Consider the following 115,343-nt stretch of genomic DNA (forward strand, 5'->3'; position numbering starts at 1 on the left):
TCCAGTGCGGCGACGGCTTTTCTCTGGCAAAGCTAGCCGCAGCCACTCACCAACTGGCAGGCAACCAGCCCAGCGCGCCGCAGATGGCATAGGCCATGCTCATCAGATAAAGCACCACCACGGTGACCTGGATCAGCGGATGGGCAATCCAGCCACATTGCCAGGCCGGGACGATATCGCCGCTCTTGCGTGCCGAACGTAGCATCAGGATCGGCATGATCGACAGGATCACCCCGCTGAAGACCCCGGCGAAGTACAAGGCGCTGACGAAACCGACCATACCGCTGTACGCCAGGATAAAAGGCGGGACGCAGACGATGGCCAGTACCAGCAAGCGCGTCTTCGGGTTGCTCTCTGAACCCAGGCTCTGGAACTTGTCAAAGATATTGGTCAGGAAGCTGCCACCCAAACCCCAGTAAGACGTCATCATCGCGCACAGGGCAAAGGTGTTGGCGGTGTAGAACGCCCACTGCCCCAGTGCCTGGCCCCAGGCCAGGGTAGCGACTTCGCTCTGGTTCTCCAGGCCGGTCAAGGCAATCACCGACATCGGCACCATCGCCAGCAAAACAAAGGTGATCACCATCCCGGTAATCACCGCCAGCGGCAGACGCTTGGGGGCATGGCTGAAGCCACGGGCCATTTCCGGAACCACGTACTGGGCCGAGAAACAGAACACGGCAATGTTGAACACTGGGATCATGTAGACCCAATCACCTTCCAGCAAGTTGGCGAACTGGGTGTTTTCGTTCACCAGCGTCGCGATCACCAGCACCAGGGTCATGCTGAGCATGCCGATGCTGATGAACTTCTCGCCCTTGCCGATGGCCTTGAGGCCGAGGTACAGCACCAACGCTGCAGGCAGGAAAAACAGCAGGCTGCCCAGCGCCGGGCTGATGCCGAAGAACTCACTGAGTACCTTGCCGCTGCCACTCATGTAGGCAACCAGCGCACCGATGCTGTTGACCGCCACCGAGAGAAAAATCGCCCAGGCGCCGAAAGAACCGACATAACGCTGCGCCAGGCCACTCAATTGATGGTGACGGCGGGTACGCAAAGCGGTTTCCGAGACATACAGCATGGAAATCGTGGTGAAAATACCGGCGACCGCGAGCCAGAACAGCAGCGGCATGTATCCGGCTTTGCGGCTGGCGTAAGCCATCGACAACACACCGGCACCAATGTTGGTGCCGACAATCATTGCCACCGCCTCGACGAAGGTCAGGCGTTTGACTTCCAGTCCGGATGACTCGGCATTGGGCGCCTCGCATGGCTCGCCGGCAACGGCGTAAGGGGTCTTGCTCATGAACAATTCTCGCTATTTATAGTTATTGCAGAATCCATGCAGCGCTCATTATCAAAGCACTGCACGCAGTGGAACCTTGAACAGCGGGCAAAATATCACACGCAGTGTTCAAAATAATACTCACACGATATTAATAATTTGTCGTAGAAGTGCGATCTAGAGCGGTGCACGCCTTGGAGAGGGGAAACGGCAAGCGGCGCTCACGGTGGTGATGGCGAGCAATCCCTGGCGGATAACTCTATTAACAAGATTGATAGCTGCCTAACAAAAACCCCAGACTAGAGGGCTCCCCTGCCGCTTATATCATTCCGAATGATAGTTACCTTTGCCTCATTCGATTCGTGAGATACCCCCTCGCGAAGCATCATCCGCCCATCTCAATACATTGGCGGATGCATCCATGGAACAGTCACTCAAACATTTGCGCTTGCCCTTGGCCGCCTTGGCCTTGCTGGTGATGAGCGCCTGCGGCAAGACGCCGGACTTGGCCGCCGCCATGCCTGCTGCCAAGGTCAGCGTGGCCAAGGTGCTGGAACAACCGGTCAACGAGTGGGACGAGTTCACCGGCCGCCTCGAAGCACCGGAAACCGTCGAGATCCGCCCACGGGTCTCGGGCCAGATCGATGAAGTGGCCTTCACCGAAGGCGCGCTGGTGAAACAGGGCGACCTGCTGTTCCAGATCGACCCGCGTCCGTTCCAGGCCGAGGTCCGCCGCCTCGAAGCGCTGGTCGCCCAAGGCCGTGCCAATGCGACCCGCAGCGAAAACGAAGCCCGCCGTGGTGAACGCCTGCGCACCAGCAACGCGATTTCGGCAGAACTGGCCGACTCGCGCACCAGCGCCGCCCAGGAAGCACGGGCAGCGGTTGGTGCAATCCAGGCGCAACTGGACCTGGCCAAACTGAACCTGAGTTTCACCCGGGTAACCGCGCCGATCAGTGGCCGCGTCAGCCGCGCCGAGATCACCGCCGGCAACCTGGTGACCGCCGATGTCACTCCGCTCACCAGCGTGGTCTCCACCGACAAGGTCTACGCCTACTTCGACGCCGATGAGCGCGTGTACCTCAAGTACACCCAGCTCGCCCGCCAGGGCCAACGCGGTCAAACCACCCCGGTTTACCTGGGCCTGTCCAATGAAGACGGTAACCCGCACCTGGGCCAGATGAACTTCATCGACAACCAGGTCAACCCCAAGACCGGCACCATCCGTGGTCGCGCGGTGTTCGATAACAGCAAGGGCGAATACACCCCCGGCCTTTATGCCCGCCTGAAGCTGGTGGGCAGTGGCACCTATTCGGCGGTGTTGATCACGGACGAAGCGGTGGGCACGGACCTGGGCAAGAAGTTCGTGCTGGTGATGGACGCCGACAACACATCGGCCTACCGCGCCGTTGAACTGGGGCCGAAGATCGAAGGCTTGCGCATTGTGCGCAGCGGCCTGAACAAGGACGACACGATCATCGTCAAGGGCCTGCAACGGGTGCGCCCGGGGTCGCCGGTGACCCCAGAAGTGGTCCAGATGGCCAGCCAGGAAACCCTCGCGGCCCTTGCACAACAACGCCAGGCGCTTGAAGCCAGCAACCTGCCCCAAGTCGCGCCCGCCAAGGTTGCGCCGGGCACGGCTGTGAAGCTCGCCGCTGCGACTCCACGCGGTTAAGGGATACAGACTCCGATGAATTTTTCCCAGTTCTTCATTTCACGGCCGATCTTCGCCGCGGTACTGTCGCTGCTGATCCTGATTGCCGGCAGCATCTCGCTGTTCCAGCTGCCCATCAGCGAATACCCGGAAGTGGTGCCACCGACAGTGGTGGTGCGTGCCAACTTCCCGGGCGCCAACCCCAAAGTCATCGGTGAAACCGTGGCCGCTCCTCTGGAGCAAGCCATCACCGGCGTCGAGAACATGCTGTACATGTCCTCGCAGTCCACCGCCGACGGCAAGATCACCCTGACCATCACCTTTGCCCTGGGCACCGACCTGGACAACGCACAGGTGCAGGTGCAGAACCGCGTCACACGCACCGAGCCCAAGCTGCCCGAAGAAGTGACCCGGATCGGCATCACCGTGGACAAGGCCTCGCCCGACCTGACCATGGTGGTGCACTTGACCTCGCCGGACAAACGCTACGACATGCTCTACCTGTCCAACTACGCCCTGCTCAACATCAAGGATGAGCTGGCGCGCCTGGGCGGTGTCGGTGATGTGCAACTGTTCGGCATGGGCGACTACTCGCTGCGGGTGTGGCTTGACCCGAACAAGACCGCTTCGCGCAACCTGACCGCCACCGATGTGGTCAATGCCATTCGCGAGCAGAACCGCCAGGTGGCCGCCGGTGCATTGGGTGCGCCTCCGGCACCGAGTGCCACCGCGTTCCAGCTCTCGGTCAACACCCAGGGTCGCCTGGTGTCCGAGGAAGAGTTCGAAAACATCATCATTCGCTCAGGCGACAACGGTGAAATCACTCGCCTGAAGGACATTGCCCGCGTCGAACTGGGCTCCAGCCAGTACGCCTTGCGCTCCCTGCTGAACAACCAGCCGGCGGTAGCGATCCCGATCTTCCAGCGCCCGGGCTCCAACGCCATCGAGATCTCCAACGAAGTGCGCGGCAAGATGGCCGAGCTGAAGAAGAACTTCCCCGAAGGCATGGACTTCAGCATCGTCTATGACCCGACGATCTTCGTGCGCGGCTCCATCGAGGCGGTGGTGCACACCCTGTTCGAAGCGCTGATCCTGGTGGTGCTGGTGGTGATCCTGTTCCTGCAGACCTGGCGCGCCTCGATCATCCCGCTGGTGGCGGTGCCGGTATCGCTGATCGGTACCTTCGCCGTGATGCACATGTTCGGTTTCTCGCTCAACGCGTTGTCACTGTTCGGCCTGGTGCTGGCCATCGGCATCGTGGTGGACGACGCCATCGTGGTGGTGGAGAACGTCGAGCGCAACATCGGCCTGGGGCTGACCCCGGTGGAAGCGACCAAGCGTGCCATGCGTGAAGTGACCGGCCCCATCATCGCCACGGCGCTGGTGCTGTGTGCGGTATTCATCCCGGCGGCGTTCATCTCCGGGTTGACCGGTCAGTTCTACAAACAGTTTGCCTTGACCATTGCCATCTCGACCGTGATCTCGGCCTTCAACTCGCTGACCCTGTCGCCAGCGTTGGCGGCGGTGCTGCTCAAGAGCCATGACGCGCCGAAAGACCGTTTCTCCAAGGTCCTCGACACGCTCTTTGGCGGCTGGTTGTTCCGTCCGTTCAACCGCTTCTTCGACCGCGCCAGCCATGGCTATGTCGGCACCGTGACCCGTGTGATCCGCAGCAGCGGTATCGCCCTGCTGCTGTACGCCGGCCTGATGGTGCTGACGTTCTTCGGCTTCTCCAACACGCCGACCGGTTTCGTACCGGCCCAGGACAAGCAATACCTGGTGGCGTTCGCCCAACTGCCGGACGCCGCGAGCCTGGACCGTACCGAAGAGGTGATCAAGCGCATGTCCGACATGGCGCTCAAGCAACCGGGCGTGGAAAGCGCGGTGGCCTTCCCCGGCCTGTCGATCAACGGCTTCACCAACAGCCCCAACGCCGGCATCGTGTTCGTCACCCTCAAGCCCTTTGACGAGCGCAAGGACCCGAGCGAATCCGCCGGGGCCATTGCCGGGGCCTTGAACGGCCAGTACGCCGATATTCAGGAAGCCTACATGGCGATCTTCCCACCGCCGCCGGTACAGGGCCTGGGCACCATTGGCGGGTTCCGCCTGCAGATCGAGGACCGGGGCAACCTGGGCTATGACGAGCTGTACAAGGAAACCATGAACATCATCAACAAGAGCCACAACGTGCCGGAACTGGCGGGCCTGTTCACCAGCTACACGGTGAACGTGCCCCAGGTCGATGCCGCCATCGACCGCGAAAAGGCCAAGACCCACGGCGTGGCCGTCAGCGACATCTTCGACACCCTGCAGATCTACCTGGGGTCGCTGTATGCCAACGACTTCAACCGCTTCGGTCGCACCTATCAGGTCAACGTCCAGGCCGAGCAGCAGTTCCGCCTCGAGCCGGACCAGATCGGCCAGCTGAAAGTACGCAACAACAAGGGCGAGATGATCCCGCTGGCAACCTTCATCAAGGTCAGCGACACCTCAGGCCCTGACCGCGTGATGCACTACAACGGCTTTATCACCGCCGAAATCAACGGTGCCGCCGCCCCTGGCTACAGCTCGGGCCAGGCGGAGAAAGCCATTGAGAAACTGCTCAAGGAAGAACTGCCCAACGGCATGACCTACGAATGGACCGACCTGACCTACCAGCAGATTCTGTCCGGCAACACCGCACTGTTCGTGTTCCCGCTCTGCGTGCTGCTGGCGTTCCTGGTACTGGCGGCCCAGTACGAGAGCTGGAGCCTGCCGCTGGCGGTGATCCTGATCGTGCCGATGACCCTGCTGTCGGCCATCACCGGGGTGATTGTGTCCGGTGGCGACAACAACATCTTCACCCAGATCGGCTTGATCGTATTGGTGGGCCTGGCGTGCAAGAACGCGATCCTGATCGTCGAGTTCGCCAAGGACAAGCAAGAGGAAGGCATGGACGCCCTCAGCGCGGTGCTGGAAGCCTGCCGCCTGCGTCTGCGGCCGATCCTGATGACCTCGTTCGCCTTCATCATGGGGGTGGTGCCCCTGGTGTTCTCCAGCGGCGCCGGTGCCGAAATGCGTCACGCCATGGGTGTGGCGGTGTTCTCCGGGATGCTCGGGGTGACCTTCTTCGGACTGCTGCTGACGCCGGTGTTCTACGTATTGATCCGCCGTTATGTGGAGCGCAGCGACGCCCGCAAAGCGGCCCGTGCCCTGAAACTGGAGGCGCAACAATGAGCTTGAAAGCCTTCCTGCCGAGCCTGCTGGTGCTGGCCCTGAGTGCTTGCGCCGTCGGTCCGGACTACAAGACCCCCGAGACGGCAGCGGCCAACATCACGTCCGCGACCGTGGGGGCCAACGGGGAGAAGAACTTCGACCGCGCCCGCTTCGAAGGGATCTGGTGGCAGCAGTTCGAAGACCCGATCCTCAATCAGTTGGTGAACACCTCGCTGCAGGGCAACCGTGAGTTGCGGGTGGCCTTTGATCGCCTGCGGGCTGCCCGGGCATTCCGTGATGATGTCAGCAATGACGCCATGCCGGTGGTCACCAGCCGGGTCAGCAGTGACTTGGCCAAGGGCCAGATTCCCGGCCAGACCACCGACCGGGTCAGCAGCGAACGTTATGACCTGGGCCTGGACATGGCCTGGGAGATCGATCTGTTCGGGCGTATCCAGCGCAACCTGGAAGCGGCCGATGCCGACACCCAGGTGGCCGCGGCCGACCTGTACCAGTTGCAAGTCACGATGATTGCCGAACTGGTGGACGCCTACGGTCAACTGCGTGGCGCGCAATTGCGGGAGAAGATTGCCCTGGCCAACCTGCAGAACCAGCAGGAGTCGCGCAATATCACCATCAGCCTGCGCGATGCCGGTGTCGGTGATCAGCTCGACGTGGTTCGCGCCGACGCACGCCTGGCGTCGGTCGAAGCCAGCGTGCCGCAGTTGCAGGAAGTGCAGATCCGTCAGCGCAACCGCATCGCTACCCTGCTGGGTGAGCGTCCGGACAAGCTCAGCGTCGACTTGAGCCCCGCCAGCTTGCCGGCGATCGCCAAGGCCCTGCCGATCGGTGATCCGGGCGAATTGCTGCAACGCCGTCCCGACATCCTCAGCGCCGAGCGCAAACTGGCCGCTGCCACGGCCCGGATCGGCGTGGCCAAGGCCGACCTGTTCCCACGGGTCAGCCTCAGCGGCTTCCTCGGCTTCACGGCAGGACGCGGTTCGCAGATTGGCTCATCCGCCGCCAACGCTTGGGCGCTGGGCCCCAGCATCACCTGGGCCGCCTTTGACCTGGGCAGCGTACGTGCCCGCTTGCGGGCCGCCGATGCCAACGCCGACGGCGCCCTGGCCACCTACGAACAGCAAGTGTTACTGGCCCTGGAAGAATCGGAAAACGCCTTCTCCGACTACGGCAAACGCCAACAACGCCTGATCTCGCTGATTCGCCAAAGCGAATCGAGTCGCGCCGCCGCCGACCTGGCGGAGATTCGCTACCGCGAAGGCACCGCGGACTTCCTGGTGCTGCTCGACGCCCAACGCGAACGCCTGGCGGCCGAAGACTCGCAGGCCCAGGCCGAAGTCGACCTCTACCGCGGCATCGTCGCCATCTACAAAGCGTTGGGTGGCGGTTGGCAACCCGAAACCGTCGCCAGCAACTAAGCTTACAAGTGCTCCTTTGGTTGGCCGCAACCAACCAATTTTTTGCCCCGCGCCTCATTCGGTCGCGGGGTTTTTTTTGCTTTTTCACGGGGCTAAACGGCAATGCTGATCACAGCAAGCTTCATCATAGATGCCATCGATCACCCCGTCAGCCATAGCAATTGGACAGGCCATGCGCACGCCACTAGCCTTTATCCGCTACACAAGCATCTGACTCACCGAAGCCCCCACCATGATTGTCCGCCCCAAGCCCAACCTGATCGGCCTGCTGTTTTCCCTCAAGGGTTCGATTGCCAAGCGCATTGCCCTGCGCTGCCTGCTGGTGACGCTGCTGGCGTCGGTCATTGTGCTGGTGGAAACCTGGCACCCGGCCTACTTCTCCAGGGTCAATGTCACGCCTTTCACCCTGCTGGGTTTGTCGCTGTCGATTTTCATGAGTTTTCGCAACAACGCCTGTTACGACCGTTGGTGGGAAGGTCGCAAGCAGCTGGGGCAGATGATCGTCGAACTGCGCTCGCTGATTCGGCAAACCCAAATGCTCAAGGATGCAGGCCAGCGCGAGCCGCTGCTCAGAGAGCTCTGCGGCTTTGCCCATGGCCTGGTCGCCCGCCTGCGACTGGAAGATGAAGCGGCCGCCATCCAGCCCTGGACGGCCCCCCCCCCGGACCACCGGCACCCGAACCTCACCGACCGCCTGCTGCAACGCATCAGTGCGCGCTGCTTGCAGCTCGCCGAGGATGGACGAATCAGCGAATGGCGCTACACCCAACTGGAAAACCGGCTGCTCAGCCTGAGCCAGGTCCAGGCCGCCTGCGAACGGATCAAATTCACACCACTACCCTTCCCGTACACCCTGTTACTGCATCGCACCATTTACCTGTTCTGCATCTTGCTGCCGTTCGCCATGGCCGGGCCGCTGGGCTGGCTGACGCCAGTGATCACCGCCATCGTCAGCTACACCTTTCTCGGTCTCGACGAAATCGGTGACGACCTGGAGGACCCGTTCGGCTTCGATGAAAACGATCTGCCTTGCAATGCCATCCTGCGCACTCTTGAGCGCGAAGTGCTGGCCGCCCTTGGCCATGACGACCTTCCACCGGCACTGGTACCCGTCGATTACGTTTTGAACTAGCCCCGGGTTTGACTCGCGGCGCCAGCTGACCGAAGCTTGCAACCTTGCACACGTTGTCAGCGCCCGGATTACTGCATGCCCAAGCCTCGCCGCTATTTGATCATCAGCCTGCTTGCCCTGTTTGCCATCGCCGTCGCCTGGTTTTCCCTGCACGATTCCGCCCCCCAGGTGCCTGAGACCATCAAGCGCGGCTACAGCGAAGCCCTGGAACGGGCGCGCAACGGCAAGCCCGGTGCGGCCCGTGTGCTCTATCAACAACTGGCCCGCCCGGACCTCTCGGACAAGCGGCGCGTCTGGCTGCATGCCGAACTGCCCAATTACCCCAGCCCGCAGGCGTTGAAACTGGCGGATGCGGACTTGCTCAACTCATCGGTCGCGGTCCGCCAGGCCGCGATCAAGAGCATTGTCGGGCTGGTTCCCAGCGGCCAGCGCAGTCTGTTGCTCGGCCCGTTGCTCGACGACAGCGAGCAAACCGTGCGTTTTGCTGCCGCCAGCGCCTTGCTTGGCCTGTCGCCCGACGACCTGGGGTTGTATTTCGGTCCCTTGCAGCAAGTCATCGATGAATATGAGCAGTCGCTGAAAAGCCAGCCCGTCACCGCGCAAAGCCAGTATCAGCTGGCACGCCTGCACCTGCACAACGCCGAACTCAAGCAAGCGCAGCAGGCGCTCGATGCCACCTTGCGCCTGGACCCGGGGAATCTGCCGGCACTGGTGTTGCAGATCGACGTGCTGGATAAGCAGGGGCAAAGCGAAGCGGCCCAGCAGTTACTGGCCAGGCAGCTCAAGGCCCAACCCGATTCGGCTTACCTGCAGCACGCCCTGGGGATGTGGCTGCTGCATCACGGGCAGAACGAGTTCGCCCTCCTCGGGCTGTCCAGGGCCGTGGAGCTGGAACCCAATAACAAACAATACCGCTACGACCTGGCGACAACCCTGCATGAGGAGCAGGAGTTGGAGGCGGCGCAAAAACAGCTGCAAGAGATCGTTCAGCGCCATCCCGCCGACCGCAAGGCCCGGGTATTGCTGATCAACTACTGGAAGGAAAGCGGCCAGTTGCAGAATGTCCAGGTATTGCTGGCACAGCTTGAGCAGATGAATCCGGACGACCCCGCCTTGCAGCAAGGCCTGTAACCTGCCCAGGTACAACGCGTGCCGGGCGCTCGATCAGGGTCAAGCGCCGCAGTCTGGGGGAAGGTTCAGGACAGCATTTCCTGCATCAGTTCCTGCAGCTCGTCCAGGTCGAAGGGTTTGGCCAGGATCGGCGCTTTCTGCGCAATGGGGCTGCCCGACTCGCGAATTTCCTGCGGATAACCGCTGATGAAGATCACTTTCAGTTCCGGCCGCAGCTTCACCGCGGGCTCGGCGATTTGTACCCCCGAGATGCCGCCAGGCAACCGGTAGTCGGTGATCATCATGTCCAGATGGGGCTTGCTGGCCAGAATCGCGAAGGCCTCCTCGCCATCCACGGCCTGCAACACCCGATAACCCTCACCCGACAGATACGCGGCGAGCACCATCAGGATCGAAGGATCATCTTCGACGATCAATACGACATCTTGTGCATCTTCACTCATGGGAAGCCTTTGTTCGGTCAATAGCTGTTATTACGACCCTAAGGTCATGCAGAGGTTGCGTTTTTTTTTGCCCGTCTTGCTACAGAGGCAGGCAAACACGGAACAACGCGCCTTGATCAATCTTGCTCTCGACACGGATGGTGCCACCGTGGGCCGCCACAATCTGCTCGCAAATGAACAGCCCTAATCCAAGGCCGGCCACCTCATTCCTGGTGCTAACCCGCTCGAACTGCTGGAAAATCCGCTTCTGGTTATCCTCGCTGATTCCCATCCCGGCGTCACGCACCTCGATCAAGGCCTGACCACCTTCAGGATAGACATGCACACTGATCGGCGCCTTGCCACCGTAACGCAAAGCATTGGTCAGCAAGTTGGACACCACCTGTTCGATACGAAACTCATCCCAGAGGCCTTCCACCGGCTGTCCGGCAACCAGCGTCACCGAAGCCTCGGCGGCTTCGATCTGGGGGGCAAAACTATGCACCACCCTACCCACCAGTTGCGCCAGGTCGAAACGACCCGGACGGATGGACAGCTTACCCGTGCGAATCCTCGACACATCGAGCATGTCTTCGATCAAGCGGATCAGACTCTTGATTTGCCGTTCGTCGCGATCGACCATCGCGTGCATCTTGTCCAGGGTGAAGGCGGCAGCGTTGTCCCGGGCCAGGTGCATCTTGCGCAACTGGGTTTCCAGAATCAGCCCGTTGAGGGGAGTACGCACCTCATGGGCCACGATCGACATGAAGTCGTCACGCATGCGCACCGCCCGCTCCAGCTCACCTTGTGTGGCTTGCAGTTGCTTGAGCAAGGTTTCCTGCTCGCGGCGGCTTTGCTCCAAAGCCTCCAGCTGCAACTTCATCGCCTTTTGCTGGCGATACAGATCGACAAATACCTTGACCTTGCTTTTCACCGCGTGGGTATCCAGCGGCTTGTGCAGGAAATCCACGGCGCCGCTTTCATAGCCTTTGAACACGTAGTTCGTTTCTCGACCGGCCGCACTGACGAACACAATCGGGATGTCCCGGGTCTTTTCGGTACCGCGCATCAGCTCGGCCAGTTCGAAGCCGTTCATGCCCGGCATCTGCACATCGACAATGGCCAGGGCGAACTCGTGTTGCAGCAGCAGCGACAAGGCTTTGTCGGCCGACTGCGCCGGGTAGATGGTGTGATGTTCACCGGCAATCAACGCCTTGAGTGCCAGCAGATTCTGCGGCAGGTCATCGACGATCAGCACGTTGGCCTGGATCTGACTCAGCATTTTCGGTAGATCCGTTCTTGTTTGACCAAGGGCTCGAACTGTTGGCCGTACGCGGAGAACTCAAGGGTCTCCTTGCTGCCCAGCGCCAGGAAGCCGCGATGGCACAGCGATTCATGAAACAAGCCAAAAGCCCGATCCTGCAGCTTCTTATTAAAATAAATCAATACGTTACGACATGAAATGAACTGGACTTCGGAAAACACGCTGTCCGTTGCCAGGCTGTGATCGGCAAAGGTCACGTGCTCGCACAGGCTCTTGTCGAAAATCCCGTGGTCATAGGCGGCCGTGTAATAGTCGGCGAACGAGCGCCGGCCACCGGCCTGCTGATAATTTTTGGTGTAGGCGCGGATGTTTTCCCGGGAGAAGATGCCCCGCCGGGCCTGTTCCAGCGACCGCGGGTTGATGTCGGTCGCGTAAATGAGGGTGCGTTCCAGCAATCCCTCCTCGCGCAACAGAATCGCCAACGAATAGACCTCCTCCCCGGTGCTGCAACCGGCGATCCAGAGCTTGATCGAAGGATAGGTCTTGAGCAGCGGCACCACTTCCTGGCGAATCGCCAGAAAGTGCGCCGGGTCGCGAAACATCTCACTGACCGGAATCGTCAGCAGTTGCAGCAACTGCATGAACGCGGTCGGGTCGTGCAGCACCCGCTCCTGCAAGGCAGAGATGGTCCTGCACTCGAACTGAGGCAGCGCGTGGTTGACCCGACGCTGAATCGACGCTGCGCAATAATCGCGGAAATCGTAACTGTACTTGAGATAGATCGCTTCGATCAGCAACCTCAGTTCGATCTCGCAAGCTGCACCCGTGTTGCGCTCCACTAAACTCTTTCCATCTTCGGTAGCCACACGCGAACCAGCGAGAACAGGCGATCCAGGTCGATGGGCTTGGCCAGGTAGTCATTGGCACCCGCTTGCAGGCAGCGCTCCTGATCATCCTTCATCGCCTTGGCGGTGACGGCAATGATCGGCAGCTTGCGCCAGCGCGGCTCCTGGCGAATCCGGGCCGTAGCTTCAAGCCCGTCCATCTCCGGCATCATCACGTCCATCAGCACCAGGTCGATGTCCTCGACTGCATTGAGTTTTTCCAGCGCCTCGCGGCCATTGCGGCCAATGACCACGATGGCGCCCTTTTGCTCCAGGGCACTGGTGAGGGCAAAGATGTTGCGCACGTCATCATCCACCAGCAGCACCTTGCGACCTTCGAAGAGCCGGTCATGGCTGCGGGCAGTCTTGAGCATCCTTTGCCGCTCATGGGACAAGCGGGATTCGACTTTGTGCAGGAACAGGGTCACTTCATCCAGCAAGCGCTCGGGAGAGCGCGCGCCCTTGATGATGATCGAGCGTGAATAGCGGAGCAGTTCCGCCTCTTCATCACGGGTCAGGTTGCGCCCGGTGTAGACAATGACCGGCGGGAACGAGCAGATGTCTTCGCTGGACATGCGTTTGAGCAGATCGTTGCCGAGCATGTCTGGCAGTTTCAGGTCGATGATCATGCAGTCGTAGAGGTTTTCGCGCAGCAGGTCCAGCGCTTCCTGGGCAAGCCCCACGGCAGTGATCTCGATGTCATCGTCGCCGATCAGGCGGGCAATGCTGTCGCGTTGCAGGTCGTCGTCTTCAACCAGCAGCACCCGCTTGACCTTCTGCGTCAGCTTGGCCTCCAGGCGTGCAAACACACCCTTGAGCTCTTCGCGGGAGGTCGGTTTGACGGCATAGCCAACCGCGCCCATGTGCATGGCGGCCTCGACACGGTCCTCGACCGAGATCACATGGACCGGAATATGTCGGGTGTCGGCCTGTTCCTTGAGGCGCTGCAGCACGGTCAGGCCGGAGTGGTCCGGCAAGCGCATGTCCAGCAGGATCGCATCGGGCAGGAACTGTGTGGCCAGCTCATAGCCTTCGTCGGCACCATGGGCCACCAGGCACTGATACCCCAGCTCATGCGCCAGATCGAAGAGGATATGCGCAAAACTGACCTCGTCCTCCACCACCAGAATGCACCGACCGGTAAACGGCGCATTGCCGCGGTCATCGGCAAAGCGTGGTGCCTGTGGTGTGACAGCCCGGGGTTTGCCTGGCGCCGCGGGTGCAGGCGAGGCAGCCTTCATCGATTGAATCCGCTGCGCATCGTCTTCAACGTAACGCTCAGGCAGCACCAGGGTGAAGACACTGCCCTGCCCCGGCTCGCTGCTGACGCTGATCGATCCGCCGAGCAAGGCCGCCAGGTCCCGCGAGATCGACAACCCCAGCCCCGTGCCACCGTAACGACGATTGGTGGTGCCGTCGGCTTGGTGGAACGCCTCGAAAACACTTTCAAGCTGATCGCTGGCAATACCGATCCCCGAATCGCGAACCACAAAGCCGATACCGGCGTCCGGCTGGCGGATGACGGTGAGGCTGACCGTGCCCTTTTCGGTGAACTTGATCGCGTTCGACAACAGGTTCTTGAGCACCTGTTCCAGGCGCTGGGGATCGGTGAACAGTATCGGCGCTGCATCCGCCTGCACTTGAGCCGTGAACACCAGTTGCTTGTCGGCGGCCAGGGGCACGAACATCCCGCGCAGGCCATCTACCAGCCGCGCGACGCGGGTGTTCTGCGCACGTATCTCCAGCTTGCCGGCCTCGACTCTGGAAATGTCGAGGATGTCATTGATCAGGTTCAGCAAGTCGTTGCCGGCCGAGTAGATCGACTCGGCGTACTGCACTTGTTCGGCACTGAGGTTCTCTTGGGGGTTCTCGGCCAGCAGTTTGGCCAGGATCAACGAACTGTTCAGCGGTGTGCGCAACTCATGGGACATGTTGGCCAGGAACTCGGACTTGTACTTGCTCGAACGCTGCAGTTCTTCGGCACGCTCTTCGAGCTGGGCCTGGGCCTGGTGCAACTCGGTGTTTTTCAGGTCCAGGACATCGCGCTGCTCGGCCAGGGTGAGTGCCTGGTCTGCCAGTTGCTCGTTGGTCTGCTCAAGCTCGACCTGCTGGGTTTCCAGGTGGGCCTGGGACTCCTTGAGAATCCGCGACTGTTCCTCCAGCTCCTCGTTGGCCGCCTTGAGCTCTTCCTGCTGCACCTGCAACTCTTCGTTGAGCTGCTGGGTTTCGGCCAGCACCTCCTGCAGGCGCTGGCGATAGCGCGCCGCCTCGAGCGAGGTGCCGATGTTGCCGGCAATCAGCTCCAGCAGTTCGACATCGCGCTCGTCCAGGGCACGCAAAAAGCCCAGCTCGATCACCCCGTTGACCTGGTCGTCGTTCGTGGCAGGCACCACCAGCACGCTGCGGGGTGCCCCCTCACCCAGTCCTGAGCTGACTTTGAAATAGTCGCCCGGGACATCGTCCAGACGGATCAAGCGACCTTGCCGGGCGGCCTGTCCGGCAATGCCTTCGCCGCTGGCGATCGATTGTTCACGCGCTTGCTGCTCACGGGAGAAACCATAAGTGGCCACCCGAACAAGGCCGCCATGATCGTCCTTCACATACAGGGCCGCGACGACACTGCCCAGGTACTGCGCACAAAACTGCAGGATACTGCGCCCCAACAGGTTCAGCGTCAGCTGACCGAGGACCTGCTCTGCCAGTTCGGTCTGCCCCTTGCGCAACCAGGCTTGCTGTTCCAGGCGCCGAGCGCTCTTTTGTTGCGCGGCCAGGTTGGCACTGTAGCTTTTCGAAAGGCTGACCAGGTCGCGGCGCCCGACGTAGGCCAGCAGGCCGCTGATGCCGACGATGAACAGCACGTACAGGGAGATGCTCCAGATCGTCGTGCGACGAACCTCTTCGTTGCGCGTGGCACGCAACTGTTGCTCCATGCCGGTGACGTCTTCGTACTGTTTGCGGATTTCGTCGGTCAGGCGCTTGCCACGACCGGCCTTCACCACCGCGCGGTAGTCGCCGCTGCTACGCTGCAGGTCGATCATCGTTTGGGCATAGGCATTCCACTCGGTTTGCAACGCCTCGATCCGACGCAACCGGTCAAGTTGTATCGGGTTGTCCGCCGTCAGCTCCTGCAAGGTGTTAAGCGCCACCATGATTCGCGGCTTCGCCGTTTCATAGGGGTCAAGGAAGTGCGCGTCACCGGTCAACAGATAACCGCGCATGCCGGTTTCCAGGTCAACCGTCAGCTTCACCGCTTCGTTGGCGTTATTGATCACCCGGTCGGTATGCTCGACCCTCTGCATGACCGACATCAGGTAGGTGATCAGGGAGACAAAGAACACCACGCTGAGGACACCCAGCCCCAGCGGCAAACTGACGTTACGACTCAGGAGTTTGCGAAAGCTCTGCTCATCAACCGAAGACGAAGCGTTCATTGGGAGGCCTTGGTGAACTGTCGTAAGAGAAGGAGTTTGCCCCAAAAGCGAATGTGGGATCCATGTTTCTGACAGCCTAGCCAGCAATTGCCGGTATTGCCCTCCAATGATCCCGAGACGCGCAAGACCGCGCCCGATTCCTGTACATTAACGCTTTGCTGTACCGCTTTGCGCACGTGTCGGGTTTGATCAATGATGCCGGGCAGTGTGATGGCCCCGGTCACCGAGCGCCCTTTTGAGAACAGCCCTTATGTCCGTCACCGCCACCATCCTTGTCGTCGAAGACGACGCCATCGTGCGCATGCTGATCGTCGATGTGCTGGAGGAACTGGCGTTCAAGGTGCTTGCGGCCGAAGGCAGCACGGACGCCTTGATCCTGCTGGAAAACCAGTCGAATACGATCGACCTGCTGATGACCGATGTGGGCTTGCCGGATATGGATGGCAAGGAACTGGCCATGCGCGCCCGCGAACTGCGCCCCAACCTGCCGGTTCTGTTTGCCAGTGGTTATGCCGCAAGCATTGAAGTACCTGACGGCATGTCGGTGATTGGCAAGCCATTCTCCATCGATCAACTGCGCGACAAGGTCAAAAGCCTGCTGGGTGACGCCCACTAGAGGGCACTGTCGCCGCCCAGCCTGCAAATGCCTGGGCTGTGGTTTAATGGCGCCCCCGCACCTCCCTGCCCACCTGCCGTTTCAAGGAAATACCGCTCATGAGTCCGTCTCGCGCAACCAAGGTCCTGGTCATTGGTTACGTCTGGCCCGAACCGCGCTCATCCGCCGCCAGCGGTCACGTCATGCAAATCCTCGAAACCTTTCTCCAGCAGGGTTGGGACATTACCTTCAGCAGCCCCGCAGGCGTCGGCGAGCACAAGGCCGACCTGCTGTCGATGGGTATCAAGGAACAGCCCATCGAGCTCAACAACAGCAGCTTTGATACCTTCGTCAGCCAATTGGCACCGGATATCGTGCTGTTCGACCAGTTCATGATGGAGGAACAGTTCGGCTGGCGCGTTGAAAAACACTGCCCCGATGCACTGCGTGTCCTGGAAACCTCGGACCTGCAAAGCCTGCGTCACGCTCGCCACCAGCGTTTGAAAGACCGCCTGAAGGCCAGCGACGACCACAATGATTTCACCTCGCTGTTTGCCCCTGCGCTGGCGCAGGAGTTTGCCCTGATGGCCGACACCGAACTGGCCAAGCGGGAAATTGCCGCACTGTTACGCTGCGACCTCAACCTGATGATCTCGGAAGTGGAAATCCAGTTGCTGGTGGAGCATTTCTCAGTACCACGCAGCAGTGTGCATTGGTGTCCATTGATGCTCGACCCGCCGGCGCAAGCCTTCGTGCCTTTTGAAGACCGTGCGCATTTCCTCAGCATCGGCAACTTCCGCCACGCACCGAACTGGGACGCCGTGCTCTGGATGAAAACCGCCATCTGGCCGCTGATCCGCCAACAGCTGCCCGGTGCGCAACTGCACATCTACGGCGCCTATACACCGCCCAAGGCCACGGCCTTGCACAATCCGGCACAAGGGTTTCACGTCATGAATTGGGCCGAAGACGCCCTGCAGGTCATGTCGGCCGCACGCATCTGCCTCGCGCCCCTGCGCTTTGGTGCAGGGATCAAGGGCAAGATCTTCGATGCGATGCTCTGTGGTACACCGAACATCACCACCCCGACCGGCGCTGAAGGCATGTCCGGGGACATGCCCTGGGCCGGGGAAATTGCCGAAAGTGCCGAGGCCATCGCCCAGGCGGCGGTGCGCCTGTATCAGGACAAGGCACTGTGGACCCGGGCCCAGGATGCCGGCGTACAGCTGCTCGACGCCCGTTACCGGCAGAGCGTCCATGGTCCGGCGCTGATCGACCGGTTGCAGCACTGCCGTGACAACCTGCTGGCGCTGCGTCGGGAGAACTTTATCGGTGGCATGCTGCGTCATCATCAACACAAGAGCACGCAATACATGTCGCAGTGGATTGAAGAGAAAAACCGCAACACCCGGTGACGCCCATCAAGGTCGACCAGCGATCGCGCTCACACTGCCCGCCCAAGACTCACAGCAGCGAAAAGTTGTAGCTGACGATCAGCCGGGTCTCATCCACATCCCGGGCGAACTGTTCGTAGTTGGTGCGGTAGGTCGCACTGCGCAGGCGCAGGCTCACATCCTTGAACGCCCCGCTTTGCACCACGTACTTGAGCTCGCTGTCGCGCTCCCATTCCTTGCCTTCCTGCTCGCTGCCGGCGACCTTGATGTGATCGCCGTTCACGTAACGGGTCAGGAAGCTCAAGCCATTGATACCGATGGCCTTGAAGTCGTAGTCGTAACGCAGCTGCCAGGAGCGTTCCTGGGCCGCGGCGAAGTCATTGACCTGCACGTAGTTGACCAGATAGGGGTTGCTGCCATCCAGGTACGGCATCGAGTTATCGCCGATCATGCGCTGCCAGCCAGCACTGAAGGTGTGGCCGCTGACGGCATAACCCAGCATGCCGCTCAGGGCGCGGTTGTCGATGGCGCCGGCACGGGCGGCACCGCTGTCGGCACTGCTGAGCACCCGCAGATCGGCCTTCAACGAGCCCGCCGCCAAGGGTTGATTGGCCAGTACGCCCAGGAAGTGCTGGCGATAGATGTCTTCCAGTTCGCCATACTGGTACTGAGCGCTCAGGCGATCATTGAGCTTGTACTCCACGCCGTACAGATCGAAGTGATCGGCCGTCACGTTGCAAGCGTAACGCTTGTTCTTGCAATGCAGGCGGATGTCCTGGGCATCCGTGGAATCCCGGGCGGTGTACTGGTTGAGGCGGGCGCCGGTGAAGGTCAGGTTCTTCAGCTCCCTGGAGGTGAGCAGCGCACCGTTGAACATCGTCGGCAACAAGCGGCCATCGTTGTACTTGATCAGTGGTAGGTCCGGCAGCAGTGCGCCGTACTTCAGTACGCTGCGGAACGCCCGGACCTTGGCGGTCAGGCCCAGCTTGGCGTATTGGTCTGCGGAACCGCGCGGGCTATTGCCGGACGACGGCAAAAGGCCGCTGTTGCTGCTGTCGGGACTGGAGTCGAGCTTCAAACCCAGCATCCCCAGCGCATCGACGCCAAACCCCACGGTGCCTTCGGTGTACCCCGACTGCAGATTGAGAATGAAGCCCTGGGCCGACTCTTCGCGCTTCGAGGCGCCCTGCGGGTTGGAGGTGTGGCCATCACGAAAGTCGCGATTGAAGTACACCGTGCGCGCCTCGACGGTGGCACTGCTGTCTTCAATGAAACCACTGGCCTGGCCCTGAGTGGAAAAACCGGCGCACAACAAGGCGGCGCCGACGCCCAGAACCGGGCACGACGTGATGAGGGGAAACGGGGGACGCATGACAAAAGCTCCAGCAGTGCATCTTTGCGACGGGACAATCAGCCAACACAAATAGCGTTCATCCAGCAAACCACTGTCTGCCGGAATGAAATGAAAAGTTACAAGGTGATCGCCAATGGTGGCATATGGCCCCATATCGTCACAGGCGACTTTAGTCTGAAACCATCGCCACCTATCCGGGCAGCCTCATCGCGCGCGCCCGTCATCTATGCTTAACCCTGCTACCCAACAGTGGCTGAACCGCGTTCGTGCCAGACATTCCGACACCCTGCGCGGCAGGGCCGGCATCTGCGGATGTCGTGCCAATCCTGGTCTGCTCCGGAGATGTGTCATGAACATGCGCACCCTGCTGGCTATTGCGGCCCTCACCTGCACCGGATACGCCGGGCTGGTGCTGGCCGACACCGCACCGTCCCAAGCCGTGCCCTATCACTACGGCATGCCGCTGCACGTGAACAAAGTGCTTTCCATGACCGAACCCACCACAACGGACTGCAAGGTGGTAACCGCCGAAATGACGTTCATCGACAACGCTGGCAAACAGGAGAGTATCCGTTATCAGAAACTCTCGGAGGCCTGCAGTTACCAAAACTGAGTGAAGCGGGTCACGACAACTATTGACGATGGGCGAGCGCCGGGCCAAAGGTTATGCTTTGGCCTGCCCTCCGCTGCCGCAAGGATTCGCCATGCCGTTGTCATTTCGTACCCTCGCTACCCTTACCACCGCACTGTGTTTTGTACTCGCGCTGATCTGGGGCTTGATCCCCGAGTTCATGTTGTCGATCTGGGGGGTTGCCTACGACAACACCGCAGGCTTGATGGCCAGACGCGGAGCCATGTTGTTCGTGACCCTGGGCGTGATGTTCTTCCTGGCACGCCATGCACCGCCTTCCACTGCCCGCTCCGCCATGAGCAGTGGTGTGGTCATCGGGCTGTTCGGTCTGGCAGTACTGGGCTTTAGCGAATGGCTCAATGGCCGCGCCGGTCCCGGCATCCTGCTGGCGGTAGTGGTCGAGATCGCGCTGGGCGCGGCCTTTCTCCAGACTCGGCGCGACTGCGTCGAACTCACGCAATCCGTTGATTGAGCCGCCTGAACGCCTGACACTCAAGCCCGTCAATGCACCCGGTTTGCATTGACAGGCCCATGGGGCAGAATGCTCGCGTTTTTTGAATCAACCACAAGCAAGGAGGCGTCATGCGCTCATCTACCCTTACCGCCACGGCCGCTCTGCTGATCGGCCTGTCCACCCAGGCCGTTGCGGCCAAACTTGAAGACGTTGCGCCCTTCCCCAAAGCCGAAAGTGGCTTTACCCGCCAGGTCATTCATCTTGCCCCGCAAGCCCGTGAAAACAATTACCAGGTCGAGATCCTCGCTGGCAAAACCCTCGCCGTGGACTGCAACCAGCAACGTTTGGGTGGCATCCTCGAAGAGAAAAACCTCGAAGGCTGGGGCTATCCCTTCTATCGCATGGATAATGTCATCGGCCCGATGAGCACCCTGATGGCCTGCCCCGATGGCAAGCGCACACAGGACTTCGTACCGGTGGTCGGCGATGGCTTCATGTTGCGTTACAACAGCAAGCTGCCGATCGTGCTCTACGTGCCCAAGGACATCGAAGTGCGCTACCGGATCTGGTCGGCCGCCGACAAGGTTGAAAAAGCGACTCAAGAATAAAGCGCCCCGTCTCCCCGCGCGCAGCTCAATGCAGCGCGCTCGGCCACGTGACGCAAGCTGTCGAAGTTGATATTGGCGCCTGAATCGATCGCTACCAGCGTCTGCCCCCGCACGCCCTGTTGCGCGACATACTGCTTGATGCCCGCCACGGCCAACGCGCCGGAAGGCTCGGTGATCGAGCGGGTGTCGTCATAGATGTTCCTGATCGCGGCGCACAGTTCATCATCGCTGACAGTCAACACCTGGTCGACGTAATCGCGACAGATCTGGAAGCCATACGCGCCGATCTGCGCGACCGCGACACCGTCAGCGAAGATGCCCACACTCGGCAGCACCACCCGTGCTCCCGCTTGCAATGCTGCCTGCAAGCACGCGGAATGCTCGGACTCCACACCGATGATGCGGATATCCGGCCGCAGGTATTTGACGTACGCCGCGATACCGGCGATCAGGCCGCCGCCCCCCACCGGAACGAAAATCGCATCCAGCGGCCCCTGGTGTTGGCGCAGGATTTCCATGGCCACGGTGCCCTGGCCGGCGATCACATCCGGGTCGTCGAAGGGCGAGACGAAGGTGCGACCGGTTTGCCGGGCCAGGTTCAAGGCGTACTCCAGGGCGAACGGAAAACTGTCGCCATGCAGCACCGCATCCGCGCCACGGCTACGCACTCCGATGACCTTGAGCGCAGGGGTTGAGGTAGGCATGACGATGGTCGCCTCGATCCCCAGTTCCCGTGCCGCCAGCGCCACACCTTGCGCATGATTGCCGGCCGACGCCGTGATCACGCCACGGGCCTTTTGTCCGTCGCTCAGTTGCGCCAGCTTGTTGCAGGCACCCCGAATCTTGAAGGAAAAGGTCGGTTGCAGGTCTTCGCGCTTGAGCAGAATCTGGTTGCCCAACGCCTCGGACAATGCCGGCGCGACCTGCAACGGCGTGCGCACCGCCAGTTGGTAAACCGGGGCGGCGAGGATTTTTTTCACGTAATACTCAAGCAGGGCCTGAGCGGTCGTCGGGGTGTCCATCAACGTCTCCTGGTGGTGTTCAAGGCTCCCGGAGACAGAAAATGAAAACCCGCCTCAAGGGCGGGTTCGGTGCAGCCGTCAGCTAGCCCGCCAAATCAGGAATGGCGGTAATAATGCTTGGCTGGCAACGCAGTGCAGTGAAAGTCATGACTGGAAATTAGCCGCGTGCTGATGGCAAGTCAATGGCCAACTTTGCCTACGGTGAGTTAGTCTGCAAAAACTGCTCATTGACCCAAGGAAGGCCTCCATGAAGTCTGTCGCGCTACCGTTGATCGCCCTGCTCGCCTTTACCGGCTACACCCTTGCCGTGATGCTCCAGGCCGAACAGTCATTGATTGATTTCGGCATCGGCCTGATGTCCCGCACGGACACGGCCCAGGTGGTGATCGACCTCTATCTGCTGGCCACGCTGGCGGGTATATGGATGTACAAGGACGCCCGCGACCGAGGCCAGTCAGCGTGGTCCGTACTGCCATACCTGCTGCTTACCGCCGTGTTCGTTTCCGCGGGGCCGCTGTTGTACCTGGTGGTGCGCGGCCTTCGCACCAGCAAGACCCGCCCGGTCGCTACGCAACAGGCGTGATGGACCCAGGGTCTGATGCCTGACGGGGAGCCAGTGCAAAGGTCAGTGCCATTCGCCCCGTTGGCACCTTCATGGTGTTCATCATCGGGGGGTGGTGCCAGGCACTGAGTTGCTGGCGTTGCTCGGCAGAACCGATATTCAGCTGTTCCAGCACCTCACAGACCACGGCATACAAAACACCCTGGTGACCGTCTTCGACTTTCACGGCGATACCCCGTGCCGGCTGGCCATCGCTGCCACGCACACCAATGGCGTAACTGGCGTCGGCCCCCACCTTGCCCACCAGTTGGCCGGCGTAGGCTTTCATCAGCGCAGTGCAGAAACGCCCCTCCCCGGCGACCAGTTCCGGGTGCCGGGTCATCGCCTGGTAGATTCGCGCCAGTGCGGCTTCACGGGGCGTCGTGGTGTCACTGGCCGCCGCCAGTTTGGCAAACAGCAAGGCCAGACGGTCGAGCGCAAACGCGGGAGTCGGCAGGTTACAGCCATCGATTGCCCATTGGATGCTTCCGGCGCGCACTTCGCAGACCGCGGCGACGGTGTCCATCACCCGGCGTTGCAGCGGATGCTGCGCAAGGTGATACCCCTCCAGCGGTTGTCCCAGGGCTTTGGCCGCCGCCAGCATGCCCGCGTGCTTGCCCGAGCAGTTGCTGCACGCGGGGGTGGGTTGAAAGTCGCGTCTGATCCAATCGAGATAGACCGCATCGCCTATCGGTGGGTGACCGCCACAGCGCATGTCCGCCTCGGTGGCACCCGACTTTGCGAGCAGATCGCGCGTCAGGCGAATATGCCGCTCTTCACTGCTGTGTGACGCGCACATCAAAGCCAGGTCCGACTCATCCAGGCCAAATGCTTCCAACGCACCGGTTTCCAGGATCGCCAATGCTTGAGCGGGCTTGACCGCCGATCTGGTCAGGGTCATGCGAAGCGGGTTACCAAAGCCACACAGCAACTGCCCTTGGGCGTCGACCACGGCAATGTGCGCCATATGGGTGTTCTCCACCGCTTCACCCCGGTAGACGATCGCGGCAATCGAGTCTTGCGTGTTCATTCAAACGCTCCCTGGTTCAAGTACTGGATGTCTCGACCATCGTCGGATGTGTCAGTCAGTGCAAGGGTGTCGACCAGACACGGCCTGCGGCCTCATGCCCCCACACCCTGTACGCTCACCTACAGACCGATCTTGTACAACGCCCCGTCGTCTTCATCCGTGAGTATATAAAGATAACCATCCGGCCCTTGGCGAACGTCGCGGATCCGTGCCTTGAGTTCGCCAAGCAAGCGCTCTTCATGCACCACCTTGTCGCCATCGAGTTGCAGGCGAATCAACTCCCGGGTCGCCAGGGTGCCAATGAACAGATTGTGCTGCCAGGCCTTGAAGCGGTCCGCGTCGTAGAACGCCATGCCACTGATTGCCGGCGACTGCTCCCAGACATGCAGCGGCCCCACCGTACCCTCGGCGGTTGTGCCCCCGGCTTCGGGGATGGGTAATCCCGAGTAGTCGATACCGTGGGTCGCCGTGGGCCAACCGTAGTTCGCCCCTCGCTCGATGAGGTTGACCTCATCGCCGCCTCTGGGGCCGTGCTCGTTTTCCCAGAGCTCGCCAGTCCAGGGGTTCAGCGCCGCACCTTGCGGATTGCGCTGGCCATATGACCAGATTTCCGGGCGCACTCCGGCTTGACCGACAAAGGGGTTGTCCTTCGGTACCTGCCCGTCGGAATGGATTCGCACGACCTTGCCTTGAAGCTTGTCGAGGTCTTGGGCGGTCTCCCGGACATTGTTCTCGCCCAGGGTGATGAACAGGTAACCGTCGCGATCGAACACCAGCCGTGAGCCGAAATGATTGCTGGTGGAGAGCTTGGGCTCCTGGCGAAAAATCACCCTGAAGTCGTTGAGCGCCGTCAGGTCCGCGGATAAGCGGCCACGCCCCACCGCCGTGCCGGCCTTGCCGTCCTCGCCACCGCCTTCGGCGTAGGACAGATAGACCATGCGATCGACCTTGAACTGTGGCGACAACACGACGTCGAGCAATCCCCCCTGGCCTTTGGCCCACACCTGGGGCACGCCACTGAGCGGTGCTGAACGCTTGCCCTCGGCACTGACCACTCGCAGGTCACCGGGGCGCTCGGTCACCAGCATGCCCTGCTGGTCGGGCAGGAACGCCAGCGCCCAGGGATGCACCAGGCCCCGAGTGACTTGCGTGACCTTGAGGGTGCCCTGTTCACTCGGCAACTGTTGGGTTTGCACGGCGAGCAGCGGCATCGAGGTCAGCAGCGCGCTGGCGCACAAGGTTGCCTGAAGCGATTTACGCAACATGTTCAGTTCCTTTTGAAATGGATGTTCGACCTGCGGTGAGCCCCCCCCCTTTCAGCGGTTACTGGTGTCCGGGTCTCTGTGGGGAGGTGCCGGGGAAACATAGGGTTTCACCGTCGGCGGCGTGGCTCCGGGCCGTGGATAGCCATTGCCAATGCCGCCGTTATCCAGGGTCGGCAGGCGGGGAACCGGCACGGTGTTGGGGGCGCGAATCGCCGGCGCAGCGGGCTGGGTGCCCTGCATGCTGTTGGGGTTAACTCGACGAATCGGACTGTTGTAGGGATTGTTTTGGGGGCTGCCGGGAAGGTTCTGCGCCAGCAGTACGGGATACCCCGCCACCGCAGCCCCGGTGTCGACCTCTACGCCCGCCAACGCCAGTGAACCCAGCAGACCTGAGGTCAGCGCGGCGATACCCAAGACAAACCTGTTCATGGTGGAGGTCCTCCAATACATGCAGACACGTTGTTCGATACCACGCTACGCCCAGGGTTCGACGCTGTGAAGGAAATACTCCCAAAGAAGATGTAACACCAACGAACCTTGCCGTCGGAAACCGCCGTGCCTGGCGCCAACGAATCGAGGCAGGCAGCGGGATCGCCTCAGATCAGCACGATAATGGCCAGCAACCCGCCGAAAATCGCCCACTTTTCCAGGTAGTAGAGCGTGCGGTTGCTCTTTTTCAACGCCTTGCCCCGCAGGCGTATCTTGTAGATCTTGCCGAATGCCCGATTCAAGCCACCGGTTCTGTCGCCCGCATTGTTGGGGGCACCTGCAGACGACATCACGGTGCGGCTGAACCAGCCATTGAACGCCGCCGCCCAGCGGTATTTCATGGGGCGTTCGATGTCGCAGAACAGAATGATACGGTTCTGCCTGGTGGTGTTCTCGGCATAGTGGATGTAGGTCTCGTCGAACATCACGGCCTCACCGTCGCGCCAGTGATAGCGCTCGCCGTCGACGTCGATGTAGCACCCTTCATCATTCGGCGTTTCCAGGCCCAGGTGGTAACGGTAACAGCCGGCATACGGATCCCGATGGCGAACCAGCCTGGAGCCCGGTGGCAACTCGGCGAACATCGCGGCCTTGATCGAACCGATGCTTTGCACCAGCTCCGTGGTAAGGGGGCACAGCTTGGTGGCCGAGGGGTGACTGTCGCCATACCACTTCAGATAAAAACGCTTCCAGCCGGACTTGAAGAACGAGTTGAAGCCCACGTCGTCGTATTGATCCGAACGCTTGATCTCCCCGGCCCGCAGCAGGCTCTGTCCTTCGGCGCGGATTGCCTGCCAGTTGGCCTGCAACGGGCTCAGGTCCGGAAAATCAGCGGGGTCCAGGTACGGCTTGTTGGGGAGCCTGGAGAACAGATAGAGGAAGCAGTTGATCGGCGCCAGGAAGCTTGAGTGATCGCTTAGCTGGCGACCCAACTTGTGCCGGATACGGCCACGCAGATGCACATACGCGATGGATAAAACGTAGAGGGAAATAAAGATGAGCTTCACGAAAAATCGTCACACGTCAGAGAAATACCTGCTGCGCACCACTGGGCAGATCGGAACGCAACGTCTGAAATTCAATAGCCAGAGGCTTAGCAAAGTGCCAGTTCAAGGCAATTGGCCGGTATTTTAGACATACTTTGTAACTCAGGGTTAACACCCAAGTGTGAAAAACCTTATGGTTTTTGTGTCGCCGGGGGCGTCTGTTCGTCGCGACCGACATCGCGCGCTCCCGCAGCCTGCCCCTGATCATGGAAGACACTCTGCCGGCCTTTGGTGCGCTGCCCCGGCACCTGATAACGCAGCGTTGCGGTGCGCTGCACGCCCCGTAAATAATTGTTTTTGATAAAGATTGATTGGGCATCGAGCACGATTTTCGCCCTAATGCGCGCCGAGGACGGTTAGCGGGGGAGCCAATGGAAGAGACACGGCTGTTCCGCCCGGGCGCTCTACGAGTACCGGCGGGTGCTGACCCTCCTCACTCCTTCTTTTCTTGAAATTTTTTGCCCTGCGCAAGCGAAAGCACACGCGGGGCATTTTTTTGTCGGTCTCGATGCCCATGGACGTGTTTGATGATTTGTGACGCCCCCCCCTTCCTGACAGTCCCACCATCGCTTCCTGACAAAGAGGTCGCGATCAAGCGACTGATCACTTATTCCGATTCCCGCACATATTCGCCATCTAGTACAAGTTGAGCGTCTATGCTGCATTTAGCCACCTCACACCTTTGCTGACCGCCGTCGGAGGCCTTCCCCATGATCCCCTCGCCCATCACCGAGAAGAGTTTGTCTCGGAATATGCTTGATGTACTGATTCGAGCAGGACTACTCACCATTCTGGCGATGTTCTGCTTCCGCATTTTCAGTCCGTTCCTGGATTTGATGCTGTGGTCGATCATCCTGGCAATCACTCTCTATCCACTGCATATCAAGTTCAAGAACCGACTGGGCCTGAGCAGCGGACACACCGCCACCCTGCTCGTACTGATCGCCGTTGCCATCCTGATGGTGCCGATCTATCTGCTGGGTACGTCCCTGGTGGACTCGGTGGAAAGTGCCATCGCCGTCGTCAAGAGCGATACCGTTCAGGTTCCACCACCACCCGAGGCCCTTGCCAGTTGGCCATTGGTAGGCAAACCCCTGAATGCCCTGTGGATGCAAGCCTCCAACGACCTGCCCCTGCTGATACAAAAGTACATCCCCGAAATCAAGGGCTTCAGCCTCTCGCTGCTGGGCAAGCTTGCCGGAGCCAGCATGGGCTTCCTGATTTTCATCTTCGCCCTGATCATCGCGGGGATCTTCATGGCCTATGGCCAAGCCGGTAGCCGGAGCGCGGTGAGCATTGTTTCGCGCATTTGCGGCCCGGACCGGGGCCCTAGCATCACCGTACTGTGCACCGCCACCATTCGCGCAGTGGCGCTGGGTGTGATCGGTATCGCCTTCATTCAAATGCTGCTGGTGGGTGCCGGCCTGATATTCAAGGGCATTCCCGGTGCAGGCCTGCTGGCCCTGGCGGTACTGCTGCTGGGCATCATGCAGCTGCCAGCGACCCTGATTACCATTCCGGTGATCATCTTCGCCTTCGCCACTGACGGTCCGACTACCGGGACCATTGTGTTTTCCATCTTTGTGTTTGTCGCAGGCCTGGTCGATAACGTCCTCAAGCCACTGCTGCTGGGACGTGGTGTCGATGTACCGATGCCGGTGGTGTTGATCGGCGCATTGGGCGGCATGGTCACCGGGGGCATCATTGGTCTGTTTATCGGCCCGGTCGTGCTGGCGGTTGCCTATCAACTGTTCTGGCAATGGGTTGGTGACCAACCGCAAGACAAGGGGTCGAGCGACCAGACGAAGGCCTGACGCGACATGACGCATAGCATGTCCCTATCCGGTCCCGGGCGGTTACTGTTGATCGGCGCACTTGGCCTCAGCGGTTGCATGCAGGTGGGACCGGACTTTAAGCCGCCGGCCGAGCCGTGGATGGAGCATTGGAGCAGCCCGCCGGTCGAGCGGGCCAGCCAACGCGCACAGAACCCGGACTTGCGCCAGTGGTGGCAGATATTCACCGACCCGGTGCTCGATCGCCTGATTGCCGAGTCGGACGCCCACAACTCGAATCTGAAGATTGCCGGCTTGCGGGTGATGGAGGCCCGCGCGCAACTGGGTATCGCCCAAGCCGGGCGCTACCCGCAGGTGCAACAGGTCGGCGCCGACAGCCTGTATGTTGATCGCGACCAGTCGGCGGGCCGCAACCCGCAAGACAGTCATTTCTGGCAATACAGCGCCGGCTACGATATTGGCTGGGAGATGGATTTCTGGGGGCGCTTCAGTCGCGCCATCGAGTCATCCGATGCCAGCTACTTCGCCGCCCAGGCCAACTATGAGGACGTCCTTGTGCTGTTGCGCGCACAAGTGGCCGATACCTACTTTGCCTTGCGCACCACCGAAGCCCGACTGCGTGTAGCCCGCGACAACGCGGAGCAACAAAAGCGCAGCTTTGAGATTACCGAGAAACTGTTCCAGAGCGGGCAAAGTGCCGAGCTCGACGTGCAACAGGCCAAGACCCAGTACCTGGGTACCCTGAGCAGCATTCCCAGCCTTGAAGACCAGGCGTTGCGTGCCCGCAACGCGCTGGCCGTACTCATTGGCCAGCCGCCCAGCGCCCTGTCCATGCTGGTGACCAACACCGGCCTGATCCCGCTGGTTGACCGGGCGGTGCTGCAGGACGTGCCGGCCGAACTGCTGTTACGCCGACCGGACGTGCGCGCCGCCGAACTGAACGTCGCGGCCCAGTCAGCCCTGATTGGCGTGGCCGAGTCCGACTTCTATCCCTCGTTGTCGCTGCTGGGCAGCATTGCCTGGTCCGCCAACTCGCTGGGTGGCACCTCCAATAGCCTGGACCTGGTGGGCGGCCCCAGCTTGCGCTGGAATGTCTTCGACTTCGGGCAGATCACTAACAATGTGCGGGTGCAGGATGCCCGCCTTCAACAATTGATCGAGGCCTACCGCGACAAAGTCCGCCAGGCCGCGCGCGAGGCCGACGACGCCGCCACCGGCTTGAACAAGGCGCTTGAACGCGAGCGCATCCTGCGCGACTCGGCCCTGGCGGCCAAGCGTTCGCTGGTGCTGGCCAATGCCCTGTATCGGGAAGGCTACTCGGACTTCCAGCGGGTGCTGGACTCCCAACGTGCCTTGCTGCAGCAAGAGGACAACTATCTGCTCAGTCGCGCCGATGCCGTGAGCAACTTGATTGCCCTGTACAAGTCGCTGGGTGGCGGTTGGTACAGCGCCCTGCCGAAAGTCGATCCCGGCACTCGCCAACTGATGGAAAAACGCACCGACTGGGGCGACATGCTGGATGAGTCCACCCCCGCACCACCGTCCCCTCTCGCGCCAAACAAGGTAAACGACCATGACTGAAGCCCCCCAGCCCGCCGCCAAGACGCCAGAGCCGGTGGCCGATCCGGTGAATAAGGGCGTCAAATGGGTGTTGCTGCTGATTGTGCTGAGCCTGGCCTGGTACCTGCTGGCCGACCGCTTCACCCCCTATACGCAACAGGCCCGCGTAGGGGCCTTTGTGATTCCGGTCGCCTCGGAAGTTTCGGGCCGGGTGATCCGGGTCAATGTCCGCAACAACCAGGACGTCAAGGCCGGCGATGTGCTGTTCGAGGTGGATCAGCAGCCGTACCAGATCGCCGTCGATCGCGCGCGCTCGGACCTTGACTCGACTCGTCGCCAGATTGCTGCCAGCACGGCCGGGATTGCCTCGGCACAAGCCTCCTTGCGCGCCGCCCAGGCCAACGAACTCAAGACCAAGCAGGACAATCAGCGCCTCGAGGGCCTGTACCGCCAGGACCCGGGGACGATCTCCGTACGCCTGCTGGAAGTTTCGCGGGCCAATCGTGAGCAGGCGGTCAGCCAGGTCGCCGCCGCGCGGGCCGAAGTGCAACGAGCCCGCGAAACGGAAGGTGGCAGTGACGAAGACAACGCGATGCTGCGCAGCGCCGCCTCGGCCCTGGAAAAAGCCCAACTGGATCTGGCCAACACCCAGGTGCGCGCCAGTTCTGCGGGGTTGATCACCGACTTGCGCACCGATGTCGGGCAATTTGCCGCCGCCGGCAACCCGGTCATGACCCTGATCGCCATCCACGACGTGTGGATCAGCGCCGACATGACCGAGAACAACCTGGGCCTGGTGGCCCCGGACACCCCGGTCTCCATTGTCCTCGACGCCCTGCCTGGCGAGGTCTTCGAAGGCCGGGTGCGCAGTATCGGTTATGGCGTGAGTGTCGGCCAGAGCACACCTCCCGGCTCACTGCCGACGGTGCAGAACAGCCGCGACTGGTTGCGTCCGGCGCAGCGCTTCCCGGTGATTATCGAGTTCGCCCCCGGTGCACTGGGCGAACTGCGTGATCTGCGTGGCATTCGTTCCGGCGGGCAGGCCGAGGTGATGGCCTTCCCTAGCTCCGGCAACCCGCTGAACCCGATCGGCCGCGTGTTCCTGCGATTCATGAGCTGGCTGTCCTATGCCTACTAAGCATGATCCTCGTGCCCAACGTACTCTGCGCCTGGCGACGGGCACGGCGTTGTGCCTGGCGATCAGCTTCGCGATGGAACTCTCGATCCCCTTCCTCGCGCCGGTGTTGTGCCTGCTGCTGGGCATGGCAAACCGGCCGTTATCCTTCAAGGCCGGGGTCGGCCTGGCACTGGCGGTGATGTTGACCACCGGTTGCGGACTGCTGCTGATCCCTGTGCTCGATTACTACCCGGCAACCGGGGTCCTGCTGATCAGCCTGGGGTTGTTCCTGGCATTCCGCCACGGCCTGCAGGGCGGCAACAACCTGATCGTCACTTTTCTGATGATTGGCTTGACCATGATTTCGGCAGCCGGTGTCGCCGATTTCGGGGCGGCGGTCGCGGTCATCGCCGCAATGGTCAGTGGCTTGTCGCTCGCCGTGCTGGCCGTAACGTGCAGCCATTGGCTGTTTCCCGAACCGGCCCAGCCCGCGCGACCACCCGCCACGGCCGCCATGCCGCCCGAGGAAGTCAACCGAGTGGCGTTGCGCGCCACCTTGATCGTGATCCCTACCTTCCTGCTGGCCCTGATCGACCCGAGCAAATACCTGCCGATCATCCTCAAGGCGGTCAGCCTGGGGCAGCAAAGCTCCACGACAAACGCACGCAACGCCGCTCACGAACTCCTGGGGTCGACACTGCTCGGCGGCGTGCTGGCCATCGCGTTCTGGTGCGCGCTCAGCCTGTTCGTGCACTTATGGATGTTTTTCCTGTGGATGCTGCTGTTCGGCTTGCTGGTCGGGCGCAAGCTGTATCGCCTGAGTCCGACATTGCAGACCCCCGGCTTCTGGCTCAATACCCTGATCACCATGATCATCCTGCTGGGCCAGTCGGTACAGGACAGTGCCGCCGGCAAGGACGTCTACACCGCGTTTGCCATGCGCATGGGGCTGTTCATCGTCGTCACCCTCTATGCCTGCCTGATGGTGTATTGGCTCGAGCAACGCCGACCCGCCCCTAAACGCGCCCACTGAGGAAATTGCAATGCTGCACAATCTGCTGGCCGGTATACCCGTGATGTTGCTCTGCCTGCTGCTGCAAGGCGTTTTCGTGACCGTCTGCCTGCGCCAATACGTGAGAATCCGTGAAGCCCATGCCGGACGGATCTCGCAATGGATGAACATGGTCCTGTTGTCGACCGCGATGCTGCTGATGCTGATCGGCAACTTTGTGCAAATCGGCATCTGGGCCGCGCTGTTCATGCTGATCGGCGAATTCGATGATTACACCACTGCCGTGTATCACTCAGGCGTCAACTTCGCGACCCTGGGTTACGGCGACATGGTCATGTCCCCGTCCTGGCGCCTGTTGGGCCCCATGGAAGCGGCCAACGGCATCCTGATGTTTGGCGTCTCGACCGCCGTGATGACCGCGGCGGTAATGGACGTGATCAAGCACACCGTGCAGAGCCTGGAAAAACGCGCCGGGCGCTAACTGATGTGGCGGCACCCGCTGAACGATTCAACCCGTCTGTTGCATTGACGGGTTGAATCCACAGCCACGAACGAACGTCAGCACGCCCTGCGCCACTACCTCCACTTTCATTGACAAATGTCTGGGTATTGTTCGGCCGGGTCTGAATAATACTTTTTTCAGGTTCATAAATAGGCTATCGATGACCGCCCAGCTTTTTCCTGTTCATGGTCTCGTGAGCTTCACGCTCGCCATCGTGCTGCTGTTTCTCGGCAAGACCATCGTCCAGCACACCACCTTGCTGCGCCAATACTGCATTCCCGAATCGGTCGTCGGTGGCTTCATCTGCGCAGCGGTAACTACCCTGCTCTACTACGGTCTCAACATCCAGATCGAATTCGAGCTGCAGGTACGCGACACACTGCTGTTGTATTTCTTTGCCGGCATCGGCCTCAAATCGGATGTACGCCAACTGATCAAGGGTGGGCGCCCGCTGCTGATCCTGGTCGTGCTCGCCGGCGTGTTCATCATCCTGCAAAACCTCCTGGGCATGAGTGTGGCCGAGGCGTTCGGGCTGGATCCCAAGGCAGGCCTGATGGTAGGTTCGATTGCCCTCACGGGAGGCGTTGGCACCACGCTGGCCTGGGCGCCGCTGTTCGTCGAAAAGCTGGGCATCCAGAACGCGCATGAACTGGGAATCGCCAGCAACACCATTGGCCTGATTGCCGCTTGCGTGATCGGTGGCCCTATCGCCAACCGTTTGATCCGCCGTTATCAACTAACGCCCTCAAAGGATCTCGCACTGGAAGTCGGCATTCTCGAGACACAGCCGAGCAAGCCATTGGATTATTACGATGTGCTCTGGGCCTGGATGTGGCTCAACCTGACCCTGATGCTCGGCTACGGACTCAACCTGCTGCTGGTCAAGGCCGGGGTCACTCTCCCCAACTTTGTCAGCTGCCTGTTCGCGGGCATCGTCATTCACCACCTGGTGTTGGCCCTGATCGGCGAACAGCGCCTGAAAACCTGGAGCGGCGCCAGCCAGGGCTTGTCGCTGATCTCCGATATCTGCCTGGGGATGTTTCTGACCATGGCCCTGATGGGGCTTCAGTTATGGCAACTCAGCGGCGCGCTGATGTTTATCCTGTGCACATTGACCCTGCAGATCACATTGAGCATTGCCTATACGCTACTGGTGGTCTTCCGCTTCATGGGCCGTGATTACGAAGCCAGCGTGATCGCCTCGGGATTCGGCGGCATTACCCTCGGCTCCACGGCGACCGCCATCGTCAACATGACAACCGTGACCCAGAAGTACGGTGCGGCTCACCAGGCCTTCCTCATCGTACCGTTGGTGTGCGGCTTTTTCATTGACCTGCTCAACGCCTTGATCATCGGCCTGTTCAGTGGCCTCTAGCGTCCTTCCAGGCGGTTTCGAACGGCTGCGGTCAAACGTGCCGCGGTAGAATCCGGGGGCTGATGGCCGTGTTTGTCGACCGTGGGAGATGGTTTCGCAATGGCCGTCGCCAGGGCTAGAGTACGGCGCTGCGGGTACCGGCGAACGCGCTCGTGCCAAGCCAGCGCCACAGGTTTTTCGCATCCTGCGCGGCGCCGTCTACACGCAGCTCTCGCGACTGAAGCACCTCCTGCGGTGTGCGGTCGCCAGTCCAGACCTCGGTCAACGCGCGCACGCTAGAGTCCACGACCAGCGTCAGGTCGCGTCCGGGATCGTCGCGGCACAGGTCTGCCACCCCCTGTTCGACCACGAGCCACCACGCTTGCTCGCCGGGCCGCGCGTCGCGGAACCTGAAGTGGATGACCACCGGTCGGGACGGGAACGCCTCAATGTGCGCAAATCGGCGCACATCCCACATGAGCAGGCCCGCGTCGAGTTCGTCGTCGCGCAGGCGACTGCCAATCCAGCGCGCGCCCCAATGGCCGAGCGCCATGATGATGGGGCGCAAATCCTCGCCCGCCTCGGTCAGGCTGTACTCCCAGACTTTGCCTGCGGCCGTGCGATGCACGACACCGATACCTTCCAGATGGCGCAACCGCTGTGCCAGCAGGCTGGTGGACATCCGTGGTACGCCTCGGTGCAGTTCATTGAAGCGCTTACTGCCGCACAGCAACTCGCGCACGACCAAAGGTGTCCAGCGCTCGCACAGTGCTTCAGCACCGCGTGCGACCGTGCAGAACTGACCGTAGCTCTCTTCCATCGCCAGGACTCCGCCACTGCAACGCTTCAGATTCTGAACTAGCCTCGCGACCTCGTCACGCGCACGCTGAGACCTTCGAAAGCCTACCGCCACAGGAGAACGCCATGACGATGATCGCCATCATTCAGCGCCCGCCAGTGCTGCTCGATCGCAGCGCGACAATCGCCCGGGCCGTGCAATCGGTCGCCGAGGCTGCGGCTGCGGGAGCCTCGCTGATCGTTTTGCCCGAACAGTTCATTCCAGGTTACCCGTCATGGATCTGGCGGCTGGCGGCGGGAACGGACGGGGCTTTAATGGGCCAGTTGCATGCGCGGCTGCTGGCCAACGCCGTCGATATCGCGAGCGGTGACCTGAGCCAATTGTGCGAGGCCGCCAGGGTTCACGCCGTGACGATCGTGTGCGGCATCAATGAATGCGACCGGCGCCATGGCGGCGGCACGCTCTACAACAGCGTAGTCGTTATCGGAGCGAACGGCGACGTGCTCAACCGACATCGCAAGCTGATGCCAACCAATCCCGAGCGCATGGTACATGGCTTCGGTGATGCAAGCGGGTTGCGCACGGTCGACACACCGGCCGGCCGCGTTGGCACGCTCATCTGCTGGGAAAACTACATGCCGCTGGCACGCTATGCACTGTATGCCCAAGGGGTGGAGATCTACGTCGCCCCCACGTACGACAGTGGCGATGGCTGGATCAGCACAATGCGCCACATTGCACTCGAGGGCCGCTGTTGGGTGCTCGGCAGCGGCACGTTGCTGCGCGGCAGCGACATCCCCGACGACTTCCCGGCGCGTACGCAGCTGTTTCCCGATCCGGACGAATGGATCAACGACGGCGACTCGGTGGTGGTCGATCCCCAAGGCCGGATCAAAGCCGGCCCGTTACACCGAGAGGCCGGCATCCTGTATGCGGACATCGACGTCACACTCGTGGCGCCAGCGCGGCGGACGCTCGACGTTACCGGGCACTACGCGCGCCCTGACATTTTTGAACTGCAGGTGCGGCGCACGCCGGCGACAGCGGTGCGCTACATTGACGAGTGAAGGTGGGCAACGTTCAGACGCTCCATGCCATGTCCAGTGGCATGGCCTGACAATGGGTCAAGGAGTCATTCCATGAGTATTGAACAGTCTTACAAGGGCAGCTGTTTCTGCGGCGCAGTCGAGTTCACAGTCAGCGGCGAGCCGGCCGCGATGGGCTACTGCCATTGCGAGTCGTGTCGGCATTGGTCAGCAGGGCCGGTCAATGCCTTCACGCTATGGAAGCCCGAGGCGGTGCAAGTGACTCGGGGTGCTGACAATATTGGCACCTACAACAAGACGCCGCAGAGTTACCGCAAGTGGTGCAAGACGTGCGGCGGGCACCTCTTCACCGAACACCCGGGGATGGGGCTCATCGACGTGTATGCCGCCGTCATCCCGGATCTCGCGTACTCGCCAGGCGTTCACGTCCATTATCAAGAGACTGTGCTGCGCATCAAGGATGGATTGCCCAAGCTGAAGGATGTCCCCAGTGAATTAGGGGGATCGGGCATCAGCGTGGACGAATAGCGCTAGCAAGGTAAGCGTGCGGCCAACACACCGCCCTGCTCCCAACGCCAAGGACGACGGTGTCCGCGCGATTCAGGTGGGCACCCTTTCCGGGCTTGGCGGAGCCCGCTGGATGACTTTGCCGGACGCATACAGTTGCTGACCAGAAGGGATACTCGCATTAGCGTTGGCTGTAAAACTCGAATCGGAGGTAGACGATCCTGGTCACATTGTGGACCCTATGCACCCGATCAGGAGGCTTAGCTAGCATATGAACAAACCGTATCTTTCGATTTCCCTATCCCTGTTGTTGGCCGCCGGCGTGATGCCGGCCGCTCATGCCAAACAACAAGCCGCCAACCAGTCGCCAGCGCCAGGCGTGCTCTGCGACCGCTATGTATGTGCCGACGACAAAGGGATTTCCCACGAACTGACAGAAAAGTATCTCGGCAAGAAGGCCGCTGCGAACACGCTGTTCGCAATGCCCGACGTCGATCTGACCGAGTTCACGTTTGCCAACGGGATTTTCTGCGACGTGAAGGAGCGGCTGTGCCGTGAAGATCGCTACTATGGCGCGAACGGAGAGCGCAGTGGGGCCATCTCCAGGAAATATACCCAACTGCTGTTCGGCGAATAACCGAAGTGGAAAAAGCCAGGAAGCGTGCCCGCTGAAGTCGTGGATGACGTGTTAGCCCAGTTGGCCAAGATCCTCGAACATGGCACCAAAAAGAACGGCTACAAACGGCCCTGCGCGGCCGTTATCATTTGCGCTCGTATGCAACAAGGACTGTCCACGTCTGCCGCGGGATTGCCTTGGGGGAAGCGGTGGAGCGTAAGGAAACGGAGAGTGAACGCGTTATTCTGCTCAACGAACGAGCAGAACAGCGCCCAGGAGGTCGCCCAAACGTACGCAGAACGTCGGAATAAAGGGACAGGAAAGATCCTTGAAACCCCTTTCATCTTTCCGCCATCCAGGAACAGCGAGTACATCAAGCAGACGCCAGATCGGCGCAAGCAGTGACGACCGGCCCTCAAGGCGCCCGGTATCCCTTGTCGGTCGCCGTACAACTGCGGTCGTACTTATGCGACAATATGCTCAATGTCCAACATGAACCCCGCCTTCATCGCTCAGCAACCTGGCCGTAGCGTCCAGATGTTGCTGTCGACGTATGCGCGTTGGCTGAACTCAAGCTCAGACCGGGCGGAACTGGAAAAGCTCCAGAGTGGTATCGAGTCGGTATCAGGCAAAAACGTGCAGCCCGCAACCCATTGATAGGTAAAGTAATTGATCTCCACAGCTAACATCACGATGCAGTTCGGCGCCAAGCCGTTGTTCGAGAACGTTTCGGTCAAATTTGGTGCAGGTAACCGCTATGGCCTGATCGGGGCCAACGGTTGCGGCAAGTCGACCTTCATGAAAATCCTCGGCGATGACCTCGACCCGTCCGGCGGCCAGGTCATGCTCGAGCCGAACGTGCGTCTGGGTAAGCTGCGCCAGGATCAGTTCGCCTACGAAGAATTCAGCGTGATCGACACCGTCATCATGGGTCACGAAGAGCTGTGGAAGGTCAAGGCCGAGCGCGACCGCATCTACTCGCTGCCGGAAATGACCGAAGAAGACGGCATGGCGGTTGCGGAGCTGGAAACCGAATTCGCCGAAATGGACGGCTACACCGCCGAATCCCGCGCCGGTGAACTGCTGCTGGGCCTGGGTATCGGCATCGAGCAACACTTCGGGCCGATGAGCGAAGTGTCGCCGGGCTGGAAACTTCGTGTCCTGCTGGCTCAGGCGTTGTTCTCCGATCCGGAAGTGCTGCTGCTCGACGAACCGACCAACCACCTGGATATCAACACCATCCGTTGGCTGGAAAACGTGCTGACCCAGCGTTCGAGCCTGATGATCATCATCTCTCACGACCGTCACTTCCTGAACAGCGTCTGCACCCACATGGCCGACCTGGACTACGGCGAACTGCGCCTGTTCCCGGGCAACTACGACGAATACATGACCGTGGCGACCCAGTCCCGCGAGCAATTGTTGTCGGACAACGCCAAGAAGAAAGCACAGATCTCGGAGCTGCAATCGTTCGTCAGCCGCTTCTCGGCCAACGCCTCGAAAGCCAAGCAGGCCACGTCCCGTGCCAAGCAGATCGACAAGATCCAGCTGGCCGAGGTCAAGCCTTCGAGCCGTGTCAGCCCGTTCATCCGTTTCGAGCAGACCAAAAAGCTGCACCGCCAGGCAGTCATCGTCGAGCATATGGCCAAGGGCTTTGACGGCAAGACCCTGTTCAAGGACTTCAGCTTCACCGTTGAAGCCGGCGAGCGCGTGGCGATCATCGGCCCGAACGGTATCGGCAAGACCACCCTGCTGCGCACCCTGGTCAACGAGCTGAGCCCGGATGCCGGTAGCGTGAAATGGACCGAAGCCGCGGAAATCGGCTACTACGCACAGGACCACGCTTCGGACTTCGAAGACGAATCCAACCTGTTCGACTGGATGGGTCGCTGGACCACCGGTGGCGAGCAACTGGTGCGTGGCACCCTGGGCCGCATGCTGTTCTCCAACGACGAGATCCTGAAGTCGGTCAAGGTGATCTCCGGTGGTGAGCAAGGTCGCATGCTGTTCGGCAAGCTGATCCTGCAAAAACCAAACGTGCTGGTGATGGACGAACCGACCAACCACCTGGACATGGAATCCATCGAAGCGCTGAACCTGGCGCTGGAAAACTACCCAGGCACGCTGATCTTCGTCAGCCACGACCGTGAATTCGTATCGTCCCTGGCCACTCGAATCATCGAGCTGAGCCCAAGCGGCGTAACCGACTTCAGCGGTACCTACGACGACTACCTGCGCAGCCAGGGCGTGGTGTTCTAAAGGCAGCCTTTAGCAGCACGCTTCAAGCCGCAAGCAAAGCCCCGTCCCTGTGACGTGATGCTGTTCAGTTAAGCGAACGCCGACCTTTGGAGCGAGCTTGCTCGCGATGGACGTTAACGATTACGCGTACTCTCCGAGTAACCGCGTAGTCCTTGAGTTCATCGCGAGCAAGCTCGCTCCTACAAGATGCGGTCTCATCTCCTTAACTGAACAACATTACATCTCAGTGACGGGGCTTTTGCATTGGCGGCCTCGTGGCTGCCATCAGCGTCACTAATAAAACTGTGCGTGAAACCGATATGCCTATAAGGTTTCAGATCGCACACTGATCATGGAAGAGTTCACATGTCTACCCCGACCGCCAGTGCCGATGCTGCACTGACGCCCGCCGCCTTCGACCTGCGCCCGCTGATGTTCGCCAACATGGCCTGCACCATGGCGATGATGGCGTTCGTTTCGATGATCGGCCCCATCTCACGGATACTCGGGCTGGCCACCTGGCAAGCCGGCGCGGCGGTGACTGTGTCCGGGGTGCTGTGGATGGTCCTGGCCCGGCCATGGGGCCAGCTCAGCGATCGCCTGGGCCGTCGCCATATCCTGTTGCTCGGCACCGCCGGGTTCACCCTCGCCTACTGGGCGCTATGCCTGTTCATCGATGTTGCGCTGCGCCTGCTGCCCTCGGCACTGCTGGGGTTCATTGGCTTGATGCTGGGGCGCGGCATCATCGGCGTGTTCTACGCGGCCATTCCGGTGGGCGGCAATGCACTAATCGCCGACAACGTCGAACCCCAGTACCGTGGCCGCTCCATGGCCGCGCTGGGGGCGGCCAACGCCTGCGGGCTGGTGATGGGGCCGGCCATTGCCGCGCTGCTGTCACGCTACAGCCTGAGCTTGCCGTTCTATGCCATGGCGCTGCTGCCACTGCTGGCCTTTCTGGTCCTGCGCTACAAGCTCAAGGGCCAGGAACTGCATCTCCAGCAAGCACCCCGCACCGTTCGCCTGAATGATCCACGCCTGCGCCGGCCCATGGCGGTGGCGTTTGTCGCGATGCTCTGCGTGTCGATTGCCCAGATCACCGTGGGTTTCTACGCCATCGACAAGCTGGGCATGGGGCCGGCCGATGCCGCACAAACCGCCGGCATCGCCCTGACTATGGTCGGCCTGGCGTTGATTTGCTCGCAGTTGATCGTACGTCGGCTGGACTGGTCACCCCTGCGCTTGATCCGCGTGGGGTCGGTGATTGCCGGTACTGGATTTGCCGGCAGCATGTTCGCCGACACGGCCTGGGGGTTATGGCTGTGCTTCTTCGTTTCCGCCGGCGGCATGGGCTGGGTTTTCCCGTCGTTCGCCGCCCTGGCCGCCAATGCGGTGGACGCCTCGGAACAAGGCGCTACGGCCGGCAGCATCGGTGCCGCCCAAGGGTTTGGCGTGGTGATCGGGCCCCTGGCGGGCACCTTGATCTATGCCCTGGAGCCACGCCTGCCCTATCTGGTCGCCGCGGGGTTGTTGCTGTTGGTCGCCGTGTGGCCCGCCAGCAAACCCCGCTGAACCTTAAAGGATGCGGTAAAGCAGGCGTTCGATGCGTACCCGGCTGACTCGCCGCAGAAACTTGCTCACCGCCGGGGGATACTCCGGCAGCGTCTCCAGGTGCTGATAGTTTTCGATACGGCGAGTGTGGCGGAAAATCTCTGCCAGCTCGCCGCGCCGGGGCTCTCTCAACTCACCCTTGGGATCATCGATCAGCAACGCGTTTTCCAGGTCCAGTCGGAACGCGCGCGGATTCAGGTTGTTACCGGTCAACAGGGTGTAGCGCTCGTCGACCCACATGCCCTTGAGGTGGTAGGTGTTGTCACCGTCGCGCCACAGATGCAGGTTCAGCGCACCGCTGTCGATCTCGCGCTGATGACGCTTGGCGAAACGCCGCAGGCTGATCTCGTAGAGGTACGGCAATGCCGCGATCACCTTGAATGGTTCGCTCGGCGGGATGTAGAAGTCGTTGGCAGTCTTGTCGCCAACGATGATGTCGACCTTCACCCCACGCGCCAGCGCCCGGTTGATTTCCCGGGTCACCGGCAAGGGCAGGTTGAAATACGGCGTGCAGATCGTCAATTGATACCGGGCACTGGCAATCAACTCGCAGATCACCCGGCTCAGCGGGTTGTTCTTGCCGACCCCGAGCAATGGGCTGACGGACAGCTCGCCCTTGTTCAATACCCCCAAGGCTGTGTCGTAGGCCGCGTGCTTGAGGCGACTGCGCAAGTCGCCAATATCGTTGCGCAGGCTGCGCGTGGTCGGCAAGTCGGGCACATCCAGCCGGTGCACAGCACTGGAGGCGATCAGGCCATGTTGCACCAGGTGCTGCATGGAGTCGGCCAGTGCCCGGTTGCGCAACAGGTGATAACGGTCGAAACGGTACTTGTCGAACTTGTGCAGGTAGACGTTGTTCAGGCTGGCGCCGCTGTAGATCACGCAGTCATCGATCACAAAGCCCTTGAGGTGCAACACACCGAACAGCTCGCGGGTCTGCACCGGCACGCCATACACCGGCACTTCACTGCTGTGCTCGCGGGTTTGCTGCTGATACCAGGCCGAGTTCCCTGGCTGCTTGCCGGCACCGATCAAACCCCGTTGTGCCCGCAACCAGTCGACCACCACCACCACGTCCAATTCCGGGCGGGCAGCTTTGGCCGCGTGCAAGGCATCAAGGATTTCCTGGCCGGCTTCATCGTGTTGCAGATAGAGCGCAACGATGTAGATACGCTGGGTCGCCTGGGCGATCTTCTCCAGCAGGCATCGACGGAACTCGGCCGCGCCGCCGAGAATGGTGACGGCATCGGCGGTCAGCGGAAAACTGCGCAGTCTGGGCAGCAGGGAGCGTTTGAAAAGCGACGGCATAGGGCTCGCAAATGGGTCTAATCCGAAGAACCCGTGAGCTTACACCATGTGCGACGAACGGGCTTGCTCCCGTGGCCCGCATAGACGCCGAAAGTACGGAAAATGTGATGTTCGATTCACTGTACTCACCCTCTCAGGCCCCGTCTTGCAGTCTGGCGGGAGCCTCCCTCCGGCGCTATCACCGACACTTTTACAATTCTTCTTGACCAAGGAGAACGATCATTCTACTTTTGGCGACATGAACGAGATAACTAGCAACGACACACGCGACATCATTCTGGATGTCACCGAAAAGTTGATCTACAAAAGTGGCATCGCCGCCACGGGAATGGATCTTCTGGTGAAAACCGCCGGCGTTTCCAGAAAAAGTATCTACCGCTACTTCGCCAACAAGGACGAGCTCGTCGTCGCCGCCCTGCTACGTCGTGACGAGCGCTGGATGCATGGGTTTACCCGGCAAGTGAACCAGGCCCCAACCCCGGGACTGCGCTTGCTCAACCTGTTCAGCGTGCTGAAGGACTGGTTTGCCAGTGACGGTTTTCGCGGCTGCGCCTTCATCAATACCAGCGGTGAAACCGGTGACCCGCAGGACCCGGTACGTCTCGTGGCGAAGGCACACAAACAGAAACTGCTCGCCTACCTGGGCGAGCTGTGCACCGAACATGGCGTACAGGATCCGCAGGCCATGGCCCGCCAACTGCTGATTCTGATCGATGGAGCCATTACCGTTGCACTTGTCATGGGTGATCACAGTGCCGCCGATAATGCGCAATGCATGGCGCGAAAGTTACTGGACCTGTGACGCTTAAAACAAGAGCAACTTACCGTTCACTTCCCCTGGAGACTTTAAATGTCATCTGATGCCGAAGTTCGCCCACCCCTGCCGCCATTCACTCGCCAATCGGCCATTGAAAAGATCCGCCTGGCCGAAGACGGCTGGAACTCTCGTGACCCACAGCGGGTTTCACTGGCCTATACCCTGGACACAAAGTGGCGTAACCGCGCCGAGTTCGCCAACAACCGCGAAGAGGCCAAGGGCTTCCTCACCCGCAAATGGGCGAGGGAACTGGATTATCGATTGATCAAGGAACTCTGGGCCTTCACCGACAACCGCATCGCAGTGCGTTACGCCTATGAATGGCACGACGACTCCGGCAACTGGTATCGCTCATACGGCAATGAAAACTGGGAGTTCGACGAACAGGGACTGATGTCCAACCGTCACGCCTGCATCAACGACATGCCCATCCTGGAAAGCGCGCGCCAGTTCCACTGGCCCTTGGGCCGGCGCCCGGATGACCATCCTGGATTGACCGAGCTGGGCCTCTAGTGGCCTGTACGGTTAGTTCGTTAGCTCAAATTCGGATGCCAGCAGCCCAGAGCCAAGGCGCTGTGACAAGCCATAGCCCGCTATGGCGAGGAACAGCAACGCAGTATATGGGCCGCTGGCGTCGAAGTTGACTAACAGAACTAACCACACAGGCCTCCAGGCCGCCCGGGGTGCAGGCCTGCGCCGGAGACCTATACCGGTCCGCCCGGCGCTGGATTGGGTTACGCCCTTGGGCTCGCAGTTTTCGGATAGCGCTGCCCGCCAAGGCCCCTCACCCTATTGCCCCCTCAGTCAAAATCCATGGGTCATTCAGTGATGCGCTTCTCCCGCCTGCTTCCAGTGGTACTTCTTGTCGGCGTGGCCGGTTGTACCACCATGCCAGCTCCTGAAACACGGCACTCCGGCTTTCTGAATGATTACAGCCGCCTGACCAAGGATCCGCAATGGCCCAAGAGCGAGTACTGGATCAAGCCATCGCTTGAGATCAAGCAGTCCTACCAGAAGCGGATTTACCTGGAGCCACCGCGCCTTTACGTCACTGGCAAAGACCTTGACCAGACCATGAAAAGTCCAGCCGACACGACTGCGATGCTCAACTACCTGAAGCAGGCGATTCTCTACCAGTTCCTCACCTCGGGCTATGAAGTCACCACCCGGCCCGAGCCCGATACGCTCCTGCTGCGCACGGCCATCACCGGCAGCGAACGGACACCACGCGACCCGTCCACCCCCGAGTACCTCCCCATTGGCATGGTGGTGGGTGGCGTCATGCAACTGACCGGTACTCGAGACGAAAGCCTGCGCGTCTATTTCGAAAGTGAAATGCGCGACGCAACATCGGGCGAACTGCTGGCGCAATCCGTCAGCGCCACCACGGGCAACGAACTCTCCCCGTCTGCCACGACCAAGGTAGAAGACAGCTACCCGGCCCTTGATGCCTGGGCCAGGCAGTTGCGTGAACGGGCCGACAAGGCCTTCGCACAGCCGTGAGCGGCACAGGCGCGACAGCGGGTACCAGGCCCGCTTCGCGCCCTGGAAAAAAGCGCCCCCTACACCCTCGCCCCCGGCATTCAAGACACCCGTCAATCTGACCACCAGGTAGATCAGCCATCGAGTTGCATCGACCTGGCGACACCTGGAAAACCTTCCTGACGATCTTGCCCGTCAGCCCCTACAAGGATTTGGCGCTATCGTCAGCGCCGCTTGCCTGATAAAATTAGAAGTTACCTTCCCACGTCTATCTGCTGCGCCCCCCGCCTGAGCAAAACGATCCTGGCACAAAGACTGAACATATCCGAATGGAGAATTAACCATGAGCTACTCTTTTAAGTTGAAAAATGGCTCGATTGCCATTTTCGACCCAGAGAACTCACTGCTATCCATCACGACGCCGCTCGGAGAGGTTCAAGACACCACACTGGGCAGAGCAGAGTCACGTCTTTTAGCGTTGCTACTGGCAGAACCCGGCGTTACCAAAACCCGCGATGAAATTGTCGAATACACCTGGAATGACCGGGTCGTCGCGTCGGGCAGTTTGAACCAGGCGATCTTTTCCCTGAGAAACAGCCTTAACGACAGTCGCGATCACGAGATTGTGATGACCATCCCCCGGCGTGGTTATCGGTTCAATCAAAATCATGTCATCGACCCACAGACCGAGCTGGCGACGTCACCGGAGAGTGAACAACTCGTCCCTGCGGATGTAATCGAAGCGGACTCGACCGTTGCGCCTTCAATCGATGACACTCCTGTTACCCCCGCAACACCCACGCAACAAAGACCGGGGTTTATTATCAATAAACTCTTTATCGGTTATGCCGCGACCGTTGCCCTGTGCGTGGCGACCCTGATGCACCTGGGTTTTCCATTCAACAGGCCCGAAGTCAAAGTCGTCAATACGCAACTCCACAACATCACCTTGAACACGGTCGGCAACAGCCTCGACGAAGCCCGGGCACTCAGTGACACCGTGGCCAAACAACTCGAGAAGTCACCGGCCAGTTTGAAGGGGCAGATCTGGATCAGCCAGTCCAAGTCGAATTACACACTCGCCTGCATCCGGGCAGATCAAAGCACCCACAACTATCAATTCAATAGCCAACAAAAAGAACTTCTTGTCATGATCCAACAGTGCCTGGAGACTGCTCTATGAGCCTGCTGAAAAAACCGGCCACTCAATGGGTAGTGCTGGGACTGATCAATGCCGCCTGTATTTACGCGCTCATTTCTTCGCCCATCTCTTTCAAGAAGAATGTTGGCTACCACACCAATAGCCATCAATGGCTTGAAGATCAGAACCAACTGAATACTGAAGAGTATCTCACCATAGGCGAAGACCGGCTCACACTGTCCGCCATCGAAAGCCTGAATGGAAAACTGCGCAATGCAACGGTGTCCGCCGACATCATCCGTTCGAACCAGAGCAACCTGGAAATCAAAATAGCCAGCACTAAACTGAGCCAGGACAGCGAACTCTTTGCGATCGACAAAATGCCCGACCTGTTTTTCAGGCGCCAGTACATTGGTCAGGAAGGTTCTACTCTCAATTACAGCTTTCTGCCGACCTCCGACGACAACACCGTCTGCTTCTACCTCCACGAATTCGGCCGCTTGCGCTGCATGAACAACTGATCTCCCCACACGTGGCAAAGCCATTTTGAAGGTGAATAGTCGCCTGGAAATGGCCTTGCCCGGTGCGCCATCGCCACGCGACGCCCAGCAAAATAACGATTAATAATTTCCCTTCGCCCCTCCCCCGCCTCACCCTGACTTATCTCTGTCAGCAGGTGAATAAGCATGCGCCTCCTTCTTCAGTTAAACACACTGCCGCTCAAGCAAAAGATACTGCTGTGCGCCCTTGCCTATATCAGCGGAATCGCACTGGGATTCGTTATTGATCCCTGATACGCCGTGCGCCGTCACTTACTTCAAGCAAAACAAACCATTTGCCGAGGGCCGCTTGAAAAGCTCACTTCGAAGATCAACGCTGGTGTTATCCGGATCGATTGCAATGGGATGGCTCGCCTGGCTTTGTGCCGGAACGATTGCGGAGCGGCGTATCGCGCAACAACTCAATAACGTGCATGAAAAGGTGAACACTGCGCTCATCGAACCGCACATACAGTTGGTTGATGTATTCAGCAGCCTGAAATCTTTCGAGCGCTCGACCCCGGACTGCTCCAGCGAGCTGTATTCAATGCTTGCCGAGAAGGTCGAAGAGAACCGATATATCTATCAGGCCGCTGTCAAACTTCAGAACAGGAAAGTTTGCTCATCTTACGGTCGAAAACTTCTCTCCCCCTTGCAAGGTAATGAGCGAGGCTATCCAGCCACCGATGGCTACACCTATTGGTTCCACACCGATCACAACAGGTCCGTGGATACTGACTTTATTATCGTCTCGGACTCATCGACTTACGTCTGGCTCAACAAAGCGATTCTCCTGAAAAGCCTGGGCATCCCGTCAGGCGTCCAGCTGGACCTGATAGACGCAAACGACAAGGAATCCGTTGTTTCCTCCCATCGGCGGTCCCTGACCCTTGAGCAATCGCCGGGTATTGGACAACTCACGGTCTCGGCCGACCGGGTCTTTATGGCATATGCCAACAGCCGCAATGCACTGGTACCGGTCATCTCACTTCCCGCCAGCCACTTGAGTAGCTTGAAGATGAATGTATTTATCGCGCTGATCCTCGTCGGCGCCGCACTGCTCGGTGCCGCGCTGTATATCGCCCGACGCACGCATCAGCACTACAGCTCTACCGCGGTAAAACTGCGGCGTGCCTTGCGAGACGGTGAACTGCAGGTCAACTACCAGCCTATCGTTGATATGCGAACCGGTTGCCTGGTCGGCGCAGAAGCGCTGTCACGCTGGAAACTCGACGACGTGAGCATTTCGCCGGAAGTGTTCATTGGCGCCGCCGAGAAGTCCGATCTGATTTGCGAACTCACGCGCTATGTCATTCAGCGCATTGCCGAGGATTACAGCACCTACCTTTGGGCCTGCAAGAACTTCTACATCACCATCAACGTTTCCGCCCGTGACATCCTCGACGAAACCTTTCCAGACTTTGTCGCCGAGGTTCTGGCCCTGCACGATATCCCGGCGTCCAACATTGTCTTTGAAGTCACCGAAAGCACCCTGTTCGAACAGACCATCGCCGCCGCACAACTGCAGCGCCTGCGAGCGTGCGGGCATCGGATAGCCATCGATGACTTCGGTACGGGCTATTCCAACCTCTCCCTGATCCATTCACTGCCCATCGACATCCTGAAGATCGATCGCTCATTCATTGAAGGCGAGAAAGTCGCAGCGGTGGATGCTCTCTGGCAACACATCGCCAACATCGCCCGGGACCTGAAGTTCCAGGTCGTTGCCGAAGGTGTGGAAACCCCGCAGCAAGTGCAGCACCTGACATCCGGCGGCGTTCAGTTTGCCCAGGGCTGGCTGTACTCCAGGGACGTAACACCTGAAGCGCTGGCCAAACTGTACTTCTCGATTTCAAGCGAAGAGCAAACCCTGTGCGGGTGAGTCTTGCACTGGAAATACAGATTAATGACTTTGATCAATCGCAGCCCCTGCCAATGATCAGGCACCGAAACAATGTGCCACGGCACAACTTTTTGACTAACCGGAAATCCCCGCACAAGGAATCCACCGCACATGCAATTCAGAAACCTAGCAATCGCCTCGTTGCTCTCCCTGCTGTCCTTTCAGGCACTGGCCGCTGGCGATGACAAAGGACTGTACCTAGGCGCTGGTGTTACCAGCATTGAAACCGACGAGAGCGATCTGGATGGTGATGACAACAGCTACAAGGTGTTCGCCGGTTATCGCTTCAACGGCAACCTGGCGATCGAAGGGGCCTACGTCGACCTGGGTGAACTCGAGGATAACAACCGCAAGTTCGAGGGTAAATCGATGCAAGCGGCGGCCCATCTCGGCTTTCCGATCGGCGACCGCATCCGCCTGTTCGGCAGTGTCGGTGCTCACGCATGGGATTCCGACGGCAACGTCGAAGACGATGACACCGGTGTTGACCTGACCTACGGTGCCGGCGTCGAGATGGACGTGTTTCGTAACATCGGCATCCGCGCCGAATACGAAGTCCTGGAAGTGGGCGACCTGGACTTGAACCAGACCACTGCTTCCGCCTACGTGCTGTTCTAAGGCACCTGTATCGAGCGGCCAACCCGGCCGCTCCTTGCATCGAATGACCCGATGAGCCCCCAACCCCATGAACAGCTTTGCGCCTCCCCGGTTTCTTGAACTGGAGTCCGCCCCCCTGGACGAGTTGAGCGGACGCAAGGATCATTGGGACATCGACTTGTCTTCTGTCGAGCAGGCAGCCCTCATCCAGCGTTTCAGGCACATTCGTGGCCCCCAACTGCGGCACAGTCGTTTCGATTTCAATGCCTGCGTCACGGCCGTCGGCGCCATTCCCGACGGATTCGTCACCTTCGCCATTTCCCGTCTGACCGCTGGCCGGCCGACCTGGAACAACCAGCGACTGCAACCCAACGAGATTGTCGTACTGCACGGCGGCGAGTCGGTGCACTACCGCTGCGAACCGAATGAAGCCCTGTTTACCGTGACCACGACGCTCGAACACTATGAGGCGTGTCGGGAACGCCATGGCGCCATTGACCTGCTCAAGGCTCGCAAGGAACACCGCTATCAAGCTGAAAGCCATCAGCCCATACGGTCAGCATTCAAGCTGATCGGCGACTCGCTGGCAGCGCTATCGCCCACCACCCTCGCCTCCCGCCACCCAGGCTGGAACAGCCAATGGGAATCGACCGTGCTCGGTGCGCTCCTGCAAGCGCTGACACCTGATCAACTCAGGGTTCGGGACGTCCCCACACGCCGGAAAGTGGCGGCACGTGCCATTGAGTACATTCATGAGCATGCGCATAAGCCGATCACCCTGCTTGACCTGGCCGAACGGCTCAACACCACGGGTCGCAGCTTGCACCAGGGCTTTATCGAGTCCTTCGGCACCACCCCCATGGCCTACCTGCGAAACATTCGGCTCTCAAACGCTCGACAGGACCTGATCAGGCACACCTGGCCGTCGGTGACCGAGACGGCGATGCACTGGAATTTTTTCCATCTGGGGCGTTTTTCCAAGGACTACCAGCACGCTTACGGTGAAGCGCCTTCGCACACCTACCGGCGTCACCCCCTCACGCCCTAGACGTTAGTGCGGTCGCCGGAGGCGGCGGTTATGGGTAAGATGGCGCCCTGCCGTTACCCCTCTGCCCCACCGAATAAGTCGACCCCATGCCTTTCGAACTCAGCGTAGACCTCACCACTCTGGCCATTCTGGCCATCGTCGCGTTCATTGCCGGTTTCATTGATGCCATTGCCGGCGGCGGCGGCCTGCTGACCACTCCAGCACTGCTCACCGCCGGCCTGCCGCCGCACCTTGTGCTGGGCACCAACAAACTGAGCTCCACCTTCGGCTCGGCCACCGCCAGCTTCACCTTCTACCGACGCAAGCTGTTCCACCCGCGGCAATGGACCCACGCGATTGTCGGCACCCTGGTGGGTGCGTTGACCGGCGCCATCGTCGCGCATTACCTGCCGGCGGAGTGGCTGAACAAGATGCTGCCGGTGATCGTGTTTGCCTGTGGCCTGTACCTGTTGTTCGGCGGCACGCCAAAAGCGCCACTGGACAGTGACGCACCGATCAAAAAGAAGTGGCAGTCGAGCCAGGGCTTCAGCCTGGGTTTCTATGATGGCGTGGCCGGGCCCGGTACGGGCGCGTTCTGGACCGTCAGCAGCCTGCTGCTCTATCCGATCGACCTGGTCAAGGCCAGCGGTGTGGCGCGCAGCATGAACTTCGTCAGCAACATCGCGGCGCTGTCGGTGTTCATCTTTTCCGGGCAAGTGGACTGGATCATCGGCCTGTGCATGGGCCTGTCGGTCATGGTCGGTGCGTTCTTCGGCGCACGCACCGCCATCAGCGGAGGGGCGAAGTTCATTCGCCCGGTGTTCATCGCGGTGGTGCTGGGGTTGACCGTACGCCTAGCCTGGCAGCACTGGTTCAGCGTGGCCTAAGCGCCGCGCGACATAGACGTCGATCAGGTACCGGGCAATCGAGCGCGACGCCGGCAACGGCGGCAGCGCATGAATGTTGAACCACTGGGCGTCTTCGATTTCATCCGCCTGCGGGACGATCTCGCCACCGGCATACTCGGCATGAAACCCTAGCATCATCGAGTGCGGGAACGGCCAGCACTGGCTGCCCAGGTACTGGATGTTGCGCACCTCGATCTGCACTTCTTCGCGCACTTCCCGGACCAGGCAATCCTCGGCGGACTCCCCCGGCTCGGCGAAGCCCGCCAGGGTGCTGTAGACCCCGGCGACAAAGCGTGGCGAACGGGCCAGCAGGATCTCGTCACCGCGGGTGATCAACACGATCATGCTCGGTGAAATCCGCGGGTAGCTGCGCAGGTCACAGGGTTCGCAGTACATCGCCCGCTCGCGCGACACCTGGACCATAGGCTGCCCACAGTTGCCACAGAAACGGTGCTCACGGGCCCAGGTGCCGATCTGTGCGGCGTACCCCAACACCTTGTACAGCGTGTGGTCGCCGTCGAGCATGAAGGCCCGCAGCCCCTTCCAGTTGCAACCCGACACCTCGCTGGACGCCTTGAGTTCCAACAGGTACACCGGCTCGCCGTCCAGGTGACCGATGCCGTGCTCGGCGAGAATCGACAGGTCCTGGCGCTTGAGCCATTCACGCGGGAACAGCGCGCCATTGTCATCGAACAGAAAACCTTCGGGGCTGCGGGCCACGGCCCAGCCGCCTGCTACGTCAGTGTCGAGTACCGCGGTGGTCCAGCGTAAAGTCATGTGTGCTCAGTCCAGAAATTCGGGTTTCCGTTTGCTCATGTGGGCGGCCATGGCCACGCGCAGATCATTGGACTGCAACATGGCGGCGTTCCAGGTGGCGATGTATTCCAGGCCGTCGTTGATGCCGTGATCGCGCATGTAGCTGATCATCTCCTTGGTGCCGGCGATGGCGATCGGCGACTTGGCCGCGATTTCACGGGCGATGCCCATGACCCCGTCCAAGAGGCTGGCGGTGTCCGGGTAGACACGGTTGACCAGGCCGATCGTGCGAGCCTCGTCGGCGCCAAAGGTGCGCCCCGTGTAAGCCAGTTCACGCAGCATGCCGTCACCGATGATCCGCGGCAAGCGTTGCAAGGTCCCGACGTCGGCGGCCATGCCGATATCGATTTCCTTGATCGAGAATTGTGCGTCCTCGGCGGCATAGCGCATGTCGCAGGCAGAGATCAGGTCGATGGCGCCGCCCAGGCAATACCCCTGGATAGCGGCCAGTACCGGTTTACGGCAGTTATCCACGGCGTTGAACGACGCTTGCAGGGCGAGAATCTTGCGCCGCAGCAAACGCGCATTGCGTCCCACGTCCTTGCCCATTTCGTTGGCGACCGAGGCCAGCATCATCAGGTCGATACCCGAAGAGAAGTGCTTGCCGGCACCGCTGATCACCACCGCCCGCACGGCATCGGTGTCATCGATCCACTGGAAGATCTCGATGATCTCGGTCCAGAACGCCGCGTTCATCGCATTGATCTTCTCCGGACGGTTGATCTGCACATGGGCGATGTTGTCGTTCAGTTCGACACGAAAGGCCTTGTACTCAGGAAGAATGTTGTCCTTCAGATCGATGCTGAGGTCCTGGAATTCCGACATGGTGGTGGTCCTTGCTGGCGCTGGAAATGAGACCGGAACTATAACAAGCCCACGCACATCACCCCAGGCAGTGCATCGGCCAAAAGCAGGACGCTTATACACAACCCGGGGGAGCGCGCCTGGATGATCGCTCCCACGCGGGAACGATCACGCCTACGGTTCAGGGTGCCGGTGTGCTGCTGGCAACTGTCTTCGAGGCCGCCAGCATCGCCCGCAACAACACCGCGCAGCCAGCAGCCAGGTCATCCGGCGCGGCGTTTTCGATTTCGTTGTGGCTGATGCCGCCTTCGCACGGCACGAAGATCATCCCGGCCGGCCCCAGTTCGGCGAGGAAGATCGCGTCATGCCCCGCGCCGCTGACGATGTCCATGTGTGACAGCCCCAGCCCTTGCGCGGCGCTGCGCACGGCCTCGACGCAGTCCTTGTCGAAGTACAGCGGCGGGAAGTCGGCGGTCGGGGTCAGTTCGAAGCTCAGGCCGTGCTCGTCGCAGGTGCTGTCGATCACCTGGCGAACGTCGGCAATCATCGAGTCCAGCCGAGCCGGCTCCAGATGCCGGAAGTCCAGGGTCATGCGCACTTCCCCGGGGATCACGTTGCGCGAGCCCGGATAGGCCTGCAGGCACCCCACGGTGCCGCAGGCATGAGGCTGATGGCCGAGGGCCGCGCGGTTCACCGCCGCCACCACCGCGGCTGCGCCCACCAGTGCGTCCTTGCGCAAATGCATCGGGGTCGGCCCGGCATGGGCCTCGACTCCGCGCAGTTTCAGGTCGAACCACTTCTGCCCCAACGCCCCCATCACCACGCCAATGGTCTTGCGCTCATCCTCCAGGATCGGTCCTTGTTCGATGTGCGCCTCAAAGTAGGCCCCCACCGGGTGACCGCTGACCTTACGCGGGCCGGCATAGCCAATGGCATTCAATGCCTGGCCGACAGTGACGCCGTCGGCATCGGTCTTGGCCAGGGTCTCTTCCAGGGTGAACTTCTCGGCAAACACCCCCGAACCCATCATGCACGGGGCGAAACGCGACCCCTCTTCGTTGGTCCAGACCACCACTTCCAGCGGAGCCTCGGTCTCCACGCCCAGGTCGTTGAGGGTACGCAGTACCTCAACGCCGGCCAGCACCCCGAAACAGCCGTCGAACTTGCCTCCGGTGGGCTGGGTGTCGATGTGGCTGCCGGTCATCACCGGAGGCAACGCCGGGTTGCGCCCCGCCCGCCGGGCGAAGATGTTGCCGACCTCATCGATGCTGACGGTGCAACCCGCCTCCTCGCACCAGGTGACGAACAGATCCCGGGCCTGGCGGTCGAGGTCGGTCAGCGCCAGGCGACAGACGCCGCCCTTGACCGTGGCACCGAGCCGGGCCAGTTCCATGAGCGACTGCCACAAGCGGTCGCGATTGATGTGCTGGTGGCTGGACTGCAGAACGTCAACGGCAGCGTTCATGATCATCTCCTCTGGTGTTCTTCTGCTCGCTCACACAGGCGTCTTCACGGTCACGGCCTGCGCCCCGCCCATCGAACACAGCCCGTAATAAATCAGGCCGCCCAACGCCGACCCGGTAAACCATCCGTAGCTGTAGAACCAGCTGAAGGCATCGCTGCCCAGCGACAGCACGGTCAGCGCCACCGGCACGCCGAAGGCGATGAAGCCGTACCAGTTCCACGCCGGGTACACGTCATCGCGGTACAGGCCGGCCAGGTCCAGTTGCTGTTTCTTGATCAGGAAGTAGTCCACCACCATGATCCCGGCGATGGGCCCGAGCAGGCTCGAGTAGCCGAGCAGCCAGTTGGAATAGACCGACTCCAGGCTGATGTCGGAGACGATCCAGCCGAGCTTCTTCAACAACTCGTGCCCCATCAAGGCCAGCCCGACAAACCCGGTGAGCATCACGGCGCTGGTGCGGTTGATCAGTTTGGGGGCCAGGTTCTGGAAGTCGTTGGTGGGCGAGACAATGTTGGCGGCGGTGTTGGTGGACAAGGTGGCGATGATGATCAGGGCCATGGCCAAGGCAACCCAGACCGGACTTTGGATATGCCCGATCAGGGTCACGGGGTCGGACACCGTGACCCCCACCAGTTGTTCCGAGGCGGCGGTCATGACCACGCCCAGGGAGGCGAACAGGAACATGGTCAACGGCAACCCGATGATCTGCCCGACGATCTGGTCCTTCTGGCTCCTGGCGTAGCGACTGAAGTCCGGGATGTTCAGCGACAGGGTGGCCCAGAAGCCGACCATGGCGGTCAGCCCGGCAAAAAAGTAGCCCCATAGGCTGGCGCCTTCCGGACGTTTCGGCGGCTGGGCCAGCAACTCACTGAGCGACACGTTCGGCATGGCCCAGACCAGCAGACCCAGCCCCACCAGCACCAACAGCGGAGCCGAGAGGGTTTCCAGCCATTTGATCGACTCGGCCCCGCGCAACACCACCCACAGGTTCATCGCCCAGAACAGCATGAAACCGATGACTTCACCGGTGCCCCCCAGGGACTTCCAGCCCTCGAAGATCGAACCGAGGAACAGGTGAATGGCCAGCCCGCCAAACATCGTCTGGATACCGAACCAGCCGCAGGCCACCAAGGCACGAATCAGGCAGGGAACGTTGGAGCCAATCACCCCGAAGGACGAACGCAGCAACACGGGAAACGGGATGCCGTACTTGGTACCGGCGAAGGCATTGAGGGTCAGCGGAATCAGGACGATGACGTTGGCCAGCAGAATCGCCAGCAACGCCTCGCCAACGCTCAGGCCAAAGTAGGCGGTGAGCACCCCGCCCAGGGTGTAGGTCGGCACGCAGATCGCCATCCCGACCCACAAGGCGGTGATGTGCCATTTGTTCCAGGTGCGTTCGTGCACCTTGGTCGGCGCGATGTCGTGGTTGTACCTGGGACTGTCGAGGACGTCGCTGGCGGCGTCCAGTTCGTACAACCCGTCGCGCTCGATGACTTGCGATGTGTTCTGCTGCATGGCCGCTCCACTGTTGTTTTGATTATTGTGCTCATCGGTGACCCGCTGCAGGACCGCGGGCCGGACGATGGCCGGAGAACTGACAATTTTTATCGACCGGCCAAGGTGTCAGCGGCCCCAATCAAAAACCATGCCGGACACTTTTCCGATGCGCTGGGCGCGTCAATAAAATCCATGTAAAGCACTGAAGCTATTCAGTTTTACTTCAATAACCGATCCACTCACAAACACCGCCTGGGCACTCAGGCCCAATGCCAGGCACGTTATCCGAGCCGTCAGGGTTCAATCGGGTGCGCTACAGTTAATGTGAATTTTTCTGTCAGCCACAGGCGCACCTCAAACAGCTGATTTCACATAGGAAATCTTGACCATATTTCGTTCCTGTCAAGTGCGTCAAAATGGTGAGCGACTGCACCATGTTGCTGCTTTTAACTTTTTAATCTTTAAAAACAATTAGTTAATACAGTTATAAGCTTATAAAAAATAATCTTGCCCAATCCATAAACTGCAGCTAGCGTTTATTCCTGACAGCGCTGACAGGAATGAAACTTCCTTAGCCTGCTACATATAACAACACTTAGAACCGGCATCAGCCGGTCATGCCTGCGAGGAAACCGGAATGTCTCTGTTGATCCGTGGCGCCACCGTCATTACCCATGATGATAGTTACCGCTCTGATGTCTTGTGCGCCGACGGCGTGATCAAGGCCATTGGCAATAACCTTGATGCACCCGCAGGCTGCGAAGTACTCGATGGCATTGGCCAGTACTTGATGCCCGGCGGCATCGACCCGCACACCCACATGCAACTGCCCTTCATGGGCACCGTGGCCAGCGAAGACTTCTTCAGCGGTACGGCGGCGGGACTGGCCGGCGGCACCACCTCGATCATCGACTTCGTGATTCCCAACCCGCAGCAGTCGTTGCTCGAGGCCTTTCATCAGTGGCGCGGCTGGGCGGAAAAATCCGCCTCCGACTACGGTTTTCATGTTGCCATCACCTGGTGGAGCGAACAGGTTCGCGAGGAAATGGCCGAGCTGGTACGCCTGCACGGGATCAACAGCTTCAAGCACTTCATGGCCTACAAGAACGCGATCATGGCGGCCGACGACACCCTGGTGGCCAGTTTCGAACGCTGCCTGGAGCTGGGCGCGGTGCCCACCGTGCATGCGGAGAACGGCGAACTGGTCTACCACCTGCAACGCAAGCTGATGGCCCAGGGCATCACCGGCCCTGAAGCCCACCCGCTGTCGCGCCCCTCGCAAGTCGAGGGCGAGGCCGCGAGCCGGGCAATCCGCATCGCCGAGACCCTGGGTACGCCGCTGTACCTGGTCCACGTCTCCACCAAGGAAGCGCTGGACGAAATCACCTACGCCCGCAGCAAGGGCCAGCCGGTCTACGGTGAAGTGCTGGCCGGGCACCTGCTGCTGGACGACAGCGTCTACCGCCACCCCGACTGGCAAACCGCCGCCGGTTACGTGATGAGCCCGCCCTTCCGCCCGCGCGGGCATCAGGAGGCGCTGTGGCATGGGTTGCAAGCGGGCAACCTGCACACCACCGCCACCGATCACTGCTGTTTCTGCGCCGATCAGAAAGCCGCCGGCCGTGACGATTTCAGCAAGATCCCCAACGGCACCGCCGGCATCGAAGACCGCATGGCCGTACTGTGGCACGAAGGGGTCAACAGCGGACGCCTGTCGATGCAGGACTTCGTGGCACTGACCTCCACCAACACCGCGAAAATCTTCAACCTCTACCCGCGCAAAGGCGCGATCCGCGTCGGCGCCGATGCCGACCTGGTGCTCTGGGACCCGCAAGGCAGCCGCACCATTTCCGCCAAGACCCACCACCAGAACGTCGACTTCAACATCTTCGAAGGCAAGACCGTGCGCGGCGTACCCAGCCACACCATCAGCCAGGGTCGCCTGGTCTGGGCCGACGGCGACCTGCGAGCGGTGCGCGGGGCCGGACGCTATATCGATCGCCCGGCCTACCCGGCGGTGTTCGACCTGTTGAGCAAGCGCGCCGAGTTGCACAAGCCGACGGCCGTGAAACGCTGAAATCCAGGCCTTCGCGGATAAGCGGAACACCGCCCGGCCCGTTCCCACACTCGTAATGTATTCCTCCCGTGGGAGCGGGCTTGCCCGCGAAGAGGCCCGCACCGGCAACACAACATCAATGCCCGTCAGAGGCACTACCTCAATTAACCGTGAGGCCAATACCGTGATTCCGACCCTGAGCCACTTGCCCCATCCCCTGGAGGACGGGGCCACCCTCGCCGGCCATTTCACCGACCTGGCGCCCCCCCTCAATGCTCGCCAGGCGCACCTGGAAGCCTCGCGGTGTCTGTACTGCTACGATGCCCCGTGCGTCAACGCCTGCCCGAGCGAGATCGACATCCCCTCGTTCATCCGCAACATTCATCAGGAGAACGTCCAGGGCGCGGCGCAAAAGATCCTCTCGGCGAACATCCTCGGCGGCAGTTGTGCCCGGGTCTGCCCGACGGAAATCCTCTGCCAGAAAGCCTGCGTGCGTAACAACGCCGAGGAATGTGCGCCGGTGCTGATCGGCCTGCTGCAACGCTACGCCATCGATAACGCCCATTTCACCGAGCACCCGTTCAAGCGCGCAGCGCTCACCGGCAAACGCATTGCCGTGGTGGGTGCCGGGCCTGCCGGGTTGTCCTGCGCCCACCGCTGTGCGATGCACGGCCACGATGTGGTGATTTTCGAAGCCCGGGCTAAGGCCGGTGGCCTCAACGAATACGGGATCGCCAAGTACAAGCTGGTGGATGACTTCGCCCAGCATGAGCTGGAGTTCCTGCTGGAAATCGGTGGCATCGAAATCCGCCACGGGCAACGGCTCGGCGATAACCTGAGCCTCGGCGAACTCCAGCAACAATTCGATGCGGTATTCCTCGGCCTCGGCCTGGCCGCCAGCAAACAGCTGGGCCTGGCCCATGAAGACGCTCCGGGGTTGCTGGCCGCCACCGACTACATTCGTGAACTGCGCCAGGCGGATGACCTGAGCCAACTGCCACTGGCCGAGCATTGCATCGTCCTGGGCGCCGGCAACACGGCCATCGACATGGCCGTGCAAATGGCTCGCCTGGGGGCTCATGACGTCAACCTGGTGTACCGCCGGGGCCTGGAGGACATGGGCGCCACCGGCCACGAGCAAGACATCGCCAAGGCCAATCAGGTGCGGCTGATGACCTGGGCCCAACCCGAAGAAGTCTTGCTCGACGATAAAGGCCAGGTGCGCGGCATGCGCTTCGCCCGCACGCGCCTGGACAAGGGTCGGTTGATCACCACTGGGGACACCTTTGAACTGGCCGCCGATGCGATCTTCAAGGCCATCGGCCAGACCTTCGACGACAGCGCGCTGAACGATCCCCTGGCCCGGGAACTGAAACGCCAGGGTGACCGGATTATGGTGGACGAACAGATGCGCACCAGCATCCCGGGGGTCTATGCCGGCGGCGATTGCACCAGCCTCGACCAGGACCTCACCGTACAGGCAGTCCAGCACGGCAAGCTGGCCGCGCAAGCGATCCATGCCCGACTCATGCTCACTGTGGAGGCTGCGTAAATGGCCGATCTCTCGATTGTCTTCGCCGGCATCAAGGCCCCGAACCCCTTCTGGCTGGCCTCCGCGCCGCCCACCGATAAAGCCTACAACGTCGTCCGCGCCTTCGAGGCCGGCTGGGGCGGCGTGGTCTGGAAGACCCTGGGTGAGGACCCGGCGGCGGTCAACGTGTCGTCGCGCTACTCCGCGCACTTTGCTGCCAACCGCGAGGTGCTGGGCATCAACAACATCGAGCTGATCACCGACCGCTCGCTGGAGATCAACCTGCGGGAAATCACCCAGGTCAAGAAAGACTGGCCGGACCGCGCCTTGATCGTCTCGCTGATGGTGCCCTGCGTCGAAGAATCGTGGAAAAACATCCTGCCGCTGGTGGAGGCCACGGGAGCCGACGGCATCGAGCTCAACTTCGGCTGCCCCCACGGCATGCCGGAGCGCGGCATGGGGGCCGCCGTGGGCCAGGTGCCGGAGTATGTCGAACAGGTCACCCGCTGGTGCAAGACCTATTGCTCGTTGCCGGTGATCGTCAAGCTCACGCCAAACATCACCGACATCCGGGTCGCCGCCCGGGCTGCCCATCGTGGCGGCGCCGATGCGGTGTCGCTGATCAACACCATCAACTCGATCACCAGCGTCGACCTCGACCGCATGGTGGCCCTGCCCATCGTGGGCACCCAGAGCACCCATGGCGGTTATTGCGGCTCGGCGGTCAAACCCATTGCCTTGAACATGGTCGCCGAGATCGCCCGCGACCCGCAGACCCAGGGCTTGCCGATCTGCGGCATTGGCGGCATCGGCAGCTGGCGCGACGCCGCCGAGTTCATGGCGCTGGGCAGCGGCGCGGTGCAGGTGTGCACGGCCGCGATGCTGCATGGCTTTCGCATCGTCGAGGACATGAAGGACGGCCTGTCGCGCTGGATGGACAGCCGGGGCTATGCCCGCGTGCAGGACTTCGCCGGGCATGCGGTGGGCAATACCACCGACTGGAAGTACCTGGACATCAACTACCAGGTGATCGCCAGGATCGACCAGCAGGCCTGCATCGGCTGCGGCCGTTGCCACATTGCCTGCGAAGACACCTCGCACCAGGCCGTCGCCAGCCTGAAACAAGCCGACGGGACCCATCGATATGAAGTGATCGACGACGAATGCGTGGGTTGCAACCTGTGCCAGATCACCTGCCCGGTGCAGGACTGCATCGAGATGGTGCCCGTGGACAACGGCAAGCCGTTCCTGGACTGGAACCATGATCCGCGTAATCCGTACCACGTCGTTTAAGGTCGGTAGCGCCTGAACGGTTACCATCGCGAGCAAGCGGAGAGCCGGGCGGCGCTCCGTCTGCTCGCAATGAGGCCGACAGCCACACCACAAACCTCAAGCGCAATTGATCGCTCCCACCCTGGCGGTCGACTACGGCTCCAGCCCAATCCCCCGCAGAATCACACTCGTCACTGTCTGCACCGCCCGTTCGAACTGCATGTCCGACAGCGGCTGATGGTCGTTGAGGATGTTCACCTGGTGATCGAAGTCAGCGTAGTGCTGGGTCGAGGCCCAGATCATGTACAGCAGGCTGGAAGGCTCCACCGGCAGGATGCGTTTGTCTTCCACCCACTGGCGAATCTTGGCTTCCTTCATCTTGGCCCAGTCATAGAGGCTGGCATCCAGGGCTTCGCCCAGGGTCGGTGCGCCGTGGATGATTTCATTGGCCCAGACTTTCGAGCCGTAGGGACGGCTGCGGGAATGGTTCATCTTGGCGCGGATGTAGCTGCTGAGCACCACCCGGGGGTCATCGAACATTTCGAAGCACAACGCGTCCTGCTTCCACACCTCCAGTAAGTCCAGGAGCACTGCGCTATAGAGTTCGGCCTTGGTGCTGAAGTAGTAATGCAGGTTGGAGCGCGGCAACTGCACTTCCCTGGCAATGTCGCCCATCGCCGTACCGCCGAAGCCTTTTTCGGCAAAGACCTTTTCGGCGGCCAGCAGGATTTTATCGACGTTACTGCGACGGATCTCGATCTTGTGATTGCCCATGAGGGCTCCCTGGCAGCGGCATGGGTCAAGACTAGCATTCGCCACCGACGAAACGAAACGCCCCACAACTGCGGTCGCCTTACGCCGCTCCAACCACCATCGTCAGCGCCTTACGCCTTGAGCAGCATGTAGCCGGCCACCAACAGGCACACGCTGGCAAACCCCACCTGTAGCGCCCGGGCGGGTACGCGGGCGCACAGGCGGCGGCCGATCACCATGCCGACGATGCTGGCGCCAATGAACGCGACACCCTGGCCATCGATCCTGACGCCGGCCTGCAAGGCGCCAATCACCCCGATCGCCGAGATCAGGCTGATTACCATCAGGGAGGTGGCGACAATGCCGCGCATCTGGACGTCGGTCAGTTGCTTGAACGCCGGGACAATCAGAAACCCGCCGCCCACGCCCAGAAGCCCCGACACTACACCAGTCACCGCCCCGAGCGCCGCCAGGGTCGCGGTGCATTTGGCGGTCCAGGAAAAGCGGCCGGTCTGTTGATCGAGCATGCAATTCTTCTGGCCCCAGTTGGCGTGGCCATGGTCGCTCGGCCCTGTCTCCCGACGCTCACGACGCAACATCCGCCAGGCCACCATGATCATCAACAGGCTGAACAGGATCATCAGGATGGTTTCCGGCAACTGGTGGGCAAAGTAGATGCCCAGCGGGGAAAACACCGCGCCCAGCAAGGCAATCAGCAGCGCCGCGCGGTAGCGCACCAGGCCGTGGCGCAACCCGTCGATGGCGCCGACCGCCGCGGCACTGCCCACCGCGAACAACGCGACAGGAGCGGCCTGGGTCATGGTCCAGCCCAGCCCCAGTACCAATGCCGGCACCGCAAGAATGCCGCCACCGGCACCGGTCAACCCCAGCAACAACCCCATCACCACGCCAAAACAACTCGCCAGCAACATAAACCACTCGTGATCTGCGAAAAAGCCGGGAACGCCCGGTATCGATGCCTGACAGGATAGAGCCCCGCAGGCTTTTTTCCTTCATTGAATTGCATGGGGGCTGGTCAGCACAGGGAAAATGCCACTACGCTCAAGGCTTGTCCTGAATGAATCGCCCACCATGCCTGCCTTGATTGAAGCTTTTTTCGACCCCGCGTCATCGACCTTTACCTATGTCATCTATGACCACGATGGCGGGGCCTGCGCCATCGTCGATCCGGTGCTCGACTACGACCCCGCGGCCGGGCGAACGGCAACCACCCAGGCCGACCGCGTGATCGCCTTCGTGCGTGCGCACCGGCTACAGGTGCAATGGCTGCTGGAAACCCATGCCCATGCCGATCACCTGTCCGCCGCGCCTTACCTACGCCGCGAGTTGGGCGGCAAGATCGCCATCGGCGAATCCATCAGCCAGGTTCAGGGGGTGTTCAAGCGTTTGTTCAACCTTGAGCCGGAGTTCCGTATCGACGGTTCGCAGTTCGATCACCTGTTTGCCGCGGACGAGTCATTCATGATCGGCACGCTCAAGGCCACGGCCCTGCATGTGCCCGGTCATACGCCAGCGGACATGGCTTACCTGGTCGACGGCGACGTGATCCTGGTGGGCGACACCTTGTTCATGCCCGACGTGGGTACCGCTCGCTGCGACTTCCCCGGCGGCAACGCCAACCAACTGTTTGCCTCGATCCACAGGCTGCTGGCCTTCCCCGCCTGCGTGCGGCTTTATGTGTGTCACGACTACCCGCCCCAAGACCGGGAGGCGCAATGCCAGACCACGGTGGGCGAGCAGCGCCAACGCAACATTCATATCCACGATGGCATCGATGAAACCGCGTTCGTCGCCATGCGCACCCGGCGTGACGCCGGGCTGGAGATGCCGAAGCTGTTGCTGCCGGCGATCCAGATCAATGTGCGGGCGGGCAATCTGCCGCCCGCCGAAGACAACGGCGTGACCTACCTGAAAATCCCGATCAACCAGTTCTGAAACCCTGCAGCCAATGGCGCCAACAACAACTCAGAGGGCCAGGGTCAACCCATTGGCCGGCAACGGTAGCGCGGTTTTGTAGCGCACCTGCTTGAGCGCAAAGCTCGACCGGATGTTCGCCACCCCTGGGACCTTGGTCAAAAAGTCCATCATGAAGCGCTCCAGCGACTGAATGGTCGGCACCAGCACCCGGATCAGGTAGTCCGGGTCGCCGGCCATCAGATAGCACTCCATCACCTCCGGGCGGTTGGCAATCGCCGCTTCGAACTGCGCCAGGGCCTCCTCCACCTGTTTCTCCAGGCTGACGTGAATGAACACGTTGACGTGCAGCCCCAGCAAGTCGGCATCCAGCAGCGTGACCTGTTCACGAATCAGGCCCATTTCCTCCATTGCCTTGACCCGGTTGAAACAGGGTGTCGGCGACAGATTCACCGAGCGCGCGAGGTCGGCGTTGGTGATGCGCGCGTTCTCCTGAAGGCTGTTGAGAATGCCGACATCCGTACGATCCAGCTTACGCATGAGATAAAACCACCTGTTTTTTATGTTTATTCAGAATTTTTATCCTCAAACAGCCTAAAGCGCAATGAAACAGAGAGAAATATTCTTCTTGGGCCGGCCTATGATTGTTGTAGGACAAGATTTCTTTTATCGAAGAATGACCGTCAGCTCACTACAAGAAATTCACAAGATCGAGCGTAGAAGCCATGAACCAAGCGTACGAACCGCTGCGCCTGCACGTTCCCGAACCTTCGGGCCGTCCCGGCTGCAAAACCGACTTCTCCTACCTGCACCTGACCGATGCCGGCACGGTGCGCAAACCCCCAATCGACGTTGAACCCGCCGACACCGCAGACCTTGCCCGCGGCCTGATTCGCGTGCTCGACGACCAGGGCAATGCCCTGGGCCCATGGGCCGAAGGCGTGCCGGTGGAGATTCTGCGCCAAGGCATGCGCGCCATGCTCAAGACGCGGATCTACGACAACCGCATGGTCGTCGCCCAACGTCAGAAAAAAATGTCGTTCTACATGCAGAGCCTTGGCGAAGAAGCCATCGGCAGCGCCCAGGCCCTGGCCTTGAACATCGACGACATGTGCTTCCCCACCTACCGCCAGCAAAGCATCCTGATGGCCCGCGACGTGCCGCTGGTGGACCTGATTTGCCAGCTGCTGTCCAACGAGCGCGATCCGCTCAAGGGCCGTCAGTTGCCGATCATGTACTCGGTCAAGGAAGCCGGTTTCTTCACCATTTCCGGTAACCTCGCCACCCAGTTCATCCAGGCAGTGGGCTGGGGCATGGCCTCCGCCATCAAGGGCGATACCAAGATTGCCTCGGCATGGATCGGCGACGGCGCCACCGCCGAGTCGGACTTCCACACCGCCCTGACCTTTGCCCACGTGTACCGTGCGCCGGTGATCCTCAACGTGGTCAACAACCAGTGGGCCATCTCCACCTTCCAGGCCATCGCCGGTGGTGAAGCCACCACCTTTGCCGGTCGTGGCGTAGGCTGCGGCATCGCCTCCCTGCGGGTCGACGGCAACGATTTCATCGCGGTGTACGCCGCCTCCGCCTGGGCCGCCGAACGCGCCCGCCGCAACCTCGGCCCGACCATGATCGAGTGGGTCACCTACCGTGCAGGCCCGCACTCGACGTCGGATGATCCGTCCAAGTACCGTCCTGCCGATGACTGGAGCCACTTCCCGCTGGGCGACCCGATCGCGCGCCTCAAGCAGCACCTGGTGAAGATCGGCCAGTGGTCCGAAGAGGAACATGTAGCCCTGAGCGCCGAACTCGAGGCCCAGGTGATTGCCGCGCAGAAAGAAGCCGAGCAGTACGGCACACTCGCCGGTGGCCAGATCCCGAGCGCCGCGACCATGTTCGAAGACGTCTACAAAGAGATGCCAGAGCACTTGAAGCGCCAGCGCCAAGAGTTGGGGATCTGACATGAACGATCACAACAACACTATTGAGTTGGATACCGCCATGACCACCACCACCATGACCATGATCCAGGCCCTGCGCTCGGCCATGGACGTGATGCTCGAGCGCGACGACGACGTCGTGGTGTTCGGCCAGGACGTCGGTTACTTCGGCGGTGTGTTCCGTTGCACCGAAGGCTTGCAGAACAAGTACGGCACCTCGCGGGTGTTCGACGCGCCGATCTCGGAAAGCGGCATCGTCGGCGTGGCGGTGGGCATGGGTGCCTACGGCCTGCGTCCGGTGGCCGAGATCCAGTTCGCCGACTATGTCTACCCGGCGTCGGACCAGATCATCTCCGAAGCCGCGCGCCTGCGTTATCGTTCGGCTGGCGAGTTCACCGCCCCGATGACCCTGCGCATGCCGTGCGGCGGTGGCATCTACGGTGGCCAGACCCACAGCCAGAGCATCGAAGCGATGTTCACCCAGGTCTGCGGCCTGCGCACGGTCATGCCGTCCAACCCCTACGACGCCAAGGGCCTGCTGATCGCCGCCATCGAAAACGATGACCCGGTGATCTTCCTTGAGCCAAAACGCCTGTACAACGGCCCGTTCGACGGCCACCACGACCGCCCGGTAACGCCGTGGTCGAAACACCCTGCCGCCCAAGTGCCGGATGGTTACTACACCGTCCCACTGGACGTCGCCGCCATCACCCGCCCGGGCTCGGCCGTCACCGTCCTGACCTACGGCACCACGGTGTATGTGTCGCAAGTCGCCGCCGAAGAAACCGGCATCGACGCCGAAGTCATCGACCTGCGCAGCCTGTGGCCGCTGGACCTGGACACCATCGTCAAATCGGTGAAAAAAACCGGACGCTGCGTGGTCGTCCACGAAGCCACCCGGACCTGCGGTTTTGGCGCCGAACTGGTGTCGCTGGTGCAGGAACACTGCTTCCACTACCTGGAAGCGCCAATCGAACGCGTGACCGGTTGGGACACCCCCTACCCCCACGCGCAAGAGTGGGCGTATTTCCCTGGCCCGTCCCGTGTGGGCGCGGCTTTGAAACGGGTCATGGAGGTCTGAATGGGCACGCACGTTATTAAAATGCCGGACATTGGCGAAGGCATTGCAGAAGTTGAACTGTCGGCCTGGCACGTCAAGGTCGGCGACATGGTGGTCGAAGACCAGCTACTGGCCGATGTGATGACCGACAAGGCGATGGTCGACATCCCGTCGCCGGTGCACGGCAAGGTGATCTCCCTGGGCGGTGTGCCCGGTGAAGTCATGGCCGTTGGCAGCATCTTGATCAGCATCGAAGTCGAAGGCGCGGGCAACTACAAAGAGTCCGCGCAGCCGGCCGCCGTTGCCGAAGTCAAAGCCGAGGCACCGAAAGCCGCGCCCGCGCCGGCCCCCAAGGTCGAAACCGTGGTCGCCAGCAAACCGGCACCGACCTGCCGCCCAGCGCCCCAGGCGCCAGTGGCTCGCGAAGCCAACGAACGTCCGCTGGCATCACCAGCCGTGCGTAAGCACGCACTGGACGCCGGCATTCAACTACGCCTGGTTCAGGGCACAGGTCCCGCTGGACGTATTCTGCACGAGGACCTTGAGGCCTACCTGACACAAGGTCCTTCGGCCAAACCCGCTGCCGGCGCTGCCTACAGCGAACGCCATGACGAAGAGCAGATCCCGGTCATCGGCATGCGCCGCAAGATCGCCCAACGCATGCAGGACGCCACCCAGCGCGCGGCGCATTTCAGTTATGTCGAGGAAATCGACGTCACCGCGGTGGAAGAGCTGCGTGCGCACCTGAATGAAAAACACGGTGCCACCCGCGGCAAGCTGACCTTGCTGCCGTTCCTGGTGCGCGCCATGGTCGTTGCCCTGCGTGACTTCCCGCAGATCAACGCCCGTTACGACGACGAAGCCCAGGTCATCACCCGCCTCGGCGCCGTGCATGTGGGCATCGCCACTCAAGCCGACATCGGCTTGATGGTGCCTGTGGTGCGGCACGCCGAAGCGCGCAACCTGTGGGACAGCGCCGCGGAAATCGCCCGCCTGGCCACCGCCGCACGCACCGGCAAGGCCGGCCGTGACGAGTTGTCCGGCTCGACCATCACCCTGACCAGCCTGGGCGCCCTGGGCGGCATCGTCAGCACCCCGGTGCTGAACCTGCCGGAAGTGGCCATCGTCGGCGTCAACAAGATCGTTGAGCGGCCGATGGTGATCAAGGGCCAGGTGGTGATCCGCAAGATGATGAACCTCTCCAGCTCCTTCGATCACCGGGTGGTCGACGGCATGGACGCGGCGCTCTTCATCCAGGCCATCCGCGCTCTGCTCGAACAACCCGCCACGCTGTTTATGGAGTAAAGAATGCAGACTCTGAACACCACGCTGCTGATCATCGGCGGCGGCCCTGGCGGTTATGTGACAGCAATCCGCGCGGGCCAGCTGGGCATCAACACCATTGTCGTGGAAGGCCAGGCACTGGGCGGCACCTGCCTGAATATAGGCTGCATTCCGTCCAAGGCGCTGATCCATGTCGCCGAGCAGTTCCACCAGACCCGGCACCACAGCCAGCATTCGGCCCTGGGCATCAACGTCTCGGCGCCAACCCTGGACATCGGCAAGAGCGTCGAGTGGAAGGACGGCATCGTCGATCGCCTGACCACCGGCGTCGCGGCCCTGCTGAAAAAGAACAAAGTCCAGGTGATTCAAGGCTGGGCCAAGGTCATCGACGGCAAAACCGTGGACGTCGGCGACACCCGCATCCAGTGCGAGCACCTGGTGCTCGCCACCGGTTCGACCAGCGTCAATCTGCCGATGCTGCCGATCGGCGGACCGATCATCTCCTCCACCGAAGCCCTGGCGCCGAACAGCGTGCCCAAGCGCCTGATCGTGGTCGGCGGCGGCTATATCGGCCTGGAGCTGGGGATTGCCTACCGCAAGCTCGGTGCCGAGGTCAGCGTGGTTGAAGCCCAGGAGCGCATCCTGCCAGCCTACGACGCCGAATTGACGCAACCAGTACACGATGAACTGAAGAAGCTTGGCGTGAAGCTTTACTTGAAGCATAGCGTGCAAGCCTTTGATTCTAAATCAAACACCTTGCAAGTCATGGACCCGAATGGCGACACCCTGAGCCTGGAAACCGATCAGGTGCTGGTGGCCGTGGGCCGTAGACCGAACACTCAGGGTTGGAACCTTGAAGCGCTGAACCTGGACATGAATGGTTCGTCGATCAAGATCGACAACCGCTGCCAGACCAGCATGCGCAACGTCTACGCCATTGGCGACCTGAGCGGCGAACCGATGCTGGCCCACCGTGCCATGGCGCAAGGTGAAATGGTCGCCGAACTGATCTCGGGCAAACAGCGCGAGTTCAACCCTGCCGCCATCGCCGCCGTGTGCTTTACCGACCCGGAACTGGTGGTGGTCGGCAAGACCCCGGACGAAGCCAAGGCCGCAGGCCTGGACTGCATCGTGGCGAACTTCCCGTTCGCGGCCAACGGCCGGGCGATGACCCTGGAATCGAAAAGCGGCTTCGTGCGGGTGGTGGCGCGACGTGACAATCATCTGATTGTTGGCTGGCAAGCCGTGGGCGTCGGCGTGTCCGAACTGTCCACTGCGTTCGGCCAGTCCCTGGAAATGGGCGCGCGCCTGGAAGACATCGCCGGCACCATCCACGCGCATCCGACCCTGGGTGAAGCGGTGCAGGAAGCGGCGCTGCGTGCCTTGGGGCATGCGCTGCACCTGTAACCGTGCATCCCCTGTGGCGAGGGAGCTTGCTCCCTCGCCACAAAGGGGTAAAAAGAGCGATATCGGCAGGGATTGAGTGAGCAAGCGACGACTTTTGCCAATCCCTCCATCGTCCGGGCTGCGAAACCACCCCGGAATGAAGTATTGTTGTGCCCATCCAGTAAAACGCCAGAAGCCTTGAACCGTTCAGGCGATTGTTAAGTGATAGAGGGTGTCATGGGTAACGAGAGCATCAATTGGGACAAGCTGGGCTTTGACTACATCAAGACAGACAAGCGTTATCTGTCGCACTGGCGTAATGGCGAGTGGGACGCAGGCACCCTGACCGAAGATAACGTGCTGCACATCAGCGAAGGCTCGACCGCCCTGCACTACGGTCAGCAATGCTTCGAAGGCCTGAAGGCCTATCGCTGCAAGGACGGCTCGATCAACCTGTTCCGTCCGGACCAGAATGCCCTGCGCATGCAGCGCAGCTGCGCCCGCCTGCTGATGCCACAGGTAGACACCGAGCAGTTCGTCGAGGCCTGCAAGGCCGTGGTCCGCGCCAACGAGCGCTTCATTCCGCCGTACGGCACCGGCGGCGCGCTGTACCTGCGTCCGTTCGTGATCGGCGTGGGTGACAACATCGGCGTGCGCACCGCCCCCGAGTTCATCTTCTCGATCTTCTGCATCCCGGTCGGCGCCTACTTCAAGGGTGGCCTGACCCCGCATAACTTCCTGATCTCCAGCTATGACCGTGCTGCCCCACAGGGCACCGGCGCGGCCAAGGTCGGTGGCAACTACGCCGCCAGCCTGATGCCTGGCTCCCAGGCCAAGAAGGCGCACTACGCCGACTGCATCTACCTGGACCCGATGACTCACTCGAAAATCGAAGAAGTCGGCTCCGCCAACTTCTTTGGTATCACCCACGACGACACCTTCGTCACGCCGAAATCCCCATCGGTGCTGCCGGGTATCACCCGTCTGTCGCTGATCGAGCTGGCCAAGACCCGCCTGGGCCTGGAAGTGGTCGAAGGCGACGTGTTCATCGACAAGCTGTCGGACTTCAAGGAAGCCGGTGCCTGCGGTACTGCTGCCGTGATCACGCCAATCGGCGGGATCAGCTACAACGACCACCTGCACGTGTTCCACAGCGAAACCGAAGTCGGCCCGATCACCCAGAAGCTCTACAAAGAGCTGACCGGCGTGCAAACCGGCGACATCGAAGCGCCAGCGGGCTGGATCGTCAAGGTCTGATCAACGCCCCCCGGCACTGAAAAGCCCACCCTTCGCGAAAGCGTCGGGTGGGTTTTTTTATGCAGCGGCACCTACAGTGCCATGCCGCCCTGGGCCAGCAACCACTCCACAAAGACCCGCGTGTGCGCGCTGGCGTGCGGCGCAACCCCGTAGTAATAACGCGGCAACGGCATGCGCAGCCCGGGCAGCGGGCAGACCAGGCGTCCGCTCGACAGGTGGGTGCCCAGCAGGGACGTCGGGCACAAGGCAATGCCCTGCCCCGCCACGACGGCGTCAAGCACCAGGTGCATGTGATCGAACTGCCGGGTCAACTGGGTGGCTGCCGGTGGCTGACCAACATGCAGGGCCCAATGGTGCCAGTCTTCGCGGCGCGCCTTGGCGATCAGCAGCGTGTGCCGACCCAAGGCGTCGAGGTCATCCAGCGCCAGGCGCGCCAGCAGCGAGGGCGCGGCAACCAGCACCAACTCATCGGCAAACAGGCTGTGCGCCTCGATACTCGGCGCCCAGTCATCACGACCGCGACGAATGACAATGTCGAACCCGTCGCGCGCAGGGTCAGGTGCCTGGGTCTGGGTCATGACCTGCAGTGTGATCTGCGGATGTTGCGCGGTGAAATCCGCAAGCCGGGGTGCCAGCCACAGCATGGCGAAGGACGGACGGACGTTGATCTTCACCGTCGGCTGCGCGGCCTGCTGTTTCAGCGTGGCGGCGGCCTCGGCAATCTGCACCAGCCCGGCGCTGACCTGCTCATAGAAGCGCTGGCCGGCCGGGGTCAGCAGCGATTGGCGGATACGCCGCTCGAACAGCAGCACGCCCAGGTGCTCTTCAAGCCGTTTGATATGCCGGCTGACAGCGCTGTGGCTGACATGCAGTTCCTCGGCAGCCAGGCTGAAACTCTGGTGGCGAGCCGCAACGACAAAGGCGCGGACAGCGTTCAGGGGAGGGAGTGAATTTATCATGGGTCTAATTTTGTCACATATGCGCTGCATTTAAAGCGTTTGTCATGCCCTCGTCACCACGCCAATCTGCCGGCACACAGCCAGCGCCCCCCGTCGGAGCAAGACATGAACAGCTACGGACTCTTTTTACTTTTCGCCACCCTGACCATTTTGAGCCCCGGGCCTGGTGTGATCCTGACGCTGTCCAACGCCCTGCGCCACGGCTGGGCCGGCGCACTGCCCGGGATTCTGGGGATCGCCTCGGGGGCGTTTGTGGTCGCGGCCATCAGTGCCACCAGCGTCGGCCTGATACTCGCCACCTCGGCTCACGCCTTCACCGCATTGAAATACGCAGGCGCCGCCTACCTGCTGTACCTGGGCTACAAAAGCTGGCGCTCGGACCGTTTCAGCGCACTGTTGGAAACACCCGCCGCAAGCCCCGGCTATCGCTTCATCGAAGCGGCCTCGATCCAGTTGTTGAACCCCAAGGCGGTGTTTTTCTTCCTGGCGGTGTTTCCGCAGTTCATCGACACCTCCGCGCACTTCTACACCCAGTTCTTCAAGCTGGTCAGCTCCTACGCAGTGCTGGTGATCCTGGTCCATGGCAGCTATGCGCTGCTCGCCAATGCCGCCAAGGGCTGGTTGTCGAGCCCGAAGGGTTCCTGGCTGGCGGCAAAAGTCTCGGGCGTGACCTTTGCCGGCTTCGGCGTACTGATGGCCTCGGCCAGCCGTTAAGGCGCAGGGCTGGCGATCGTTCGGCGTCTGGTGTGGGAGGACGTGTGGGGGGCTGTCGGTAACTGGACCGGCAGTTTGATCGCGAACCGGCGGCTGATTTCCTTGCGCCCCGTCGCTGTCAACGCCAGCGCCCGGCTGTCCAGGTCCTGAGTGACCCATTTGCGCTTGATCGCGATCGTCAGCAAGGCCGCCCCCAATGCGCCGCCCAGATGGGGGCGACGCATGCTCCAGTCCAGGCACGGACAGGCAAAACGCCGGCGCAATGTGCTCAAGTCCTTGACCTCGGCCCCCAGCCCTTCAAACAACGCCTCGCCGCTGTCGCTCAACCGATACGCCTGCTGATCGGTCACCAACAACCACCCGGCCTCGAACATCCGGTCGTGCAGCAAGACCGCCAGCGTACCCGCCATGTGGTCGTAGCAGGTCCGGGCGAATTGCAGGCGATCCGGGGTGCGCGGGGTGAAGGTTGGCGTTGCGTTCTGGCCGATCACCATCAGCGCTTCCAGTGCCTGGGCGACGCGCTGGTCCGCAAGACTGTAGTAACGATGGCGACCCTGGACGTGCAGACGCACCAACGCCAGTTCCTTGAGCCTGGTCAGGTGGGCGCTGGCCGTGGACGCGCTGACCTGGGCAATGCTCGCCAGCTCAGTGCTGGTGCGGGCGTGGCCGTCCATCAACGAGCACAGGATTTTTGTCCTGGCAGGCTCGGCAATCGCGGCGGCGACCTGCGAGACGCCGACGTCATGTTGCTCTGTGTTCGATACGCTCATATTTCGCTCCCGGACGAATCGTCGCCCTGTCGAACCGCAGAGAATAGCAACACTTTCCACGACGAATAAGGCAGCGCTTCATGGACCCGATCACCGCCGCGACCCACGCCGCCCCCTACCCTTACTACGCCAGCCTTCGGGCTGCCGGCGGCTTGTCCTTCGATCCAGGCCTGCGCCTGTGGGTGGCCAGCAGCGCCGAGGCCGTCGCGGCCGTACTGGCCCATCCCGATTGCAGGGTTCGTCCGGCCCACGAACCGGTGCCCAATGCCATCGCACAGGGCGCGGCGGGTAAAGTGTTCGGCCTGTTGATGCGGATGAACGACGGTGAACGCCAGCGTTGCCCTCGATCCGCCATTGCACCGGGGCTGGAGATCATCGACAGCGCCCGCGTCCGTGATCTGCTCCGCACCCGTTCGATCACTCCAACCGCTGACGGGCTGCACGAGGCCATGTTCACGGGCCCGGTGTGGGTGGTTGCCGCATTGCTCGGCTTCACGGCAAGCGAAGGCCGGATACTCAGCCAACTGACCGCCGATTTCGTCGCCTGCCTGTCGCCCCTGAGCACACCCGAACAACTGGACACGGCCCACCGGGCCGCCGAACACTTGAGCGATTACTTCAGCACACGCCTGAACGCCGATGACGGCCAAAGCCCTTTGCTGGAAGGTATTGCCCTGCGCCTGAGCGAGCGCGACACCCTGCTCGCCAACCTCATCGGCCTGTTCTCTCAAACCTATGAGGCCAGCGCCGGGTTGATCGGCAACGCGGTGCTGGCGCTGATTCGCAACCCGGCGCTTGAGCGTGAAATGCGGCGCGACCCCGGGCGAATCGACGATCTGTTGACGGAAGTCCAGCGCTTTGACCCGCCCGTACAGAACACTCGACGTTTTGTCGCAGCCCCGTGCGAGATCGAGGGCGTGAGCCTCAACCCCGGCGATACCCTTCTGGTGCTGCTGGCCTCGGCCAATCGCGACCCGCAACTCAACGACCAGCCGGACACCTTGATCCTTGAGCGCCCGCAGCGGCGCAGCTTCACCTTTGGCGCCGGCCACCACCAATGCCCGGGCCAACAATTGGCCTTGCACATCGCCAGCAGCACCGTCGGTGAGCTCCTGCGGCAGGATATTGCTCGGGACCGATTGACCTGGTCCTACCGCCCTTCACTGAACGGGCGTATCCCGTTGTTCAGTGAGCGCTAGCCGGCCCACTGATGACGGCCGTCAATCGTCGCGGGTCAACACTTCCAGCAACTCAATCTCGAACACCAGGTTCGAGTTGGCCGGGATGGCGCCCATCGTCCGTTCGCCATAGGCCAGGTGCGCCGGCACCAACAGTTTGCGCTTGCCGCCGACCTGCATGCCGATGATGCCCTGGTCCCAGCCCTTGATCACCCGGCCGGTACCGATCACGCACTGGAACGGCTTGCCGCGAGACCAGGAGGAATCGAATTCACTGCCATCCTCCAGGCAGCCACGGTATTGGGTGGTGATCAGGGCGCCTTTTACCGCGGCTTTGCCGGTACCCACTTCAAGGTCGATGACTTGTAATTCGTCGTTCATTACCGCTCTCGTCTGTTCGCTGGCCCGACCGGGCGTTGAGGGGCAGGGTTTTCCCAGAAAACCGGCCGGTTGGCAACCTCATGTGCCCTTGCCCATCCGCAGCGGGTTGCCAGTATCGGGTGCTATGACTGTGCCAGCTTCACGGCTATGCCACCGTCGGGCGCAGTTCCTGTGGGCCAGCTTGCCGACTGCCGCCCCAGTCGGTACTGATTGTTGCCACTGCGCTTGGCTTCATACATCGCCAGATCGGCGATGTGTAGCAGCGTGTCCATGCTCGAGGCATGGTCGGGGAACACCGCGACCCCGAGGCTGGTGCCAATCTGTCGATGCGCCTTGCCGACGTTGATCGACGGGGAAAGCTCGCTGAAGATTTTCTGGCAGATACTGCGGGCCTCTTCCTCCAGGCTCTTGCCTTGAGGCAAGCCTTCGAGGATGACCACGAATTCATCGCCGCCGATCCGCGCGACGGTGTCACTGGCCCGCATGATATTTTTCAGGCGACTGGCCGTGGTCACCAGCACCTGGTCACCGGCCGCGTGTCCGAAAGCGTCGTTGATCGCCTTGAACCCATTGAGGTCGACAAATACCAGCATCACCCGCGTGGCATTCAGGCGCGCCTGCTCCAGCGCACTGGCCAGGCGTTGCTCCAGTACCAGGCGGTTGGGCAGCCCCGTCAACCGGTCGAAGTGCGCCAGGCGTTGCAACTGGCTGGCACTGGCTTTTTCGTCGGTGATGTCACGCACCACCCCCATCATTTTCACAATGGACTGCTCCGGCGTCTTGACCACATTGCCGGTTTCCCGTAGCCAGTGGACGCTGCCGTCCGGCCAGACCACCCGGTACTCTTCGTCATGGTTTTCCCCCGTTGCCAGGCACCGTAACTCGCCGGCGCGTACCCGCTCCCGATCATCGGGGTGCACGCAGGAACAGAACAATTGATAGCTGGGCACTACCTCACCCACCTTGAAGCCAAACATGCCGTAGATGGCATCGGACCAATAGAGTTTTTCGGTGTCGACATCCCAGTCCCAAGTGCCGATGCGGGCGAAGTACTGGCTGCGCTTGAAGCGTTCGACGTCGTCCAGCTCCGTGGGCGCGGGCTCCTCCACCATGACGGGTCGCACGGGCAACCCTTCAGGCATGGCGCGGTAGTGCGCCGTGAGTTGACGCCAGCGGCGCTCACGAACGATCAGAACGGCGATCAAGACAACGATCACCCCTACGGCGCAGAGACCAAGCCACATCGGGATCATTGATAAGTTGCCGTCATAGCGATTGCGATCCTGACCAGTAGTGGCGGTTGGTTATGTTAATCCAGCCTCTCCATGGCGGTACACTCTGATGTTTGCCGGGCACTGCGCCTTATCCACGGATGCACCCGATGCGCCACACCCTTACACTGCGCGTCGAACATGACGGCGCTAGCGCCGTGCATTCAAATGTCGAGAATCCAGGAGTGATCCATGCCACATGAAGGCAACCTGCTGCAGGCCGCAGTCGTTTTTTTATTCGCGGCCGTGCTCACCGTGCCTCTGGCCAAGCGCCTGCAACTGGGAGCCGTGCTGGGCTACCTGCTGGCCGGGGTACTCATCGGGCCTGCCGTGCTGGGGTTGATCGACAACCCGCAAAGCGTCATGCACATTTCCGAACTCGGCGTCGTGCTTCTGCTGTTCATCATCGGCCTGGAACTGTCGCCACGACGGCTGTGGGTGATGCGCAAATCGGTGTTCGGCGTCGGTCTGGCGCAAGTGCTGCTGACCGGTTCAGTGATCGGGGTGCTGGCGTACTACACCTTTGGCCAGCCGCTCAACAGTGCCGTCGTGCTCGGCCTGGGGCTGGCGTTGTCGTCCACCGCCTTCGGCCTGCAAAGCCTGGCCGAGCGCAAGGAGTTGACCAGCCCCCACGGGCGGCTGGCGTTTGCCATCCTGCTGTTCCAGGACATCGCGGCGATCCCGCTGATCGCCATGGTCCCGCTGCTGGCCGGCGTCGACCACAGCACCAGCACGGCCGAGAACCTCGATCATGGCCTGCGGGTACTGGGCAGCATCGCCGTGGTGGTGGTCGGTGGCCGTTACCTGTTGCGCCCGGTGTTTCGCATCGTCGCCAAGGCCAACCTGCCGGAAGTCTCCACGGCCACCGCCTTGCTGGTGGTGATGGGTACCGCGTGGCTGATGGACGAAGTCGGCGTGTCGATGGCCCTCGGTGCGTTCCTCGCCGGCCTGCTGCTGGCGGACTCCGAATACCGGCATGAACTGGAAGCCCAGATCGAACCCTTCAAGGGCCTGCTGCTGGGGTTGTTTTTCATGAGCGTCGGCATGGGCGCCAACATCAGCCTGCTTTTCAGCGCCCCGGCGACCGTGCTGGGCCTGACCCTGTTGTTGATCGCCCTCAAGCTGCCACTGTTGTACCTGGTCGGGCGCATGGCCGGTGGCCTGAATCGGCTGAGTGCCGTGCGCCTGGGCATTGTGCTGGCCGCTGGTGGTGAGTTTGCGTTCGTGGTGTTCAAGATCGGACGCGACCACGGCCTGTTCGACACCCGGCTGTACGACATGCAAGTGTTGACCATCACCCTGTCCATGGCGCTGACGCCGCTGTTGCTGCTGATGTGCGCGCGCCTGGTGAAAAACCGGGTCGAGCCGGTCGCCGTGCCGCCGCACCTGCGGGAAATCGACTCCGATACCCCGCGCGTGGTGATCGCCGGCATGGGCCGCATGGGGCAGATCGTGGCGCGGATCCTGCGGGCACAAAAGATCAGTTTCGTGGCCCTCGACACCTCGGTGGAAACCATCGAGCTGTCCCGTAGCTTTGGCGGCGTGCCGGTGTTTTACGGCGACCCGATGCGCCCGGAGATCCTCAGCGCGGCCAAGGTCGGCCAGGCGGAATTCTTCGTGATCGCCACCAATGACCCGGAGACCAATATCAAGACCGCCGCCTTGGTGCGCAAACTCTATCCCCACGTCAAGATCATCGCCCGGGCCCGTAACCGCCAGCACGTGCACCGCCTGATGGACCTCGGCACCGAGGCCGTACGGGAAACCTACTACTCCAGCCTGGAAATGAGCCGCCGCACCCTGATGGGCCTGGGGCTTAGCCAAAGCCAGGCCGATGCGCGCATCGAACGCTTCAAGCACCACGACGAGCAAGTGCTCGAGACCCAGCATGCGATCTACGATGACGCCGTCAAAGTCATGCAGACCGCGCAACAGGCTCGTGCCGACCTGGCGCGCCTGTTCGAGGCCGACCAGATTGAAGAACAATCGGGCAAGGGTTGAACCGAGGAGGACCACAGGATGAGTGACGCGACCCCCGCGCTGAAGGAAATCTTCAACGCCGAGCGCTTCGAACATATCGCCACGCAATTGTGCGCGGTGTACCCGCCGTTCGACGCCAGGGCGTTCCTGGCAATGGCCAACGACGGCTTGGGCGAGCTGTCGGTGATGCAACGCATGGCCCGGGTGGGTGACTGCCTGCATGCGGTATTGCCGCTGAACTACGAGCAGACCCTGGACATCCTGCATCCGCTGGCACCGCGCCTGAACAGCAGTTTTGTCAGCATGTGCCTGCCACAGTATGTCGCCACCTACGGGATGCACGCCTACGAGCCGTCAATGGCCGCGCTGAAGTACTTCACCCGCTTCGGCTCCTCGGAGTTCGCGATCCGGCATTTTCTGCGCAGCGATTTCGAACGCTCCATGGCGCTGATGTACGACTGGTCGCTGGATGCCAACGAACACGTACGCCGCCTGGCCAGCGAGGGTAGCCGCCCGCGCCTGCCCTGGTCGTTTCGCCTGGAACGGGTGCAGGCCGACCCGAGCCTGGCGGCGACGATCCTCGACAACCTCAAGGCCGACAGCAGCCTCTACGTCCGCAAATCGGTGGCCAATCACCTCAACGACATCACCAAGGACCATCCCGAGTGGGTGCTGGGCCTGATCGAAGGCTGGTCGCTGGAGGACCCGCGCACGGCATGGATCGCCAAACATGCCCTGCGCAGCCTGATCAAACAGGGCAACCGGCGGGCATTGGCGATCATCGGTGCCGGTGGCAAGCCTGAAGTGCGGATCATCGACCTGAAGGTCAACCCGCCGGTGATTGCCCTGGGGCAAACCATCACCCTGTCCTTTGCCATCACATCCACGACCGAGGGCAGTCAGCGCCTGGTGATCGACTACGCCATCGATTACGTCAAGGCCAATGGCAGCACGTCGACAAAGGTGTTCAAGCTCAAGACCCTGACACTTCCCGGCAAAGCCACCGAGACCATCGCCCGTGCCCAATCCATCAAGGCACTGACTACCCGAAAGCATTACCCGGGCCTGCATGCGGTGCATGTGCTGGTGAATGGCGAACGGCTGGCCAGCAGCGCGTTCGAACTGCTCCCTTGAAACACCCCGCCCTGCAGGCGCGAACGTACCGCGCCTACGGGGCAACGGGGCCCAGCAACAGCGCCTGCTCGCTGTCGCACAGCTGCACCACGTAATCCCACAACACCCGCAACCGTACCGACTTGTGCAGCTCGCGGCGGGTGCTGATCCAGTAGCTGCGCTGCAGACTTTCGGCGGGCAGCAGCGGCACCAGGCCAGGGTCGTTGCTGGCCATGTAGCACGGCAGGACCGCGATCCCCAGCCCCGCTCGCGCCGCCTGTTGCTGGGCAATCACGCTGGTGCTGTGGAACACCACCTGCGGACTGCGGCAGAAATTGTTGAGGAACATCAGTTCCTGGCTGAATAGCAGGTCGTCGACATAGCCGATCCAGGCATGCCGCGCCAGGTCTTCGCGACTGCGTAACGGTGGTGAGCGGTCCAGGTAGTCCTGGCTGGCGTACAGCGCCAGGCGGTAATCGGTCAGCTTGCGGGTCACCAGCATGTCGGCGGCCGGGCGCTCCAGGTGAATGCTGATCTCGGCCTCGCGGTTGAGGATGCTGACAAACCGTGGCACCGCCACCAGTTCCACCTCCAGCCCCGGATAACGATCGAACAGCCCTTTCATGCGGCTGGCGAGGAACATGATGCCCAGGCCCTCGGTCACACCGACGCGGATCTTGCCCAACGGCGCGGTGGACTGGGTGATCTCCTCCTGCGCCAGCAAGGCGACGTTCTCCATGGCCTCGGCGTGCTTGAGCAACGCTTCGCCGGCCGGGGTCAGCTCATAACCCTGGGCCTGCTGGACGAACAGCGCCGTCCCCAGGCTCTTTTCAATCGCCTCGATATGCCGGGCCACGGTGGCGTGGGTGGTTTTCAGGCGCCGCGCGGCGGTCAGCAACCGCCCGCTGCGTTGCAATTCGAGAAAAAACCGCAAGTCATTCCAGTCGAACATCTGCCATCCCTGAATCCATGCCTGTGGATCGCTGTTTAAAAACGCACAGCGGCTGAGCAAAAACTAACATTCTTTTACCGAAAACTAACAACTAGGATGGATCCCAATAAGAACAACACGCTGCGAGGTCATGGATGCAACCTGCCGTTGATGCATACGATTACATCGTGGTCGGCGCCGGGCCGGCCGGTTGCCTGCTGGCCAATCGCCTGAGCGCCAACCCGCAGCACCGGGTGTTGCTGCTCGAAGCGGGTGGGCGCGACAACTATCCGTGGATTCACATTCCCGTGGGTTACCTGTTCTGCATCGGCAACCCGCGTACCGACTGGTGCTACAAGACGCAAGCACAAGCCGGCCTGCAGGACCGCAGCCTGAGCTACCCGCGGGGCAAGGTGCTGGGGGGCAGTTCCTCGATCAACGGCATGATCTACATGCGTGGCCAGGCCACCGATTACGATGGCTGGGCCGCCGACGGCAACCCCGGCTGGAGCTGGAGCGACGTACTGCCACTGTTCAAGCGCAGCGAAAACCACTTTGCCGGCGACTCGGACTTTCATGGCGCCGCCGGGGAATGGCGGGTCGAACGCCAGCGCCTGTCATGGCCGATTCTCGATGCCTTCCGCACGGCCGCCGAACAAAGCGGCATCGCCAACATCGATGACTTCAACCAGGGCGACAACGAAGGCTGCGGCTACTTTCAGGTCAACCAGAAAGCCGGGGTCCGCTGGAACGCGGCCAAGGCCTTTCTCAAACCCGTTGCCCAGCGCGCGAACCTCACTGTGCTGACCGGCGTCGAGGTCGACCGCGTGCTGCTGGAGAACGGCCGGGCCAGCACCGTCATGGCCCGCTGGCAGGGCCAGGCCACCTCATTCAGCGCCCGTCGGGAAATCATTCTCAGCGCCGGCTCCGTCGGCTCGCCGAGCATCCTGCAACGCTCCGGTATCGGCCCTGCCAGCTTGCTCAAGCGCCTGGGGATCGGCGTCGTTCATGAACTCAACGGCGTCGGCGGCAACCTGCAGGATCACTTGCAGCTGCGGTTGATCTACACACTGGAAAACGCCCGCACCCTGAACCAGATCGCCGGCAGTGTGTGGGGCAAAATGGGCATGGGCCTGCGCTACCTGTACAACCGCAGTGGTCCGCTGTCGATGGCCCCCAGCCAACTGGGCGCCTTTGCCCGCTCCGGGCCGGAGCAGACTTCGGCAAACCTCCAATACCACGTCCAGCCGTTGTCGCTGGAACGTTTCGGCGAGCCCTTGCACCCCTTCCCGGCATTCACCGCGTCGGTCTGCGACCTGCACCCGCACAGCCGTGGCCGAGTGGAGATCAGCTCTGCCGACCCGCAACACGCGCCCTTGATCCAGCCCAACTACCTGAGCCACCCCGAAGACTTGCGAGTGGCCGCCGATGCCATTCGCCTGACCCGGCGCATTGTCGCCGCACCGGCCCTGCAGCCATTCAAGCCGGTGGAATACCTGCCGGGCGCGGCCTTGCAGACAGAAGAGCAATTGCACGAAGCCGCCGCGCGGATCGGCACCACCATCTTCCACCCGGTCGGCACCTGCCGCATGGGCCACGACGCCGAAGCCGTGGTGGACGCCCAACTACGGGTGCACGGCATTCCCGGCCTGCGTATCGCCGATGCCTCGATCATGCCGCGCATCACCTCCGGCAATACCTGTTCACCCACGCTGATGATCGCCGAGAAAGCGGCGCAGCTGATTCTCGCCGCATCGACAAGGAGCACCGCACCGGACAAACACCTGACCGCACTGTCTTGAAACACCTGCTCGCTCGCCAATGGAATAGCGGCGCCCGCCCACAAGGCCGGCGCTGACAGTGGAACAACAATAAATAAACACTGTGAGGGAAACCGATATGTCAGAACAGGCTCAAGCTGTCGCCGGAACGCTCAGCGCCGGCACCAGCAAGGATACGCAGAAAGTCATTTTCGCCTCGTCCCTGGGGACGGTCTTCGAGTGGTACGACTTCTTCCTCTACGGCGCCCTCGCGGCGGTGATCAGCAAACAGTTCTTTGCCGGGGTCAACGACACCACGGCCTTTATCTTCGCCCTGATGGCCTTCGCCGCCGGTTTCATCGTGCGCCCCTTCGGCGCCCTGGTGTTCGGCCGCCTGGGAGACATGATCGGGCGCAAGTACACCTTCCTGGCGACCATCGTCCTGATGGGGGTGGCGACCTTCTGCGTCGGCCTGCTGCCCAACTACGCCAGCATCGGGATTGCCGCGCCGATCATCCTGGTGGTGCTGCGCATGCTCCAGGGCCTGGCGCTGGGTGGCGAATACGGCGGGGCCGCGACCTACGTCGCCGAGCACGCGCCCATGGGCAAGCGCGGTTTCCACACCAGCTGGATTCAGTCCACCGCCACCCTCGGACTGCTGCTGTCGCTGCTGGTAGTACTCGGCTGCCGTTACTTCACCGGTGACCAGTTCGAAGTCTGGGGCTGGCGCATTCCGTTCCTGCTGTCGATCGTGCTGCTGGGTATTTCCACCTGGATCCGCCTGAGCCTGCACGAGTCGCCGGCGTTCCTGAAAATGAAGGAGGAAGGCAAGTCCTGCAAGGCACCGATCCGCGAATCCTTCGGCAACTGGGAAAACCTCAAGGTCGTCCTGATCGCCCTGTTCAGCATCAACGCCGGGCAAGCGGTGACCTTCTATGCCGCCCAGTTCTACGTGCTGTTCTTCCTCACCCAGTTCCTGAAAATGGACCCTGCCCTGGCCAATACCTTGCTGATCGTCAGCGTGGTGATCGGCGCGCCGTTCTTCGTGTTCTTCGGCTGGTTATCGGATCGGGTCGGCCGTAAGCCGATCCTGATGCTCGGCCTGCTACTGGCCACCGTGCTGTACTTCCCGATCTTCAAGACCCTGGCCCACTACGCCAACCCGGCGATCGACCGCGCCAGCCAGCAGGCACCGATCACCGTGCTGGCCGACCCGGCAACCTGCACCTTCCAGTTCGACCCGGTGGGCAAGGCACGCTTTGACAGCCCCTGCGACAAGGTCAAGACCTTTCTGGTCAAACAGGGCCTGCCCTACAACAGCGAAGCCGCACCGGCCGGCAGCAACGTGCAGGTGAGCATCGGCGAAGTGAAAATCGACGGTTACGACGAAGCCGCCCTGCGCGGTGCCGTGACCCTGGCCGGCTATCCACAGACGGCCGACACCCAGCTGATCAACAAACCGATGATCGTCGCCCTGATCGTGGCCCTGATCATCATCTCGGCCATGTGCTACGGGCCGCTGGCGGCGCTGATGGTCGAACTGTTCCCAACCCGCATCCGCTACACCTCGATGTCCCTGCCCTATCACATCGGCAATGGCTGGTTCGGCGGCTTCCTGCCGACCGTGTCGTTCGCACTGGTGGTGTACACCGGGGATATTTTCTACGGGCTGTGGTACCCGGTGCTGATTACCGGGGTCAGCCTGGTGGTGGGTCTGTTGTGCCTGCGTGAAACCAAGGATGTGGATCTGAACAAGAACTGACCCAATAAAAAAGGTCCGTCCACGTTGGCCATGGACGGACCTTCCTTTCAAGAGAGCGACGTCAGTCGCTCTCTTGCATTGAGGCTTACGCCACGATGTCCGTCATCGCGGCCTGGCCCACCGTACCCACGGCAAAGCCCGCCACACCCATGCCGTCAAGGTCGACATACAGACTCGTCTGGTTGGTTTCAGCGAAGTAAGTCAGGACCGCATCACCGGCATGGCCGGTGAAGCCGCTGACGAAGTTCAGCATTGCACCACCTGATGCGAACGGCGCGAGGCCCGACAGGTCGATCTTGTCCTGGCCGCTGGTGAAGTCCATGATCCAGTCCGGTGCACTGTAGTGAGTATCGCTGGCAGCACCAAACACAAAGGTGTCCGCCCCCGCGCCCCCCCACAAGGTATCGCCACCACCACCGCCGTAGAGAATGTCGTTACCGGCACCGCCTTCCAGCAGGTTGGCCACCGCGTTGCCGATCAACAGATCATTTCCTGAACCACCGATAGCGGCTTCCACTGTCACGCCATGGGCGATCGAAACGTTGCCCACCAGGCCACCAACATCGGAGAACGAGCCCTGGTTGAGGTTGATCTTCTGATTCTGGGTGAACCCGGAGAAGTCCAGTGTGTCGTTGCCACCGCCATCCCACACCGAGAACACCACTTTGGAGGCCGCCGACGTAGCGCTGTAGAAGTCGCGATCGGCGTTGGAATTAAAACCATACACGGTGTTATCGGCACGGGTATCCAGGTTGGCCCCGTAGAGCTTTTGCACGGCGACGATGTCATCCATCAACGGCGCCGAGGCATAGGCACCGCTGCCGTCCTTGCTGAAGTCCTGGTTGGTGTTGCTCTCGCTCCAGTAACTCATCAGGCTGTAGCCGCGTGTGTCTTGCGCGTAAGTGGCGTCGTTATAGGTCGGGTTACCGTTACCCGCGTTGTAGACGCCTGGATGGGACAGGCCCAGGCTGTGGCCGATTTCATGGGTCAGGGTCTGCCGGCCATAGTTGCCATGGTCCGGGGTTTTGTTGACCTGATACCGATCATTGATCAGGTACCACGACTGACCGTCGTAACTGCTGCCCGAAGGGAGATACGCGAAGGCAGCGCCACCCGTGCTGACGTTGTAGTTGCCGAAACTCAGGTGACCATCACCACTCGCTACACCTTGCGTGAACGTCACGTTGGCCACGTCCGACCAGGATTGCAGTGCGAGTACTGCCTGGGCTTTCTGCTGAGCGCTGAACTCGCTGAAATCCCCCAATCTCGAGTCGTAATTGGACGGCGCGGAGGTCATGAAACTGAAGCTCAGTTCGACCTTGCCATTACCGTCCTTGTCGTGCCAGGACATGTTTTTGCGCAGGATCGAATCGGCCGCCTGGTCGGCAGTGAACGACGGTTTCCCGTTGATCAGTTCCGAGCCGCCACGATCATACAAATGGCTGAAGGCATCGACCTGGCTGTAGGCCGAACTGACCTGGCCCGAGGTGGCCATCACTTTTTCTTTTGCTTTTGCCTGTGACATTGTTCACATCCTTGTTTCAAATAATCGATTCCGATAGACCACGGCGAGCCCTTCGCGAGATCGTCCTATCACTCGCCCTGCACTGCAGAAGGCGCAACAAAACTGACACAAATTGAAGCCGCATAGTATTGAATTTTTAGATAGCTCCTCAGATAGCGCCCTGGCGACTTGAGAGACGGATACAACCCGCTAACCTTTCCCGAGCGCCAGAGCCGTAGAACGCGTCCACGACTACCTCCATCGTGCAACCAGGAGCTGCCACGTCATGTCCTTCCAAGCCTATCTGGACAACATCCAGGCCAAGACCGGCAAATCGCCGGCCGACCTCAAACAATTGGCAAACGAAAAGGGCTTCGCCGAAGACGGCAAATTGAAAGCCGGTGTCAAGGCCGGCCAGATCATTGAATGGCTCAAATCCGACTTCGACCTGGGCCATGGACACTCCATGGCCATTTACGCGCTGCTCAAGGGTAAAGAGTCCTGACTGCCTAGGCAGACTGACAGAAGAAGCCACCCGAGCCCATGATAGTCCGCGATACTTTCATGGGCACCGGCTGGAACAACATCGTTATATATCGACTGTTCTTAATACCCCCCACTTGCACCTATCCAACTCTCACCTGTCTGACACCTGAATAATATGACTTCCAAGGTTGACTTCATTAAGTCGCCTGCGTAAATTGCGCGGGCCGGTTAATCCGGCCTTTTTTCAACTCACAAAAGAATCCAATGGACACAGTATCTAGATGCTGCCTGGCTGATGCGAATGCACAGAGCCGGGCACTTAACCCAAATATTGACGGGACTCGACACCTCGGTCGGGTAAGCTGCGCTAGAGCTTGATGCTCCGCCGTAACTTGCCTCCCCGGCGCCAGTCCGGTCGCGAGGCATGTTATGAACTTCACATCCACGGTAATGCCCGGTGTCCGCGCCTTCGCCAACGCGACGCGCGCCAAGCGCTGCCACGCGCAAGCAACCATGACCCGCGCCACCTTGTCCTCCCCTCCTTCGCGCATGCAGCATCATCTGCGTGCCCATTGGCGCGTCTGCCCCCTGAGCGGGCAACTCCAGCAACGCTGGCGCCTGGACGAAAGCCAGGAACCACCGAACCGGTGCTTCGCGCACCTGTTGCAGCAGATCGGCCTCGTACTCGGCCTGAACTTCGGCGTGCGCACTTTCAGTTGACCTGAAAGTTCTCTCGACTCTTTAACCGGCGTTTTCCTTATTCAGGAATTCGGCAACTTTCTGTTGCCTGCTTAAACATAAAAAACAGTGGACACCAGCATGGACGAAGCCAGTAGACGGTTCGCTGCATACCCGTTGTTGTTCGGTATGCAGCGAACGTTAAAGCACAAGAAACATAACTCCCTGAATCGATCGCTTATGGGCGGCTCGACATACTTTCGCTCGTCTTTCATTAGTTGAGTTGTCGGTGTGTCGTGCCGCAAGCCTGCGGCAGGAGCACACGCTATGACCACCGTAAAAACCCCGAAAAAAACCACCCAGGGCGCCACAGCCGACGACACCCGGCTGTCGATGCGCGCTGCCCGTGAAGCACAGAACGGCCTGGCGGTGACCTTCGCCAACGTCAAGACCACCCCCGCCGGCCTGACCGAACTCGACGCCGAAGGCCGGCTGCAACGCGAAGGCTTCAACGAGGTCGCCCACGACAAGCCGCCCCACGCCCTGGTGCAAGTGCTCAAGGCCTTCAACAACCCCTTCATCTACGTACTGATGACACTGACCCTCATCAGTTTCATCACCGACTTCTGGCTGCCCCTGCAGGAAGGCGAGGAAACCGACCTCACCGGGGTCATCATCGTCCTGGTCATGGTCCTGGCCAGCGGCCTGATGCGCTTCTGGCAGGAGTACCGCTCCGGCAAGTCCGCCGAGGCCCTCAAATCCATGGTGCGCACCACCGCCACCGTGCTGCGCCGCGAGCAGGTGGGCAGCAAGTCGGTGCTGCGCGAAGTGCCGATGCGTGAATTGGTAGCGGGCGACATCATCCAGTTGTCTGCCGGCGACATGATCCCAGCCGATGTCCGGCTGATCGAATCCCGGGACCTGTTCATCAGCCAGGCGGTCCTGACCGGTGAAGCCTTGCCGGTTGAAAAGTACGACACCCTGGGCAACGTCGCCCAGAAATCCGCTTCCGCCACCGCGGCCGCGGCCGACCAGGCCAACCTGCTGGACTTGCCCAACATCTGCTTCATGGGCACCAACGTGGTCAGCGGCACCGCCCGGGCGGTAGTCGTCGCCACGGGCCCGCGCACCTACTTCGGTTCGCTGGCCAAGGCCATCGTCGGCTCGCGGGTGCAAACCGCCTTCGACCGGGGGGTGAACAGCGTCAGCTGGCTGCTGATCCGCTTCATGCTGGTGATGGTGCCGGTGGTGCTGTTGATCAATGGCTTCACCAAGGGCGACTGGAGCGAAGCCTTCATGTTCGCCCTGGCGGTCGCCGTCGGACTGACCCCGGAAATGCTGCCAATGATCGTCAGCGCCAACCTGGCCAAGGGTGCGGTGGCGATGGCCAAGCGCAAGGTGGTGGTCAAGCGCCTCAATGCGATCCAGAACTTCGGTTCGATGGACGTACTGTGCACCGACAAGACCGGCACCCTGACCCAGGACAAGATCATCCTCGAGCATCACATCAACGTCGACGGACAGCGTGATGACTCGATCCTCGAACTGGCCTGGCTCAACAGCCATCACCAGAGCGGCATGAAAAACCTGATGGACCAGGCGGTGGTGCAGTTCGCCGAACGCAACCCGAAGTTCCAGCCGCCGTTCGCCTACAGCAAGGTCGATGAACTGCCGTTCGACTTCATTCGCCGGCGCCTGTCGATCATCGTCAAGGACAGCCGCGACGATCACCTGTTGATCTGCAAGGGCGCGGTCGAGGAGATGCTGAACATCGCCAGCCACATCCAGGAGGACGGCGTGGTCGTTCACCTGGACCCACAGCGACGCGTCGAGTTGCTGAACAAGGCTTGCGAATACAACGAAGACGGTTTCCGCGTACTGCTGCTGGCCACCCGCAAGATCCCCAAGGCCCAGAGTAAACACCAGTACACCACCAGCGATGAGCGGGAGTTGGTGATCCGTGGCTTCCTGACCTTCCTCGATCCGCCGAAGGAAACCGCCGGGCCGGCGATTGCCGCACTGCGTGACATGGGCGTAACCGTCAAGGTGCTGACCGGCGACAACGCCGTGGTGACCTGCAAGATCTGCCGCGAAGTCGGGCTGGAGCCCGGCACGCCCCTGCTTGGGCAGGACATCGAACGCATGGACGAAGCGACCCTCAAGCGCCGGGTCGAAGAGCGCACGGTATTCGCCAAACTCACGCCGTTGCAGAAATCCCGGGTGCTCAAGGCCTTGCAATCGAACGGTCACACCGTCGGTTTTCTCGGCGACGGGATCAACGACGCCCCGGCCCTGCGGGACGCCGACGTGGGGATCTCGGTCGACAGCGGCACCGACATCGCCAAGGAGTCGGCGGACATCATCCTGCTGGAAAAGAGCCTGATGGTGCTCGAAGAAGGCGTCCTCAAAGGCCGCGAGACCTTCGGCAACATCATGAAGTACCTGAACATGACCGCCAGCTCGAACTTCGGCAACGTGTTTTCGGTGCTGGTGGCCAGTGCCTTCATTCCGTTCCTGCCGATGCTGGCGATCCACCTGCTGCTGCAAAACCTGATGTACGACATCTCTCAGCTGGCACTGCCCTGGGACAAGATGGACAAGGAGTACCTGAGCAAACCGCGCAAGTGGGACGCCAAGAACATCGGGCGCTTCATGCTGTGGATCGGGCCGACCTCGTCGATCTTCGACATCACCACCTTTGCCCTGATGTGGTACGTGTTCGCCGCCAACAGCGTGGAAATGCAGACCCTGTTCCAGTCTGGCTGGTTCATCGAAGGGTTGCTCTCGCAAACCCTGGTGGTGCACATGCTGCGCACGCAAAAGATTCCGTTCTTCCAGAGCACCGCCGCGTTGCCGGTGATCCTGATGACCGGATTGGTGATGGTGCTGGGCATCTACATTCCGTTCTCGCCGCTGGGCACGCTGGTCGGCCTGCAACCGCTGCCATGGTCGTACTTCCCGTGGCTGGTGGGCACCCTGCTCAGCTACTGCGTGGTCGCGCAGTTGATGAAGACCCTGTACATCCGCCGCTTCAAGCAATGGTACTGAGTGCCTGAACCCCGCCACCGATACGTCATGGGCCGCCTCGCGGCCCATGACCCAGGGCACTTTCATGGAGCAACCACATGAAACAGGATCAAGCGCCATGCGTGTACTGATGTGCGCCGGGCGTCACTACGCCGATCGCCAAACCTGCCGCCAGGTCCTCAACGCCTTCCAGCGCCTGCACAAGATCAGCGTGCTGGTTCACGGTGGCCATCCGCTGCTGGGCGGCGAGGTCGAAGACTGGGCCCGGGAACAGGGCGTCGACATCGTGCGCTATCCCCCCAACTGGCAGTTGCACGGCAAGCAGGCCGAACGCCTGCGCAACACCTTCATGCTCAACGACAGCCGACCGGACACCGTCATCGCCCTACCCGGCGGTGAAGACACCCAGGCATTGCTGGCCCAGGCCAATGCAGCCGGCATTAAGACCCTGTCGATCAACGAACGGAGCTGACCCCGTTCACTCCCTGAATCAAGGAGGCACCCGCGCGCCCGCGCACTGCCTCCCTCCTCGAATGCATCACGCAGAGGTCAACATGCCAAAGCACCCTTCCCATCGCCGTACTCACTCATTCACCCACGATCTGCCGCCTGCCAAGCGCCGCATGCTGCGGCGCAATCTGATGTTCGTCGGTATGACCCTGACAGCCATTGCCGGCCTGTCACTGATTTCCAAAGCCAACGCCGCCGGCGGTGCCTACGTGGTCGACGACGGTGCCATCAATGCTCCCGGCGAATGCAACGTCGACCTGTGGAACCAAAGCGGCCGACACAACCATTCCACCCACAATCTGGTGCTGTCTCAGGCCTGCACCTTCAAGGGACTTCCCGGGATTCAACTGGGCGCCGCCATCGAGCACGGCCGTGACGATGGGGATGGCGAAACCCAAGTCAGCCCGCAACTCAAGGCGCAATTGCTCGACCGCGAAGACCTCGGACTGCAACTGGCCCTGGCCGCCAACGCCCACGTGGCCATCAACCGGGCGCACGCCTTCGACGGCGCCGACCTGAGCCTGCCCCTGACCTACACACCGATCCAGACCCTGCGCCTGAACCTCAACGCCGGCTGGGCCCATGCCTATGACGAAGGTGAGCAGAACCACCGCTGGACCTGGGGCACAGGTGTGGAATACGACCTGGCCGACGCCCTGACCCTGATCGCCGAGCGCTTCGGCCAGAGGGGCGGCCAACAGGCGTGGCAGGCGGGGCCGCGGTTGCACATTGGCGAACGCCTGGATCTGGATTTAGTGGTCGGACGCGACCTGACCCAGGACCGCGATCAGTGGCTGACGACCGGGGTGACACTGAGGTTCTAGGCGCTCCTCCTTGCTTTTATTGCGCGGGAGGCAACGCAATAAAAGCAAAGGGGGCGGGCAGCAATACCGGCACGTCGGGGCCAACCGTCAATCGCACTATCCGCTCCATCGGCTTGCCGTTGAGCAACGGAATCATTGTCTGCCGCCGGCTGGCCGGGTCATTACCAAAGAAGTTCTCCCAGTGACCAAGCAATACCATCCGAGGTTGGGTCAACTGCAACAGTCGCAACGGGTAACCATCCACTTCACTCCACGACCCCACGCAAAGAATCTCGACATCTATGCCCTTGCCGTCTGCTAACGCGGGTGGAAACCCGTAAGGCGCAGGGGCTGCAGAGTCTTGGTAGTGAAGGCGATGAACCGGTTTGCCGTGTTCGTCCAGCAGGTCGATCAACCAGGCCATCGACTGCCCCAGTCTCCAGCTCAACATAAAGGACGGGGTGCTGGTCAGGTCGTAGTCATAGCTGCCGGGGGCCACCAGATGACCGGCGACTTGTGGGGCGTGCCGATTCTCGATAGGCATGACCCGGATGTTTTTACCCAACGATGTGATCCACTCACCGGGGCGTGAAGACGCTCGCGGACCTTGAGCCGGATCGACCCTGGCCATCGCCCACTCGGCGCTGACCACCCTGGACGCTGGCACCATCGCCCGCAACATATGCGCCACCGACCTCGACCCGTACACCTGAGCGTTGGGTGTGTAGTTTTGCATGACCCACGGCACATCCAGCAAATGGTCATAGTGCCCGTGCCCCACCAACACCATGCTGACGTTCTTGGCGGCTGGCATCAGGTGATCAATCCGCGCTTTGTCCGCCTCGACCCAGAGCGGCGGAATACCAGGTATCCCCAACCACGCAGGATTGCTGAAGGACGGCGCCATCAGCACCCCCTCCCCGCGCCAGTGCAACAACCAGCCACCGACGCCGAGAAACTGGATCTTCGGCTCGCTGATATCCGGCCCGCGCCAAACGGCAAGCCCCTGCTCTTGCGGGGTTTGGGTACAGGAACCGACTGTCACCAGCAACGCGAGCAACAGCAGCCCAGGTTTCATGACACACGCCTGACGACAATCACTGAACCGCACTCACCGGGAGCTTCTTCCCGGACTCGTCAGCACCGGCCGTCCTGAACACATTCAAAGGCTCATGACCGATATTCACGGGTTGATAACGGCCACCAGGCTCACGCGCTTGATGGGGATCCTCCAGTTTGCCGATGTCCATCCGCTGGTAGACGCTGATATGAACACGATCCATTTCTACTGGCTTGCGACGAAATAACCCGGCATTTTTGTAGAGCCAGGAAAGTGCCGATGGGGCATCGAAGTACTCGTCATGCAGATGCGCGCCAATACACGCGGGAGGCCAGGGATCGTCAGGAAACAACTGCTCGCTCTTGAGCTTTTCCAGCATCCAGCGCAGAGGAATACTCTCAAGCCCGACGGCCCCTTCAGGGTTCTCGCCGTAGGGACTCTTTCCACAGCCCGCAAGGTTTTGCTTGTTCAGGTAACCGCCCCCGACATCCGCATGCACCCCGGCAAACCACACCTCCTCCAGTGTCTGACCCTGGGTTTGCGGGACGCCGAACCTGAGCAAGCGGAAGGCCTCTCGTTGCTCATCAAGGGACATGGCCTGATAACCGGCATCTGCATAAAGCTCCAGACGATGACCATCGGGATCTTCGTCCAGCCCCCATCCCACCGCTGGCACCGTGTCGAATACTCCGATGACCTTCACCACCACTTGCTTTCCGGGAATTTCATTGCCGTCGGCGTCAATACCATAGGCATCAATACCGTGGGATTTACGATACGCGTGGAGCGTGGCTCTCAGATCCTGGTAGAACCTTGGGTTCCCAGTGTTCTTGACGTGATAGAGGTCATACATGTCCTTGACCACGTTGTGCATATGCCCAGCCCAGCCAAACAGTGGCGTAGCGTCCAACCCGTTTGCCTTGAGGGTATCGAACTTCGCCAGGCCGGCGAATTCAATAAAGCCGTTGAGCGAGCGAGCGGTAAACGCCCCTCGGCTGAAACCGAAGAGATAGATCTGATCCCCGGGCTGATAAGCCTCCACCAGGAATCGATAGGCTTGCCGAATGTTGATACTGACTCCATTGCCAAACGCCGCACCGCTGATGGGTGTCACAGGGCTGGTTCCCACCCCTTTGTCATAGTAGGCAATGACCGGTTCGCCGCCCTGCCCGGTATCGGCCAGTGAGCGAATCAGTGCCATGTTGTACATCTGCCAGATGTTGGTGCTGTCATCCTTGTCATTGGCCGTACCGTCGAGCAGCACCACCAGTTTTCTTGGTTTTCCATTGCTGTGGATGCAGTTGAGCAGGCTCCAGCGCGCTTGCACCTTGAAATAGCCATCATTCGCTGCATTGGGGTCGAGTTGGTCGATGCCTTGGCAATTCGCAGCCCTGGCCTTGCCAATCAGTATGTCGTCAAGCGAAGTTTTGGTGGCACTCACTCTCACCTTCTCGGTTCCCAGACCGCGATCACTCAAATACTGAGGTGGCGATGAACAAGCGGTGAGCAGTCCCATTATCAACAGCAGTGCGATACGCATTGTGAGCTCCTTTCAACCGTGAACCGACTGTGTGGATTCCGCTAAAACGCCTTATCAAGGGGGACCTTGGTCGAGGGCGGCAGCCAGACCTCGATGACACCTTTCTGGCCCTTCAGACCATCAGCCAAGGGCGCGATACCCCAGGATTTTGCTGCTTCGATGGAGATGAGTTTTTCGGCACAGCCCTTTGACGCTGCATTGTGGTAGATCACGATAGGGCTCGGGTAAGGTGTCGGGGCACGCCGGTTTGCCCGTCGTGCGCTGTCCACCACATCCTCCACCGGTGGCACCGACGCACCGAAGCTTCGCCAAGGCCCACGCAGCGTCCTGGCGAAATCCCGAAGCTCAGGGCCATGGATTTGCAGGTAGACCGTCTGGCCCTTGCAAATATCTGTGGTGTCCTCGACCGGAGTGGCTTCAACCGATGCAGTATTGTGCTCCTGAATCGTGACCTCATCAGGCGCTGACGATTCCAGTTCCGGCATCGGCATCGGTGCAGGTGCAGGTGCAGGTGCAGGTGCAGATGACGCCAGTTCAAATTCACCCTGATCAACATAGTCACGCGCAGGCGCCCAACAGTTCGCTGATATCAAAGTTACAGACGAATAATCACGAATCCAGTACTGCGGCTCGCACTTGCCCCTTGGCTCATCTTGCAAGCACGCCGATAGCGAGAAGTCATCCAGCAGCACTGCGCAGGAGGGATGCGCAGATACTGACTGCCTGCACGCCTCCTTGGTTCGACTAACCATCAGTTTCATCAGTGCAGAGTGCCGAAACGCGTCGAGGTTGTAGGCTGTACACGCCTTGTCACCAACGCGTAACAAGGCCGTCGCCATTTCTCCTAGCGGATCATTGCTCGAAGGGGCCGATTGCCTGCCGAGCGGCGGTAGCTTGCCAAAAATATCGGTAAGTTCCTTGAGTGCACCAGGCTCAATCTTCTGCTGGTCCACTCGGTGAGTGAGCTCGGAGTTGATCGCCTGCCAGCCAGCCAATCCGATAGAGGTAATGGCCCCCAGGCTGATGGATGCCGACACGGCACCTGTAGAAGCTATCCGCGATGAGAGTCGTTTTGAGGAAAAACGCAGCACCATGGCGCCGTCGCTTTCCTTGATCAGGATGGCGCCGTCGTCATTGACGAAATAGTTCTTGGCAAAGGCTCGCATATCCTGCAATTGCTCCAGATCGAGATTGCGTCCCAGGGTTTGCCCGAGCTGGAAATAACTCTCCCATTGCGCCTCACTGAAGGACTGATCCGTGGTCGGTTCTTGGGGGAACAGCGGGTTGTCGGATTTGAAGTTGACCAGATCAACCGGTGCACCGTTACTCATGTTTGGCTTGACGATAATCATGTAGCCGGAGCGCCCGGAGCGGCGATAATCGACTCGTGCCAAAGCCAGGCACGCCTCACTGTCCGGCGATGCCAGCTCATTGAGCGAGCCAAATACCGCAGGCAAATCCCGATCCGGCTGCCGGGGACGCAAAAAAGTTATCTCGGCCTGTAAATCGATACGCGCCTTGCGCACTAGATTTTCCAGATCACCGAAGGCGTAACGTGGATCGGCACCACAGTCAGCCACCACGATGACTTCGCATTCTTCACGTAACAACGCATAAGCCGCCGTGTTCTCGAAGTGCCCACCGTCACTGAGAAACCAGTCCTGACGACGATCACCATCGAAACGTCCACGCAACTCGCTCAACAGCTGGCCATACTTGCCAATTCGCTTTGCCGAAGGCTGGCCACCCATGCCATGACTGTCCCACCAGTAACCCAAACGGATGCCGGACATCATCAACAAGGCCGCGATACCGGAACGGGTCGACTTGCCGAGCCCGGGAGCAACGGCAGCACCGGAAATCGCTACCCACGCCCCCAGGCTCAAGGACTGTGCCTGGCTCCCTGGATGCCAGGTATCACTACCGTGTAACAGACAACCACCAGGGCCAACGGTCAGTAGCGAGCCTTTTCTGTCCTGATTGAACAGTCCCCCCATCGGGTCTTCGGTCTGGTTGACGCACACATTGATCAGGTGCACCGGTCCGCCGCCTTTATGGGGCTGATAGGCAACCATGGTCAAGTCATCGCCATCATCCACCTGCGTGACCCGCAACGGCAGTGTCTGGCTATTGGCAGGTGCGACACAGGACATGGGCGAAGGCGTTGCCGCTTGAAATCTGTTGGGGTTGGCGGCACCCAGATAGCTGCGGATCAAACGGGCACGATAAAATGAATAGAGTGAAGAGCGGTTGAGAAAGTCGCGGTTGGCTGCCGAAACCAACACCATCAACAGCGGGGGAATGGTCAGCCAGGCCAGGTATTGCCACGCAAACGAAAAATGCAACGCCCCCAGGGAAGAGTCAAACAGCACACTGGTGGTTGCCCGGTGCAATACGCTGATCCAGAACACCAGCAATGCACCTGCCAGGGCAACCCCCAACACATTGATCACCTCCATGACCACACGCCGGGTGCCCGGGACCAGACTTTTTGGCAGATCGGCAATCATCGGCATGGCGGCCCGCAACGCGATGGCGATCAGGGCGAGCATGCCTCCTAACTGGCCTTGCGATGTGGTGTTCGAGTTGGTCAGCGACCAGGCCAGATAATCGACCATGCCGAGCACAACGAATGCCAGGGCGACCTTCAATGCAACAGCCAGCGCTTGAGTCAGGCCATTGCGGGTGCGGTCCGGGTCTTTCTCGGACTTGATGCTCAGGCACATCGCAATGAGGATGCCCAGCACCCAGGCGACCATCAGTGCCAACGCCAAAACGACCAACCCACCGGGAAGCTCCAGAGTGCCCGTCCAAAGTGGTATGACGTTGCTCAGAAAATCCGTGGAATGACGCAGTAAAATCACGATACCCGCACTGGCCATCAGCGCCGTCAGCAAGCGCTGCGCACCTAAGCGCTGTCCTTTGCGAGTGGGCAGCGCCCAATACGTACAAGAAAGAATCGCACCGATCCAGGCGACGGGAACCAACCCTAGCCAAATTGTCGGCCAGTCGGAAAAAAAACCGATCAAACCCATGTCCAGCCATGGCATGGGAGCGCAACCGCCACCGGGTGCCAGGCAATCAACCCACTGCCAGACCGCCAGATCCAGGCTGACAAGAAAGCCGCCAAGGATGAAGGCAAGAAACGCAAGTTCAACATGCACGCCCAACAGATTTCGACCGAAGTTTGCAGCGGCGAACAGAATATCCTTCAGGCCTCTGGGGATCAGGTAGCGTCCGTTGGCACGCAGCCAAACCGCGAACCAGCGCGTCTGAGCCTGACCCAGCTCTCGCTCCAGCCTCATAGGGTCCGGAGCGCCGGACTGCCCTTCGTTGTGAAAAAGCTTGCCGATGGTCGAACCGATGTAGCCACCACCGGAGACGGTCGACATCAAGTCGAAACGATGCAGCAACTCCTTCTCCGCCAGCGCCTTGATCAATCCAAAACAGAAGGTAGCGCTACGGATTCCGCCGCCTGACAACGCCAGGCCCCAGGGTCGTGCCGACAAGGTCTTTTGAACGTCCTCGGGGAGTTTTTCGCGCCGGGTTTGATACAGGGCCTGGAGATCCACTTCACCGATTTTGCTCTGCGCGGACGTATCGTCAGTCGTCATATTCTCGTTCCTTGAAGACGTGGATGAGCGAAAGCCATTCCAGGAACAATGGACGAGCACTCAACATTAGACTCCCGGCGCGCGCCTCAAGATTGAACGCCGCTCAAACATCACGTGCGTAAGCCCAACTAAAATCCAGGAAGTATTTAAGCACCTCGCTTGACCCAGTAAATACCTGCACTCAATGCACCCATCAACAAAACACCCTACATGCACACTGCAAACATCTGTCTAAGCGCTCGACGTAGACTCCCGAACAATCGTTAACAACTTGAACTGACAATAGCTCAAGCACTCGCAAAGGTATAAATCCATTAAAAATCTTATCGAATAATAAAAATAGCTGAAGGCTATAACCGCATACCTACTTGACCACTATGAAACAACGGTCAATCGACAGTTATGATTCACCTGTTTAGAAGTCAAACTTCCCAACATTTACATGACAGATACATTCCTGCCGCCTCACTCACGCAACATCAACCAGCGGATTTAACACATCCCGGCCACCGCCTTCATCAGTGCCTCTTGCAACACACATGAAAGCGTACTTTTAGTTTGCGGCGGCCATTGTGAACTCGCGCGTAGACATGAAATTTTCTTCACGACGTCATGTCCGGCCGGCGTGCCCGGCGATCCGATGTCGTCTACGATTGTTGCATCCGTAGAGGCCCTTGCGTCGTCGTAAGCGTTCGGGGCGTGGGGTTCGCTATTCAGTGCGCCCACCCATGAGACGGATCGCAAAGACCTTGCACATCGTCAACGATCCGAAAATGGACGACAGCTCAGGTGCGACCAGGAAGCCCGACACCTCCCACGGCGGCTTCGACAACAACATCAACCTCATGACCCGGGTTGTGTCGATCATCCTCGACCTGGCACCCGACGTGAAGTTGCCGCGACCAGTGATCAACCTCGATTACTGAATCCACCAGCCAAGGAGAGAGACCATGCCAGACACAATCATTGCCCCCTTGGGCGCACAAGAATGCCTCTATCGCGGCCCCGTGCCAGCAGGCGATCCATGGTTCAAACCTTCTGTGCAACTGCACGCGGGAGAACGCTATTTCTTCCGTGCATCCGGGCAGTGGTTCGACTGGCACACCCCCCACAGCGCCAGCGGCGAAGACGCCCCATCGCTCGCCTTCGCCCACCCCATGCTGCGTTGCAAATCCGAGGGGGCGACCTGGTTCACCCTCATAGGCTCGATTGAAAAAGACACCGACAGCTTTTTTGTCATCGGCGACGGCCTGCGTTGGCCGACGGGGTGGGTCGCCCCGGCATCGGGGCAGTTGTACTGCTTTGCCAACGACGTAAGGATCATGTACTTCAACAACTCACAAGCGATCCAGCTTGAAGTGTGGCAGTGAAGCCCTCAGGTGCTGATGTCACCATTGGGAAACACCAGGCGAAACACCGTCACACTCCCCGGCAGGCTCTGCACCTGGGCCAGGCCCTGGTGCAGGCTCATGATCGAGCGCACGATCGCCAGCCCCAGGCCAGTGCCGCCTTCAGTACGCGAGCGGCTGTGTTCGACCCGGTAGAAGCGCTCGAACAGGTGCGGCAAATGCTGCGCTGCAATGCCGGCGCCGGGGTTGCCCACCAGCACCGAGACCTGCTCGGCATGGGACTCGATGACGATGGACACCTCGTTGCCCGCCGGGCAGTGGCGGATAGCATTGGACAACAGGTTGGACATCGCGCGCTGGATCATCAGCCGATCTCCCAGGGTATGCCCGGCGCCCGACACACGCAGGCTGATGCGTTTTTCTTCGGCCATCAGGGAGAACAGGTCCACGACCTTCAGCGCTTCGTCTTCCAGGGTAATCCGTTCAAACGGCACCAGGGCCGCCGGATGGCTGACCTGGGCCAGGAATAGCATGTCGGAGACGATCCGGTTGACCCGCCCCAACTCCTCCGTACACGACTCCAGTACCGCCTTGTACTCGCTGCTCGGCCGCTCCCGCGACAACGTCACCTGGGCCTTGCCCATCAGGTTGGTGATCGGCGTGCGCAGTTCGTGGGCCAGGTCATCGGAGAACTGCGACAACTGCTGCACGCCGCTGTCGAGCCGGTGCAGCATGAAATTGATGCCATGGGCCAGTTCGCTGAGCTCCTGTGGCATGTTGACTTCTGACAGGCGATGGCTCAAGTCCTGGGCAGATACCATCGCCGCCACCTTGCGAAACTCGCGCAGGGGCGCAAGCCCCCGCTGGACAATCGCCCACGCACTGAGGCCGATCAGGATCAGCAGCAATGGCAAGGCAATCAGGGTCGAACTGAGGTAGGCGCTGAGCAGCGCTTCGTCATTGGAGCGATCGATTGACAACAGCACCGGCACCGAGTCGCCATTCTTCAACGCCATCAGTTGGGTCGCGGTGAGGAAGTGCCGGCCCTCGCCGTCCGAGCGACTGAAATACGAGACCCGGTCCAGGCTCGCGGTGGCGGCTTTGCGCCGGGCGAGCGCCGGGGTTGGCGGTTCGCTGCCGACACTGAGCAGCGGCGTGGTCGGGTTGTTCTTGTCGAGGATCGTCAGGTTCAGGTTGTCATGGCCCATCACCTGGTCCAGCAGCGAGTGCGGCTTGAGCGCGATATCGCTGGCGGTCATGCCCATCGCCAGACTGTGCTCGAGTTGCTGCATCTTTTTCTCGAGGCTGTTTTTCGCCATCGAGTCGAGTTCATGGGTCAGCGCCACAAACGCCAGCACCGCCAGCAACACCACCAGCACCGCACCCAGGACGCTCACCGTCAGCCCCAACCGCATCGACAGGCTGGCCGGCTTCATTCCCTGGCCTCCAGCACATAGCCGACGCCGCGCAAGGTGTGAATCAGCTTGCTGTCGAACGGGTCGTCGATTTTTGCCCGCAAGCGCCGGATCGAGACTTCGACCACGTTGGTGTCGCAATCAAAGTTCATGTCCCACACCAGGGAAATGATCTGGGTGCGCGACAGCACCTCGCCGGACTGGCGCATCAACAGGTGCAGCAACGCGAACTCCTTGGTGGTCAGGTCGATGCGTTGTTCGCCGCGATAGGCCCGGTGCCGACCTTGATCCAGTTCGAGGTCCGCTACTTTCAGTACCTGTGGCACCGGCATCTGCTCGCTGCGGCGCAACAAGGTACGCACCCGAGCCAGCAACTCGGGAAACTCGAATGGCTTGACCAGATAGTCATCCGCCCCCAGGTCCAGCCCCCTGACCTTGTCGGCCAGACGTCCCCTGGCGGTCAACATCATCACCCGGGTGTTGCCACTCTTGCGGATCAGTTCCAGCACGCCCCAGCCATCGATCTCAGGCAAATTCACGTCCAGTATCACCAGGTCATAGGCCTGTTGCCGGGCCAGGTGAAGTCCATCCGGACCGGTCGAGGCACAATCCACGACATAACCACTTTCACTCAGACCTTGATGCAAGTACTCGGCGGTTTTTAGTTCATCCTCGACCACAAGGATTCGCATAAATATTTACCCTTAAACAAGTAACGATTGGATAACTTCAGAAAATTAAAGCACGTTAATTATTGAACTTCCTGATCGAATAACAGCGATTTGCACGACGACATAGAGGGTGGTTTTCCTACGCAACAGGCCTGCCACGGTAAAGCCTGAAGTGACTTCAGGGTCAACGAAAAGCCCCGTGCCAGAAGGCCAGAAAGCAATTTTGCGACGAAATGCCGCGGCCGATTGCTGAAATGGACCGGTTTCCGCATGAATAAAACAAACTAGCAAGGGCACTTCAGCGGATAACCTTGGAGTTTTTGTTTCGTCATGTTGCACATCCTTCAAGCGCCACCGCCTGACACTTCATATCCTAATGCAAAAAATGACCGACAACCCGCGGATAACGTATTTGTAATTATCCAGTCACCTTGCTGATAAGTGCCGACTACTACATTCACGCCAATCAATTTTCGCTTTGAAGGAAAGACTAAAGTGCATGGGTACAGTGCGGTCATCCACCCCCCCAGGGTCAGCAAATTAATATCCCTTCCCGGTGTTCTGCTCATCACCGCGATGCTCCTTGGTACTTCGTTGCCTGCCGTCGCGCAAGGACCGACGCTGACCCTGGATCAGGCACTCGACAGTGCCTTCGCCAACAACCCAGAGCTGGCGGCCGCGCAGTGGGCCGTGGGTATCGCCCAGGGTGAACGCCAACAGGCCGGGCTGATCCCCAACCCGGAACTGTCCTGGGAAGCCGAGGACACCCGGCGCGAATCCCGCACCACCACCATGATGCTCAGCCAGCCCCTGGAACTGGGCGGCAAACGCGGTGCCCGAATCGAAGTCGCCAGCCGCGCGCAGGATGCGGTCAATGTGGACCTTGAGCGCAAACGCAACGGCTTGCGAGCCGATGTGATCGCCGCCTTCTATGGCTCGTTCACCGCACAGCAACGCCTGCAACTGACGCAACAATCCCTGCAATTGGCCGAGCGTGGCTTGAGTGTTGCCCAAGGGCAAATCAACGCGGGAAAATCGTCGCCCGTCGAAGCGACCCGCGCGCAGGTGCAATTGTCAGAGGTGCGCCTTGAACTGCGGCGTGCCGAACGGGACCAGGCCAACGCCTTTCAACAACTGGCGCAAGTCACGGGGGCGCCACAGGCCGGTTTTTCCCGCGTCGAGGCTCCGGCCACCCCGCCGCCTGCCATTCCGCCTTCCCCGCTGTTGCTGGGTCGCCTCGCCGAGACCGCCGAGATGCGTCTGGCACGGTTGCAAATCACTGAGAAAGAAGCCGCGCTGGATCTGGAAAGAGCCCGGCGCATCCCTGACCTGACGGTGAGCGTGGGTAGCCAGTACAGCGAAACCGACCGCGAGCGGGTCAATGTCGTCGGCCTGTCCATGCCCATTCCCTTGTTCGACCGCAATCAGGGCAACGTCCTGGCCGCCGCCCGACGGGCCGACCAGGCGCAGGACCTGCGCAACGCCGCCGAGCTGCGCCTGCGTAGCGAAATCCAGTCCAGCCTTGACCAATGGGCCACCGCCAGCACCGAAGTGAAGGCCTTCAACCAGGTGATCCTGCCGGCCGCGCAAAGTGCCGTCGACACCGCCACCCGTGGCTTTGAAATGGGCAAGTTCAACTTCCTCGATGTACTCGACGCCCAGCGCACGCTGATCAGTGCGCGTAGCCAGTACATCCAGGCCATGGCCGACTCCACCGACGCCTGGGTACGCATCGAACGCATCTACGGCGATACCCGCGCCCTCACCCCCTGAATCCTTTTCAACCGACGTTTTTTCTCACCCGCGCAGTCGAGCCATGCCCGCTTGACGCCAGGGTGCAAGGAGTTTGCATGGACAAAAAAATTTTCCTGGCCATCGCGTTGACCCTGATGGCCGGCGTCGGCCTGGGTTCATTGCTGGCGGGCAAGGCTCAGCCCCCCGCCACCAACGAGCAGGCCCAGGCCGACCAGGGCGCTGCAGAGCCCACCGGTGCCCACGATGAAGAAGAGCCCGAGGGCGAAGGTCACCTGGCGCTCAGCGATGAACAGATCAAGGCCGCCGGCATCCAGTTGGCCGAAGCCCGGGCGCAGGCCATCGGCCTGGCATTGCCTTTCCCCGGTGAAGTCCGTTTCGACGAAGACCGCACCGCACACGTGGTGCCCCGTGCCACCGGCGTGGTCGAGCAAGTACTGGTCAACCTCGGGCAGTCGGTGAAAAAAGGTCAGCTGCTGGCGGTGATTGCCAGCCAACAGGTCTCCGAGCAACGCAGCGAACAGGCCGCGGCCCAGCGTCGAGTGGAACTGGCGCGTACCACCTATGAGCGTGAACGCCAGCTGTGGCAGGACAGGATCTCCGCCGAGCAGGACGTCCTGCTGGCGCGTCAGGCCCTGCAGGAAGCCGAAATCGCCCTGAACAACGCCCGGCAGAAAATCAGCGCCCTGAGCGGCAGTACCACCGCCCAGGGCGGTAACCGTTATGAGCTGCGGGCGCCGTTCGATGGCGTAGTAGTGGAAAAACACCTGACTCTGGGCGAAGTGGTCAACGACACCACCAGCGTATTGACCCTCTCCGACCTGTCGCGGGTCTGGGTGACCTTTGGCGTGTCGCCCAAGGATTTGAACAGCGTGCTAGTGGGCAAGTCGGTCACGGTCAATGCCCCGGAACTCAAGGCCGAAGTGACCGGCACCGTGTCTTACGTCGGCAGCCTGCTGGGGGAGCAAACCCGCACCGCCACGGTCCGGGTCACCCTGGAAAACCCCCAGGGCGCCTGGCGGCCGGGCCTGTTCGTCAACGTCCGGGTGAGCACCGACACCCGCCAGGCCAGGGTCGCGGTACCGGAAGCCGCGATCCAGACCGTGGAGGACAAACCCACGGTGTTCGTGCGCACCGAAGACGGCTTCCAGGCACAACCGGTGGTGCTCGGCAGTCGCGCCGCCGGCCAGGTTGAAATCACCCAGGGACTGCAGGCCGGGGTGCTCGTCGCCACGACCGGCAGCTTCGTCCTCAAGTCAGAACTGGGCAAGGCTTCGGCCGAGCACGCTCACTGATCCGCCACTGGCACAAGAAGGTCTCTATGTTCGAACGCCTGATCCAATTCGCCATCGAGCAGCGCATTATCGTGCTGCTCGCGGTGCTGCTCATGGCTGGCCTGGGTATCGCCAGCTACCAGAAACTGCCGATCGACGCGGTACCGGACATCACCAACGTCCAGGTACAGATCAACACCACGGCCGCTGGCTTTTCACCGCTGGAAACCGAACAGCGCATCACCTTCCCCATCGAGACCGCGATGGCCGGCTTGCCGGCCCTGGAGCAGACGCGCTCGCTGTCGCGCTCCGGGCTTTCGCAAGTCACGGTGATTTTCAAGGAGGGCACGGACCTGTTCTTCGCCCGGCAACTGGTCAACGAACGGCTGCAGGTGGCCAGGGAGCACCTGCCCGACGGCGCGGACCCGATGATGGGGCCGATCTCCACGGGCCTGGGGGAGATTTTCCTGTGGACGGTGGAAGCCGAGGACGGTGCGCTCAAGGAGGACGGCACCGCCTACACGCCCACCGACCTGCGGGTGATCCAGGACTGGATCATCAAGCCGCAACTGCGCAACGTCCCCGGCGTCGCCGAGATCAACACCATCGGCGGCTTTGCCAAGGAGTACCAGATCGCGCCGGACCCCAAACGCCTGGCCGCCTACAAGCTGACCCTCACCGACCTGGTGACCGCGCTGGAACGCAACAACGCCAACGTCGGCGCCGGTTACATCGAGCGCAGTGGCGAGCAACTGCTGATTCGCGCGCCCGGCCAGGTGGCGAGCATCGAGGACATCGCCAATATCGTGATGGCCAACGTCGACGGCACGCCAATCCGGATCCGCAACGTCGCCAGCGTCGACATCGGCCGCGAACTGCGCACCGGCGCCGCCACCGAGAACGGCCGTGAGGTGGTGCTGGGCACAGTGTTCATGCTGATCGGCGAAAACAGCCGCAGCGTCTCCCAGGCCGTGGCCGACAAGCTGCAACAGATCAACCGCACGCTGCCCAAGGGCGTGGTCGCGGTCACCGTCTACGACCGTACTACGCTGGTGGACAAGGCCATCGCCACGGTGAAGAAAAACCTCATCGAGGGCGCGATCCTAGTGATCGCCGTGCTGTTCCTGTTCCTGGGCAACATCCGCGCGGCACTGATCACCGCCATGGTGATTCCACTGGCCATGCTCTTCACCTTCACCGGCATGTTCACCAACAAGGTCAGTGCCAACCTGATGAGCCTTGGCGCACTGGACTTCGGCATCATTGTCGACGGTGCCGTGGTAATCGTCGAAAACGCCATCCGCCGCCTGGCCCACGCCCAGCAACACCACGGCCGCATGCTCAGCCGCTCCGAGCGCATGCATGAAGTGTTCGCCGCGGCCAGGGAAGCCCGTCGACCGTTGATCTACGGCCAGTTGATCATCATGGTGGTGTACCTGCCGATCTTTGCCCTCACCGGGGTCGAGGGCAAAATGTTCCACCCGATGGCCTTCACCGTGGTGATCGCCCTGCTGGGCGCCATGCTGCTGTCGGTGACCTTCGTGCCGGCCGCTATCGCGATGTTCGTCACCGGCAAGGTCAAGGAAGAGGAAAACCTGGTGATGCGCGGTGCGCGGCGGGCCTATGCGCCGGCACTGGACTGGGTCATGCGCCACCGCGCGCTGGCGTTTGCCCTGGCCCTCGGGGTGATCGGTGTCTGCGGCGTGGTCGCCAGCCGCATGGGCAGCGAGTTTGTGCCCAGCCTCAGCGAAGGCGACTTCGCCCTGCAGGCCCTGCGAGTGCCGGGCACCAGCCTGACGCAATCAGTTGACATGCAGCAGCGCCTTGAGCAACGGGTCCTGGAAAAAGTCCCCGAGGTTCAACGCATGTTCGCCCGCACTGGCACAGCCGAGATTGCCTCGGACCCGATGCCGCCGAACATCTCCGACAGTTACGTGATGCTCAAGCCGAAAGACCAGTGGCCTGACCCGAGCAAGTCCCGCGAGGCGTTGATTGCCGATATCCAGCGGGTGATCGAGCAAGTGCCGGGAAGCAACTACGAGCTGTCTCAGCCAATCCAGTTGCGTTTCAACGAGCTGATTTCCGGGGTGCGCAGCGATGTGGCGGTGAAGGTCTTCGGCGACGACATGGCCGTGCTGAACAGCACCGCGGCGAAAATTGCGGCATCGATGCAGAAGGTCGAGGGTGCCTCCGAGGTCAAGGTGGAACAGACCACGGGCCTGCCGGTGCTGACCATCGACATCGACCGCGACAAGGCCGCACGCTACGGGCTGAACGTCGGCGATGTGCAGGACACCATCGCCGTCGCCGTTGGCGGACGGTCGGCCGGCACCCTGTATGAAGGTGACCGCCGTTTCGACATGGTGGTGCGTCTTTCCGACGCCATGCGCCAGGACGTCGAGGGCCTGTCGAAGTTGCTGATTCCGGTGCCGGCCTTGCCCAATGGCAGTGCCGACCAGATCGGTTTCATTGCCCTGTCGGAAGTCGCCAGCCTCGACCTGGCGCCGGGGCCGAACCAGGTCAGTCGCGAAAACGGAAAACGCCTGGTGATCGTCAGCGCCAACGTGCGCGGGCGCGACATCGGCTCCTTTGTCCAGCAGGCCGGCGCGCAGATCGAGCAGGACGTGCCCATCCCCGCCGGCTACTGGATCAGTTGGGGTGGACAGTTCGAACAACTGCAATCGGCGGCCAAGCGCTTGCAGGTCGTGGTACCCGTGGCCTTGCTGCTGGTGTTCGCCCTGCTGTTCATGATGTTCAACAACCTCAAGGACGGCCTGCTGGTGTTCACCGGGATCCCGTTCGCCCTGACCGGCGGCGTGATGGCGCTGTGGTTGCGGGATATCCCGCTGTCGATCTCGGCCGGCGTCGGCTTCATTGCACTGTCGGGGGTGGCGGTGCTCAACGGGCTGGTGATGATCGCCTTCATCCGCAACCTGCGCGAGGAAGGACGTTCACTCAGCGTGGCAGTCAACGAAGGCGCCTTGACCCGCCTGCGGCCGGTGCTGATGACCGCCCTGGTCGCATCCCTGGGCTTCATCCCCATGGCACTGGCCACCGGCACCGGCGCTGAAGTGCAGCGACCGCTGGCGACCGTGGTGATCGGCGGCATCCTATCTTCCACGGCCCTGACGTTGCTGATACTGCCAGCGCTGTATCACTGGGCCCACCGACGGGATGAAGAGGAACCCGGCAAACCCCTAACAGAGTCCGACCACTAACCCAGCCGAAACAAACCACCCGCCCCGGTTATCGGTGGCGGGTTTTTTATTGACCCATTACGCGCATGACGAATCTGTAACCCTGGCGCCACCTCGACGAAAGGCTGTGGTTGATAGGCTTCAGGCTGTACTTACATGAGGGTTTAACCATGAAACCGATCAAGTTCCTAACCTTAACCGGCGCCCTGCTAGTGTCTGCGTCAGCCATGGCAGAAAGTGGTGGCGATAAAGCCTTTGAAAAGATGATGCAGAACAACCGCGTCGCCATGGAAAACTATGCCGCGAAACAAGGCAAGAACCCGCCGCAAGTCCGCGAGTATGCATACGGCATGCAACTGGATGTGGTGAACGTGGTGAGTGTCACGCCACCGATCAAGTCGTGCGGCGTCGTACCGGCGCAGATGACCTATGAAGATTCCAGTGGTGAGCTCAACACCCTGCGCTACAACGTCGCCGGGGAGTGTCGTACACGCGGTGGTTAATCCTGGCAGTCGCGTAAGGCTGTTCAGTAGGAGCGAGCCCGCTCGCGATGGACGTTAACGATTACGCGTATGTTCTGAGTAACTGCGTAGTTCTTGAGTTCATCGCGAGCGGGCTCGCGCCTACAGAGGTCGGCGTTCACGGGCAACGTTTCACCACAGATCAAAACAACAAAAAAAAGCGTCCCGAAGGACGCTAAAGATTCACCTCTTCCAAAGGAGCAAGGAGCTTCTAAAGGTGAATGGCCACACTGTAAAACCTTGGCTTATCCTTCCGACTTCGTGACCTGTTTTTGCAGGTCTTGCGAACCGGCTTCAGCTGTCGACTGGACATCCGCGCCGCTGGCACTGCCATGCACTTGCGCCTGGCTCAGTTTGAATTGCTTCAAGTATTCCTGAGAGCGTTCAGCGCCACCTTCGGCAAATACGCTGCTGCTGGTGATAGCCATTGCGGTCATAAACAGAACGTTCAGAAGTTTCATGGTGAGTTTCCTCTTACCTTCACGGGAAGACTTACGGGCCTGTTGGCCTTCAAGTCCTTGGGTTCCCGTGAATGATAAAAAAGCCAAGCTAACAGGAGCATGTTCGCGGCATTACATTCTTGACATGTTCAGGTTTTGAGCAGGTTTGTTACAGAATTGTCATCGGGTATTCGACAATCAACCGTACTTCGTCCAGATCCGACTCGAAGTCCGTGGCGCGGGTGGTGGCCTGGCGCACCCGGAACGACATGTCCTTGAGCTTGCCGGCCTGGACCACGTATTTGGCTTCGATATCGCGCTCCCAGCGCTTCTGGTCGGTCAACGGATTGCCCGCATCGTCACGGCGCACGTACACCGAGTTGGCGTTGCCATAGTCGGCGTCGCTGCCACGGCCATAACGGGTCATGAAGGACAACCCGGGCACACCATAGGTGGTCATGTCCAGGTCATAGCGCACCATCCAGGAACGCTCCTTGGGCGCGTTGAAATCGCTGTACTGGATCGAGTTGTCGAGGTAGATCGAGTCCGACTGGCGCAGGTAATCGAAGTCGTCATTGCCGTTGTTGCGCTGGTGGGACAACGCCACGCTGTGGGCACCGAACGCGACGCCCGCCCTGGCGCTCCAGATGTTGTTGTCGAACGCCCCCAGCAACTGCTTGCCCTCGTCCACCGCCTTGTAATAGTTGAAGCCGCCGAACAACGAGACCTCGTCGGACAGCGGATAACTCAGGGTCGTGCCCGCGTAGTACTGGTTCCAGGCGTCCTTGAGGCGGCTGGAGTACAGGCTGAAGCTGACATGGCTGTCGAGGTTGTAGTCGCCCCCGAAGTAGGCCATCCAGGGTGAATCCACGGGGCCGGCGTAAAAGGTCTCGAAGTTGTCGCGCATGTTGCTCGACGTCGGCTGGCTCATGGCATGCAGGCGCCCGCCCTGCACGGTCAGGCCATCAATACTGGTGTTGCTGGCGGTCACCCCGGTGAAGCTCTCCGGCAGCAACCGCGAGTCGCCGGCAGCCACCACGGGGGTGGCGGGAAACACATCGCCGACCTTGACCACCGTATCGAACGCCCGGACCTTGGCGGCGCCACCGACCTTGGTGTACTCGTCACTCGCCTCGCCGTCACTGTTGACCGGCAGCACATCGAATGAACTGCGGCCGCCGTTGCGACCATCGCCAGTGTCCAGTTTCAGCCCGATCATGGCAAAGGCATCGACCCCCACGCCCACGGTGCCCTGGGTGAATCCCGACTCGAAGTTACCGATGATGCCCTGGGCCCAGGCTTCGGAATATCCATTGCCAGTAGGACTGGACTGGCCCTTGCGGTTGTCACGGTTGAAGTAGTAGTTGCGGTTGAGCACCGTCAGGCTGCTGCCCTCGATAAAGCCTTCGGCCTTTTCCTCGGCCAGCGCCCACGATGGCGCGACACCGAGCAGGGCCGCCAGCGCCGCCACGGTGAAAGGTGTTGTGTTGTTCATCTGTTGCTCCTGTGAATGTTCGGCAGAACGGAAACCGTTCCCAGGCTTGGGTCTTGTTGTAGGCGGGGCCGGGTGCCCCGAAGCCGCCGAGGGGTATCGTGGCAAGCGCGAGATAACGTGGAGATGATTGGCCGATTACAATTTCGTCATCTGCCGGGCGTGGCGTGCGGGGCAATCCGCCGCAACGTCTTTTGCTGTACATCCATACAGATAAAGATTGATCCATACCGCCGTACCGCGCATGCTGTGCACCTTTCAAACCTGATGACTGATGGTGGTTATGCGGCTGTTTCTGTGTGAAAAACCTTCCCAGGCCAAAGACATTGCCGCCGTGCTCGGCGCCAGCCGGCGTGGTGACGGTTGCTGGCTGGGAAGCGGGATCACGGTCACCTGGTGCATCGGCCACTTGCTCGAAACCGCCCCGCCGGACGCCTACGACGCACGCTATAAGCGCTGGGTGCTGGAAGACCTGCCGATCGTTCCCGAGAAGTGGAAGATGCAGGTCAAGCCCAAGACCGCCAGCCAGTTCAAGGCGGTCAAGCGGCTGCTGGGCGAAGCTCAGGAGTTGGTGATCGCCACCGACGCCGACCGTGAAGGCGAGATGATCGCCCGTGAGCTGGTGGAGCATTGTCGTTATCGCGGGCCGATCCAGCGCCTGTGGCTTTCGGCGCTGGACGACGCCTCGATTCGCAAGGCCCTGGGCGCACTCAAGCCTGGCGCCGACACCTTCAGCCTGTATCACTCGGCGTTGGGTCGCTCGCGGGCGGACTGGCTGATCGGCATGAACATGAGTCGCTTGTTCACCCTGCTCGGGCGCCAGTCCGGCTACCAGGGCGTATTGCCGGTCGGCCGGGTGCAAACCCCGACCTTGCGCCTGGTGGTGGACCGCGACCGCAGCATTGCCGACTTCGTGCCGGTGCCGTACTGGGCGATTGACGTACAACTGCTGCACGCCGGTACGCCGTTCACCGCCCAGTGGCGTGCGCCCCCCCAGGTCTGCGATGAGCATGACCGCTGCCTTGACCCGGCGTTGGCCAGGGAAGCCGCCAGCGCCATGGGCAACGCCGCCAGTGCGCGGCTGGTCAAACTACGCACCGAACGGGTCCGCGAAGTCGCCCCGCTGCCGTTCGACCTGGGCACCCTGCAGGAGATCTGCTCGAAGAAACTCGGCCTCGGCGCCCAGGAAACCCTCGACGTCGCCCAGGCGTTATACGAAACCTACAAAGTCATCACCTACCCACGCAGTGACTGCGGCTACCTGCCGATCAGCCAGCACAGCGAGGCACCCGCCATTCTCGCGGCGCTCGGGCGTGCCGATCCAAGCCTTGGCGAACTGGCCAGGCACCTTGATCCGCAGCGCCGCTCCCGGGCCTGGAACGACGCCAAGGTCAGCGCTCACCACGGCATCATCCCGACCGCGGCGGCGCAAAACTTCGAACGCCTGACTGGCAAGCACCGGGCGGTCTACACCCTGATTCGCGCCCGGTATCTGGCGCAGTTCCTGCCCAACCACGAGTACGATCGCACCCAGGCCGACTTCGACTGTGCCGGCCAGGTCCTTCGAGCGGTCGGTAAACAGGTGGTGGAAGCCGGCTGGAAACGCGCCCTGCCCGAAGCCCTGGCCCCGGCCAAGGGACGCGAAGCACCGGCACCGCAGAACCTGCCGCCGTTGACCCAGGGCCAGGACTATCCGGTTGCCGGCGTAACCCTCAAGGACCTCTGGACCCAGCCACCCAAGCCCTTCACCGAGGGTGACCTGATCAAGGCCATGAAAAACGTCGCCCGACTGGTGGAAGATCCGCTGCTAAAACAGAAGCTCAAGGACACCACCGGCATCGGCACCGAAGCGACCCGCGCCGGAATCATTCAGGGCCTGCTGGATCGCGGCTACCTGGTCAAGCACGGCAAGGCCCTGGCCGCCACTCCCGCAGCCTTCAGCCTGATCGACGCCGTGCCCCGGGCCATCGCCGACCCCGGCACCACGGCCATCTGGGAACAGGCCCTGGACATGGTCCAGAGCGGTGAAATGAGCCTCGAGGAATTCGTCGCCAAGCAAGCCGCCTGGATGAGCAAGCAGGTCAGTCGCTGCGCCGGCCTGCGCCTGACCATCAGCGGCCCGGCCAGCCCCGCCGGCAAAGGCGCGGCCCCTTGGAAGAACAAGCGCAAGACCACCGGCAAGCGCAAAGCCGCACCGACCGCCAGACGCAAGGCCAAGCCTGCCCCGTAACGGCCATGCTCCGCTCGCACAGGGTTCGCGTGAACGCCTGTGCGAGCGCAACCGGCATCACGCCAGGCTTTTGCTGACCACTTCAAACACGTCGCTGGACAGCTCGCCCGAGGCGCGGATGCGCTCAAGTTCGCCCTTCATCAACGCCTGGCGAGCGCTGTCGTACTTGCGCCAGCGAGTCAAAGGCGCCAGTTGGCGCGACGCCATCTGCGGATTCAACGCGTTCAACTCAATGACCAGGTCCGCCAGGAAGCGATAACCCGAACCATCGGCCGCGTGGAAGTTGATCAGGTTCTGCCCGGCAAAGGCCCCCACCAGCGCGCGCACCTTGTTCGGGTTCTTGATGTTGAACGCCGGATGCTCCATCAACTGGCGAACCCGCTGCAAGCCACCCGGCAAACCACTGCCGGCCTGGACACTGAACCACTGGTCCATGACCAGCGGGTTGTCCTTGAAGTGCTCGGCAAAGCTCGCCAGCGCCTTGGCCTTCTCGGCTTCGAACGGCGAATTCACCAGTACCGCCAGCGCGGTCAGGCGCTCGGTCATGTTGTCACAGGCATCGAACTGCTCAAGGGTTGCCGCCAGCACTTCAGGCTTGCCGCTGAGCATCAGGTACGACAAGGCGATGTTCTGCAGGCTGCGTCGGGCGAAGTGTTCGGCTTCGGCCACGTACGAGGTGTTCTTCGACGTTTCGCGGTTGGCCTGGTAACGCGCCAACAGGCCGTCGAACAGGCTGTCGGCCAACTGCTTGCGCGCGAATTCGCGGGCCGCGTGAATGGCATCGACGTCAGCCACTTCGCTGATTTCGGTCAGGTAGGCCTCGCTGGGCAGCGAGAGCATTTCGGCGACCATGGCCTGGTCCAGGGACTCGTCCGCCAATACGCTGCGCAGCGCACTGATCAAGCGCGGGTCGAGCACCAAGGGCTGGCCTGCCTGATGCTGGGCAATCAGCTCCTGCAAGACTTGCACCGACAGTTGCTGACCCGCTTCCCAGCGGTTGAAACCATCGCTGTCGTGCTGCATCAGGAACATCAGTTGATCGCGGTTGTACGGGAAGCTCAGTTTCACCGGCGCCGAGAAGCCGCGCAGCAAGGAAGGCAATGGTTGTTCGGCGATGTCGACGAAGGTGAAGGTTTGCTCGGCCTGGGTCACCGACAGCACGCGGGAGGTACCCGTGGCAGCGGCCTCGCCTGCAAGACGCAAGGCAATACCAGCCCCCTGGCTGTCCAGCAGGCCGAGTTCGACCGGGATCACGAAGGGCAGTTTCTCGACCTTGTCCGGTGTCGCCGGGCAGCTTTGACGCAAGGTCAGGCTGTAGGTGTTCGCGGCGGCATCATAGGACTCACTGACCGCCAGGCGCGGTGTCCCTGCCTGGCTGTACCAGCGCTTGAACTGGGTCAGGTCAACGCCGTTGGCGTCTTCCATGGCCTTGATGAAGTCATCGCAGGTCACGGCCTGGCCATCGTGGCGCTCGAAATACAGGTCGCTGCCTTGGCGAAAACCCTCAGCGCCGAGCAAGGTGCGGATCATGCGCACCACTTCCGAACCCTTCTCGTACACCGTCAGGGTGTAAAAGTTGGAGATCTCGATGAAGCTGTCAGGGCGCACGGCGTGGGCCATGGGGCCGGCGTCTTCGGCGAACTGATGAGTGCGCAGGTACGCTACGTCTTCGATACGCTTGACGGTGCGCGAGTGCATGTCGGCCGAGAACTCGGCATCTCGGAACACCGTGAACCCTTCCTTGAGCGACAGCTGGAACCAGTCGCGGCAGGTGACGCGGTTGCCCGACCAGTTGTGGAAGTATTCGTGGGCCACCACTGCCTCGACCCGCTGGTGTGCGGCATCGGTGGCGGTTTCGGCGCGGGCCAGCACGCAGCTGGAGTTGAAGATGTTGAGGCCCTTGTTCTCCATCGCACCCATGTTGAAGTCGTTGACCGCCACGATCATGAAGATGTCCAGGTCGTATTCGCGACCATAGACGTCTTCGTCCCAGCGCATGGACTTCTTCAGGCTGTTCATGGCGTGCTGGCACTTGTCGATGTTTTCCGGCTCGACATAAATGCGCAGCGCCACGGTGCGCTGGGTCATGGTGGTGAAGGTGTCTTCGACGCACCACAGGTCACCGGCCACCAGCGCGAACAGGTACGCCGGCTTCATGAACGGATCTTCCCAGGTGGCCCAGTGCCGACCGTCTTCGCCAGGACCGCTGGCAATCGGGTTGCCGTTGGACAGGAGCACCGGGTAACGGTGCTGCTCGGCGACCACGGTGGTGGTGAACTTGCTCATCACGTCCGGGCGGTCGAGGTAATAGGTGATCTTGCGGAAACCCTCGGCCTCGCACTGGGTGCAGAACATGCCGCTGGACTTGTACAGGCCTTCCAGTGCGGTGTTGGTTTCCGGGTGGATCCTGACACTGGTGTCGACCGTGAAGGTAGCGCTGGTCGGGTGCAGGGTCAGGTGGCTTTCCGTCAATTGATAGTCACCGGACGCAAGCTCGGCGTCGCCCAGGGCGACCGACAACAGCTCAAGCTGCTGGCCGTCGAGCACCAGCGGCGGCAGGCCCGCTGCACTGTTCAAAAGGCAGGCAGGGTTGCGGCGCATCACCAGTTGCGCATGGACCAGGCTGTGGTCCTCGAACAACTCGAAGGTCAGGTGCGTCTCGTCGATCAGGTACTCGGGCGCCTGATAGTCCTTCAGGTAAATCATCTTCGGTTGTTCGGTGCGCATGCTGGAATCCTTTTACTGGGGCACGCCTAGTGATGGACGGCGAGCTGATAAGCCGTGTATTTACGAATATTGATAACGCCGGTGTCGAAGATCAGGTACTGGCCCTTGATCCCCATCAGCGTGCCTTCGGCAATCGGGTTCTTGTCCAGATTGAAGCTGACGATCTTGGCCGGGTACTGCTCGACCGGGTAACGGATTTCAAGCGGCTCGATATCGCTCACCGGTTGAATCGCTTGCAGGCCGAAGCGCTCCTGCAGGCCCAGCAGGCCCTCGGCACAGCTGGCAAACAGCTGGTCACGTACCTGCTTGAGGTCAACCGCTGCCGCATCGCCCTTGAGCAAAGCACGCCAGTTGGTCTTGTCGGCCACCTGCGTGCGCAGCAGGTCTTCCACCAAGCCCGACTGCTGGCGGGTCGACACCCGCATGATCGGCAACGCCTGGCTCGCACCCTGGTCGAGCCAGCGGGTCGGCAACTGGGTGGCGCGCGTGATCCCGACCTTGACCCCCGACGAGTTGGCCAGGTACACCACGTGGTCGGTCATGCAGAACTGCTCGCCCCAGGAGGGCTCGCGGCAGGTGCCGGCGTCGTAGTGGCAGCGCTCCGGGCTCATGATGCAGACATCGCACTGGGCCAGCTTGGTCATGCAGGGGTAGCAGTAGCCCTGGCTGAAACTGGTCTTGGTTTTACGCCCACAATGGATGCAATGGATTGCCCCCAGGTACTCCAGGCGAACCGTGCTGCCAATCATCGGATTGACCGGCACCTCGGTATCGCCCAGGCGAAAAGCGTATTGCACCGTCGAGGCGTCAAGGCGCACCGACATCTTGCTGATTGCACCGCGGCCAATCTCGATCAATGGATGGCATCCGACTTGAACAGGATATTCGGCACTTCGATGGACTTGGAACTGCATTCCTGCGGGCCCATGTAGCCGGTGTGCTGGTCTTCGGGCAGGTTCTGCATTTCCCAGGCAATCATCGCCTGCAGCGACAGTTCACGCTGTTCGGCGGTCAGCTTGCCACCGTCGGACCACTTGCCGATCTCCACCGCCAGCTTGAGGCTCTGGTAGATCTCGGGGGTGATGTTGCCGATCATTTCGTTAAAAGAGGACATCAGGGTCTCCGTGCTCTTTATTGACATAACAATTTAGAGGGCGAGTTTACGGCGACTGTACAAGCCACCCAACAAACCGGTGAGGCATCCGACGAGTAACCCGCCGACATGCGCCGCATTGGCAATTTCGCCGAAACCGATCATCGAGATCAGCCCCGACATACACAAGGCCAGCCATACCAGCATCATCACCAACACCCCGCGAGGCAGGCGATACGCCGGGTTCGGCGACAGCAACTGGTAGATCCAGCAATGCCCGAGCAGGCCGTAGAGCACCCCGGACAGCCCGCCGAACAGGCTTGGACCGCCATAAAGATACTGGCCGTAGTTCGACACCAGGCTGAACAGCAGCGTCAGCCCCAGCAGGTTGATACCGCCCTGGCGCGACTCGATGCGCCGCCCCAGTTCCCAGTACCACATGCCGTTCATGGCCAGGTGCAGGAAGCCGAAGTGAATCAGCATGGGCGTGAACAGGCGCCACCACTGCCCCGCCGCCAGGCTGTCGGCCAGCGGCGTGAAGTGGATGTACTCGCCCACCACGCGGAACTCGAGGAAGGTGAACCAGTGCAGGGTATCGAGGTTGTCGCCCAGCAGCGTCACGACGCCCACCAGCGCACTCAACAGCAGGACCAGCGCGGTCATGGGGCTGTGGCGCAATTGCTCGACGAACCCCGGGCGCTGGACGCTAGTCTGCGTCGGAATGTCCAGTTGCTGATCGGGGTCGCCCGCCGGAAAACGTTCGTACAAGGAACGTACGTCCTCGCTGATGGCGTCCGACACCCAGAGCACCTGCTCCCCGCCCTCCTCACTGACCCGGTGAGGGACCTGCATGCGTTGCAGCAACTTCACAAAACCACTCAGGTCCACCGCCAGCGGCAGACGTAAAACAGCAACAGCAGTCATTGCATGGCCTCCGGCCGTTCGACATCTACCCAGACGAACTTGCCCGGGTCGAGACGTGTTTCCTGATCCAGTCGGTAGGCAACCAGTTTGCCGTAGAGCACTGCGCTGTAGTCCAGGCAGGCCAGGTTCTGACGAATCGGCGCCGGCTTGCCGCTGCGCCAGTAGTGCCCGACAAACAACAGCGGCTCGTCGATGCCATAGCGCAGCAAGGTGTCCTTTTCCACAGCCGACAATGGCGTCTGCGCCACCGGCTCGGGCAAGGCATCGGGCTGGAACACGATATCGCCGTAGGTCTGCGGATTGTCTTCCCAGAATTTGGTGCGGAAGAACGAGCGTATCAGGCCGTCGCCGCTGGTCATGGTCAGGCCATGGGGCAGGCGCATGTCGGTGCCCCGCAGCAAGCGGTCGAAGGCCATGCAAGCGAAGCTGCCGGAAATCGCCGCGGCCTGGACGAAGTGTTCGTCGACGCAGCCATCGGGATGCTGCTTGCGCAGCAGGTCGATCAAGGCACCATCCCAGCAGGCGTGAACCACTCGGAAACGGCCGGCGTCGACAAACAGCGGCATCTTGTAGAACCATTGCAGGAAGTCGTGCCAGTCCGCAGGATGATGGGCGAACTGGCTCAGGGTTTCGTCGATCAGCCGGGCATGCCGGGGCGTATGCTCGCGCACGTACTGCTTGCCGCAGCCAGCCGGTGCCGGGGTGCTCCAGCCCAGCGCGTTGAACTCGTGGTTGCCCATGATGCACAGCGCCTGGCCGGCCTCGACCATGTCGTGAACGATGTGCAACGCTTCGCGGATGCGCGGGCCACGGTCGATGATGTCACCGAGGAACACCGCCATGCGTGACGGGTGGCGCCAGACGCCCCCCAGCCTGTGGTACCCGAGTCGGTCCAGCAGATGCTCAAGGGTATGAGCGCAACCGTGCACGTCACCGATCAGGTCGTAGCTACGCGCGGGAT

97 protein-coding genes and 1 pseudogene (1 of these 98 only partly in view) are annotated in these 115,343 nt (G+C 61.1%); 58 read left to right on the forward strand and 40 right to left on the reverse strand.

Going from position 1 to position 115,343, the window contains the following annotated elements:
* Positions 1-46: 46 nt before the first annotated feature.
* The gene (locus CKW07_RS07865; protein ID WP_095144370.1) at positions 47-1,303 is read right to left on the reverse strand and encodes an amino acid permease; all 1,257 of its coding nucleotides are present in this window, start codon (positions 1,301-1,303) and stop codon (positions 47-49) included.
* A gap of 400 nt (positions 1,304-1,703) precedes the next feature.
* On the opposite strand from CKW07_RS07865, the gene mexE reads away from it, so the two are divergent.
* The 5 genes from mexE (at position 1,704) to CKW07_RS07890 (ending at position 9,833) form a co-directional block, all read left to right on the forward strand.
* Complete coding sequence (gene mexE / locus CKW07_RS07870) at positions 1,704-2,957, forward strand: multidrug efflux RND transporter periplasmic adaptor subunit MexE (protein WP_095144371.1); 1,254 nt, start codon at positions 1,704-1,706, stop codon at positions 2,955-2,957.
* A 15-nt stretch (positions 2,958-2,972) separates the two neighbouring features.
* Complete coding sequence (locus CKW07_RS07875) at positions 2,973-6,152, forward strand: efflux RND transporter permease subunit (protein WP_095144372.1); 3,180 nt, start codon at positions 2,973-2,975, stop codon at positions 6,150-6,152.
* On the forward strand, positions 6,149-7,570 hold the full coding sequence (locus CKW07_RS07880; protein WP_095144373.1) for an efflux transporter outer membrane subunit: 1,422 nt from the start codon (positions 6,149-6,151) through the stop codon (positions 7,568-7,570). Before CKW07_RS07875 ends, CKW07_RS07880 begins: the two co-directional genes overlap by 4 nt.
* A gap of 232 nt (positions 7,571-7,802) precedes the next feature.
* Positions 7,803-8,702 (forward strand): bestrophin family protein, encoded by a 900-nt coding sequence (locus CKW07_RS07885; RefSeq protein ID WP_095144374.1) that lies wholly within the window; start codon positions 7,803-7,805, stop codon positions 8,700-8,702.
* Between the two features lie 75 nt (positions 8,703-8,777).
* Positions 8,778-9,833: a tetratricopeptide repeat protein gene (locus CKW07_RS07890; protein ID WP_095144375.1), complete on the forward strand. Its 1,056-nt coding sequence runs from the start codon at positions 8,778-8,780 to the stop codon at positions 9,831-9,833.
* A 65-nt stretch (positions 9,834-9,898) separates the two neighbouring features.
* Here CKW07_RS07890 and CKW07_RS07895 read toward each other — a convergent pair whose 3' ends face one another.
* The 4 genes from CKW07_RS07895 to CKW07_RS07910 form a co-directional block, all read right to left on the reverse strand.
* Positions 9,899-10,276 carry a response regulator gene (locus CKW07_RS07895; protein WP_095079059.1) on the reverse strand — a complete coding sequence of 126 codons (378 nt, stop codon included), beginning with the start codon at positions 10,274-10,276 and terminating at the stop codon, positions 9,899-9,901.
* 79 nt (positions 10,277-10,355) lie between these two features.
* On the reverse strand, positions 10,356-11,537 hold the full coding sequence (locus tag CKW07_RS07900) for a hybrid sensor histidine kinase/response regulator (RefSeq protein ID WP_095144376.1): 1,182 nt from the start codon (positions 11,535-11,537) through the stop codon (positions 10,356-10,358).
* Complete coding sequence (locus CKW07_RS07905) at positions 11,531-12,358, reverse strand: protein-glutamate O-methyltransferase CheR (protein WP_095144377.1); 828 nt, start codon at positions 12,356-12,358, stop codon at positions 11,531-11,533. Before CKW07_RS07905 ends, CKW07_RS07900 begins: the two co-directional genes overlap by 7 nt.
* Complete coding sequence (locus CKW07_RS07910; RefSeq protein WP_095144378.1) at positions 12,358-15,834, reverse strand: response regulator; 3,477 nt, start codon at positions 15,832-15,834, stop codon at positions 12,358-12,360. Before CKW07_RS07910 ends, CKW07_RS07905 begins: the two co-directional genes overlap by 1 nt.
* A gap of 250 nt (positions 15,835-16,084) precedes the next feature.
* Between CKW07_RS07910 and CKW07_RS07915 the strand changes: the two genes are divergently transcribed.
* Both CKW07_RS07915 and CKW07_RS07920 read left to right on the forward strand, forming a co-directional pair.
* The gene (locus CKW07_RS07915; protein ID WP_095144379.1) at positions 16,085-16,450 is read left to right on the forward strand and encodes a response regulator; all 366 of its coding nucleotides are present in this window, start codon (positions 16,085-16,087) and stop codon (positions 16,448-16,450) included.
* Between the two features lie 98 nt (positions 16,451-16,548).
* Positions 16,549-17,844 (forward strand): glycosyltransferase, encoded by a 1,296-nt coding sequence (locus CKW07_RS07920; RefSeq protein WP_095144380.1) that lies wholly within the window; start codon positions 16,549-16,551, stop codon positions 17,842-17,844.
* A gap of 49 nt (positions 17,845-17,893) precedes the next feature.
* On the opposite strand, the gene CKW07_RS07925 is transcribed toward CKW07_RS07920, so the two are convergent.
* The gene (locus CKW07_RS07925) at positions 17,894-19,195 is read right to left on the reverse strand and encodes an OprD family porin (protein ID WP_095144381.1); all 1,302 of its coding nucleotides are present in this window, start codon (positions 19,193-19,195) and stop codon (positions 17,894-17,896) included.
* A gap of 331 nt (positions 19,196-19,526) precedes the next feature.
* Here CKW07_RS07925 and CKW07_RS07930 point away from each other — a divergent pair, with 331 nt between their 5' ends.
* The 3 genes from CKW07_RS07930 (at position 19,527) to eco (ending at position 20,870) form a co-directional block, all read left to right on the forward strand.
* The gene (locus CKW07_RS07930; RefSeq protein WP_095144382.1) at positions 19,527-19,790 is read left to right on the forward strand and encodes a DUF2790 domain-containing protein; all 264 of its coding nucleotides are present in this window, start codon (positions 19,527-19,529) and stop codon (positions 19,788-19,790) included.
* Positions 19,791-19,881: 91 nt separating this feature from the next.
* Positions 19,882-20,280, forward strand: coding sequence for a hypothetical protein (locus tag CKW07_RS07935; protein WP_095144481.1), 399 nt, complete (start codon positions 19,882-19,884; stop codon positions 20,278-20,280).
* 110 nt (positions 20,281-20,390) lie between these two features.
* Positions 20,391-20,870, forward strand: a complete 480-nt coding sequence (gene eco / locus CKW07_RS07940; RefSeq protein ID WP_095144383.1) for a serine protease inhibitor ecotin — start codon at positions 20,391-20,393, stop codon at positions 20,868-20,870.
* 26 nt (positions 20,871-20,896) lie between these two features.
* Here the strand turns inward: eco and ilvA are convergent.
* A pseudogene (gene ilvA, locus CKW07_RS07945) lies at positions 20,897-21,892 on the reverse strand (threonine ammonia-lyase, biosynthetic); the annotation flags it as partial.
* Positions 21,893-22,139: 247 nt separating this feature from the next.
* On the opposite strand from ilvA, the gene CKW07_RS07950 reads away from it, so the two are divergent.
* Complete coding sequence (locus tag CKW07_RS07950) at positions 22,140-22,475, forward strand: DUF2834 domain-containing protein (protein WP_095144385.1); 336 nt, start codon at positions 22,140-22,142, stop codon at positions 22,473-22,475.
* Here the strand turns inward: CKW07_RS07950 and CKW07_RS07955 are convergent.
* The 5 genes from CKW07_RS07955 to CKW07_RS25195 form a co-directional block, all read right to left on the reverse strand.
* Complete coding sequence (locus CKW07_RS07955; RefSeq protein ID WP_095144386.1) at positions 22,459-23,523, reverse strand: asparaginase; 1,065 nt, start codon at positions 23,521-23,523, stop codon at positions 22,459-22,461. The two genes, CKW07_RS07950 and CKW07_RS07955, sit on opposite strands and share 17 nt — an antisense overlap.
* Before the next feature lie 119 nt (positions 23,524-23,642).
* Positions 23,643-24,788, reverse strand: coding sequence for a PQQ-dependent sugar dehydrogenase (locus CKW07_RS07960; RefSeq protein WP_095144387.1), 1,146 nt, complete (start codon positions 24,786-24,788; stop codon positions 23,643-23,645).
* A gap of 51 nt (positions 24,789-24,839) precedes the next feature.
* Positions 24,840-25,217, reverse strand: a complete 378-nt coding sequence (locus CKW07_RS07965; RefSeq protein ID WP_095144388.1) for a hypothetical protein — start codon at positions 25,215-25,217, stop codon at positions 24,840-24,842.
* 167 nt (positions 25,218-25,384) lie between these two features.
* Positions 25,385-26,284, reverse strand: coding sequence for a lipid A hydroxylase LpxO (lpxO, locus tag CKW07_RS07970; RefSeq protein WP_095144389.1), 900 nt, complete (start codon positions 26,282-26,284; stop codon positions 25,385-25,387).
* A 170-nt stretch (positions 26,285-26,454) separates the two neighbouring features.
* The gene (locus CKW07_RS25195) at positions 26,455-26,649 is read right to left on the reverse strand and encodes a hypothetical protein (protein ID WP_141234437.1); all 195 of its coding nucleotides are present in this window, start codon (positions 26,647-26,649) and stop codon (positions 26,455-26,457) included.
* Positions 26,650-27,033: 384 nt separating this feature from the next.
* Between CKW07_RS25195 and CKW07_RS07975 the strand changes: the two genes are divergently transcribed.
* From CKW07_RS07975 to gltS, 6 genes are all read left to right on the forward strand, one after another.
* The gene (locus tag CKW07_RS07975) at positions 27,034-28,137 is read left to right on the forward strand and encodes an AI-2E family transporter (protein WP_095144390.1); all 1,104 of its coding nucleotides are present in this window, start codon (positions 27,034-27,036) and stop codon (positions 28,135-28,137) included.
* A gap of 18 nt (positions 28,138-28,155) precedes the next feature.
* Positions 28,156-29,697, forward strand: coding sequence for an efflux transporter outer membrane subunit (locus CKW07_RS07980; RefSeq protein ID WP_095144391.1), 1,542 nt, complete (start codon positions 28,156-28,158; stop codon positions 29,695-29,697).
* A complete protein-coding gene (locus CKW07_RS07985; protein WP_095144392.1) occupies positions 29,690-30,814 on the forward strand; it encodes an HlyD family secretion protein in 1,125 nt (374 codons plus the stop codon). The genes CKW07_RS07980 and CKW07_RS07985 overlap by 8 nt, the downstream gene beginning before the upstream one ends.
* Positions 30,804-31,826, forward strand: coding sequence for a DUF2955 domain-containing protein (locus CKW07_RS07990; protein WP_095144393.1), 1,023 nt, complete (start codon positions 30,804-30,806; stop codon positions 31,824-31,826). The genes CKW07_RS07985 and CKW07_RS07990 overlap by 11 nt, the downstream gene beginning before the upstream one ends.
* 10 nt (positions 31,827-31,836) lie before the next feature.
* Positions 31,837-32,286, forward strand: a complete 450-nt coding sequence (locus CKW07_RS07995; protein ID WP_095144394.1) for a potassium channel family protein — start codon at positions 31,837-31,839, stop codon at positions 32,284-32,286.
* A 181-nt stretch (positions 32,287-32,467) separates the two neighbouring features.
* The gene (gene gltS / locus CKW07_RS08000; protein WP_095144395.1) at positions 32,468-33,682 is read left to right on the forward strand and encodes a sodium/glutamate symporter; all 1,215 of its coding nucleotides are present in this window, start codon (positions 32,468-32,470) and stop codon (positions 33,680-33,682) included.
* A gap of 115 nt (positions 33,683-33,797) precedes the next feature.
* Here the strand turns inward: gltS and CKW07_RS08005 are convergent, their stop codons facing one another.
* Complete coding sequence (locus CKW07_RS08005) at positions 33,798-34,481, reverse strand: helix-turn-helix domain-containing protein (protein ID WP_095144396.1); 684 nt, start codon at positions 34,479-34,481, stop codon at positions 33,798-33,800.
* Positions 34,482-34,585: 104 nt separating this feature from the next.
* Between CKW07_RS08005 and CKW07_RS08010 the strand changes: the two genes are divergently transcribed.
* From CKW07_RS08010 to CKW07_RS08035, 5 genes are all read left to right on the forward strand, one after another.
* On the forward strand, positions 34,586-35,527 hold the full coding sequence (locus CKW07_RS08010) for a carbon-nitrogen hydrolase family protein (RefSeq protein WP_095144397.1): 942 nt from the start codon (positions 34,586-34,588) through the stop codon (positions 35,525-35,527).
* Positions 35,528-35,599: 72 nt separating this feature from the next.
* Positions 35,600-36,034, forward strand: a complete 435-nt coding sequence (locus CKW07_RS08015) for a GFA family protein (protein WP_095144398.1) — start codon at positions 35,600-35,602, stop codon at positions 36,032-36,034.
* Between the two features lie 250 nt (positions 36,035-36,284).
* Positions 36,285-36,650 (forward strand): YcgJ family protein, encoded by a 366-nt coding sequence (locus CKW07_RS08020; protein WP_095144399.1) that lies wholly within the window; start codon positions 36,285-36,287, stop codon positions 36,648-36,650.
* A 648-nt stretch (positions 36,651-37,298) separates the two neighbouring features.
* Entirely contained in the window at positions 37,299-38,888 is a 1,590-nt protein-coding gene (locus tag CKW07_RS08030) for an ABC-F family ATPase (protein ID WP_095144401.1), read from the forward strand.
* Between the two features lie 345 nt (positions 38,889-39,233).
* Positions 39,234-40,436, forward strand: a complete 1,203-nt coding sequence (locus CKW07_RS08035) for an MFS transporter (RefSeq protein ID WP_095144402.1) — start codon at positions 39,234-39,236, stop codon at positions 40,434-40,436.
* A 3-nt stretch (positions 40,437-40,439) separates the two neighbouring features.
* On the opposite strand, the gene pssA is transcribed toward CKW07_RS08035, so the two are convergent.
* Positions 40,440-41,783, reverse strand: a complete 1,344-nt coding sequence (gene pssA / locus CKW07_RS08040; RefSeq protein WP_095144403.1) for a CDP-diacylglycerol--serine O-phosphatidyltransferase — start codon at positions 41,781-41,783, stop codon at positions 40,440-40,442.
* 238 nt (positions 41,784-42,021) lie between these two features.
* On the opposite strand from pssA, the gene CKW07_RS08045 reads away from it, so the two are divergent.
* From CKW07_RS08045 to CKW07_RS08085, 9 genes are all read left to right on the forward strand, one after another.
* Complete coding sequence (locus tag CKW07_RS08045; RefSeq protein WP_095144404.1) at positions 42,022-42,585, forward strand: TetR/AcrR family transcriptional regulator; 564 nt, start codon at positions 42,022-42,024, stop codon at positions 42,583-42,585.
* Between the two features lie 48 nt (positions 42,586-42,633).
* Entirely contained in the window at positions 42,634-43,113 is a 480-nt protein-coding gene (locus CKW07_RS08050) for a DUF1348 family protein (RefSeq protein WP_095144405.1), read from the forward strand.
* A gap of 375 nt (positions 43,114-43,488) precedes the next feature.
* Positions 43,489-44,103, forward strand: a complete 615-nt coding sequence (locus CKW07_RS08055; RefSeq protein ID WP_159950225.1) for a DUF3313 domain-containing protein — start codon at positions 43,489-43,491, stop codon at positions 44,101-44,103.
* 322 nt (positions 44,104-44,425) lie between these two features.
* Positions 44,426-45,265 (forward strand): transcriptional regulator, encoded by an 840-nt coding sequence (locus CKW07_RS08060; protein WP_095144407.1) that lies wholly within the window; start codon positions 44,426-44,428, stop codon positions 45,263-45,265.
* Entirely contained in the window at positions 45,262-45,744 is a 483-nt protein-coding gene (locus tag CKW07_RS08065; RefSeq protein WP_095144408.1) for a hypothetical protein, read from the forward strand. Before CKW07_RS08060 ends, CKW07_RS08065 begins: the two co-directional genes overlap by 4 nt.
* Positions 45,745-46,006: 262 nt before the next feature.
* Positions 46,007-47,644 carry an EAL domain-containing protein gene (locus CKW07_RS08070; protein WP_256577032.1) on the forward strand — a complete coding sequence of 546 codons (1,638 nt, stop codon included), beginning with the start codon at positions 46,007-46,009 and terminating at the stop codon, positions 47,642-47,644.
* A gap of 132 nt (positions 47,645-47,776) precedes the next feature.
* Complete coding sequence (locus tag CKW07_RS08075) at positions 47,777-48,283, forward strand: outer membrane beta-barrel protein (RefSeq protein WP_095144410.1); 507 nt, start codon at positions 47,777-47,779, stop codon at positions 48,281-48,283.
* A 67-nt stretch (positions 48,284-48,350) separates the two neighbouring features.
* A complete protein-coding gene (locus tag CKW07_RS08080) occupies positions 48,351-49,310 on the forward strand; it encodes a helix-turn-helix transcriptional regulator (RefSeq protein WP_095144411.1) in 960 nt (319 codons plus the stop codon).
* An 86-nt stretch (positions 49,311-49,396) separates the two neighbouring features.
* Entirely contained in the window at positions 49,397-50,176 is a 780-nt protein-coding gene (locus CKW07_RS08085; protein ID WP_095144412.1) for a TSUP family transporter, read from the forward strand.
* Here CKW07_RS08085 and nudC read toward each other — a convergent pair.
* The 4 genes from nudC to CKW07_RS08105 form a co-directional block, all read right to left on the reverse strand.
* Positions 50,144-50,974, reverse strand: a complete 831-nt coding sequence (nudC, locus tag CKW07_RS08090; protein WP_095144413.1) for an NAD(+) diphosphatase — start codon at positions 50,972-50,974, stop codon at positions 50,144-50,146. The two genes, CKW07_RS08085 and nudC, sit on opposite strands and share 33 nt — an antisense overlap.
* A 6-nt stretch (positions 50,975-50,980) precedes the next feature.
* Complete coding sequence (locus CKW07_RS08095) at positions 50,981-51,838, reverse strand: crotonase/enoyl-CoA hydratase family protein (protein ID WP_095144414.1); 858 nt, start codon at positions 51,836-51,838, stop codon at positions 50,981-50,983.
* Between the two features lie 160 nt (positions 51,839-51,998).
* Positions 51,999-53,282 carry a Zn-dependent hydrolase gene (locus tag CKW07_RS08100; protein ID WP_095144415.1) on the reverse strand — a complete coding sequence of 428 codons (1,284 nt, stop codon included), beginning with the start codon at positions 53,280-53,282 and terminating at the stop codon, positions 51,999-52,001.
* Between the two features lie 30 nt (positions 53,283-53,312).
* Positions 53,313-54,800, reverse strand: a complete 1,488-nt coding sequence (locus CKW07_RS08105; RefSeq protein ID WP_095144416.1) for an NCS1 family nucleobase:cation symporter-1 — start codon at positions 54,798-54,800, stop codon at positions 53,313-53,315.
* Between the two features lie 619 nt (positions 54,801-55,419).
* Between CKW07_RS08105 and hydA the strand changes: the two genes are divergently transcribed.
* The 3 genes from hydA to preA all read left to right on the forward strand — a co-directional run bounded on the left by hydA (position 55,420) and on the right by preA (position 59,662).
* Positions 55,420-56,859, forward strand: a complete 1,440-nt coding sequence (gene hydA, locus CKW07_RS08110) for a dihydropyrimidinase (RefSeq protein WP_095144417.1) — start codon at positions 55,420-55,422, stop codon at positions 56,857-56,859.
* 163 nt (positions 56,860-57,022) lie between these two features.
* Positions 57,023-58,390 (forward strand): NAD(P)-dependent oxidoreductase, encoded by a 1,368-nt coding sequence (locus CKW07_RS08115; RefSeq protein WP_176465298.1) that lies wholly within the window; start codon positions 57,023-57,025, stop codon positions 58,388-58,390.
* Positions 58,391-59,662, forward strand: coding sequence for an NAD-dependent dihydropyrimidine dehydrogenase subunit PreA (gene preA / locus CKW07_RS08120; protein WP_095144419.1), 1,272 nt, complete (start codon positions 58,391-58,393; stop codon positions 59,660-59,662).
* A 132-nt stretch (positions 59,663-59,794) separates the two neighbouring features.
* Here the strand turns inward: preA and CKW07_RS08125 are convergent, their stop codons facing one another.
* Together CKW07_RS08125 and CKW07_RS08130 are read right to left on the reverse strand one after the other, a co-directional pair.
* Positions 59,795-60,415 (reverse strand): TetR/AcrR family transcriptional regulator, encoded by a 621-nt coding sequence (locus CKW07_RS08125; protein ID WP_095144420.1) that lies wholly within the window; start codon positions 60,413-60,415, stop codon positions 59,795-59,797.
* Positions 60,416-60,525: 110 nt separating this feature from the next.
* The gene (locus CKW07_RS08130) at positions 60,526-61,326 is read right to left on the reverse strand and encodes a sulfite exporter TauE/SafE family protein (RefSeq protein ID WP_095144421.1); all 801 of its coding nucleotides are present in this window, start codon (positions 61,324-61,326) and stop codon (positions 60,526-60,528) included.
* 160 nt (positions 61,327-61,486) lie between these two features.
* Here CKW07_RS08130 and CKW07_RS08135 point away from each other — a divergent pair, with 160 nt between their 5' ends.
* The gene (locus CKW07_RS08135) at positions 61,487-62,350 is read left to right on the forward strand and encodes an MBL fold metallo-hydrolase (RefSeq protein ID WP_095144422.1); all 864 of its coding nucleotides are present in this window, start codon (positions 61,487-61,489) and stop codon (positions 62,348-62,350) included.
* 30 nt (positions 62,351-62,380) lie between these two features.
* Here the strand turns inward: CKW07_RS08135 and bkdR are convergent, their stop codons facing one another.
* Positions 62,381-62,869 (reverse strand): Bkd operon transcriptional regulator BkdR, encoded by a 489-nt coding sequence (gene bkdR / locus CKW07_RS08140; RefSeq protein ID WP_095144423.1) that lies wholly within the window; start codon positions 62,867-62,869, stop codon positions 62,381-62,383.
* Between the two features lie 185 nt (positions 62,870-63,054).
* Between bkdR and CKW07_RS08145 the strand changes: the two genes are divergently transcribed.
* From CKW07_RS08145 to CKW07_RS08165, 5 genes are all read left to right on the forward strand, one after another.
* On the forward strand, positions 63,055-64,290 hold the full coding sequence (locus CKW07_RS08145; protein WP_095079113.1) for a 3-methyl-2-oxobutanoate dehydrogenase (2-methylpropanoyl-transferring) subunit alpha: 1,236 nt from the start codon (positions 63,055-63,057) through the stop codon (positions 64,288-64,290).
* Between the two features lies 1 nt (position 64,291).
* Complete coding sequence (locus tag CKW07_RS08150) at positions 64,292-65,350, forward strand: alpha-ketoacid dehydrogenase subunit beta (RefSeq protein ID WP_095079114.1); 1,059 nt, start codon at positions 64,292-64,294, stop codon at positions 65,348-65,350.
* On the forward strand, positions 65,351-66,634 hold the full coding sequence (locus tag CKW07_RS08155) for a dihydrolipoamide acetyltransferase family protein (RefSeq protein WP_095144424.1): 1,284 nt from the start codon (positions 65,351-65,353) through the stop codon (positions 66,632-66,634).
* A 3-nt stretch (positions 66,635-66,637) separates the two neighbouring features.
* Entirely contained in the window at positions 66,638-68,020 is a 1,383-nt protein-coding gene (gene lpdA, locus CKW07_RS08160) for a dihydrolipoyl dehydrogenase (protein WP_095144425.1), read from the forward strand.
* Positions 68,021-68,236: 216 nt separating this feature from the next.
* A complete protein-coding gene (locus CKW07_RS08165; protein ID WP_095144426.1) occupies positions 68,237-69,256 on the forward strand; it encodes a branched-chain amino acid aminotransferase in 1,020 nt (339 codons plus the stop codon).
* Positions 69,257-69,327: 71 nt separating this feature from the next.
* Here the strand turns inward: CKW07_RS08165 and CKW07_RS08170 are convergent, their stop codons facing one another.
* The gene (locus CKW07_RS08170) at positions 69,328-70,215 is read right to left on the reverse strand and encodes a LysR substrate-binding domain-containing protein (protein ID WP_095144427.1); all 888 of its coding nucleotides are present in this window, start codon (positions 70,213-70,215) and stop codon (positions 69,328-69,330) included.
* A 105-nt stretch (positions 70,216-70,320) separates the two neighbouring features.
* On the opposite strand from CKW07_RS08170, the gene CKW07_RS08175 reads away from it, so the two are divergent.
* Positions 70,321-70,929, forward strand: coding sequence for a LysE family translocator (locus CKW07_RS08175; RefSeq protein WP_095144428.1), 609 nt, complete (start codon positions 70,321-70,323; stop codon positions 70,927-70,929).
* Here the strand turns inward: CKW07_RS08175 and CKW07_RS08180 are convergent.
* Entirely contained in the window at positions 70,926-71,699 is a 774-nt protein-coding gene (locus CKW07_RS08180; protein ID WP_095144429.1) for a helix-turn-helix transcriptional regulator, read from the reverse strand. The genes CKW07_RS08175 and CKW07_RS08180 overlap by 4 nt on opposite strands.
* Before the next feature lie 80 nt (positions 71,700-71,779).
* Between CKW07_RS08180 and CKW07_RS08185 the strand changes: the two genes are divergently transcribed.
* Positions 71,780-72,898 carry a cytochrome P450 gene (locus tag CKW07_RS08185; RefSeq protein ID WP_095144430.1) on the forward strand — a complete coding sequence of 373 codons (1,119 nt, stop codon included), beginning with the start codon at positions 71,780-71,782 and terminating at the stop codon, positions 72,896-72,898.
* 21 nt (positions 72,899-72,919) lie between these two features.
* On the opposite strand, the gene CKW07_RS08190 is transcribed toward CKW07_RS08185, so the two are convergent.
* Together CKW07_RS08190 and CKW07_RS08195 are read right to left on the reverse strand one after the other, a co-directional pair.
* Positions 72,920-73,258 (reverse strand): FKBP-type peptidyl-prolyl cis-trans isomerase, encoded by a 339-nt coding sequence (locus CKW07_RS08190; RefSeq protein ID WP_095144431.1) that lies wholly within the window; start codon positions 73,256-73,258, stop codon positions 72,920-72,922.
* A 122-nt stretch (positions 73,259-73,380) separates the two neighbouring features.
* Complete coding sequence (locus CKW07_RS08195; RefSeq protein WP_095144432.1) at positions 73,381-74,511, reverse strand: sensor domain-containing diguanylate cyclase; 1,131 nt, start codon at positions 74,509-74,511, stop codon at positions 73,381-73,383.
* Between the two features lie 210 nt (positions 74,512-74,721).
* On the opposite strand from CKW07_RS08195, the gene CKW07_RS08200 reads away from it, so the two are divergent.
* Both CKW07_RS08200 and CKW07_RS08205 read left to right on the forward strand, forming a co-directional pair.
* Positions 74,722-76,530 (forward strand): monovalent cation:proton antiporter-2 (CPA2) family protein, encoded by a 1,809-nt coding sequence (locus CKW07_RS08200; protein WP_095144433.1) that lies wholly within the window; start codon positions 74,722-74,724, stop codon positions 76,528-76,530.
* A gap of 18 nt (positions 76,531-76,548) precedes the next feature.
* The gene (locus CKW07_RS08205; RefSeq protein WP_095144434.1) at positions 76,549-77,643 is read left to right on the forward strand and encodes a DNA alkylation repair protein; all 1,095 of its coding nucleotides are present in this window, start codon (positions 76,549-76,551) and stop codon (positions 77,641-77,643) included.
* Between the two features lie 34 nt (positions 77,644-77,677).
* Here the strand turns inward: CKW07_RS08205 and CKW07_RS08210 are convergent, their stop codons facing one another.
* Entirely contained in the window at positions 77,678-78,574 is an 897-nt protein-coding gene (locus CKW07_RS08210) for a LysR family transcriptional regulator (protein ID WP_095144435.1), read from the reverse strand.
* A 134-nt stretch (positions 78,575-78,708) separates the two neighbouring features.
* Between CKW07_RS08210 and CKW07_RS08215 the strand changes: the two genes are divergently transcribed.
* Positions 78,709-80,355, forward strand: coding sequence for a GMC family oxidoreductase (locus tag CKW07_RS08215; RefSeq protein ID WP_095144436.1), 1,647 nt, complete (start codon positions 78,709-78,711; stop codon positions 80,353-80,355).
* A 97-nt stretch (positions 80,356-80,452) separates the two neighbouring features.
* Positions 80,453-82,075 (forward strand): MFS transporter, encoded by a 1,623-nt coding sequence (locus tag CKW07_RS08220; protein WP_095144437.1) that lies wholly within the window; start codon positions 80,453-80,455, stop codon positions 82,073-82,075.
* 85 nt (positions 82,076-82,160) lie between these two features.
* Here CKW07_RS08220 and CKW07_RS08225 read toward each other — a convergent pair whose 3' ends face one another.
* Positions 82,161-83,600 (reverse strand): serralysin family metalloprotease, encoded by a 1,440-nt coding sequence (locus CKW07_RS08225; protein ID WP_095144438.1) that lies wholly within the window; start codon positions 83,598-83,600, stop codon positions 82,161-82,163.
* A 265-nt stretch (positions 83,601-83,865) separates the two neighbouring features.
* Here CKW07_RS08225 and CKW07_RS08230 point away from each other — a divergent pair, with 265 nt between their 5' ends.
* The 5 genes from CKW07_RS08230 (at position 83,866) to CKW07_RS08250 (ending at position 89,104) form a co-directional block, all read left to right on the forward strand.
* Positions 83,866-84,084 (forward strand): DUF4287 domain-containing protein, encoded by a 219-nt coding sequence (locus CKW07_RS08230; RefSeq protein WP_095079128.1) that lies wholly within the window; start codon positions 83,866-83,868, stop codon positions 84,082-84,084.
* 410 nt (positions 84,085-84,494) lie between these two features.
* Positions 84,495-84,785 carry a hypothetical protein gene (locus tag CKW07_RS08235; RefSeq protein ID WP_095144439.1) on the forward strand — a complete coding sequence of 97 codons (291 nt, stop codon included), beginning with the start codon at positions 84,495-84,497 and terminating at the stop codon, positions 84,783-84,785.
* Positions 84,786-85,070: 285 nt separating this feature from the next.
* The gene (gene mgtA, locus CKW07_RS08240) at positions 85,071-87,791 is read left to right on the forward strand and encodes a magnesium-translocating P-type ATPase (RefSeq protein ID WP_095144440.1); all 2,721 of its coding nucleotides are present in this window, start codon (positions 85,071-85,073) and stop codon (positions 87,789-87,791) included.
* A gap of 97 nt (positions 87,792-87,888) precedes the next feature.
* A complete protein-coding gene (locus CKW07_RS08245) occupies positions 87,889-88,242 on the forward strand; it encodes a DUF2493 domain-containing protein (RefSeq protein WP_095144441.1) in 354 nt (117 codons plus the stop codon).
* 82 nt (positions 88,243-88,324) lie between these two features.
* Positions 88,325-89,104, forward strand: coding sequence for a hypothetical protein (locus CKW07_RS08250; RefSeq protein WP_095144482.1), 780 nt, complete (start codon positions 88,325-88,327; stop codon positions 89,102-89,104).
* A 16-nt stretch (positions 89,105-89,120) separates the two neighbouring features.
* On the opposite strand, the gene CKW07_RS08255 is transcribed toward CKW07_RS08250, so the two are convergent.
* From CKW07_RS08255 to CKW07_RS08265, 3 genes are read right to left on the reverse strand one after another with little or no spacing between them, the layout of a single operon-like run.
* On the reverse strand, positions 89,121-90,161 hold the full coding sequence (locus CKW07_RS08255; RefSeq protein ID WP_095144442.1) for an MBL fold metallo-hydrolase: 1,041 nt from the start codon (positions 90,159-90,161) through the stop codon (positions 89,121-89,123).
* Between the two features lie 19 nt (positions 90,162-90,180).
* Positions 90,181-91,683 (reverse strand): DUF2235 domain-containing protein, encoded by a 1,503-nt coding sequence (locus CKW07_RS08260; RefSeq protein ID WP_095144443.1) that lies wholly within the window; start codon positions 91,681-91,683, stop codon positions 90,181-90,183.
* Positions 91,684-91,724: 41 nt separating this feature from the next.
* Positions 91,725-95,123 (reverse strand): hypothetical protein, encoded by a 3,399-nt coding sequence (locus CKW07_RS08265; RefSeq protein WP_371850642.1) that lies wholly within the window; start codon positions 95,121-95,123, stop codon positions 91,725-91,727.
* Positions 95,124-96,025: 902 nt separating this feature from the next.
* Here CKW07_RS08265 and CKW07_RS08270 point away from each other — a divergent pair.
* Complete coding sequence (locus CKW07_RS08270; RefSeq protein WP_095144445.1) at positions 96,026-96,223, forward strand: hypothetical protein; 198 nt, start codon at positions 96,026-96,028, stop codon at positions 96,221-96,223.
* Between the two features lie 24 nt (positions 96,224-96,247).
* On the forward strand, positions 96,248-96,667 hold the full coding sequence (locus CKW07_RS08275) for a hypothetical protein (RefSeq protein WP_095144446.1): 420 nt from the start codon (positions 96,248-96,250) through the stop codon (positions 96,665-96,667).
* A 5-nt stretch (positions 96,668-96,672) separates the two neighbouring features.
* Here the strand turns inward: CKW07_RS08275 and CKW07_RS08280 are convergent, their stop codons facing one another.
* Genes CKW07_RS08280 through CKW07_RS25205 form a run of 3 tightly spaced genes read right to left on the reverse strand, consistent with a single transcriptional unit; the run spans position 96,673 to position 99,080 of the window.
* The gene (locus tag CKW07_RS08280; protein WP_095144447.1) at positions 96,673-98,082 is read right to left on the reverse strand and encodes a heavy metal sensor histidine kinase; all 1,410 of its coding nucleotides are present in this window, start codon (positions 98,080-98,082) and stop codon (positions 96,673-96,675) included.
* Positions 98,079-98,753: a heavy metal response regulator transcription factor gene (locus CKW07_RS08285; protein ID WP_095144448.1), complete on the reverse strand. Its 675-nt coding sequence runs from the start codon at positions 98,751-98,753 to the stop codon at positions 98,079-98,081. Before CKW07_RS08285 ends, CKW07_RS08280 begins: the two co-directional genes overlap by 4 nt.
* A 45-nt stretch (positions 98,754-98,798) precedes the next feature.
* Entirely contained in the window at positions 98,799-99,080 is a 282-nt protein-coding gene (locus tag CKW07_RS25205) for a hypothetical protein (protein WP_141234439.1), read from the reverse strand.
* A 228-nt stretch (positions 99,081-99,308) separates the two neighbouring features.
* Here CKW07_RS25205 and CKW07_RS08290 point away from each other — a divergent pair, with 228 nt between their 5' ends.
* The 4 genes from CKW07_RS08290 to CKW07_RS08305 all read left to right on the forward strand — a co-directional run bounded on the left by CKW07_RS08290 (position 99,309) and on the right by CKW07_RS08305 (position 105,458).
* Complete coding sequence (locus CKW07_RS08290) at positions 99,309-100,505, forward strand: TolC family protein (protein ID WP_141234441.1); 1,197 nt, start codon at positions 99,309-99,311, stop codon at positions 100,503-100,505.
* A gap of 77 nt (positions 100,506-100,582) precedes the next feature.
* Positions 100,583-101,779, forward strand: coding sequence for an efflux RND transporter periplasmic adaptor subunit (locus CKW07_RS08295; protein ID WP_095144449.1), 1,197 nt, complete (start codon positions 100,583-100,585; stop codon positions 101,777-101,779).
* A gap of 26 nt (positions 101,780-101,805) precedes the next feature.
* Positions 101,806-104,976, forward strand: a complete 3,171-nt coding sequence (locus CKW07_RS08300) for a CusA/CzcA family heavy metal efflux RND transporter (protein WP_095144450.1) — start codon at positions 101,806-101,808, stop codon at positions 104,974-104,976.
* Between the two features lie 149 nt (positions 104,977-105,125).
* A complete protein-coding gene (locus CKW07_RS08305; RefSeq protein WP_095144451.1) occupies positions 105,126-105,458 on the forward strand; it encodes a DUF2790 domain-containing protein in 333 nt (110 codons plus the stop codon).
* A 263-nt stretch (positions 105,459-105,721) separates the two neighbouring features.
* On the opposite strand, the gene CKW07_RS08310 is transcribed toward CKW07_RS08305, so the two are convergent.
* Together CKW07_RS08310 and CKW07_RS08315 are read right to left on the reverse strand one after the other, a co-directional pair.
* Positions 105,722-105,937: a hypothetical protein gene (locus CKW07_RS08310; RefSeq protein WP_095144452.1), complete on the reverse strand. Its 216-nt coding sequence runs from the start codon at positions 105,935-105,937 to the stop codon at positions 105,722-105,724.
* 148 nt (positions 105,938-106,085) lie between these two features.
* Positions 106,086-107,411: an OprD family porin gene (locus CKW07_RS08315; protein WP_095144453.1), complete on the reverse strand. Its 1,326-nt coding sequence runs from the start codon at positions 107,409-107,411 to the stop codon at positions 106,086-106,088.
* Between the two features lie 280 nt (positions 107,412-107,691).
* Between CKW07_RS08315 and CKW07_RS08320 the strand changes: the two genes are divergently transcribed.
* The gene (locus tag CKW07_RS08320; RefSeq protein WP_095144454.1) at positions 107,692-109,638 is read left to right on the forward strand and encodes a DNA topoisomerase III; all 1,947 of its coding nucleotides are present in this window, start codon (positions 107,692-107,694) and stop codon (positions 109,636-109,638) included.
* A 57-nt stretch (positions 109,639-109,695) separates the two neighbouring features.
* On the opposite strand, the gene pepN is transcribed toward CKW07_RS08320, so the two are convergent.
* The 5 genes in view from pepN to CKW07_RS08345 are tightly spaced (at most 33 nt apart) and all read right to left on the reverse strand, a layout consistent with a single transcriptional unit that may run on beyond the window.
* A complete protein-coding gene (gene pepN / locus CKW07_RS08325) occupies positions 109,696-112,365 on the reverse strand; it encodes an aminopeptidase N (protein WP_095144455.1) in 2,670 nt (889 codons plus the stop codon).
* Positions 112,366-112,391: 26 nt separating this feature from the next.
* The gene (locus CKW07_RS08330; RefSeq protein ID WP_095144456.1) at positions 112,392-113,222 is read right to left on the reverse strand and encodes a DUF2797 domain-containing protein; all 831 of its coding nucleotides are present in this window, start codon (positions 113,220-113,222) and stop codon (positions 112,392-112,394) included.
* A complete protein-coding gene (locus tag CKW07_RS08335) occupies positions 113,219-113,479 on the reverse strand; it encodes a YeaC family protein (protein ID WP_095077118.1) in 261 nt (86 codons plus the stop codon). Before CKW07_RS08335 ends, CKW07_RS08330 begins: the two co-directional genes overlap by 4 nt.
* Positions 113,480-113,512: 33 nt before the next feature.
* Positions 113,513-114,382 (reverse strand): rhomboid family intramembrane serine protease, encoded by an 870-nt coding sequence (locus tag CKW07_RS08340; RefSeq protein ID WP_095144457.1) that lies wholly within the window; start codon positions 114,380-114,382, stop codon positions 113,513-113,515.
* Positions 114,379-115,343: the 3' portion of a metallophosphoesterase gene (locus tag CKW07_RS08345; RefSeq protein WP_095144458.1), read on the reverse strand. Its footprint extends 7 nt past the window's final position; only the last 965 of its 972 coding nucleotides appear in the window; its start codon lies beyond the right edge, outside the window; it ends in the stop codon at positions 114,379-114,381. The genes CKW07_RS08340 and CKW07_RS08345 overlap by 4 nt, the downstream gene beginning before the upstream one ends.

This window comes from Pseudomonas sp. Irchel s3b6 (assembly GCF_900187415.1).
Lineage (GTDB): Bacteria > Pseudomonadota > Gammaproteobacteria > Pseudomonadales > Pseudomonadaceae > Aquipseudomonas.

Excerpts from the sequence above, each read along its gene's own strand:
- CKW07_RS08235 (WP_095144439.1), top strand. The coding sequence starts at position 84,495 with ATGAACTTCACATCCACGGTAATGCCCGGTGTCCGCGCCTTCGCCAAC.
- CKW07_RS07890 (WP_095144375.1), top strand. The coding sequence starts at position 8,778 with ATGCCCAAGCCTCGCCGCTATTTGATCATCAGCCTGCTTGCCCTGTTT.
- CKW07_RS08185 (WP_095144430.1), top strand. The coding sequence starts at position 71,780 with ATGGACCCGATCACCGCCGCGACCCACGCCGCCCCCTACCCTTACTAC.
- CKW07_RS08080 (WP_095144411.1), top strand. The coding sequence starts at position 48,351 with ATGAACAGCTTTGCGCCTCCCCGGTTTCTTGAACTGGAGTCCGCCCCC.
- CKW07_RS08220 (WP_095144437.1), top strand. The coding sequence starts at position 80,453 with ATGTCAGAACAGGCTCAAGCTGTCGCCGGAACGCTCAGCGCCGGCACC.
- CKW07_RS08250 (WP_095144482.1), top strand. The coding sequence starts at position 88,325 with ATGCCAAAGCACCCTTCCCATCGCCGTACTCACTCATTCACCCACGAT.
- CKW07_RS08210 (WP_095144435.1), bottom strand. The coding sequence starts at position 78,574 with ATGTTCGACTGGAATGACTTGCGGTTTTTTCTCGAATTGCAACGCAGC.
- gltS (WP_095144395.1), top strand. The coding sequence starts at position 32,468 with ATGACCGCCCAGCTTTTTCCTGTTCATGGTCTCGTGAGCTTCACGCTC.
- CKW07_RS08275 (WP_095144446.1), top strand. The coding sequence starts at position 96,248 with ATGCCAGACACAATCATTGCCCCCTTGGGCGCACAAGAATGCCTCTAT.
- eco (WP_095144383.1), top strand. The coding sequence starts at position 20,391 with ATGCGCTCATCTACCCTTACCGCCACGGCCGCTCTGCTGATCGGCCTG.
- CKW07_RS07935 (WP_095144481.1), top strand. The coding sequence starts at position 19,882 with ATGCCGTTGTCATTTCGTACCCTCGCTACCCTTACCACCGCACTGTGT.
- mexE (WP_095144371.1), top strand. The coding sequence starts at position 1,704 with ATGGAACAGTCACTCAAACATTTGCGCTTGCCCTTGGCCGCCTTGGCC.
- CKW07_RS07975 (WP_095144390.1), top strand. The coding sequence starts at position 27,034 with ATGATCCCCTCGCCCATCACCGAGAAGAGTTTGTCTCGGAATATGCTT.
- CKW07_RS08065 (WP_095144408.1), top strand. The coding sequence starts at position 45,262 with ATGAGCCTGCTGAAAAAACCGGCCACTCAATGGGTAGTGCTGGGACTG.
- CKW07_RS08010 (WP_095144397.1), top strand. The coding sequence starts at position 34,586 with ATGACGATGATCGCCATCATTCAGCGCCCGCCAGTGCTGCTCGATCGC.
- pepN (WP_095144455.1), bottom strand. The coding sequence starts at position 112,365 with ATGCGCACCGAACAACCGAAGATGATTTACCTGAAGGACTATCAGGCG.
- CKW07_RS08300 (WP_095144450.1), top strand. The coding sequence starts at position 101,806 with ATGTTCGAACGCCTGATCCAATTCGCCATCGAGCAGCGCATTATCGTG.
- CKW07_RS07875 (WP_095144372.1), top strand. The coding sequence starts at position 2,973 with ATGAATTTTTCCCAGTTCTTCATTTCACGGCCGATCTTCGCCGCGGTA.
- CKW07_RS08155 (WP_095144424.1), top strand. The coding sequence starts at position 65,351 with ATGGGCACGCACGTTATTAAAATGCCGGACATTGGCGAAGGCATTGCA.
- lpdA (WP_095144425.1), top strand. The coding sequence starts at position 66,638 with ATGCAGACTCTGAACACCACGCTGCTGATCATCGGCGGCGGCCCTGGC.
- CKW07_RS08035 (WP_095144402.1), top strand. The coding sequence starts at position 39,234 with ATGTCTACCCCGACCGCCAGTGCCGATGCTGCACTGACGCCCGCCGCC.
- CKW07_RS07865 (WP_095144370.1), bottom strand. The coding sequence starts at position 1,303 with ATGAGCAAGACCCCTTACGCCGTTGCCGGCGAGCCATGCGAGGCGCCC.
- CKW07_RS08200 (WP_095144433.1), top strand. The coding sequence starts at position 74,722 with ATGCCACATGAAGGCAACCTGCTGCAGGCCGCAGTCGTTTTTTTATTC.
- CKW07_RS07980 (WP_095144391.1), top strand. The coding sequence starts at position 28,156 with ATGTCCCTATCCGGTCCCGGGCGGTTACTGTTGATCGGCGCACTTGGC.
- CKW07_RS08130 (WP_095144421.1), bottom strand. The coding sequence starts at position 61,326 with ATGTTGCTGGCGAGTTGTTTTGGCGTGGTGATGGGGTTGTTGCTGGGG.
- CKW07_RS08295 (WP_095144449.1), top strand. The coding sequence starts at position 100,583 with ATGGACAAAAAAATTTTCCTGGCCATCGCGTTGACCCTGATGGCCGGC.
- CKW07_RS07965 (WP_095144388.1), bottom strand. The coding sequence starts at position 25,217 with ATGAACAGGTTTGTCTTGGGTATCGCCGCGCTGACCTCAGGTCTGCTG.
- CKW07_RS08340 (WP_095144457.1), bottom strand. The coding sequence starts at position 114,382 with ATGACTGCTGTTGCTGTTTTACGTCTGCCGCTGGCGGTGGACCTGAGT.
- CKW07_RS08060 (WP_095144407.1), top strand. The coding sequence starts at position 44,426 with ATGAGCTACTCTTTTAAGTTGAAAAATGGCTCGATTGCCATTTTCGAC.
- CKW07_RS08180 (WP_095144429.1), bottom strand. The coding sequence starts at position 71,699 with ATGAGCGTATCGAACACAGAGCAACATGACGTCGGCGTCTCGCAGGTC.
- CKW07_RS08290 (WP_141234441.1), top strand. The coding sequence starts at position 99,309 with ATGCTCCTTGGTACTTCGTTGCCTGCCGTCGCGCAAGGACCGACGCTG.
- CKW07_RS08335 (WP_095077118.1), bottom strand. The coding sequence starts at position 113,479 with ATGTCCTCTTTTAACGAAATGATCGGCAACATCACCCCCGAGATCTAC.
- CKW07_RS07955 (WP_095144386.1), bottom strand. The coding sequence starts at position 23,523 with ATGAACACGCAAGACTCGATTGCCGCGATCGTCTACCGGGGTGAAGCG.
- CKW07_RS07985 (WP_095144392.1), top strand. The coding sequence starts at position 29,690 with ATGACTGAAGCCCCCCAGCCCGCCGCCAAGACGCCAGAGCCGGTGGCC.
- CKW07_RS08165 (WP_095144426.1), top strand. The coding sequence starts at position 68,237 with ATGGGTAACGAGAGCATCAATTGGGACAAGCTGGGCTTTGACTACATC.
- CKW07_RS08260 (WP_095144443.1), bottom strand. The coding sequence starts at position 91,683 with ATGCGTATCGCACTGCTGTTGATAATGGGACTGCTCACCGCTTGTTCA.
- pssA (WP_095144403.1), bottom strand. The coding sequence starts at position 41,783 with ATGCCGTCGCTTTTCAAACGCTCCCTGCTGCCCAGACTGCGCAGTTTT.
- CKW07_RS08245 (WP_095144441.1), top strand. The coding sequence starts at position 87,889 with ATGCGTGTACTGATGTGCGCCGGGCGTCACTACGCCGATCGCCAAACC.
- CKW07_RS07910 (WP_095144378.1), bottom strand. The coding sequence starts at position 15,834 with ATGAACGCTTCGTCTTCGGTTGATGAGCAGAGCTTTCGCAAACTCCTG.
- CKW07_RS08175 (WP_095144428.1), top strand. The coding sequence starts at position 70,321 with ATGAACAGCTACGGACTCTTTTTACTTTTCGCCACCCTGACCATTTTG.
- CKW07_RS07925 (WP_095144381.1), bottom strand. The coding sequence starts at position 19,195 with ATGCGTCCCCCGTTTCCCCTCATCACGTCGTGCCCGGTTCTGGGCGTC.
- CKW07_RS07960 (WP_095144387.1), bottom strand. The coding sequence starts at position 24,788 with ATGTTGCGTAAATCGCTTCAGGCAACCTTGTGCGCCAGCGCGCTGCTG.
- CKW07_RS08145 (WP_095079113.1), top strand. The coding sequence starts at position 63,055 with ATGAACCAAGCGTACGAACCGCTGCGCCTGCACGTTCCCGAACCTTCG.
- CKW07_RS07990 (WP_095144393.1), top strand. The coding sequence starts at position 30,804 with ATGCCTACTAAGCATGATCCTCGTGCCCAACGTACTCTGCGCCTGGCG.
- CKW07_RS08305 (WP_095144451.1), top strand. The coding sequence starts at position 105,126 with ATGAAACCGATCAAGTTCCTAACCTTAACCGGCGCCCTGCTAGTGTCT.
- CKW07_RS07995 (WP_095144394.1), top strand. The coding sequence starts at position 31,837 with ATGCTGCACAATCTGCTGGCCGGTATACCCGTGATGTTGCTCTGCCTG.
- CKW07_RS08125 (WP_095144420.1), bottom strand. The coding sequence starts at position 60,415 with ATGGGCAATCACAAGATCGAGATCCGTCGCAGTAACGTCGATAAAATC.
- CKW07_RS08095 (WP_095144414.1), bottom strand. The coding sequence starts at position 51,838 with ATGTCGGAATTCCAGGACCTCAGCATCGATCTGAAGGACAACATTCTT.
- CKW07_RS08230 (WP_095079128.1), top strand. The coding sequence starts at position 83,866 with ATGTCCTTCCAAGCCTATCTGGACAACATCCAGGCCAAGACCGGCAAA.
- CKW07_RS08215 (WP_095144436.1), top strand. The coding sequence starts at position 78,709 with ATGCAACCTGCCGTTGATGCATACGATTACATCGTGGTCGGCGCCGGG.
- CKW07_RS08085 (WP_095144412.1), top strand. The coding sequence starts at position 49,397 with ATGCCTTTCGAACTCAGCGTAGACCTCACCACTCTGGCCATTCTGGCC.
- CKW07_RS08310 (WP_095144452.1), bottom strand. The coding sequence starts at position 105,937 with ATGAAACTTCTGAACGTTCTGTTTATGACCGCAATGGCTATCACCAGC.
- CKW07_RS08105 (WP_095144416.1), bottom strand. The coding sequence starts at position 54,800 with ATGCAGCAGAACACATCGCAAGTCATCGAGCGCGACGGGTTGTACGAA.
- CKW07_RS08015 (WP_095144398.1), top strand. The coding sequence starts at position 35,600 with ATGAGTATTGAACAGTCTTACAAGGGCAGCTGTTTCTGCGGCGCAGTC.
- CKW07_RS08270 (WP_095144445.1), top strand. The coding sequence starts at position 96,026 with ATGAGACGGATCGCAAAGACCTTGCACATCGTCAACGATCCGAAAATG.
- mgtA (WP_095144440.1), top strand. The coding sequence starts at position 85,071 with ATGACCACCGTAAAAACCCCGAAAAAAACCACCCAGGGCGCCACAGCC.
- nudC (WP_095144413.1), bottom strand. The coding sequence starts at position 50,974 with ATGACTTTACGCTGGACCACCGCGGTACTCGACACTGACGTAGCAGGC.
- CKW07_RS07915 (WP_095144379.1), top strand. The coding sequence starts at position 16,085 with ATGTCCGTCACCGCCACCATCCTTGTCGTCGAAGACGACGCCATCGTG.
- CKW07_RS08045 (WP_095144404.1), top strand. The coding sequence starts at position 42,022 with ATGAACGAGATAACTAGCAACGACACACGCGACATCATTCTGGATGTC.
- CKW07_RS08055 (WP_159950225.1), top strand. The coding sequence starts at position 43,489 with ATGCCAGCTCCTGAAACACGGCACTCCGGCTTTCTGAATGATTACAGC.
- CKW07_RS08075 (WP_095144410.1), top strand. The coding sequence starts at position 47,777 with ATGCAATTCAGAAACCTAGCAATCGCCTCGTTGCTCTCCCTGCTGTCC.
- CKW07_RS07895 (WP_095079059.1), bottom strand. The coding sequence starts at position 10,276 with ATGAGTGAAGATGCACAAGATGTCGTATTGATCGTCGAAGATGATCCT.
- CKW07_RS07920 (WP_095144380.1), top strand. The coding sequence starts at position 16,549 with ATGAGTCCGTCTCGCGCAACCAAGGTCCTGGTCATTGGTTACGTCTGG.
- CKW07_RS08150 (WP_095079114.1), top strand. The coding sequence starts at position 64,292 with ATGAACGATCACAACAACACTATTGAGTTGGATACCGCCATGACCACC.
- CKW07_RS07900 (WP_095144376.1), bottom strand. The coding sequence starts at position 11,537 with ATGCTGAGTCAGATCCAGGCCAACGTGCTGATCGTCGATGACCTGCCG.
- CKW07_RS08205 (WP_095144434.1), top strand. The coding sequence starts at position 76,549 with ATGAGTGACGCGACCCCCGCGCTGAAGGAAATCTTCAACGCCGAGCGC.
- CKW07_RS07930 (WP_095144382.1), top strand. The coding sequence starts at position 19,527 with ATGAACATGCGCACCCTGCTGGCTATTGCGGCCCTCACCTGCACCGGA.
- CKW07_RS08190 (WP_095144431.1), bottom strand. The coding sequence starts at position 73,258 with ATGAACGACGAATTACAAGTCATCGACCTTGAAGTGGGTACCGGCAAA.
- CKW07_RS08255 (WP_095144442.1), bottom strand. The coding sequence starts at position 90,161 with ATGAAACCTGGGCTGCTGTTGCTCGCGTTGCTGGTGACAGTCGGTTCC.
- CKW07_RS08005 (WP_095144396.1), bottom strand. The coding sequence starts at position 34,481 with ATGGAAGAGAGCTACGGTCAGTTCTGCACGGTCGCACGCGGTGCTGAA.
- CKW07_RS08320 (WP_095144454.1), top strand. The coding sequence starts at position 107,692 with ATGCGGCTGTTTCTGTGTGAAAAACCTTCCCAGGCCAAAGACATTGCC.
- CKW07_RS08195 (WP_095144432.1), bottom strand. The coding sequence starts at position 74,511 with ATGATCCCGATGTGGCTTGGTCTCTGCGCCGTAGGGGTGATCGTTGTC.
- CKW07_RS08280 (WP_095144447.1), bottom strand. The coding sequence starts at position 98,082 with ATGAAGCCGGCCAGCCTGTCGATGCGGTTGGGGCTGACGGTGAGCGTC.
- CKW07_RS07880 (WP_095144373.1), top strand. The coding sequence starts at position 6,149 with ATGAGCTTGAAAGCCTTCCTGCCGAGCCTGCTGGTGCTGGCCCTGAGT.
- CKW07_RS08135 (WP_095144422.1), top strand. The coding sequence starts at position 61,487 with ATGCCTGCCTTGATTGAAGCTTTTTTCGACCCCGCGTCATCGACCTTT.
- CKW07_RS07950 (WP_095144385.1), top strand. The coding sequence starts at position 22,140 with ATGAAGTCTGTCGCGCTACCGTTGATCGCCCTGCTCGCCTTTACCGGC.
- hydA (WP_095144417.1), top strand. The coding sequence starts at position 55,420 with ATGTCTCTGTTGATCCGTGGCGCCACCGTCATTACCCATGATGATAGT.
- preA (WP_095144419.1), top strand. The coding sequence starts at position 58,391 with ATGGCCGATCTCTCGATTGTCTTCGCCGGCATCAAGGCCCCGAACCCC.
- CKW07_RS08225 (WP_095144438.1), bottom strand. The coding sequence starts at position 83,600 with ATGTCACAGGCAAAAGCAAAAGAAAAAGTGATGGCCACCTCGGGCCAG.
- CKW07_RS08285 (WP_095144448.1), bottom strand. The coding sequence starts at position 98,753 with ATGCGAATCCTTGTGGTCGAGGATGAACTAAAAACCGCCGAGTACTTG.
- CKW07_RS08100 (WP_095144415.1), bottom strand. The coding sequence starts at position 53,282 with ATGAACGCTGCCGTTGACGTTCTGCAGTCCAGCCACCAGCACATCAAT.
- CKW07_RS07885 (WP_095144374.1), top strand. The coding sequence starts at position 7,803 with ATGATTGTCCGCCCCAAGCCCAACCTGATCGGCCTGCTGTTTTCCCTC.
- CKW07_RS08020 (WP_095144399.1), top strand. The coding sequence starts at position 36,285 with ATGAACAAACCGTATCTTTCGATTTCCCTATCCCTGTTGTTGGCCGCC.
- CKW07_RS08170 (WP_095144427.1), bottom strand. The coding sequence starts at position 70,215 with ATGATAAATTCACTCCCTCCCCTGAACGCTGTCCGCGCCTTTGTCGTT.
- bkdR (WP_095144423.1), bottom strand. The coding sequence starts at position 62,869 with ATGCGTAAGCTGGATCGTACGGATGTCGGCATTCTCAACAGCCTTCAG.
- CKW07_RS08050 (WP_095144405.1), top strand. The coding sequence starts at position 42,634 with ATGTCATCTGATGCCGAAGTTCGCCCACCCCTGCCGCCATTCACTCGC.
- CKW07_RS08315 (WP_095144453.1), bottom strand. The coding sequence starts at position 107,411 with ATGAACAACACAACACCTTTCACCGTGGCGGCGCTGGCGGCCCTGCTC.